At 71.6% G+C, this 115,343-nt stretch carries 66 protein-coding genes, 1 tRNA gene and 5 pseudogenes (2 of these 72 only partly in view); 36 read left to right on the top strand and 36 right to left on the bottom strand.

Features of this window, described 5'->3' with window-relative positions; translation table 11 throughout:
* Positions 1–265, bottom strand: partial view of a Fur family transcriptional regulator gene (locus ACU6P3_RS18320; protein WP_447193251.1) — the start only. The gene continues 284 nt to the left of window position 1, outside the view; 265 of the gene's 549 nt are visible here — the first part of the coding sequence; it begins with the start codon at positions 263–265; the stop codon falls past the left edge of the window.
* A 148-nt stretch (positions 266–413) separates the two neighbouring features.
* On the bottom strand, positions 414–986 hold the full coding sequence (locus ACU6P3_RS18325) for a heme-binding beta-barrel domain-containing protein (RefSeq protein ID WP_447193252.1): 573 nt from the start codon (positions 984–986) through the stop codon (positions 414–416).
* A gap of 532 nt (positions 987–1,518) precedes the next feature.
* Here ACU6P3_RS18325 and ACU6P3_RS18330 point away from each other — a divergent pair.
* Positions 1,519–1,890, top strand: coding sequence for a DsrE family protein (locus ACU6P3_RS18330; RefSeq protein ID WP_030756382.1), 372 nt, complete (start codon positions 1,519–1,521; stop codon positions 1,888–1,890).
* A gap of 202 nt (positions 1,891–2,092) precedes the next feature.
* Here ACU6P3_RS18330 and ACU6P3_RS18335 read toward each other — a convergent pair whose 3' ends face one another.
* The 8 genes from ACU6P3_RS18335 to ACU6P3_RS18370 form a co-directional block, all read right to left on the bottom strand.
* Positions 2,093–2,356 carry a DUF3099 domain-containing protein gene (locus ACU6P3_RS18335; protein WP_030756384.1) on the bottom strand — a complete coding sequence of 88 codons (264 nt, stop codon included), beginning with the start codon at positions 2,354–2,356 and terminating at the stop codon, positions 2,093–2,095.
* Positions 2,357–2,518: 162 nt separating this feature from the next.
* A complete protein-coding gene (locus ACU6P3_RS18340; protein WP_030756387.1) occupies positions 2,519–2,806 on the bottom strand; it encodes a DUF1416 domain-containing protein in 288 nt (95 codons plus the stop codon).
* Positions 2,807–2,853: 47 nt separating this feature from the next.
* Positions 2,854–3,693 (bottom strand): sulfurtransferase, encoded by an 840-nt coding sequence (locus ACU6P3_RS18345; protein ID WP_344271695.1) that lies wholly within the window; start codon positions 3,691–3,693, stop codon positions 2,854–2,856.
* A 229-nt stretch (positions 3,694–3,922) separates the two neighbouring features.
* Positions 3,923–4,030 carry a putative leader peptide gene (locus ACU6P3_RS18350; RefSeq protein ID WP_324604758.1) on the bottom strand — a complete coding sequence of 36 codons (108 nt, stop codon included), beginning with the start codon at positions 4,028–4,030 and terminating at the stop codon, positions 3,923–3,925.
* Between the two features lie 339 nt (positions 4,031–4,369).
* Positions 4,370–5,119, bottom strand: coding sequence for an LmeA family phospholipid-binding protein (locus ACU6P3_RS18355; protein ID WP_447193253.1), 750 nt, complete (start codon positions 5,117–5,119; stop codon positions 4,370–4,372).
* A gap of 223 nt (positions 5,120–5,342) precedes the next feature.
* Positions 5,343–6,692, bottom strand: a complete 1,350-nt coding sequence (locus ACU6P3_RS18360) for a hypothetical protein (RefSeq protein ID WP_447193254.1) — start codon at positions 6,690–6,692, stop codon at positions 5,343–5,345.
* Between the two features lie 10 nt (positions 6,693–6,702).
* Complete coding sequence (locus ACU6P3_RS18365; protein ID WP_030755431.1) at positions 6,703–6,957, bottom strand: MoaD/ThiS family protein; 255 nt, start codon at positions 6,955–6,957, stop codon at positions 6,703–6,705.
* 184 nt (positions 6,958–7,141) lie between these two features.
* The gene (locus ACU6P3_RS18370) at positions 7,142–8,200 is read right to left on the bottom strand and encodes an alpha/beta hydrolase family protein (RefSeq protein WP_447193255.1); all 1,059 of its coding nucleotides are present in this window, start codon (positions 8,198–8,200) and stop codon (positions 7,142–7,144) included.
* Between the two features lie 215 nt (positions 8,201–8,415).
* Between ACU6P3_RS18370 and ACU6P3_RS18375 the strand changes: the two genes are divergently transcribed.
* The 6 genes from ACU6P3_RS18375 to ACU6P3_RS18400 all read left to right on the top strand — a co-directional run bounded on the left by ACU6P3_RS18375 (position 8,416) and on the right by ACU6P3_RS18400 (position 14,275).
* Positions 8,416–9,243, top strand: a complete 828-nt coding sequence (locus ACU6P3_RS18375; RefSeq protein ID WP_447193256.1) for a response regulator transcription factor — start codon at positions 8,416–8,418, stop codon at positions 9,241–9,243.
* Between the two features lie 236 nt (positions 9,244–9,479).
* Positions 9,480–10,502, top strand: a complete 1,023-nt coding sequence (locus tag ACU6P3_RS18380) for a LacI family DNA-binding transcriptional regulator (protein WP_344271682.1) — start codon at positions 9,480–9,482, stop codon at positions 10,500–10,502.
* A gap of 120 nt (positions 10,503–10,622) precedes the next feature.
* Entirely contained in the window at positions 10,623–11,756 is a 1,134-nt protein-coding gene (locus ACU6P3_RS18385; protein WP_447193257.1) for a S1C family serine protease, read from the top strand.
* 70 nt (positions 11,757–11,826) lie between these two features.
* Positions 11,827–11,988 carry a hypothetical protein gene (locus ACU6P3_RS18390; protein ID WP_447193258.1) on the top strand — a complete coding sequence of 54 codons (162 nt, stop codon included), beginning with the start codon at positions 11,827–11,829 and terminating at the stop codon, positions 11,986–11,988.
* A gap of 95 nt (positions 11,989–12,083) precedes the next feature.
* Positions 12,084–12,863, top strand: coding sequence for a response regulator transcription factor (locus tag ACU6P3_RS18395; RefSeq protein ID WP_447193259.1), 780 nt, complete (start codon positions 12,084–12,086; stop codon positions 12,861–12,863).
* On the top strand, positions 12,860–14,275 hold the full coding sequence (locus ACU6P3_RS18400; protein WP_447193260.1) for a sensor histidine kinase: 1,416 nt from the start codon (positions 12,860–12,862) through the stop codon (positions 14,273–14,275). Before ACU6P3_RS18395 ends, ACU6P3_RS18400 begins: the two co-directional genes overlap by 4 nt.
* A gap of 16 nt (positions 14,276–14,291) precedes the next feature.
* Here the strand turns inward: ACU6P3_RS18400 and ACU6P3_RS18405 are convergent, their stop codons facing one another.
* From ACU6P3_RS18405 to ACU6P3_RS18415, 3 genes and pseudogenes are all read right to left on the bottom strand, one after another.
* Positions 14,292–15,590: an LmeA family phospholipid-binding protein gene (locus ACU6P3_RS18405; protein ID WP_447193261.1), complete on the bottom strand. Its 1,299-nt coding sequence runs from the start codon at positions 15,588–15,590 to the stop codon at positions 14,292–14,294.
* Between the two features lie 176 nt (positions 15,591–15,766).
* Positions 15,767–16,675, bottom strand: a complete 909-nt coding sequence (locus ACU6P3_RS18410) for a phosphatidylinositol-specific phospholipase C (protein ID WP_447193262.1) — start codon at positions 16,673–16,675, stop codon at positions 15,767–15,769.
* A 125-nt stretch (positions 16,676–16,800) separates the two neighbouring features.
* Positions 16,801–17,145: pseudogene (locus tag ACU6P3_RS18415) on the bottom strand (response regulator transcription factor); the annotation flags it as partial.
* 298 nt (positions 17,146–17,443) lie between these two features.
* Here ACU6P3_RS18415 and ACU6P3_RS18420 point away from each other — a divergent pair.
* Entirely contained in the window at positions 17,444–18,967 is a 1,524-nt protein-coding gene (locus ACU6P3_RS18420) for a N,N-dimethylformamidase beta subunit family domain-containing protein (protein WP_447197948.1), read from the top strand.
* 134 nt (positions 18,968–19,101) lie between these two features.
* Here the strand turns inward: ACU6P3_RS18420 and ACU6P3_RS18425 are convergent, their stop codons facing one another.
* Positions 19,102–20,484 (bottom strand): MDR family MFS transporter, encoded by a 1,383-nt coding sequence (locus ACU6P3_RS18425; RefSeq protein WP_447193263.1) that lies wholly within the window; start codon positions 20,482–20,484, stop codon positions 19,102–19,104.
* 215 nt (positions 20,485–20,699) lie between these two features.
* On the opposite strand from ACU6P3_RS18425, the gene ACU6P3_RS18430 reads away from it, so the two are divergent.
* Positions 20,700–21,461 (top strand): phosphoglyceromutase, encoded by a 762-nt coding sequence (locus tag ACU6P3_RS18430; RefSeq protein WP_447193264.1) that lies wholly within the window; start codon positions 20,700–20,702, stop codon positions 21,459–21,461.
* A gap of 106 nt (positions 21,462–21,567) precedes the next feature.
* On the opposite strand, the gene relB is transcribed toward ACU6P3_RS18430, so the two are convergent.
* The 3 genes and pseudogenes from relB to ACU6P3_RS18445 form a co-directional block, all read right to left on the bottom strand.
* Positions 21,568–21,906, bottom strand: a complete 339-nt coding sequence (relB, locus tag ACU6P3_RS18435; RefSeq protein WP_447193265.1) for a type II toxin-antitoxin system RelB family anti-toxin — start codon at positions 21,904–21,906, stop codon at positions 21,568–21,570.
* Positions 21,903–22,067 (bottom strand): annotated as a pseudogene (locus tag ACU6P3_RS18440) (type II toxin-antitoxin system RelE/ParE family toxin); the annotation flags it as partial. The pseudogene ACU6P3_RS18440 and the gene relB, both read right to left, overlap by 4 nt.
* A 28-nt stretch (positions 22,068–22,095) precedes the next feature.
* Positions 22,096–22,749, bottom strand: coding sequence for a DNA-binding response regulator (locus ACU6P3_RS18445; protein WP_447193266.1), 654 nt, complete (start codon positions 22,747–22,749; stop codon positions 22,096–22,098).
* 74 nt (positions 22,750–22,823) lie between these two features.
* Between ACU6P3_RS18445 and ACU6P3_RS18450 the strand changes: the two genes are divergently transcribed.
* On the top strand, positions 22,824–23,690 hold the full coding sequence (locus ACU6P3_RS18450) for an oxidoreductase (RefSeq protein WP_447193267.1): 867 nt from the start codon (positions 22,824–22,826) through the stop codon (positions 23,688–23,690).
* Between the two features lie 105 nt (positions 23,691–23,795).
* Here ACU6P3_RS18450 and ACU6P3_RS18455 read toward each other — a convergent pair whose 3' ends face one another.
* The 3 genes from ACU6P3_RS18455 to phoU all read right to left on the bottom strand — a co-directional run bounded on the left by ACU6P3_RS18455 (position 23,796) and on the right by phoU (position 25,778).
* Positions 23,796–23,945, bottom strand: coding sequence for a hypothetical protein (locus ACU6P3_RS18455; protein ID WP_199814120.1), 150 nt, complete (start codon positions 23,943–23,945; stop codon positions 23,796–23,798).
* 227 nt (positions 23,946–24,172) lie between these two features.
* The gene (locus tag ACU6P3_RS18460) at positions 24,173–24,856 is read right to left on the bottom strand and encodes a DUF4232 domain-containing protein (RefSeq protein ID WP_447193268.1); all 684 of its coding nucleotides are present in this window, start codon (positions 24,854–24,856) and stop codon (positions 24,173–24,175) included.
* A gap of 241 nt (positions 24,857–25,097) precedes the next feature.
* Positions 25,098–25,778: a phosphate signaling complex protein PhoU gene (gene phoU, locus ACU6P3_RS18465; protein ID WP_030755367.1), complete on the bottom strand. Its 681-nt coding sequence runs from the start codon at positions 25,776–25,778 to the stop codon at positions 25,098–25,100.
* 315 nt (positions 25,779–26,093) lie between these two features.
* Between phoU and phoR the strand changes: the two genes are divergently transcribed.
* Together phoR and phoP are read left to right on the top strand one after the other, a co-directional pair.
* A complete protein-coding gene (gene phoR / locus ACU6P3_RS18470; protein ID WP_447193269.1) occupies positions 26,094–27,431 on the top strand; it encodes a two-component system sensor histidine kinase PhoR in 1,338 nt (445 codons plus the stop codon).
* A gap of 5 nt (positions 27,432–27,436) precedes the next feature.
* Positions 27,437–28,108, top strand: coding sequence for a two-component system response regulator PhoP (gene phoP, locus ACU6P3_RS18475; protein WP_467577674.1), 672 nt, complete (start codon positions 27,437–27,439; stop codon positions 28,106–28,108).
* Positions 28,109–28,351: 243 nt separating this feature from the next.
* Here the strand turns inward: phoP and ACU6P3_RS18480 are convergent, their stop codons facing one another.
* Positions 28,352–29,047, bottom strand: a complete 696-nt coding sequence (locus ACU6P3_RS18480; protein ID WP_447193270.1) for a copper chaperone PCu(A)C domain-containing protein — start codon at positions 29,045–29,047, stop codon at positions 28,352–28,354.
* A gap of 911 nt (positions 29,048–29,958) precedes the next feature.
* Between ACU6P3_RS18480 and ACU6P3_RS18485 the strand changes: the two genes are divergently transcribed.
* The 8 genes and pseudogenes from ACU6P3_RS18485 (at position 29,959) to ACU6P3_RS18520 (ending at position 38,533) form a co-directional block, all read left to right on the top strand.
* The gene (locus tag ACU6P3_RS18485) at positions 29,959–30,441 is read left to right on the top strand and encodes a CarD family transcriptional regulator (protein ID WP_003953493.1); all 483 of its coding nucleotides are present in this window, start codon (positions 29,959–29,961) and stop codon (positions 30,439–30,441) included.
* A 698-nt stretch (positions 30,442–31,139) separates the two neighbouring features.
* Positions 31,140–31,938: pseudogene (gene ispD, locus ACU6P3_RS18490) on the top strand (2-C-methyl-D-erythritol 4-phosphate cytidylyltransferase).
* Positions 31,928–32,548: a 2-C-methyl-D-erythritol 2,4-cyclodiphosphate synthase gene (gene ispF / locus ACU6P3_RS18495; protein ID WP_447193271.1), complete on the top strand. Its 621-nt coding sequence runs from the start codon at positions 31,928–31,930 to the stop codon at positions 32,546–32,548. Before ispD ends, ispF begins: the two are co-directional and overlap by 11 nt.
* 280 nt (positions 32,549–32,828) lie before the next feature.
* Positions 32,829–32,993 (top strand): annotated as a pseudogene (locus ACU6P3_RS18500) (transposase); the annotation flags it as partial.
* Between the two features lie 205 nt (positions 32,994–33,198).
* Positions 33,199–33,603 (top strand): PPOX class F420-dependent oxidoreductase, encoded by a 405-nt coding sequence (locus tag ACU6P3_RS18505; RefSeq protein WP_030755349.1) that lies wholly within the window; start codon positions 33,199–33,201, stop codon positions 33,601–33,603.
* Positions 33,604–33,859: 256 nt separating this feature from the next.
* Complete coding sequence (cysS, locus tag ACU6P3_RS18510; protein ID WP_447193272.1) at positions 33,860–35,260, top strand: cysteine--tRNA ligase; 1,401 nt, start codon at positions 33,860–33,862, stop codon at positions 35,258–35,260.
* A 297-nt stretch (positions 35,261–35,557) separates the two neighbouring features.
* On the top strand, positions 35,558–36,508 hold the full coding sequence (rlmB, locus tag ACU6P3_RS18515; RefSeq protein ID WP_447193273.1) for a 23S rRNA (guanosine(2251)-2'-O)-methyltransferase RlmB: 951 nt from the start codon (positions 35,558–35,560) through the stop codon (positions 36,506–36,508).
* Between the two features lie 174 nt (positions 36,509–36,682).
* Complete coding sequence (locus ACU6P3_RS18520) at positions 36,683–38,533, top strand: DoxX family protein (RefSeq protein WP_447193274.1); 1,851 nt, start codon at positions 36,683–36,685, stop codon at positions 38,531–38,533.
* Positions 38,534–38,718: 185 nt separating this feature from the next.
* Here ACU6P3_RS18520 and ACU6P3_RS18525 read toward each other — a convergent pair whose 3' ends face one another.
* From ACU6P3_RS18525 to ACU6P3_RS18535, 3 genes are all read right to left on the bottom strand, one after another.
* Positions 38,719–39,435 carry a nucleotidyltransferase family protein gene (locus ACU6P3_RS18525; RefSeq protein WP_352088551.1) on the bottom strand — a complete coding sequence of 239 codons (717 nt, stop codon included), beginning with the start codon at positions 39,433–39,435 and terminating at the stop codon, positions 38,719–38,721.
* 121 nt (positions 39,436–39,556) lie between these two features.
* Positions 39,557–39,985: a hypothetical protein gene (locus ACU6P3_RS18530; RefSeq protein WP_030755335.1), complete on the bottom strand. Its 429-nt coding sequence runs from the start codon at positions 39,983–39,985 to the stop codon at positions 39,557–39,559.
* A gap of 184 nt (positions 39,986–40,169) precedes the next feature.
* On the bottom strand, positions 40,170–41,294 hold the full coding sequence (locus ACU6P3_RS18535; RefSeq protein WP_030755332.1) for an ABC transporter ATP-binding protein: 1,125 nt from the start codon (positions 41,292–41,294) through the stop codon (positions 40,170–40,172).
* 204 nt (positions 41,295–41,498) lie between these two features.
* Between ACU6P3_RS18535 and ACU6P3_RS18540 the strand changes: the two genes are divergently transcribed.
* Both ACU6P3_RS18540 and ACU6P3_RS18545 read left to right on the top strand, forming a co-directional pair.
* Positions 41,499–41,575, top strand: a tRNA-Thr gene (locus ACU6P3_RS18540).
* A 646-nt stretch (positions 41,576–42,221) separates the two neighbouring features.
* Positions 42,222–43,262, top strand: a complete 1,041-nt coding sequence (locus tag ACU6P3_RS18545; protein WP_447193275.1) for a C40 family peptidase — start codon at positions 42,222–42,224, stop codon at positions 43,260–43,262.
* A 54-nt stretch (positions 43,263–43,316) separates the two neighbouring features.
* Here the strand turns inward: ACU6P3_RS18545 and ACU6P3_RS18550 are convergent, their stop codons facing one another.
* The 8 genes and pseudogenes from ACU6P3_RS18550 to ACU6P3_RS18585 all read right to left on the bottom strand — a co-directional run bounded on the left by ACU6P3_RS18550 (position 43,317) and on the right by ACU6P3_RS18585 (position 51,080).
* Complete coding sequence (locus ACU6P3_RS18550; RefSeq protein WP_447193276.1) at positions 43,317–44,228, bottom strand: M56 family metallopeptidase; 912 nt, start codon at positions 44,226–44,228, stop codon at positions 43,317–43,319.
* 101 nt (positions 44,229–44,329) lie between these two features.
* A pseudogene (locus ACU6P3_RS18555) lies at positions 44,330–44,650 on the bottom strand (BlaI/MecI/CopY family transcriptional regulator); the annotation flags it as partial.
* Positions 44,557–46,023: an MFS transporter gene (locus ACU6P3_RS18560; protein ID WP_447193277.1), complete on the bottom strand. Its 1,467-nt coding sequence runs from the start codon at positions 46,021–46,023 to the stop codon at positions 44,557–44,559. The pseudogene ACU6P3_RS18555 and the gene ACU6P3_RS18560, both read right to left, overlap by 94 nt.
* The gene (locus tag ACU6P3_RS18565; RefSeq protein WP_447193278.1) at positions 46,020–47,330 is read right to left on the bottom strand and encodes an ATP-grasp domain-containing protein; all 1,311 of its coding nucleotides are present in this window, start codon (positions 47,328–47,330) and stop codon (positions 46,020–46,022) included. Before ACU6P3_RS18565 ends, ACU6P3_RS18560 begins: the two co-directional genes overlap by 4 nt.
* The gene (locus ACU6P3_RS18570; RefSeq protein WP_447197949.1) at positions 47,327–48,361 is read right to left on the bottom strand and encodes a pyridoxal-phosphate dependent enzyme; all 1,035 of its coding nucleotides are present in this window, start codon (positions 48,359–48,361) and stop codon (positions 47,327–47,329) included. Before ACU6P3_RS18570 ends, ACU6P3_RS18565 begins: the two co-directional genes overlap by 4 nt.
* 107 nt (positions 48,362–48,468) lie before the next feature.
* Positions 48,469–49,308: a class I SAM-dependent methyltransferase gene (locus ACU6P3_RS18575; protein WP_447193279.1), complete on the bottom strand. Its 840-nt coding sequence runs from the start codon at positions 49,306–49,308 to the stop codon at positions 48,469–48,471.
* A 101-nt stretch (positions 49,309–49,409) separates the two neighbouring features.
* Positions 49,410–50,102 carry a sigma-70 family RNA polymerase sigma factor gene (locus ACU6P3_RS18580; RefSeq protein WP_447193280.1) on the bottom strand — a complete coding sequence of 231 codons (693 nt, stop codon included), beginning with the start codon at positions 50,100–50,102 and terminating at the stop codon, positions 49,410–49,412.
* 294 nt (positions 50,103–50,396) lie between these two features.
* Positions 50,397–51,080 (bottom strand): hypothetical protein, encoded by a 684-nt coding sequence (locus ACU6P3_RS18585; RefSeq protein ID WP_447193281.1) that lies wholly within the window; start codon positions 51,078–51,080, stop codon positions 50,397–50,399.
* Between the two features lie 344 nt (positions 51,081–51,424).
* Here ACU6P3_RS18585 and ACU6P3_RS18590 point away from each other — a divergent pair, with 344 nt between their 5' ends.
* Complete coding sequence (locus ACU6P3_RS18590; RefSeq protein ID WP_447193282.1) at positions 51,425–52,474, top strand: ferric reductase-like transmembrane domain-containing protein; 1,050 nt, start codon at positions 51,425–51,427, stop codon at positions 52,472–52,474.
* 57 nt (positions 52,475–52,531) lie between these two features.
* On the opposite strand, the gene ACU6P3_RS18595 is transcribed toward ACU6P3_RS18590, so the two are convergent.
* On the bottom strand, positions 52,532–55,840 hold the full coding sequence (locus ACU6P3_RS18595) for a right-handed parallel beta-helix repeat-containing protein (RefSeq protein WP_447193283.1): 3,309 nt from the start codon (positions 55,838–55,840) through the stop codon (positions 52,532–52,534).
* 412 nt (positions 55,841–56,252) lie between these two features.
* Here ACU6P3_RS18595 and ACU6P3_RS18600 point away from each other — a divergent pair, with 412 nt between their 5' ends.
* Positions 56,253–57,461: a S8 family serine peptidase gene (locus ACU6P3_RS18600; RefSeq protein ID WP_447193284.1), complete on the top strand. Its 1,209-nt coding sequence runs from the start codon at positions 56,253–56,255 to the stop codon at positions 57,459–57,461.
* Between the two features lie 267 nt (positions 57,462–57,728).
* Here ACU6P3_RS18600 and ACU6P3_RS18605 read toward each other — a convergent pair whose 3' ends face one another.
* Both ACU6P3_RS18605 and ACU6P3_RS18610 read right to left on the bottom strand, forming a co-directional pair.
* Positions 57,729–58,838 carry a methyltransferase domain-containing protein gene (locus ACU6P3_RS18605; RefSeq protein ID WP_447193285.1) on the bottom strand — a complete coding sequence of 370 codons (1,110 nt, stop codon included), beginning with the start codon at positions 58,836–58,838 and terminating at the stop codon, positions 57,729–57,731.
* Positions 58,839–59,154: 316 nt separating this feature from the next.
* Positions 59,155–60,186 carry a helix-turn-helix transcriptional regulator gene (locus tag ACU6P3_RS18610; RefSeq protein ID WP_447193286.1) on the bottom strand — a complete coding sequence of 344 codons (1,032 nt, stop codon included), beginning with the start codon at positions 60,184–60,186 and terminating at the stop codon, positions 59,155–59,157.
* Between the two features lie 101 nt (positions 60,187–60,287).
* Between ACU6P3_RS18610 and ACU6P3_RS18615 the strand changes: the two genes are divergently transcribed.
* The 3 genes from ACU6P3_RS18615 (at position 60,288) to ACU6P3_RS18625 (ending at position 62,261) form a co-directional block, all read left to right on the top strand.
* Positions 60,288–60,866 (top strand): DinB family protein, encoded by a 579-nt coding sequence (locus ACU6P3_RS18615; RefSeq protein WP_447193287.1) that lies wholly within the window; start codon positions 60,288–60,290, stop codon positions 60,864–60,866.
* A 118-nt stretch (positions 60,867–60,984) separates the two neighbouring features.
* A complete protein-coding gene (locus ACU6P3_RS18620) occupies positions 60,985–61,128 on the top strand; it encodes a hypothetical protein (RefSeq protein WP_447193288.1) in 144 nt (47 codons plus the stop codon).
* A complete protein-coding gene (locus ACU6P3_RS18625; protein ID WP_447193289.1) occupies positions 61,125–62,261 on the top strand; it encodes a winged helix DNA-binding domain-containing protein in 1,137 nt (378 codons plus the stop codon). Before ACU6P3_RS18620 ends, ACU6P3_RS18625 begins: the two co-directional genes overlap by 4 nt.
* A gap of 62 nt (positions 62,262–62,323) precedes the next feature.
* On the opposite strand, the gene eccCa is transcribed toward ACU6P3_RS18625, so the two are convergent.
* Positions 62,324–66,298 (bottom strand): type VII secretion protein EccCa, encoded by a 3,975-nt coding sequence (eccCa, locus tag ACU6P3_RS18630; RefSeq protein ID WP_447197950.1) that lies wholly within the window; start codon positions 66,296–66,298, stop codon positions 62,324–62,326.
* Between the two features lie 602 nt (positions 66,299–66,900).
* Between eccCa and eccD the strand changes: the two genes are divergently transcribed.
* The 9 genes from eccD to ACU6P3_RS18675 all read left to right on the top strand — a co-directional run.
* Complete coding sequence (gene eccD / locus ACU6P3_RS18635) at positions 66,901–68,301, top strand: type VII secretion integral membrane protein EccD (RefSeq protein ID WP_447193290.1); 1,401 nt, start codon at positions 66,901–66,903, stop codon at positions 68,299–68,301.
* Between the two features lie 21 nt (positions 68,302–68,322).
* Complete coding sequence (gene eccB, locus ACU6P3_RS18640) at positions 68,323–69,879, top strand: type VII secretion protein EccB (RefSeq protein WP_447193291.1); 1,557 nt, start codon at positions 68,323–68,325, stop codon at positions 69,877–69,879.
* Between the two features lie 338 nt (positions 69,880–70,217).
* Entirely contained in the window at positions 70,218–70,577 is a 360-nt protein-coding gene (locus tag ACU6P3_RS18645; protein WP_030999098.1) for a WXG100 family type VII secretion target, read from the top strand.
* Positions 70,578–70,667: 90 nt separating this feature from the next.
* The gene (locus tag ACU6P3_RS18650; protein WP_447193292.1) at positions 70,668–70,997 is read left to right on the top strand and encodes a WXG100 family type VII secretion target; all 330 of its coding nucleotides are present in this window, start codon (positions 70,668–70,670) and stop codon (positions 70,995–70,997) included.
* Positions 70,998–71,180: 183 nt separating this feature from the next.
* Positions 71,181–71,678, top strand: coding sequence for a type VII secretion system-associated protein (locus ACU6P3_RS18655; protein ID WP_447193293.1), 498 nt, complete (start codon positions 71,181–71,183; stop codon positions 71,676–71,678).
* Positions 71,679–71,798: 120 nt separating this feature from the next.
* A complete protein-coding gene (locus ACU6P3_RS18660; RefSeq protein WP_447193294.1) occupies positions 71,799–75,533 on the top strand; it encodes an AAWKG family protein in 3,735 nt (1,244 codons plus the stop codon).
* 123 nt (positions 75,534–75,656) lie between these two features.
* Positions 75,657–76,079 carry a YbaB/EbfC family nucleoid-associated protein gene (locus ACU6P3_RS18665; protein ID WP_425573960.1) on the top strand — a complete coding sequence of 141 codons (423 nt, stop codon included), beginning with the start codon at positions 75,657–75,659 and terminating at the stop codon, positions 76,077–76,079.
* 62 nt (positions 76,080–76,141) lie between these two features.
* Complete coding sequence (locus tag ACU6P3_RS18670) at positions 76,142–76,504, top strand: hypothetical protein (RefSeq protein ID WP_344271526.1); 363 nt, start codon at positions 76,142–76,144, stop codon at positions 76,502–76,504.
* Positions 76,505–115,343: the 5' portion of a lonely Cys domain-containing protein gene (locus ACU6P3_RS18675; RefSeq protein WP_447193295.1), read on the top strand. 22,598 nt of this gene lie beyond the right edge of the window; the window shows 38,839 of its 61,437 coding nt (coding positions 1–38,839); the start codon lies at positions 76,505–76,507; its stop codon lies beyond the right edge, outside the window.

Consider the following 115,343-nt stretch of genomic DNA (forward strand, 5'->3'; position numbering starts at 1 on the left):
GGTGGTGGTGGCGGTCGGCCAGGTGGTACGTGGGCGCGCCGTGCCCCAGGTGGGCGTGCGAGACGAGGCCCAGTTCCTCCAGGAGCTCCAGCGTCCGGTAGACGGTGGAGATGTTCACCCCGGAGGCCGTTCTGCGCACCTCGCCGAGGATGTCGTCGGGTGTCGCGTGCTCCAGCGTGTCGACGGCTTCGAGGACAAGCTGGCGCTGGGGTGTCAGCCGGTAACCGCGTTGCCGCAGATCGCTCTTCCAGTCGGTGCTCACCACGCCCCCAGTGTAGGCAGGCGCGGCCGGGACGACGGACCGTGTCGGCCGCCTCACTCCCGAGGCTCGCGGCTGTCACCCGCCCCGGCCGTCATTCGACGGAGAGGGCCGTCACCGGACGGACGGGTTCGTCACCGGACGGCCCGGACCGTCACTTGAAGAACGCGATGCCGTCGTCCGGGAGGTCACCGAGGTCCTTGGCCCAGGCCGCGACCTCGTCCGGGGTGACGACCTTCTTCAGGTGCGCCGACATGTACGGGCGCAGCTCGACCTCCGGGGTGGCCTTCTCGCCCACCCACATCAGGTCGCCCTTGACGTACCCGTAGAGCCGCTTGCCACCGCTGTACGGCCCCGAGGCGGCCGTGCGGGCCACGGCGTCCGTCGCCAGGTCGATCTGCGGCTTCTGGTCGGCCAGCTCGCCGTACCAGACCTCCACGACGCCCTGGTCGCGCACCATGACGACCTCGACCTTGCGGTCCTTGTCGATCCGCCAGTAGCCCGCCTCGGACTCGATCGGCCTGACCTTCTTGCCCTCCGCGTCGAGCGCCCAGGTGTGCGAGACGTATTCGACGAAGTCCCGGCCGTCATGGCTGAAGGTGACTTCCTGGCCGAAATTGGCCTTCTCCTCACCGGGGAAGTCGAAGACGCCGACGCCTTCCCAGTTGCCGAGGAGGAAGGCGAGGGGGACGAGGTCCGGGTGCAGGTCGGACGGAATCTCGATCATGAGCAGCTCAAGCGATCTGTCTGTAGGCGTGCGGCGAGTGGTGAGTGGTGGGGGAGCCCGGCGCTAGGGCGTGTTTCGAAAGTCCCGCCTGGCTCGCGACGCCTGGCACGCACGCTCGCTGCGTTGTCGGAGTCGTCCAAGTACGTCCGGTCCATCGACGACGCCGATCCTCCGCCTTGCGATCGCACGCACCAGACGCCGCGAGCCCCGCCCTACGGGCGGACGGCGCTACTTTCGAAACACGCCCTAGCGCTGGCCCTGGTACAGCTTCTTCACGGTCAGGCCGGCGAAGGCGAGCACGCCGACGCAGACGAGGACCAGCAGGGCGGAGAAGAAAGCCTCAAGCACGGGGTGCTCCTCGGTTGAGCGGGTCGATCGGTACGGGCCGGGTACGGCAGGGCCGGCCTCCAGCCTAATGGGTGGTGTTCGGGCGCCCGTCGCGAGCCCTGACGAGGTGCGGTGGCACACGGCCGGTACCGGGCCGGGGACGGGCGTGGACCGCTGCGGACCGGCGCGGATTAGAGTTCGGCGTATGGACTCCTCCGCGAAGAAACTCGTGATCAAGGTGACCGCCGGGGCCGACGCCCCGGAACGCTGCTCCCAGGCGTTCACGGTCGCGGCGGTCGCCGCCGCCAGCGGGGTGGAGGTCTCGCTGTGGCTGACGGGCGAGTCCGCGTGGTTCGCGCTGCCGGGCCGGGCCGCGGAGTTCGAGCTGCCGCACGCGGCGCCGCTGCCGGACCTGATCGAGTCGATCCGGGCGACCGGCCGTATCACGCTGTGCACCCAGTGCGCGGCCAGGCGGGACATCGCGGAAGCGGACGTCCTGGAAGGGGTACGGATCGCCGGGGCGCAGGTGTTCGTGAGCGAGGTCATGGCGGACGGCGTCCAAGCCCTCGTCTACTGACGCGGGCCCGCCGCCCCGCCTGAGCCGGTCTCCGCGTCCGCCGACGTGTTCCCGGTCTCCGGACCACGGCACGCCGCAGTTGACGACGGCCCGCCGGCACTGGCACAGCCCCTCCCGCGACGGCACCCGCGTCTTCACGCTCCGTGCCCGTCCTCGTCGGCCTCGGCCCGGCCGACGGCTCGCGCCCGCCGGCGGACAGGGCCTAACGCCGGTTCTTGTCCTTGCCGTCCAGCTCGTCCCACCACTCGTCGGACTGCGGGTCCCCCGACGGGTCGTCCCACCAGCGGTCGTCCTTGTCGCGCGTGTTGCCGACCATGGCCGCGATCGGCGGGATCACCATGGCGACGACACAGAGGACGACGGCTGCTGGTACCGACCACATCCGTACGAAGGTCCATGCGGAGATGAAGAGGACCAGACATCCGCTCATCAGCAGGAAGTACCGGCGACGGCGTCGCGCGTACATGCTTCCAGCGTAGTACCGCCGGGCCGCGCGGGCGGGAGCGTGAACGGGCGTCGACGGGCGCGGACGGAAGGCACGCGCGAAAGGGCCGCACCCCGATCCCAGTGGCGTCCAACCCGGGGGCGCGGCCCTCTCGTACTGCCTGCGCGGCGTGCGCGGCGTGGCTCAGACCGCGATCGCGACCTCCGAGAGCCCGCCGGTCCGCGCGACGACGGTACGGTCCGCCGTGCCGCCGGGCACGAGAGCGCGCACCGTCCACGTGCCCTCGGCCGCGTAGAAGCGGAACTGTCCGGTCGCCGAGGTCGGGACCTCCGCCGTGAACTCGCCGGTCGAGTCCAGCAGGCGCACGTAGCCGGTGACGGGCTGTCCGTCACGGGTCACGGAACCCTGGATGGTGGTCTCACCGGGCTTGATCGTCGAAGCGTCGGGGCCGCCGGCCTGTGCTCCACACATACTCTTCAGTCCTTCAGGTCGGTCGGGGCTTGCTTATTCGGTGGCGCTTACTTGTTGGCGCCGAGCTCGATCGGCACGCCGACGAGCGAGCCGTACTCGGTCCACGAACCGTCGTAGTTCTTGACGTTCTCGATGCCGAGCAGCTCGTGCAGGACGAACCAGGTCAGCGCCGAGCGCTCACCGATCCGGCAGTAGGCGACGGTGTCCTTGGCCAGGTCGATCCGCTCGGCCTCGTACAGGGCCTTGAGCTCGTCGTCCGACTTGAACGTGCCGTCGTCGTTGGCGTTCTTGGACCACGGGATGTTGCGGGCGGTGGGGATGTGGCCCGGACGCTGCGACTGCTCCTGCGGCAGGTGCGCGGGAGCGAGCAGCTTGCCGCTGAACTCGTCGGGGGACCGCACGTCGACCAGGTTCTTCGTGCCGATCGCGGCGACGGCGTCGTCGCGGAAGGCGCGGATCGAGGTGTCCTGCGGCTTGGCCTTGTACGCGGTGGCGGGGCGCTCCGGGACGGCCTCGACCAGGTCGCGGGAGTCCAGCTCCCACTTCTTGCGGCCGCCGTCGAGGAGCTTGACCGACTCGTGGCCGTACAGCTTGAAGTACCAGTAGGCGTAGGACGCGAACCAGTTGTTGTTGCCGCCGTAGAGGACGACCGTGTCGTCGTTGGCGATGCCCTTGGCCGACAGGAGCTTCTCGAAGCCCTCCTGGTCGACGAAGTCACGCCGGACGGGGTCCTGGAGGTCCTGCTTCCAGTCGATCTTCACGGCGTTCTTGATGTGGTTCTTGTCGTACGCGGAGGTGTCCTCGTCGACCTCGACGACGACCACCTTGGGGTCGTCGATGTGGGCCTCGACCCAGTCGGCGTCTACCAGGACGTCGCTGCGGCTCATGCTGTTCTCCTCCGGGGCAGTGTGCGGCGGGATGCTGCGGGCGGGTGGGGGCGGGCGGTGGCCTCCGGGCACGGGGTGTGGCCCTGTGCGCGGCCCCGCGTACGGGGCGGACGCGGCCCGCCGTGCGGCCCCGAGCCGTGCGGCGTGTGCCGTGGTACGTGCTCGAATTCGAAGGGCCGCGGAATCGGAATGAGGGCCGACGGGGAACGCGGGACGCGTACGGTCCCGCTCAGACGGTGCGACAGAGCATGGCGGCCACGCGGCACAGGTCTACTGCCCGCCGCTTGGTGAGGTCCGCCTGTCCCCGCTGCCGGAGACCGCTGATGAAGCACTGCATGGGTCCGATCGTAGGGACGTCCTGGTCGCCGTGTCACCGGTGCCTCGCATGATGAGACGCCATCGTCCGTTATGCGAGACATGGTCGTCGCCGTACGGGCGGGGCGGGGCGGCGCGCGCCCGGGCGGGCCCGCGTCGGCCGCTGCGCATCTACGGAGCGGACACCGGCGTCTCACGATCCGGCTGCCCGCCGCCGGGGACGCCCCGAACCGCGCCGCGTCCGGGCGGGGGCGGTACGTGCGGCCGGGGACGGTGCGGCCGTGGGCGGTGCGGCCGGGCGGTTCGTCCGCGTCGGCCACCGGGTCCCCGTCGGCGTACGGTTCGTCCGAACCGGGGGCGGTCAGCCCGCCAGGGAGACGTCCGTTCCCGCGCCCGAGAAGCGCAGGCCGTCCTCCGTCGCCGTGACCTGGTCCAGCTTGATGGTGGACGGCAGACCGTCGATCTTGAGGTCGTAGTCGACGGCGTCGCGGATCTGGTCCTCCAGGCCGGGGATCGGCACCGTGGGGAGGTCGGCGGAGCGCAGCCGGACGGTGTCGCCGTTCACCAGCGACACCGTGCTGTACGCGCTCGCCGTTTTGTCTCCGAGCAGCGCCTTGACGGCGTCCGGGACCGAGACGCCCGCGCCTTCCAGGACGTCGGTCAGTCGGCCGGTCAGCTTGACCTGGCCCTTGGCGGCCCGTTCGGCGCCCGCGTAGCCGATGGTGGAGCCCTTCGGCGCGGACTTCGCGAGGTCCGCGTAGGAGATGTGGGCGGAGCCGGTGGCCCGCGCGGCCGTCGCGGCGGAGAAGCTGCTGTTGAACTTGACGTCCTTGAGTTCGGCCTTGACCTCCGTCACCTGGACCGCGTGGCCGTCCGCCGACGCGCTGACGCCGTCGAGGCTGATGTCCACCTCGTCCAGCGAGGTCGCCAGTACCTGGGTGAGGAACGGGAAGCCCTTGATGGAGACCTCGGGGGTCGAGCTCAGGCCCTGACTCGACTTGACGCGGTCGGCGATCTCGCCCTCGACGAAGTTCACCGCCGCGCGGTCGGCGGCGGTGAACAGGCCGCCCAGGATCACGACGAGTATCAGCAGTATTCGCAGTGCGCGCATGGACCGGTGTCTCCCGTGGTGGTTCCTGGTCTTGGGCCGTCGGGCCGTCGGGCTGTTGGGCCGTTTCGTTCCTGGCTGTTCGTTTTCCGCGGATGTCCGAAGTGGATCGACCGTGAGCGTACGCCGACTGGAACCGCTTGTACCGGAAAGACCGACGTTCGCCGGGGACGTACGGTTCCCGGCGAACGTGTGGGCGTCCGCCGGGCTCGTCGGACCGGGCCCGTCAGATCAGCGCCCGCCCCAGCAGGTAGACGGCGGGCGCGGCGGCCGTGAGCGGCAGGGCGACCCCGGCGGTCATGTGGACGAAGCGGGACGGGTAGTCGTAACTCGCCGCCCGCAGCCCGGTCAGCGCACACACCCCGGCGCCGAGCCCGAGCAGCGCGCCCCCGGCGCCCAGGGCGGTCTGTCCGCCGACCGCGATCCCCGCCCCGGCCGCGGCCAGCAGCGCGGCCACGAGGGAGACGACGCCCGGCAGCGGCAGCGCACGGGCCACCGTCGCGGCGGTGACGGCGATCGCGCCGACGCCCACCGCCGCCGGCGAGGCGGCGAGGTGGCCCGCCGCGAGGATCGTGAGCGCGGCCGACGAGACGGTGGCCATCAGGCCCTCCATCCGCTCGTCGGCGCCCGCGCGGCTGCGCAGCTGCAGGACGACGGTGAGCAGCACCCAGACACCGAGCGTGCCGGTGAGCGCGGCGACCGCGTTGCCCTCGCCCGCCGCCAGCAGGGCGACATCGGCGGTGATCCCGCCGAGGAAGGCGAGCGCGATGCCCTGCCGGGCCGGCCACATGCCGTTCAGCCGGAACCAGCCGGCCGCCGTGACCGCCTGGAGCAGGACGACCGGGACGAGCAGCGCGTACTGACCGAGGGCCGCGCCGCCGGCCATCAGCAGGCCGAGCACGGCGGTCAGCCCGGCCGGCTGGATGCCCGGCGGGATGATCGGGGAACGGCCCTCGGCCCGGGCGCGCTGGGCGTCGGTGAGACGGGGGCTGCCCAGGGTGGTGGGGGTCCCGTAACCGGAGGTGCCGAGGGGCGCGCCGGGCTCCGGAGCGGAGGCGCCGGCGGCCCCGGTGGTACGGGCGGGCCCGGCAGGGGCGGCGCCCGGTGTCTCCGGCGGCAGTGGGCGGGCGTACGGGTTCTGCGTCGGCAGGTACGCGGTGTCCGCGGCGGCGGACGCGGAGACGGGCGCCGAGGCGGAAGACGCGTAAGACGCCGAAGCGCTGGAGGCGGACGGGGCGGCCTGCTGTGGGTGCGCGGGTGCCTGGTGCGGGTACGCGGGCGCCTGCGGCTGCGACTGGAGTTGCTGTTGCTGTTGCTGGGCGGGCGCGTTCGCCTGCCATCCCACGTGCGGCTGGTACCGCGTGTCCCAGGTCTGGCCTTCCCAGGTCTGCGCGGAGCCCTGGTCCTGACCGCCGGCCGCCTGCCCCGGCTCGGCCCAGCCCTGGGGAGCACCGAACTGCCCCTGCGGCTGCCCCTGTCCCTGGCCCTGCCGGCCCTGGCCCTGCGCGTCGTGCCGCTGCCCGTACGGATCGGGGTCGCCGTACCGGTCGTACGGGTACTGCTGGTCGTCGCTCATGTCTGTGGGGTCACCCTCCTGCGAACGGCGGGAGCACCTCGACCGTGCCGCCCTCGGCAAGCCGTACGGTCTCATGCCCGCGGGTCCCCACGGGGTCACCGTCGACGAGAAAGGAACATCTCAGCAGTACGCGGACCAGCTCGCCCGGGTGCCTGCGCCGCGCGTCGGCGAGAGCGTCGGCCAGGGTCTCCGCCGCGTACGGCTCCTCCGCCACACCCGCGGCGGCCTTGGCCGCGGCCCAGTAGCGGATCGTGCCCGCCGCCATGGCGCAACTCCTTTCGTCGGCCTCCATCATGGCCGACGCCCGCGGCGGCACGGCGCCGGGCCCGTGGCCGACGGCCCCCGGGGCTCCTGCCCGGAGCGCCCCGGCCAGGAGGTTCGGCGGCCGTCCGGGCCAGGAGACCTCGGCGTCTCATTCGCCCCGGGCCCCGGCCCCCGGGGCCCACCGGTCAGCGCCACGGCGGTCCCGCCGGGCCGGGCGCGGGCGGCGCCACCAGCCAGGCCGCCAGCCGCGTGAGCAGGTCCTCGTCCGCCGCGTTCTCCGCGTGGCCCATCCCGCGCTCCAGCCACAGCTCCGCCGGCGGGCCGCTCCCGCCGTTCCGCGCCGCCGCCGCTGCCGCCGCGAGCATGCGCGGATGGTCCAGCGGGAAGTACGGGTCCCGGTCGCCGTGCACGATCAGCAGGGGCGTCGGGGCGATCAGCGGTACCGACTCGACGGGGGAGAGCGGCACCGGGTCCCAGTCCCGGTGGTGGATGCGCGTGCGCAGCCCGTACCGGCCGACCAGCCGTCCCACGGGCCGGGTCGCCACCCAGTGCAGGCGCCGCATCGGAGCCGTACCCCGGTAGTACCAACGGGCCGGGGCGCTGACGGCGGCCACCGCGTCGGTACGTGCGTCGCGGGCGTCGCCCGCATCGCGGGCATCGGTACTGGCATCGGCACGACCGGGGGGCCGCGCGTCGGTCCGGGCCGCGGGCCGTGCATCGGTGCGCCCCCCGTGCACCGCCGCGTGCCGCAGGACCACCGAGCCGCCCATCGAGAAGCCGACGGTCACCACGCGCGCGTGCCCGAGTGCGCGGGCCCATTCGACGGCGGACGCCAGATCGAGCACCTCGCGGTCACCGAGTGTGGAGCGGCCACCCGAACGGCCGTGTCCGCGGAACGAGAAGGTGATCACCGCCGCGTGCCGCCGGAAAACACCGGCCGCACGCCGTACGGCCGGCTTGTCGGCCGAACCGGTGAAACCGTGGGCGAGCACGATCGCGGTCCCGCCGGCCCGCTCGTCGGGCACCGGTGCGGCGGCCGGTGCGGCGGCCGGTGCGGAGACCTGTACGACGGCCGGTCCGGCAGCCGGGAAGTCCCGCCGGAAACCCGCCGTACACGGCTCGTACACCGCCTCGATGCCCACACCGTCGGCCGTTCTGAGCCATGCGCGCCGGGCGACCGACGGCCCGCGCGGGCCCGGCGGGAGCGATCGTTCGCGGGATCGACCCTCTGTCTCGGCGCACATCTGGGTTATTCTGCTGTGAAGAGGATCCGGGCGACGCAGCCACCGGGTCCTTTTGTGTTTCCGGTCTGTTGTTACAGACAGATGACGTGACACAGAAAGCAGTGCCGCATACGTCCTCGCAGGGACCGAGGAGGAACCGACGTAATGGGCAAGCGAACCGTGTACGACCACATCAGCAACATCTCCGCCACGGCGATCGAGGCAGGTGGGCGGCGATGAGTTCTCTGCTGCTCCTGACGAACGCCCTCCAGCCCTCGACGGAGGTGCTGCCGGCCCTCGGGCTGCTGCTCCACAATGTCCGGGTGGCTCCGGCCGAAGGGCCCGCTCTCGTCGACACCCCCGGTGCCGATGTCATCCTGATCGACGGCCGGCGTGACCTGCCCCAGGTGCGGTCGCTGTGCCAGCTGCTGCGCTCCACCGGCCCCGGCTGTCCGCTGGTCCTCGTCGTGACGGAGGGCGGCCTCGCCGCCGTCACCGCCGACTGGGGCATCGACGACGTGCTGCTCGACACGGCCGGTCCGGCCGAGGTCGAGGCGCGGCTGCGGCTGGCGATGGGCCGCCAGCAGATCTCGACCGACGACTCCCCGATGGAGATCCGCAACGGTGACCTGTCGGTGGACGAGGCGACGTACAGCGCGAAGCTGAAGGGGCGGGTCCTGGACCTGACCTTCAAGGAGTTCGAGCTGCTCAAATACCTCGCCCAGCACCCGGGCCGGGTCTTCACCCGCGCCCAGCTCCTCCAGGAGGTCTGGGGGTACGACTACTTCGGCGGTACGCGGACGGTGGACGTCCACGTACGGCGGCTGCGCGCCAAGCTGGGCCCCGAGCACGAGTCGCTGATCGGGACCGTACGGAACGTGGGATACCGCTTCGTCGCCCCGGAGAAGGTCGAGCGCGAGGCGAGCGAGGTGAAGGCGCAGGCCGCCGCGGCCGGAAAGGCCGGAACGGCGGGCACGGCCGGTACGGCGCCGGGGGCCACGGGCGGGGCGACGAACGCTCCGCACCTGGCCGAGACGGGACCGGGTGGACCGAAGAGCAGGTGACGGCGTGACGGCGGCGGGCGCGGCGGGCTGACCGAAAGGCCCCTGAAACCCCCTATGAGGTGCGTGGACCGGCTTTCCCCGGGGTTGCCCCGGGGCGTCCGGTGGCGTCTTGTGGCGTCCGGGGGGGCTCCCCGGGCCCGCGGGGCCGGTCCCGGCCGCGCCGCCGGTCCCGCCGCGCACGAGAACCTTCGGAACGGCCTGCCGGGACGCAGGTCACCCCGCGTAGACTGCCGCGCGTGGCCAAGGTGACGCGGGACGATGTGGCACGACTGGCGGGTACGTCGACCGCGGTCGTCAGCTATGTCATCAACAACGGACCCAGGCCGGTCGCCCCGGCCACGCGCGAGCGGGTGGTCGCCGCGATCAAGGAACTGGGCTACCGGCCCGACCGGGTCGCCCAGGCGATGGCCTCACGGCGGACCGACCTCATAGGGATGGTCGTGCCGGACGCCCGGCAGCCGTTCTTCGCGGAGATGGCCCACGCGGTCGAACAGGCCGCGGCCGAGCGCGGCAAGATGGTCCTCGTCGGCAACTCCGACTACCGGGACGAGCGCGAGGTCCACTACCTGAGGGCGTTCCTCGGGATGCGGGTCTCCGGACTGATCCTGGTCAGCCAGGGACCGAGCGAGCGCGCGGCGGCCGAGATCGAGGCGTGGGACGCCCGGGTGGTGCTGCTGCACGAGCGGCCCGAGGCGATCGACGACGTGGCGGTGGTCACGGACGACATCGGCGGTGCCCAGCTCGCCACCCGCCATCTGCTGGAGCACGGCCATCCGTACGTGGCCTGCCTCGGCGGCGTCGAGTCCACCCCGTCCGTGGGCGACCCGGTGACCGACCACGTCGAGGGCTGGCGGCGGGCGATGCTGGAGTCCGGGCGCTCGGTGGAGGGGCGGCTGTTCCAGGCCCCGTACAACCGCTACGACGCCTACCGGGTCGCGCTGGACCTGCTGGCGGGCCCCGACCGGCCCCCGGCGATCTTCTGCTCCACGGACGACCAGGCGATCGGGGTGCTGCGGGCGGCCCGCGAGCTGCGGCTGGACGTCCCCGGCGAACTGGCGGTGGCGGGCTTCGACGACGTCAAGGAGGCGGGCCTCACCGATCCGACGCTGACGACGGTCTCCTCCGACCGGCCGGCGATGGCGCGGGCGGCGGTGGACCTGGTGCTGGACGAGGGGCTCCGGGTGGCGGGATCGCGGCGGGAACGGGTGAAGCAGTTCCCGTCGGCGCTGATCGTGCGGCGTTCGTGCGGGTGCGAGTAGCCCGGCGGGCCACGTCCTCGTCCCGTCGCGCCACGTCTTTATATCGGGCATACGAGCTTCTGTCGGGCTTCTCAGGACCTCCTCAGCCTGTTCTCATCTACGGCGCCGACAGTCATACACATGACCGACCACGACCGCCGCCACGGCGCTGAAGGCAGCGATGAGCAGCACCCCGGCCAGGGGTTCCGGAGTCAGGGCCCGGCGTACCCGCCGCCGCCCCCGTACGGTCCGTCCTTCCACCAGGACCAGACACAGGGGGAGCCGTGGGGCCCGGCTCACGACCAGGCCCACGACCAGTTCCACGACCAGTTCCACGGGCAGGCATACGCTCGGGCCGCGGCGCAGGCGCAGGCACCGGCGCCCGCGCCCCGGGCCAAGCGGCCCGTCGCACTGCTCGCGGCCGTGGCGATAGTCGCAGCGATGATCGGTGGCGGCACGGCGGCGTTCGTCGGCCGGTACACGGACGGCGGCGCGAGCGGCGGCACCGCGACGGTCAGCGGGACGACCGTCGCGCAGAGCAGCAAGGGCACCGTCGCCGGGGTCGCCCAGGCGGTCTCCCCGGCCATCGTCGAGATCGGCGCGACGTCCGACAGCGGTCAGGCCACCGGTTCCGGCGTGATCATCACCTCGGACGGTGAGATCGTCACCAACAACCACGTCGTCGCGGGCGCCTCCGCCGTCAAGGTCCGGCTGAGCGACGGCAGGACGTACACCGCGCGGACCGTCGGCACGGACCCCGACAAGGACCTCGCGCTCATCAGGCTCGACGGGGCGAGCGGTCTCAAGGCGGCCTCGCTCGGCGACTCCGACCAGGTCAAGGTCGGTGACGAGGTGGTGGCGATCGGTTCGCCCGAGGGCCTGACCGGCACGGTCACCAGCGGCATCATCTCCGCGCTCGACCGCGACGTCACCGTGGCCAAGGACCAGGGCCAGGGGCAGCAGCGACAGCAGCAGGGCGGGGGCGGCTGGCCGTTCGAGTTCGGCGGGCAGGAGTTCAACGGCGACACCGGCTCCTCGAAGACCACGTACAAGGCGCTGCAGACCGACGCCTCGCTCAACCCGGGCAACTCCGGGGGTGCCCTGATCAATATGAGCGGCCAGATCATCGGCATCAACTCCGCGATGTACGCGCCCAGTTCCTCGGCCGCGGGCGGCGAATCCGGCGCGGGCAGCGTCGGTCTGGGCTTCGCGATCCCGGTCAACACCGTCAAGGCGGACCTCGACAACCTGCGCGGCGGCGGCAGCGGCGGCTGACGGGCACGTACGGGAGGCAGGCGCGGAAGGCACGAACGGGGGGCACGTACGGAAAGCAGGAGCGAACACCATGACCGGTACCGAGAACAGCGGCGGCACCCACCCCGTGGGCCCCGCCGACCTGGCGCTGCCGCTCGCCCTCGTCCATGATCTCGTCCAGGCCGCCGCACACGGGCCGGGCGCGGCCGGGAGGCGCGGCGGACGCCGTCGCTCCCGGCGCGTGCGACGCTGAGAGCAACCGCGCGTTCCTCGGCCCCGACCGACGAGAACCCGAGAGCCGACGAGAACCGACGAGAACCGACGAGAACGGACGAGGTGGACAGCGAGATGAGTCCCGCCGAAGGCGATCCCCAGCGGATTCTGATCGTCGACGACGAGCCCGCCGTGCGCGAGGCCCTGCGGCGGAGCCTCGCCTTCGACGGGTACGGGACCGCCGTCGCCGTCGACGGGATCGACGCGCTCACCAAGGCCGAGACCTACGCCCCGGACCTGATCGTCCTGGACATCCAGATGCCGAGGATGGACGGGCTGACCGCCGCCCGCCGGCTGCGGGCCTCCGGGTCCAAGGTGCCCATCCTGATGCTGACCGCCCGCGACACCGTCGGCGACCGGGTCACGGGCCTGGACGCGGGCGCGGACGACTACCTGGTCAAACCCTTCGAGCTGGACGAACTGTTCGCGCGGATCCGCGCGCTGCTGCGGCGCAGTTCGTACGCCTCGCCCGTCGCGGGCGACGGGCAGGCGGACGACGTGCTCGCCTTCGCCGACCTGCGGATGGACCTCACGACGCGCGAGGTCATGCGCGGCAACCGGCGGGTGGAGCTGACCCGTACGGAGTTCACGCTGCTGGAGATGTTCCTCGCGCATCCGCGTCAGGTGCTGACCAGGGAGCAGATCCTGAAAGCCGTCTGGGGTTTCGACTTCGAACCGAGCTCCAACTCCCTCGACGTGTACGTGATGTACCTGCGCCGGAAGACCGAGAGCGGCGGGGAGCCGCGACTCGTCCACACGGTCCGGGGTGTGGGCTACGCCCTGCGCGCGGACGGTACGGCGGGCACGGCGGGCACGGCGGGTCCGGCGGGCGCGGGCACGGGCGGTCCGGCGTGACCGGTCCCGTCAACCGGTTCCGGGCCCTGCCCCTGCGCTCCCGGCTCGCGCTGCTGGTCGCCGCCGCGGTGGCGATCGCGGTCGCGACGGCGGCCGTCGCCTGCTGGCTGCTGACCCGTACCCAGCTGGAGAGCGAGCTGGACAACTCCCTCCAGAACACGAGCGCGCCCCAGGGCACCGTGGAGCAGGCGATCGACAACTGCCGGCGGGGCGTGAACCCCGCCGATTCCGCCGTGCCCGGCTTCGCCTACATCCAGGTGGTGGACGCGACCGGCAGCCGCTGCGTGGCGACGAGTTCGGAGCCGGTGAAGGTCCAGCCGCAGGACGTCGCGGTCGCTCGGGGCTCCGCGCACGAGAGCCTGCACGACAGCGTGACGGACAACGGCGCCAAGGTCCGGGTGCACACCGAGCCCGTGCCCCTCCAGCCGGGGCTCGCCGTCTCCGTGGCCCGCCCGCTCGGCGAGATCGACACCTCGCTGAACCGGCTCGCCCTGCTGCTCGCCGCCGTCGCCGGCCTCGGGGTCATCGGGGCGGGCGCGGCGGGGCTGTGGATCGCGCGGGCCGGGCTGCGGCCGGTGGACGGCCTGACCCGGGCGGTCGAGCACGTCGCCCAGACCGAGGACCTCACCGTCCGCATCCCCGTGGAGGGCGAGGACGAGATCGCCCGGCTGTCCCGTTCCTTCAACTCGATGACCGCCGCGCTCGCGTCCTCCCGGGACCGGCAGGCCCAGCTGATCGCGGACGCGGGGCACGAGCTGCGGACGCCGCTGACCTCGCTCCGCACGAACATAGAGCTGCTGGCCCGCAGCGAGGAGACCGGCCGGGCGATCCCGGCCGACGACCGCAAGGCGCTCATGGCGTCCGTCACGGCGCAGATGACCGAGCTGGCGGCCCTGATCGGGGACCTCCAGGAGCTGTCCCGCCCGGACGCGGCGGGCCCGGGACCGCTCCAGGTCGTCGCGCTGCACGACATCGTGGGCACCGCGCTGGACCGCGCGCGGCTGCGCGGCCCGGACCTGACGTTCGGTGCCGAGCTGAGCCCCTGGTACGTACGGGCCGAGCCGGCGGCCCTGGAGCGGGCGCTGGTCAACGTCCTCGACAACGCGGTGAAGTTCAGCCCGTCCGGGGGCACCGTCGAGGTGCGCCTGAGCCCGTACGGCGAGCTGACCGTACGCGATCACGGCCCGGGTATCCCGCCCGACGAACTGCCGCACGTCTTCGAACGCTTCTGGCGCTCCCCGACGGCGCGTGCGCTGCCCGGCTCGGGGCTCGGCCTGTCGATCGTGGCGCGTACGGTCCAGTGGTCCGGCGGCGAGATCGCCCTGCGCCCGGCGGAGGGCGGCGGCACGGTCGCGGTGATCCGCATCCCGGGCGCGCCGACACCGCCACCGGGGACGCCGGAGGCGCCGTAGCCGTAACGGCCGGGGCTCAGCCGTTCCCGACGTTCTCGCCGTTCCCGCCGTTCCCGCCGATCTCCAGGGCGGAGCCCACCAGCTCCGCCCTGATGCCCTGCCGCTCCACCCGGATGTCGCGCAGCCGCACGTCGCCCGGGGTCTTCGGCAACTCGAAGGAGAGCGACAGCCGGTCGGACAGCTCCGGGGGCCGGAGGTTCAGCACCGCGTCGACCAGGGCGGGATCGACCCCCGCCTTCTTCATGAGCTGCGGGTTGGCCGCGACCACGTCCACCAGGTTGACGTTCATCAACTGCCGGACGAACCCGGGCCTCCCGGTGAACCGGGCCAGTTCGTCCTCGCTGCGCAGGGCCCGTCGCACCTGTTCCTCCGGCACGCCGAGTGCCCTCACCACGGAGGGCACCTGGAGCATCGCCCGCGCCTGGTCCTTCGACCTCGCGATCGCCGAGGCCGTCTCGGGGGCGAGCCGCAGTCCCGAGTGGGCGCGGTCCTTCCCCGGGCGGTACGTGGCCACGCCGGGGATGTCGAGCCGCATGCCGTCCACGGTGGTGGCCACCGACCGGCCGCCCTCGTTCGCGATGTGCGCCCGCGCGCGCAGGCGAAGGTCGTGGCCCGCGACGGGCAGCGAGCCCGTGATGTGCACGGTGTCCGGACCGGCGTCGGTGAACTTCACCTGGGAGGCGCCGAGTTCGCGGCCCAGGTCGTCGAACGAGAGCAGCACGTCCCCGTCCAGCCGGCCGACGACGGCGCCCTGGAGGGAGTCGGGCAGACTGCCCTCGACGCGGATGTCACGGGCGGTGGCGCGCACCTCGTCCAGCGAGACGCGGCCGGCGGGGACGTCGGGGACGGTGACGTCGACCCGGTCCAGCCGCTTGGCGGCGACCTGGGTGAGGAAGGGGAACCCCTGGATGTCCACGTCCGGCCGGGTGGCGAGGCCGAGCGACTGCTGGAGCTTGTCGGCGGCCTTCCGCTGCGCGTACATCTCGGCGGCCCGGTCGGCGAGCAGCAGGAACGCGGCGCCGACGACGAGCGTCAGCGTCAGCTTCACCGCCAGGGACAGCGAGCCGAAGCGGCTGCGGCCCCGGTGGTCGGGCGGTGACCAGGCGTCCGCCGGGTCGTCGTCGTCCCGGTCGGACGCGATGCCCGGGCCGGTCCCGGCGGGGTCGTGCGCGCGGGCGGGCGTGGCGGCGGGGTCCAGCGGGTCGCGGTCCCGGGAGGCTTCCGCGACGTCGTGGTCGTACTCGGGTGGGGCGAGTCGGGCGAGTTCGTCATAGGGGTTCGGTGCTTGCCGGGGTATGCGTGTGGGGGGTCGCATCAGTTCATCCCACCACGCGTGCCCGGTGCGCACGCAAGCTTCACCGGCGGGATAACAGTGGTTTTGTGTGAATTCGCGCACTGTTCAGGTGTGGTTTCCCACTCCGGGGGCGGCGGAAGGCGCGGCGCGGGGGGCCACCGCCGCCCCGGAGCGGGCGAGTGTCAGCCGTTGTGCTGTCAGCCGTTGTGCCGGATCAGCGACTCGACCAGCCCGGCCCGGGTGGCGGGGAAGTCCAGCGGTACGATCCCCAGCCCGCGCCAGCCGCTCGCCTCGGAGCTGTCGAGCAGGCCGTGCACCTGGGGGTTGAGCCGGTCGGAGTTCCAGCGGGGCGGCAGCAGCGCGGCCGTGCTCACGTAGTTCACGTACAGCTTGCCCGGCTCCCGCACCGCCTTGCGGAACTGGGCCTGGATCTTGGGCCACTTGGCGCCGGGCTCGGCCTGGTAGTCGTCCTGGATGTCGAACAGTCCGGCGTCCCCGTACCGTACGCCGGGCAGTCCGCCGTTGTCGGCGAGCAGGACGACCCGCCCGCGCGCCTGGCCGAGGGTGGGCAGGCCCCCGTCCAGCCGGAAGAGCGAGCGCCAGCCCTTGCCGTCGAGGTAGGTGTCGAAGATCGCCCGGAAGTCGGCGTCACTGACCTCCGAGTACTCCTGCTTGACCCGCATCAGCACGGTCTCGGAGGGGTGGGCCTGGAGGAACGACCGGCAGGCGCCGAGGACGTCGTCGAAGTTCAGGTGCTGGTAGAAGGCGGCGTGGTGGATGGTGAACGCGCCCTCGAACGCCCGGCAGCGTATGTCGAGGAACCGGATGCCGCTGTTCAGCTGGTCGGCTATCCGGGTGTTCTGGCAGGCGACCCAGAGCCCGCCTTCCTGGGCGCCGGAGTTGTGGGTGCCGGGGATGGTCAGCGTCCGCAGGGCGGTGGAGTCGGCGAAGGCGCCCATCCAGTCCTGCGTGCCCAGCGCGCGGGCGGGCGAGGCGACGGCCGGTGCGGCACCGCCGGCGAGGGCGGCGGTGGCGGAGACGGCGAGGGCGCCGGTGAGGAACGCGCGGCGGGAGGGGCGCGTGCGCGGCGGGCGAGGGGGTGTCATATGAGGTGCCTCCGTGGGCTGGTGGGGACAGCGGCCTTGGGAGTATGACCTGAACACGTCACGGAGGGAATGGTCTGTACCGCCGACCCCGCTGACTCCGCTGCGGCGTCGGCTCAGGCGTCGGCTCAGGCGCGGAGGTAGGCCAGCACGGCGAGCACGCGGCGGTGTCCGTGGCCGTCGATGTGGAGTTCCAGCTTCTGGAGGATGCTGCTGACGTGCTTGTTGACCGCCGCCTCGGTGACGAACAGCTCGCGCGCGATGGCCGCGTTGGCCCTGCCCTCGGCCATCAGGGCGAGCACCTCGCGCTCGCGCGGCGTGAGCCGCCGGAGAGGGTCGCGACGGCGGTTGAGGAGCTGCCGGACCACCTCCGGGTCCACGACCGTCGCGCCCGCCGCGACCCGGGCGACCGCGTCGGCGAACTCGCCGACGGCGCTGACGCGGTCCTTGAGCAGATAGCCGACCCCGGTGTCGCGCGCGTTCGGCCGATCATCGGTCGCCCGGACCCGGACGGCGCACCACGATCGTAGCGACGGCACATGGCGGTGAGGTCGCGCGCCGCCGGCACGGACAACGGGCGGGCGCACACGGGACGGACGGGCGGATCCGGTGGACGAGCACATCAAGGGCGCGGCGGGCGCCGCGGGCACGGCGGGCCCCGGGGCACCGGGCGAAGGCAGTGGGCCCGGCGACGGTCCGCCCGGCCCGGACCGCCGGCACTTCCTCGGCTCGGCCATCGGCATCGGCGTGGGAGCCGCCGTCGGAACCGCCATGGGAGCCGCCGTGGCCGGCTGTTCCGCCGAACGGCGCTCCCCCGGCGCGGCATCCCGTACCGCGGACGCCGATCCCACGGCCACCGACCCCACCGCCGCCGACGCCGAGCGCGACCGGTCCGGCAGCCCCGACTGGCGTATCCGCTCGGTGGGCCCGCAGGAGGCGGTGCAGGGCTTCACGGACAAGGTGAGCGTGCTGCCGGGGGAGGAGTTCGGGCTGTACGTCTCGACCACCGCGCCCGGCTTCCGCGTCAGCGCGTACCGGATCGGCTGGTACGACGGGCACCGGGCCCGGCTGGTCTGGCGCTCGGAGCGCGTGCGCGGCCGGGTCCAGCGCGGCCCGCGCATGGTCGTCGCCACCCGCACGGCGCGGGCCGACTGGGACCGCACGCTCGGCGTCCGTACCGACGGCTGGCCCGAAGGCGCCTATCTGCTCCGGCTGGACGCCGAGAACGGGCATCAGCGCTACATCCCCCTGATCGTCCGTTCCGCGAGCGCCAAGGGCCGGACGCTGCTCGTCCACGCGCCCGCGACCTGGCAGGCGTACAACAAGTGGGGCGGCTACAGCCTCTACGAGGACGAGAACGGCGGCTACGGCTACCGCTCCCTGGCGGTGACCTTCGACCGGCCCTACGACGGCAACGGGGCCGAGAAGTTCCTGGTCTACGAACGCGCCCTGGTGGTCCTCGCCGAACGGCTGGGCATCCCGCTCGCGTACACCACGGGCATGGACGTCCACCGTGCCCCCGCCGTGCTGCGCGGCGCGGTGACGGCGGTCTCGCTGGGCCACGACGAGTACTGGACGCCGGAGCAGCGCCGCCACTTCACCGAGGCCCGGGACGCGGGCACCAACCTGGCCTTCCTCGGGGCGAACACCTGCTTCCGCCGGATCAGGCTGGAGGACGGCGGGCGCTCCCGCACGTCCGCCGCGCCGCGCACGGTGGTCTGCTACAAGACCTCCTACCGGGACGACCCGTACCTGAAGGCCCACCCCGAGATGGCCACCACCGACTTCCGCCAGGGCCCGGGCGCGGACCCCGAGTCCGCCCTGACCGGCGTGCTGTACGAGGGGTACCCGACGGACGCGCCCTATGTCGTCCACGCCGCCGGCCACTGGCTGTTCGAGGGGACGCGGGTGAAGCGGGGCGACGCCTTCGACCACCTGGTCGGGGTGGAGTACGACCGGGTCACGCCGGGGACGTCCGCGCCCGAGCCGATCGAGATCGTCGCCCACTCGCCGCTGGTCTGCGACGGGCGGCGCAGTCACGCCGACTCCGCGTACTACACCGTGCCCGGCGGGGCGGGCGTGTTCGCCTCCGGCACGATGCGCTGGGTGGAGGGCCTGATGGCGGGGACCCGGGAGAACGGCCGCAACCACGGCCTGGACGCCCGGACCGGCGCCTTCGTCACCCGTACGACGGAGAACCTGCTCCGCGCCTTCGCCGCCGGTCCGGCGGCGCGGACGAGGCCGGCGCCGAGGGACAACGTGCGGGAGGTGTACGGAAAGGCCAGGCCGGCCTGACCGTTGCGCACCCCGCGGGCGGGGCACTCTGTGGGCCGGGGGCGCGGAACGGTCGGGTCGGCGGGGCCGACAGTGGTCCGACAGAAGGTCGGCAGGGCAGCCGGCAGGGCGGTCAGCACGCGGTCACCGGGTGCTCAGCAGGCGGGCGGCACCGTTTCGGCGCGGGCCGCGCCGGTCGCACGGGTCGCACCGGTCGCGGCGGTCGCGGCTTCCCCGGGCAGGGCGCGCTCCCCGCCCCGCGCACCGTCCGGCGCGGCCCCCCGCGCGGCCTTCCGCTCGTCGGGCAGGCCGCGCATCAGCAGCCAGTAGCCGAAGCCCGCCGCCGTGCCCAGGACCGCGCAGGCCGCCCACAGCCACGCGGCGCCGAACCGGTCGATGACGAAGCCCGACATCAGCGGCGCCACCAGGCTCGCGACCGCCCAGGAAGTGGTGTACACGCCCTGGTAGCGGCCCCGGCCCTGGGCGGGGGAGAGGCGTACGACCAGACTCGTCTGCGTCGGCGCGTTGACGATCTCCGCCAGGGTCCAGACGACGATCGTCAGCGCGTACACGGCGAGCGACCCGGCGAACGCGGTCAGCCCGAAGCCGTACCCCGCCAGCACCGAAGAGACGATCAGCAGCCGGCGCGGGTCGCGGTGCTGGATGAAGCGGGTGACCGGGATCTGCATGACCACGATCAGGAGTCCGTTGACGGCGATGGCGGCGCCGAACTCCGCGCTGGTGAACCCGTCCGCGCCCATCGCCACCGGCAGGCCGACGTACGCCTGCTGGAAGATCAGCGCGACGACGAAGGACAGGCCGACGACACCCATGAAGCGGCCGTCGCGCAGGACGGTCCCGAGTCCGGCCTCGGGGCCGGCACCCTTCCCGGTCCCCGTTCCGCCGGGGACCTCGCCGGCGGTCTCGCGCTCCGGCCGCGACTCCGGCAGCTTCAGGTAGACCAGCACCGCGCACGCCAGCGTGAGCGCCGCCTCGCCGAGGAAGCCCGCCAGATAGCTGTACTGCGCGATGAACCCCGCGCCGGCCGACGAGATCGCGAAGCCGAGGTTGATCGCCCAGTAGTTGATCGAGAACGCCCGCACCCGGTCCTCGGGCCTGACGATGTCGGCCATCATCGCCTGCACGGCGGGGCGGGACGCGCTCGAGGCCATCCCCACCAGGAACGCCACCCCCGCGATCGCCAGCGGATCCCGCATGAAGCCGAGCAGCGCCACCGAGGCGGCCGTGGCCGACTGCGCGATCAGCAGCGTGGGCCGGCGGCCCAGCCGGTCGGTCATCACGCCGGCCCCGAGCGAGGAGATGACCCCGCCCAGCCCGTGCAGCGAGGCCACCAGACCCGCGTACGCGGCGGAGTAGCCCCGGTCGAGGGTGAGGTAGAGGGCCATGAACGTGGCGACGAAGGCGCCCAGCCGGTTGACCAGGGTGCTGGTCCACAGCCACCAGAACGCCCGGGGCAGCCCCGAGACGCTCTCCCGCACCGCCCGTCCCATTGCGCCCGCTGACACGCTGATGGACATAGGAATCCCCCCGGGACGGCTGTGAGCTGCGGTGACGGCCGACCGGACGGCGTTCCGGAGCAGCCACCGGAAACGTACGTACGGCCGGTTTCGCGGCGCCACCGAATTGACGGCGATCGTCAAACGTCGGCGGCCGACGCCCTCCCGAACCCACCGGAACGGCCACCGCACCCGGCCAGGACCGGGCCAGGTGCGGGTCGATTAGGCTCGGGCCCATGGCCGACGCACCGTACAAGCTGATCCTCCTCCGCCACGGCGAGAGCGAGTGGAACGCGAAGAACCTGTTCACCGGCTGGGTGGACGTGAACCTCACGGACAAGGGCGAGAAGGAGGCGATCCGCGGCGGTGAGCTGCTCAAGGACGCCGGCCTGCTGCCCGACGTGCTGCACACCTCCGTACAGAAGCGCGCGATCCGCACCGCGCAGCTCGCCCTGGAGTCCGCCGACCGCCACTGGATCCCGGTCCACCGCTCCTGGCGCCTGAACGAGCGCCACTACGGCGCCCTCCAGGGCAAGGACAAGGCCCAGACGCTCGCCGAGTTCGGCGAGGAGCAGTTCATGCTGTGGCGCCGCTCGTACGACACCCCGCCGCCCGAGCTGGCCGACGGCACGGAGTTCTCGCAGAGCGACGACCCGCGCTACGCCACGATCCCGAGCGAGCTGCGCCCGCGCACCGAGTGCCTCAAGGACGTCGTAGAGCGGATGCTCCCGTACTGGTACGACGCCGTCGTACCGGACCTGCTCACCGGCCGCACGGTCCTGATCGCCGCCCACGGCAACAGCCTGCGCGCCCTGGTCAAGCACCTCGACGGCATTTCCGACGCCGACATCGCGGGCCTGAACATCCCCACCGGCATCCCGCTCCTGTACGAACTGGACGCGGACTTCCGCCCCGCCAACCCGGGCGGCACCTACCTCGACCCGGACGCGGCGGCAGCCGCGATCGAGGCGGTCAAGAACCAGGGCAAGAAGAAGTAAGCCCGCACGAATAGGCCCCCTACCTGCGGTTTCTCCGCGAGTAGGGGGCTTGTCGTTGCCCCTGGGCCGTCAGGTGCGACGACGCAGGGGGACTGAGGGGCTCGTCTCAGGCAATGGTGTATTCCGCGTCCCCGAAATCGGCGACCACACGCAGCCGCCCGCAGAGCGCTTCCACGTAAGCCCGGAGCGTCGCGACCTCCGCACGGTCCAGTGCACCGTGCTCGATCGTGGAGACACGAGGCGCTGAGACTCCCATCGACGCAGCCACCTGGCGCTGGGGCAGCGCCTGCTCGCGCCGGACCTCTGCGAGCTTGTGTGCGCGCACCTCCGCGGTCAGCCTGTCCATGGCTGCTCGCTTCTCCTCCGCCGATCGCACCGGCAGGCCGGCGGCCGCACGACGCTCACGAGCCTTACGCCTGGTCTCCTCCCAGCTGACCGTGCTCATTCGTACTCCCTGGTTTCAAGGTCGGACAGGTGCGCTTGACAGCGCTCCTCGGCGATCGGGATGTTCACGTCGTACCACTGCCGCCCGTTGCCTGCCTTGTCGCCGGCCACCAGCAAGACCGCCCGGCGCACCGGATCGAGAGCGAAGAGGATCCGGATCTCGCCGCCCCCGGACGATCCTGGTCCGGCCTCAGCTGTGCAGGCCCAGCTCGCCCGCGCGTACGCCGGCCTGGAACCGGGAGTCCGCGCCGAGCGTGTGGAGCAGTTCCGCCACCCGGCGACGGTAGGTCCGCAGGGACATGCCGAGTTCCCGGGCGGCCGTCTCATCGGTGGCACCGGATCCCAGCGCGCGCAGCACCGTCCGGCTCTCGGCGTCGAGCAGGGGTGGCTCGTCACTCAGGAAGACGCCGAGGTCGGTGGCGTGCTCCCAGACGGCTTCGAACAGCGCGTAGACCCCGCCCACCACGGCGGGTGCCGTGGTCACGGTGTACTCGCGTCCGCCGGGAGCGTCCACGCCGGCGAGGATCGCGAACCTGCGGTCGATGACGATCGTCTCGTGCGGGAGAGCGGTGGCGGCGATCCGTACCCGTGCGCCCCTGCCGACGAGCTCGTACATGTGCTCGCGGGTGCGCTCGTCGGCCGGCGCGGCCGGACCGTACAGCTTGCGGACCCGCCGGGCGCCGCTGTTCCGCATCCGGGCCTGGGCGGCGTGCCGGGCGCCGAGGTGGTCCCAGGTGTGGAGATCGCGGGCGGCACAGACGAACTCCTCGCGGACCGAGGAGAAGAGATGCTCGGTACGGGCGACGAGTTCCAGGTCGCCGCGGATGGTCACGCTCTCTGTCATACGTCCATTGTGTCCACTGGCAGCAAGCTGCCACGGGCTCGCGGCCGGACGGCCCGCCGCCGAAGCTCAAGTCCATGAGCGATGACTTCCGCGACTTCCCCCTCGGCGGCGACCTCCCGATCAACCGCGTCGGCTTCGGGGCCATGCGTCTGCCCACCCGCGAATTCCATGGCGCGGCCCGCGATCCGGAGACCGGTCGTGCCGTCCTGCGCCGCGCCGTCGAACTCGGCGTCGACCACATCGACACCGCCGCCTTCTACACCAGCGGCGACGGAACCGTCCGGGCCAACGCCCTGATCCGCGAGGCCCTCCACCCCTACCCGGCCGATCTGGTCATCGCCACCAAGGTCGGCCCGGCCCGCACCCCTGACGGCGGTCTGGCGGCGACCACCGACCCGGCGGACCTGCGGCCCATGGTCGAGGAGAACCTCGAAACCCTCGGCGTGGACCGCCTCGATCTCGTCTACCTGCGCATCGGTGGCGCGGGGGAACCGCCGCGCGGCGAGTCCGTCGCCGCCCGCTTCGAGGTGCTTGCCGCACTCCGGGAGGAGGGCCTGATCCGTCATCTGGGACTGAGCAACGTCGACGCCGACCACCTCGCCGAGGCCCGTAGCATCGCGCCCGTCGTGGCCGTCCAGAACCACTTCCACGCAGCCAAGCGCGACGACGCCCGGCTTCTGGCCGTCTGCGTGGAGGCAGGCATTGCCTACGTGCCGTTCTTCCCTCTGGGCGGCGGATTGAGCGACCTCACCGGTGAGCGCATGGCCGAGGTCGCGAACCGGCACGGAGCCACGGTCCCGCAGATCGCCCTGGCCTGGCTGCTCGCCTCATCCCCCAACATCCTGGCCATCCCCGGCACCGGTTCCCTCGCCCACTTGGAGGAGAACATCGCCGCCGGGTCGATCGCCCTGACGTCCGAGGATCTGTCCGTACTCGCCTGATGGGAGCTACGAAGTCCCGAACCCGGCGTGCCCCGCACAGGACGAGGACGTCCTGGGCGGGGCACGGTGGGTGACGGCGCGGCGCGCGGCACCGGTACGAGCGGGTCAGCCGCAGCTGCCGCCGCACTGGCAGGAGCCGCCGGACTGGCAGCCGCAGCCGCAGCCCGAGCCGCAGCCGCAGGCGGCGAGGACGGTCTGGTGAGGTACGCCGGCGGGCGCTTGCCGGACCGGGGCGGTCAGGGGGGAATCGGCCATGGGATCCTCCTCGAAGGCGGGCATCTGTGTCGCCTCGGCCCATTGCATGCCTCAAGGGGCGGTTCCGGCAACGGCGCATCCGCGGCGCAAGCGCGCAAGCCGCGCCGTACGCCCGCGTACGCCCTGCCTTTCGGCTTTCCCCGCTCGCCGCAGTGCCCCGGAGGGCAGTGCCCCCGGGGTGCAGTGCCCCCGGAGTGCCGAACGCGGCCTGCGCGCCGCGGGTCGGTTCAGTTGGAGGGAACGGCGTCCGCCGGGGCGGTGTGCCAGTTGGTGACGATCGGCTTGTCGACGGTGATGGTGCCGACCGGCAGGGAAACCGGGTCGGGGTCATCGTTGCCGACGGCGACGATGATGCTGTCCAGCTCCTTGCCACCGTCTTCGCTGGTGGTCTTCGGGTTCACCCCCGCGTAGGCGGTGGTGCTCCCGCTCAGCTTGACCTGCTCGCCGACGGACTGCTCCGCGGGGCCCGCCTCGGTGCCGTCGGATCCGAACGCGACGGTCGGAAGCTCGGCGGGCAGGTAACAGGTGATCCCCGACTTCGCCTTCGCCATGATCAGGATGTATCCGCCGGCCTGGGACTCTGACCTGGTGCTCCAGGAGATGTCGTTGGCGCCGCAGATCTGCTCCACCTGCTCCCGCTTGCCGTCGCCGGTGTCGACGCCGGAGCCGGCCCCGGCATCGGCCTCGGTGCCCTTGCCCGTCGCGTCGGTGCCCTTGTCCGTGCCCTGACCGCTGTCCGAGGCCGACGAGCCGGACGAGGCGGCGGCACCGCCGGCCTGCGCGGCGGACGGAGAACTCTGCGAGGCGCCGGTGTCCGTGGCCGCGTCCGAGTCCTGGCACGCCGTCATCAGCATGGCGCCACCCACGAGGGCTGCGGAGACGAGGAAGGCCTTGCGACGGTTGCCGGACATTGAGATCCCCTTGATGATCAGTGGTTGAGGCCGAAACGGTTCGGCTTCTCGGTGCTCGCTTGACAACTATGGGGCCGGTGTGGCCCCTGGGGGTCCGGAGTCTTCGTTCCAGGACAGCGCTGTCGCAGACCGGTGACATGATCACGAAAGCCCGAGGCATGCCGCCGACGACAGCGGTCAGCGGCAGGCCTCGGGCTTGTCCGGTCCGACGCCGCCTCGTCCGGCCGTCCCGGCCGGTTGGTCAGGCGCCCTCGACCGGGGTCTCCGCCGGCTGGATCTCGTCCGCGTGCTCGCCCGTCACCAGGTACACGACCCGCTTGGCCACCGACACCGCGTGGTCCGCGAAGCGCTCGTAGTAGCGGCCCAGCAGCGTCACGTCCACCGCTGTCTCGATGCCGTGCTTCCAGCGGTCGTCCATCAGGTGCTGGAACAGCGTGCGGTGCAGCAGGTCCATCTCGTCGTCGTCCTGCTCCAGCTGGAGCGCCAGCTCGACGTCCTTGGTGATGATCACCTCGGCGGACTTCGCCATCAGGCGCTGCGCGAGCTGCCCCATCTCCAGCAGTGTCGCGTGCAGGTCGTGCGGTACGGGCGACTCCGGGAAGCGCAGCCGGGCCAGCTTGGCGACGTGCTGCGCCAGGTCGCCGGAACGTTCCAGGTCCGCGCTCATCCGCAGCGAGGTGACCACGATCCGCAGGTCCGTCGCGACCGGCTGCTGCCGGGCCAGCAGGGCGATGGCCCTGGCCTCCAGGTCGTGCTGGAGGTCGTCGACCTTCTGGTCGCCGGCGATCACGCTCTCGGCCAGGTTCAGGTCGGCGTCGAGCATGGCGGTGGTCGCCCGCCCGATGGCGGAACCGACCAGCCGGGCCATCTCGACCAGGTCCTCGCCTATCGAGTCCAGTTCCTCGTGGTACGCGTCCCGCATGGGGTGTCCCTCTCTTGTACGTCAAGTACGTCATGTACGTCGTGCTGCCTGCTGCTCGGTACCGTCCCGCTCGTGACCGGCGGGGCGGCCCGTCCGGTCCGTCCGGTCCGCGCGGGCCGTCCGTCCGCGCGGGCCGTGGCCGCCCGGGATCCGGCCCCTACGCTGCCATGTTCGCCACGTTCGGGCGGCTACGAGTCCGTCTCCTCCCTCCCAAGTGAACCGTCACTTTCCCCTCGGTGAACTCTGGGCGACGAGTGTCGGAGGAGACACCCGAGCGTCTGGGAGAGTGTCGGTGGGCGCGCATAACCTGGCTGTATGGACGTGAACGCGGCTGTCGCCGCATTGGCAGCGATCGCCGGGGTGTGTACCGGCGTGATCGCCATGCTGGCGTTCCGCTGGAGCGAGCGCGACCAGGCGAGACCGACCCGTACGTCCCTGCACACGGATGCCGTACTGCCCCCGGGTGTCGACACCGTCCTCTCCGTGCTGCGCTCCTCCGCGGTCGTGCTCGACGAGAGCGACTCCGTGGTCAAGGCCAGCTCGGCGGCGTACGCGCTCGGGCTGGTCAGGGGCGGCAAGCTCGCCGTCGAGCCGATGCTGCTCATGGCCCGCGACACCCGGCGGGACGGGGAGATACGGCAGGTGGAGCTGGACCTCCCCCGGCGGGGCACGGGCCGGGGCGAGGCCCTCGCGGTCTCCGCGCGGGTCGCTCCCCTCGGCTCCCGGCTGGTCCTGCTGCTGGTCGAGGACCTCACCGAGGCCCGGCGGATCGAAGCGGTACGGCGCGACTTCGTGGCGAACGTCAGCCATGAGCTCAAGACCCCCACCGGTGCGCTCTCCCTGCTCTCCGAGGCCGTCATGGACGCCTCCGACGACCCCGAGGCGGTCACCCGCTTCGCGGGCCGGATGCAGGTCGAGGCGACCCGGCTGACCAATCTGGTCCAGGAGCTGATCGACCTCTCCCGGGTGCAGAACGACGACCCGCTGGAGGACGCCGAGCCGGTGCGGGTGGACGAGCTGGTCGACGAGGCCATCGACCGGTCCCGGCACGCCGCGTCCACGAAACAGATCACCATGGCCGCGGGCGGCACCGTCGACCTGCGCGTCTGGGGCAACCGCGGCCAGCTGGCCGCCGCCCTCGGCAATCTCGTGGAGAACGCCGTCAACTACTCCCCGGCCCGTACGCGCGTCGGGATCGCCGCGCGGCGCGTCCCCGCCACCGGCGGGGACCTGATCGAGATAGCCGTCACCGACCAGGGCATCGGCATCTCGGAGAAGGACCGGGAGCGGATCTTCGAGCGGTTCTACCGCGTCGACCCGGCCCGCTCCAGGGCCACCGGCGGTACGGGGCTCGGCCTCGCCATCGTCAAACACGTGGCCGCCTCGCACGGCGGGGAAGTCACGGTATGGAGCTCCGAGGGCCAGGGCTCCACCTTCACGCTGCGGCTGCCCGAGGCGGCTGCCGAGCGGAACCGCGGCCGTGCGGCTACGGCCACGGCTACGGCCACCACCGCGGCAGCCGCGGCAGCCACCGTCACAGACACCCCCGGCCCGGACGACGACGACCGGCCGTCCTACCCCGACACCGACACCCAGACCAGCGATGAGCTGGATCCCCCGACCGTGCTTCCAGCCCCGGAGGTCCTTCCGTGACCCGAGTGCTCGTCGTCGAGGATGAGGAATCCTTCAGCGACGTCCTGTCCTACATGCTCCGCAAGGAGGGCTTCGAGGTCGCGATCGCGACCACCGGGCCCGAGGGGCTCGACGAGTTCGAACGCAACGGCGCCGACCTCGTCCTGCTCGACCTGATGCTGCCCGGCCTGCCGGGCACCGAGGTCTGCCGCCAGCTGCGCGGCAGGTCCAATGTCCCGGTGATCATGGTCACCGCCAAGGACAGTGAGATCGACAAGGTCGTCGGCCTGGAAATAGGAGCCGACGACTACGTGACCAAGCCGTTCTCCTCGCGGGAGCTGGTCGCCCGGATCCGCGCCGTCCTGCGCCGCCGCGGTGAGCCGGAGGAGGTCACCCCGGCTGCCCTGGAGGCCGGCCCGGTCCGGATGGACGTGGACCGCCATGTCGTCACGGTCTCCGGCGGCAAGGTCGACCTGCCGCTCAAGGAGTTCGACCTGCTGGAGATGTTGCTGCGCAACGCGGGCCGGGTGCTGACCCGGATGCAGCTGATCGACCGGGTCTGGGGCGCGGACTACGTGGGCGACACGAAGACCCTCGACGTCCACGTCAAGCGGTTGCGGGCCAAGATCGAACCGGATCCGGGGGCGCCGCGCTACCTGGTGACGGTGCGGGGCCTGGGCTACAAGTTCGAGCCGTAGGCCGACCGCGGCCGGAACCAAGGCCGCGACCAAGGCCAGGACCGGGACCGGGCGGGGACACGGGATCTCCCGGGCCGCCTGCCGGAGGCCGTTCCGCCTCGCCCGCGCCGTACGCATCGCCCGCGTACCGACGCGGACACGTATCCGTACATCTCCCATACGCATAGCGCAGCCGTAGAGACCGCTGTGGCGCCTCACCCTGCCCGGGCGCGGCGCCACAGCGGTCTACGCGTGTTACGGGGCTCAGTGGCCTTCGCCGCCCGCGCCCTGCGCGCCGCCGCCCGCGGCGTTGTCCTGCGGGGTCGGGTCCGCGTCCGGGGACGAGCCCGCGCCCGGCGTGTCCCCGTTACCGGCCTGCTCCTCGTTGCCCGCGCCGGTCCGGCCGGGCGCCGGCGAGCCGGCGGGGGAGTTGGACGGGGTCGGCAGCGAGCTCGGGCCGACCCCCTTGAAGTAGCTCGTCGCGGGGATGACGAAGGCCCGCAGGTCGATGTCGCCGGTCTCGCTGAACGTGAACACGACCTTCTGCGCGTCCCCGTCCCTCGCGGCCTCGCGGCCCTTCTCGACCACGGCGGAGGCGTTCCCCTCGCCGCCGAGCTGGACCGAGCCGCCGGCCGGCACGGTGATCGGGCCGGAGCCCTTGGCGGGGCTGAGCTTCACCGTGGCGCCGGTGCCCGGCAGCGAGATGGAGTCCAGCGTCTGGGCCTTGCGGCCGCTGTTGAAGAACGTGCCGGTGACGACCGCCGGGCCCGCCGCGCTCGGCTCGGGCTGGGTGACCACCGTCGCGTTCTGGATGCTGATGTCCCCGACGGACGTGGCGGCGTGGTCCGGCTTGACGCCGAGCGTCTGCGCGTTGTTGCCGGCGCCGCACGCGGTGAGCGAGGCGAGTGAGAACACGAGGGCAGGGGCGGCGAGGGCGCCGCGTCGAAGGCTGCGGCTCACGGCGGCGGCAACTCCTAGGACGTACGGACGTTCGGGCGTTTGCGGCGCAACCGTTCAGAACGGGCCCGGCCAGGTCCTGTCCGGGCCGAGGTCGCGCCGACAGCTGACGGTGGAACAAAAAGCGCTATCAGCGGGCATCAGGTTACCGAGCCGCCTCGGACGCCTCGCACCCGACCCGCCTCGATACGCGGCACCCTCGCTCCGGGCCCCGGACTCACCTCGGTCCAGGACGTGCCGGGCCCTCGCTCCGGGCCCCGGCCGGGCCGCCGTTCCCGCAGCCCGCGCGGCACCCGCACGGGCCCCGAACGGCACCCGCACGGGCCTCGCGCGGGATCGAGCGGGCGCCCCGCCGGGACCCGCGCCCACGAGGCCGCCCGGACCGGCACCCCGCTCGCCGGTGCCCCCGCTCCCGGCCCGCTCGGTACTCTCGCCGCCACCCCGCTCGCATGGCCGCCGGTATCGCGTCGCGTGGACGTTTCGCGGTCCGTTCACATAAACCACGTGATCAATTCCGCCGCCGACAAACTTTCCTTCCGAATACCGTGCCGCCTCCCGCGGTGATCAAATTCGGAATCCCGCACGACTTCCGCCGCACTTCCGTCCCGCATCCGTCTCACTTCCGTCCGTATGCGTGATCGACATGCGAACGGAGTAGAGGGAGTGCGGCGCACCGAATCGGGCAAATCGGGACGTTCACCCTTTCTGGGGGGTCTCGCGCGGCGGGTGACGGGCGCGTTTCGGGGCGCCCGCGCAGCGGCTCCGACCTGCGAATACCCCCCTCCGGAAGCCGTCCGCAGCACGTTCCAGTCGCTGTTGTCAAGCCCTGAGATGCGGCCTGACCTGCGAAAACGCCATTCAGAAGTGCCCATTCTCGTGTTACCCTGGATAGCCACGGAAGGGGTACCTGTCACATGACGTTCAAGGTTGGCGACACCGTGGTCTATCCCCATCACGGGGCCGCGCTGATCGAGGCCATCGAAACTCGCCAGATCAAAGGCGTGGACAAGACCTACTTGGTGCTCAAGGTCGCCCAGGGCGACTTGACGGTGCGTGTACCGGCGGACAATGCGGAGTTCGTCGGCGTGCGCGATGTGGTCGGTCAGGACGGGCTGGACCGGGTCTTCGAGGTGCTGCGAGCGCCGTACGCCGAGGAGCCGACGAACTGGTCCCGTCGCTACAAGGCAAATCTGGAGAAGCTCGCCTCGGGCGATGTCATCAAGGTCGCCGAAGTGGTACGTGACCTGTGGCGTCGTGAGCGCGAGCGCGGACTCTCCGCCGGTGAGAAGCGCATGCTCGCCAAAGCGCGGCAGATTCTCGTCAGCGAGCTCGCCCTCGCGGAGAACACGAACGAAGACAAGGCCGAGGCTCTGCTCGACGAGGTCCTCGCGTCCTGACGTGTACGCGTACGCGGTGCCGTCCTGCGGTCCGTCCTGCTCCTGAAGCGTGGAAGACCTGAAGCGTGGAAACGACGCAGCACGAACGAGGCGGAACAACAGCGCAGCAGCCGTGACGCGGAACACGGAACACCCGAACCCTTCGTCGCCGAAAACGGCCCGACGAAACACGAAACAGTCGGGACGGCCCGACCGGTCACCCGGTCGGAGCGCGGACCGGACCAGTAACCGGACAACGCAGCACATGCCGTGGTGCCCGCTGACCAGCTCCCGCCCTCGCGCCACCGTCGGCTCCCAGCTCAGGCTTCGAGTTCAGGCGCCCGGCGGCCATCCGAGGGAAAGGCTGAGTCGCCGGGCGCTGCGGCATGCCCGGAAGGAGCCTGCCCGCGCCTGGGTGCGGCCGCGTCCCGGCCACACCCGCCCGACGTCTTGTTCGTCGACTTCGTCGGCACCGAAAACCGAGGCGAGGTCGAGGCCGAAGCGGTCGAACGGCCGCGTACACCTTCGCGTACCCCGCCCAGTCCCGTCCCAGTCCCCGTGTCGCCATGCGTACGTGCCGTTTCGGCCATGCGTGTCGTGCTACATGACAGCCGCATATACCTTCGTCCCCGGCACCAGCTGTGCTGGACCGGGGAGCCGGGGCGGCCCGTCTCGACCGTGTCACGGAAGGGTCCGGTCAAGGCGTCACGCCCGGCACGCTGTGGCCATACCCATGTCGGCCGAGGAAACAAACCTGCCGGAGAACAACCGATGACAGACCCAGCCAGCCATCGTCGCACCGCCGCGGTGATCCCCGCGGCGGGCCGGGGGGTACGGCTCGGCCCGGGCGCCCCCAAGGCGCTCCGCGCGCTGGGCGGCACGCCGATGCTGATCCACGCCGTACGGGCGATGGCCGCCTCCCGCGCCGTCTCGCTCGTCGTCGTGGTCGCACCGCCCGACGGAGCACCCCAGGTCAAGATCCTCCTGGACGAGCACGCGCTGCCCGAGCGCACCGACTACCTCGTCGTACCCGGTGGTGAGACCCGCCAGGAGTCCGTACGGCTCGGTGTCGACGCGCTGCCCGAGGACATCACCGACGTGCTCGTCCATGACGCGGCCCGCCCTCTGGTGCCGGTGGAGACGGTGGACGCGGTGATCGAGGCCGTACGGGACGGAGCACCGGCCGTGGTGCCCGCGCTGCCGGTCGCGGACACCGTCAAGCAGGTGGAACCGCGCGGGAAGGGCGAACCCGAGCCGGTCGTCGCGACCCCGGAGCGGGCCCTGCTGCGCGCCGTCCAGACCCCGCAGGGCTTCGACCGGGAGACGCTCGAACGCGCGCACCGGACCGTGACGGCCGTCGGCGAGGGCGCCACGGACTGCGCGGGCATGGTCGAGCGCCTCGGCGCGCCCGTCGTGGTGGTGCCCGGCCACGAGGAGGCGTTCAAGGTGACCCGGCCGCTGGATCTGGTGCTGGCGGAGGCGGTTCTCGCGCGGAGGAGGGCCAACGATGGCTTCTGACACGTCCACGTCCACCGGGCCGGGGTCCACCGGCCCCGGGTCCGGGCCGACCGGGTCGGGCGGCGTACCCGCCGGGTCCGGGAGCGCGTCCCGGCAGACCTCATCGCCCCCGCCGCCCCTGCTGCCGCAGGTCGGGATCGGCACCGACATCCACGCCTTCGAGGAGGGCCGCGAGCTGTGGTGCGCCGGCCTGCTCTGGGAGGGCGAGGGGCCCGGCCTGGCCGGGCACTCCGACGCGGACGTCGTCGCCCACGCGGCCTGCAACGCGCTGTTCTCCGCCGCCGGGCTCGGTGACCTCGGCGCACACTTCGGCACCGGACGCCCCGAGTGGTCCGGCGCCTCGGGGACCACCCTCCTCACGGAGGCGGCCCGGATCGTGCGCGACGCGGGCTTCACCATCGGCAACGTGGCCGTCCAGGTCGTCGGCAAGCGGCCGAAGATCGGCAAGCGCCGGGACGAGGCGCAGAGGGTCCTGAGCGGTGCCGTGGGCGCCCCGGTCTCGGTCTCGGCGGCCACCTCCGACGGGCTCGGTTTCACCGGGCGCGGCGACGGGCTCGCGGCGATCGCGACGGCGCTGGTGGTCCGTACGGACAGTGCGGCGTCAACTTGACCCGGCGCTGAAGGGCCGGGCTTGGAGGTAGTGCCCAGCTGGCTGCTGGGGTGGACTCCTCCGTCCAGACACCCCGTTATGGGGTGGCAGGGACGCGTGACTCACGCCCCGCGTTCCACACGCTCTCGCCACGGGTGGCGATGTTGTGGGAAGCGTTCCGGTCGGCGTGGGCAACGCCCCCGCACCCCCGGCAGATGAAAAGAGAGCGCGTCGGCGGAGCAGACGAACGGCACGCCCCTGACCCGGCCGTCCACGCTCCAGATGGACACGGTCCGCTGGTCGTAGTGTCTCCGCCCGGGGCCTGCGGCAGGAGTTCCCCGACCACATCCGCACGTACCTGTGGGGTGAGCACTTCTGGTCGCCGTCCTACCTCGCCGCCTCGTGCGAGGGTGCCCCGCTCGCCGTCATCAAGGAATACATCGAGAACCAGAAACGCCCCGACTGAGGCCAACAGCGCAGGTCCGTGCGCCAGCGCGGGTCAGCGCAGCACCAAGAAGCGCTTCCTCCCGGGCGTGAGCCCCCCGGGTTCCGCGCCAGATCGCGCTGAAAACGCCGGGTGCCGGGCATGCGTTGGGGGAACGCTGAGAGATCATCGACCGTGCCACTCGAGACAGTCCCAGGAAGTTTTCAACAGAAAGGCACAGGCACCCATGACCGCCGCACTCTCCGACCAGCTCAAGGAAGTCCTCGACGGGCCCGTCTTCGTCGACATCGCCACCATCCAGCCCGACGGCAGCCCCCAGGTGTCGCCGGTGTGGGTCAAGCGGGACGGTGACGACCTGCTGATCTCGACCACCGTGGGCCGGCGCAAGGAGCAGAACCTGCGCCGGGACCCGAGGGTGTCGGTGGTCGTCCAGCCGGCCGACTCGCCGTACACGTACGCCGAGATCCGCGGCTCCGCGACCCTCACCACCGACGGCGGCCAGGAGCTGATCGACGAACTGTCCCTGAAGTACACGGGCAAGCCGTACGCCGAGTTCAACCCGGCCTCGGGCGAGGACGCGGCGCGCGTGGTCGTACGGATCACCCCGCGCAAGGTCGTCGGCCGGATCTGAGCCGGCCGGCCCCGTCCGGGCCGGCCCGCAGGCCGAGCCGACCGGTCCGAGTTCCGGGCCGTACCGATTCGGACCCGGCCGTTCCGAGCCGGGCCGGGCCGCCGTCGTGCGCCGGTCCGCCGGAATCCCGTCGTCCCCTGGCCAGGCGGGGCGCATATGCCGGGTGAATGGACCAAGTCGGCGCAAACGGCACACTCCCGTGCCCCGTGCCCCCAAGGGGCACGGGGCACGGCCCGAAGCGCACTACCCTTGTGGCGTGACTATTCGGCTGTACGACACCGGCGCCCGGCAGATCCGTGACTTCACCCCGCTCACGCCGGGCTGTGTCTCGATCTACCTGTGTGGCGCCACCGTGCAGGCCGCCCCGCACATCGGACACATCCGGTCGGGACTCAACTTCGACATCATGCGCCGCTGGTTCGAGTACCGCGGCTACGACGTGACGTTCGTACGCAACGTCACGGACATCGACGACAAGATCATCAGCAAGTCCGCCGACCAGGGGCGCCCCTGGTGGGCCATCGGGTACGAGAACGAGCGCGCGTTCAACGCCGGTTACGACGTCCTCGGCTGCCTGCCGCCCACGTACGAACCGCGTGCCACCGGCCACATCACCGAGATGATCGAGATGATGCGCGGCCTGATCGAGCGGGGACACGCGTACGAGGCCGACGGCAACGTCTACTTCGACGTCCGCTCCTTCCCCGGCTACCTGGAGCTGTCCAACCAGGACCTGGACGAGATGCGCCAGCCGTCGGGGGAGGGCGAGACCGGCAAGCGTGACCCGCGGGACTTCGCGATGTGGAAGGCCGCCAAGCCGGGCGAGCCGTCCTGGGAGACCCCGTGGGGTCGCGGCCGGCCCGGCTGGCACCTGGAGTGCTCGGCCATGGCGCACAAGTACCTGGGCCCGGCCTTCGACATCCACGGCGGCGGCCTGGACCTGATCTTCCCGCACCACGAGAACGAGATCGCGCAGGCCAGGGGGTTCGGGGACGAGTTCGCCCGGTACTGGGTGCACAACGCCTGGGTCACCATGAGCGGCGAGAAGATGTCCAAGTCGCTCGGCAACTCGGTGCTCGTGAGCGAGATGGTCAAGCACTGGCGGCCCATCGTGCTCCGCTACTACCTGGGCACACCGCACTACCGTTCGATGATCGAGTACAGCGAGGAGGCCCTGCGGGAGGCCGAGTCCGCGTTCGCCCGGATCGAGGGCTTCGTGCAGCGCGTCACGGAGAAGGCGGGGGAGGCCGTCGCGCCCGCCGACGAGGTGCCGCCCGCCTTCGCCGAGGCCATGGACGACGACCTGGGCGTGCCGCAGGCCCTCGCGGTCGTCCACACCACGGTCCGGCAGGGAAACTCGGCGCTGGCGGCGGACGACAAGGAAGCGGCCGTGGCCCGGCTCGCGGAGGTACGGGCCATGCTCGGCGTCCTCGGCCTGGACCCGCTCGACGAGCACTGGGCGGGCGAGGCCGACCGGGGCGACGACCTGCACGGTGTGGTGGACACGCTCGTACGGCTGGTGCTCGACCAGCGCGAGGCCGCCCGGGCCCGCAGGGACTGGGGCACGGCGGACGCCATCCGGGACCAGCTCCAGCAGTCGGGACTGGTCATCGAGGACAGCCCGGCGGGGCCGCGCTGGACGCTCGGCCCGCGCTGACGCGGTGAGCCGGCTCCGGCGCGGCTGACGCGGTGCCCCGGCGCGGGTGCGTCGCCCGCCGGGACCCCGCCGTCGGCGCCACCCGCGCGGGGACCGTTCCGTACGCTGTAGGGGGCGCGTACGGCGTACGGGGCCCGTACGGCGGGCACACGGGCCGTACGGCCCGCACGGATTTCCGGAGCGCCCCGCACGAGCAACGCCGGACGAGAACCGTCGGACCGAGCAACGCGGCACGAGCAACCCGTCAGCAGCGACGCATCAGAAGCAGCGCATCAGAAGCAACGAAACAGGTAGGTCATGGCCGGGAACAGCCAGCGCAACAACCGCAGCGTGTCCAAAAAGAAGGGCCCGCAGATCGGTAGCGGTGGCAAGCGGCGCCGCGGACTGGAGGGCAAGGGCCCCACGCCGCCCGCGTCCGCCCGCAAGGGCCACATCAAGAACCGCATCGCCAACGCCAAGGCCAAGCAGGCCCAGCGGCGTCCGGTCGCCCGGCGGGGCGGCAAGGGCAGCAGCGAGATGGTCGTGGGCCGCAACCCGGTCTTCGAGGCGCTGCGTGACGGCGTACCGGCGACGACCCTGTACGTCCAGCAGTTCATCGACAACGACGAGCGCGTCCGCGAGGCGCTCCAGCTCGCGGCCGAGCGCGGCGGCATCCACCTGATGGAGGCGCCCAGGCCCGAGCTGGACCGGATGACGGGCGGCCTGAACCACCAGGGGCTCGTCCTCCAGGTCCCGCCGTACGAGTACGCGCACCCGGACGACCTGGTGACGGCCGCGCTCGACGACGGGGAGGACCCGCTGATCGTGGCGCTGGACGGGGTCACCGACCCGCGCAACCTCGGTGCCGTCGTCCGCTCCGTCGCCGCCTTCGGCGGCCACGGCGTCGTCGTACCGGAGCGGCGCGCCGCCGGGATGACGGCCGGCGCCTGGAAGACGTCGGCGGGTACGGCGGCCCGTACGCCGGTCGCGCGGGCCACCAACCTGACCCGCGCCCTGGAGGCGTACCAGAAGGCCGGGCTCACGGTCGTCGGCCTGGCGGCGGACGGCGAGGCCGAGGTCGGTGACCTGGCGGCGCTCGAGGGGCCCGTCGTGATCGTGGTCGGCAGCGAGGGCCGGGGGCTGTCGCGGCTGGTGGGCGAGACGTGCGACATCCGGGTGCGCATCCCGATGCCGGGCGGCGCGGAGTCGCTGAACGCCGGGGTGGCGGCCGGCGTCGTGCTGTACGAGGCGGCGCGCCTGCGGCGCTGACGTGGCGGGGCCGTCCGGTACAGGGGCGGTGGCGGAAGCGACGGCCGGGGCAGGCGGCGACGACAGCCGGGGCGGGCGGGGCGGCGGCTGTTCCGGCGCCTCAAACGATCTTGACGGGTCTCGGACAGATCCCGGCCGTCAAGGCAGTGTCCTAAACACAAGTCACTCGGTTAGATGAGTGTGGACACCAGAACGCCCCGGCCCGGGTTCGACGATCAGCCCCCGCTGAGCATGCTCAAAGTGGACTGCGACCCCGCGCAGGTCATCGTGAACCACGCCAGCTTCCGGGTGAAGCTCGCATCGCCCCAGCGCCCCGGCCCCGCTCGCCCCGCCCGTGGCGCGCGCGGGGCGGACACGGCGCGCGTCCCCGCCCTGCGCGGCACCGGGGGTGGTGCCAGGCGCCGCGCCCCGGTCGTCTGGAGCGGGAAGTCCGAGCCGGGCGACCCCGCTGCGTCCGGGCTGCTCCAGGCCGTACGGAACTCCTCGGCGGGCTCCCGGGCCGGTTCGCAGCCGCAGGCCGCGGGCGCTCCGCCCCGTGGCGGGTCCGGCGCCGCCCTGACGCACGAGGCCGGCGCGACGCAGGTCATCCCCCGGATCGGCTTCGACGACGCCGAGAGCACGGTCCCCACCCCCATCGTCGGCAGCCCGCGCTCCGGCGGCTCCGTCCCGCCCCCCGCCCGTCCCGCCGTGCCGGGCGCGCGGACCGCCCCGCTGCTGCCGCCGATGCGGCAGGCCGTCGGCGCGTACGACACGACGTACACGCAGGGCACCGAGGTGGCGGGGCGCCCGCCGTACGGCCACGGGGCCGGCGGCACCGGCGCCGGGGACGACGCGTACCCCGACCGCGACTTCGACCGCGACGACGAGTTCGACCGCGACGCGGACCGGTACCCGGAGACCGACGGCGACGCCGAGGGCGACGACCGGCCCCGCACGCAGCGGCACGGCGCGGACTCCGTCCGGCACGCGTACTACCCCGGCCGTCGCATGAACCTCGGCGTGGTGCTGCTCCCGCTCCGCGTCTTCCTCGGCTTCATCTCCGTCTACGCGGGCATGGGCAAGCTCTGCGACCCCGTCTACTTCGACGGCGGCGAGCGCGGCTCCATGGTCAAGTGGCTCCAGTCGCTGCACCCGTGGGCACTGGCGGAGCCGCTGCGGGACTTCGCGCTCTCGCACCCCGTCGGCGCGGGCCTGAGCGTCGCGTTCCTCCAGATCGTGGCCGGTGTGCTGACCATCCTCGGGCTCTGGCAGCGGGTCGCCGCCGCGTTCGGCGCGCTGCTGTCGGCGGCGCTGCTCCTCACCGTCAGCTGGCGGACCGTACCGGCGTACGACGCGCCCGACATCATCTACCTCGCCGCCTGGTCCCCGCTGGTCATCGCGGGCGCGCCGGTGTACTCGGTGGACGGCCGCCTCGCCGGTGAGGCGTGGCGCACGCTCGGACCGCGCTCCGAGATCTGGGAGCTGCGCCGGCGCGTCCTGCGGCGCGGTTCGATCGTCGCGACGGTGGTGATCGGCCTGACGCTGCTGGTCGGCTCGGTGCTGGGCGGCGCCGTACGGTCCTCGGACCTGGTGACGGTGCCGGGCCCGGACGGGAACCCGGTCAACCAGCTGCCCGGCATGCCGCTGCCCAAGAAGCCGGGGCGCGGCGGCGGCAGCGCCTCCGGGTCCCCGGACAGCACCCGTGGCGCGGACGCCGAACGGTCGGAGCCGTCGGCGACCCGGTCGGGGAGCCCCACGGCCCCGCAGTCGACGCCCGGCGGCTCGGCGGTCCCGGAGACGGGCGGCGCGGCCAGTACGGGGCAGACGCAGCAGCAGCGGCAGCCGAGCCAGACCCAGGGCACGGTCCAGCAGCCCCCGCAGACGGCCGAGCAGGCCCCGCCGGAGCCCAGTGGCCAGGGGCCGTCCTCGACGGGCGGCTCGGGCGACGGGGGCCTCGGGGGCGGCGACGGCGACAGCGGTACGGGCTCGTCCTCGGGCGGTGGCGGCGGCGAGGCCAGGAACCCGATCGGGGGCCTGCTGGGCTGACGGCCGAGCGGAGTACGCGGGGCGGGTCCCCGGCCGGTTCGCGGCCGGGGACCCGCTTCTCCGCGTGCGCGGGGCTCCGGCTCCCCGCGTACGGCAATGGCTCCTCCGCGTGCGCGAGGGCCTCTCGGGGGCGGGTCGGGTGCCGACTGGGTCAGGTGCGCTGGCCGGGTCGGGTGCCGGCTGGGTCAGGTGCTGGTCGAGGCCAGTTCCTTGGCGGCTTCGGTGAGGTCCTTGGCGGTGTCGATGGCACGCCAGTAGGCGCCGTGCGGCAACGGGAAACCGGCGAGGCGGCGTTCGCGCGCCAGCCGCGGGAAGGTGGTCCGCTCGTGGTCGCCCCGGTCCGGGAGCAGCGAGACGAAGGCGGAGGAGAAGACGTACACGCCGGCATTGATCAGATAGGGCGAGGGAGGCGACTCGATGAAGTCGAGAACGTGCCCGAACTCGTCCGTCTCCACCGCTCCCCAGGGGATCCGTGGCCGGGCGAGGGCGAGCGTGGCGGTCGCGTCGCGCTCATGGTGGAACGCGGCCATCTCCCGCAGCGAGAACCGTGTCCAGATGTCGCCATTGGTGGCGTACCAGGGGCGCTCGGGCTCGGGCAGTCGGGCGGCGGCGTACTTGAGACCACCGCCGCGCCCCAGTGGTTCGGGCTCCACGACGGTGGTGACGCGCAGGGGGAGGTCGGCCGAGTCCAGCCAGTCCTGCAGGACTTCGGCGAGGTGGCCGCACGAGACGACGGCGTCGGTCACGCCCTCGGCGGCGAGCCAGGCGAGCTGGTGACCGATGATCGGGGTCCCCGTGCCGGGGATCTCGACCATCGGCTTGGGGCGGTCGTCGGTGTACGGGCGCAGCCGCGACCCCTGGCCGCCCGCCAGGACCACGGCCTGCGTCGGATACGAGTGCATGCGGTGAACGATAGGCGGGGCGGGTGGCCAGCGGCGCGGCCAGGTTCGTGACGGCTGCGGGGTGACGGCTGCGGGGTGCCGGCTGCGGGGTGCCGGGTGCGGGGTGCCGGGTGCCCGCGGCTCAGCTGCCCGCGGCCTGCTGGGAGACGCCGTACGCGAACGCGGTGTCGCACACGGGCCGGGAGAACGACTGCGCCCGGGTGGGCCCGTACGCGGTCACGGCGGCACGGCCCAGGGCGCGGGCGATCGCGACGCAGTGCTGGGCGAGCGACGGGCGTTCCTCGACCTCGCGTTGGAGGTGGGTCAGCGCGATCCCCGGGTCCTTCCGCTGCAGTTCCACGAGGAGCTGGTCGCGCAGGACGTCCTGGGGCGCGCGGGCCTTGGACTTGGCCCTGACCGAGGCGGTGTCCGACGAGGCGGTCAGGATCTGCGACTCGGCATTGCTGGTCGCCCACGGGACGCGGGCGACCGCGAGGGTCCCGGAGAGCACCAGGACGACGGGCAGGACGGCAGCGAGAGTTCGGCCGATACGGCGGGCTGAGTGGGTCACGCAGGCGAGCGTAGCGCTCGGTGATGATATGGCGACATTTTGTCACCGGAATGAGCGATGGTTCGAGAGGTTTTTTCGAATTGGGTGTTGACGCGCCGGGGTTGAACGGCCGGCAACGGGCACGGCCCCGCGCTTGCGGCGTGCAGCGCGGGGCCGTGTCACGGGCGGTCGGGGCGGGCGCGGGTCAGTCGGTCAGCCGCTCGCCGGTGGAGGTGGAGAAGACGTGCGTCTCGCCGGCGCGCGGGACGACGTGCAGCTTGGCGCCCTTCTCGGGTACGGAGCGGCCGTTGACGCGGACGACCAGGTCCTTCGTCTCGCTGCCGACCTCGGCGGTGCCGTAGACGTAACCGTCGGCACCCAGTTCCTCGACGACGTTGACGGTCACGGCCAGGCCGGCCGGGGCGTCCTTGGAGAGTGCGCCGTTCGTCCCGCCCTCCTCGACGATGTCGAAGTGCTCGGGGCGGACGCCGACCGTGACGGTCTTGTCGCCCTTCCCGGAGGCGGCGCTCAGCGCCTCGCGCGAGACGGGCACGACGCTGTTGCCGAACTTCACGCCGCCGTCGGTGATCGGGACCTCGACCAGGTTCATGGCGGGAGAGCCGATGAAGCCGGCGACGAAGAGGTTGGCCGGCCGGTCGTACATGTTGCGCGGCGAGTCGACCTGCTGGAGCAGCCCGTCCTTGAGGACGGCCACCCGGTCGCCCATGGTCATGGCCTCGACCTGGTCGTGGGTCACGTACACCGTGGTGATGCCGAGCCGGCGCTGGAGGGAGGCGATCTGCGTACGGGTGGAGACGCGGAGCTTGGCGTCGAGGTTCGACAGCGGCTCGTCCATGAGGAAGACCTGCGGCTCACGCACGATGGCCCGCCCCATCGCCACCCGCTGCCGCTGACCACCGGAGAGCGCCTTCGGCTTGCGGTCCAGGTACTCGGTGAGGTCGAGGATCTTCGCGGCCTCCTCGACCTTCTTGCGGATGTCCGCCTTGTTGACCCCGGCGATCTTGAGCGCGAAGCCCATGTTGTCGGCCACGGTCATGTGCGGGTACAGCGCGTAGTTCTGGAACACCATGGCGATGTCCCGGTCCTTGGGCGGCAGGTGCGTGACGTCGCGGTCGCCGATGCGGATGGCGCCGCCGTTGACGTCCTCCAGGCCGGCGAGCATGCGCAGGGACGTCGACTTGCCGCAGCCGGAAGGACCGACGAGGACGAGGAACTCGCCGTCCGCGATCTCGATGTCGAGCTGGTCCACGGCGGGCTTGTCACCGCCGGGATAGACGCGGGTGGCCTTGTCGAACGAAACGGTAGCCATGGTGATATGTCCCCTCACCGGCAGGAACGTGCCGGACGATCCGAGTAAAGGAAGGATCCGCCACGGGAGCGCGGCGGACGGGTCTAGTCCACCTGGGTGAACTTGAGGTGACCCTAGCTGTCCGGATGTGATCTGTCAGTACTCGTGCACGGAAGAAATCCCGGGCCGTCCGGTGATCGGGGCCGGTTACACTGCTGGGGGTACGCCTCCTTAGCTCAGCCGGCCAGAGCAACGCACTTGTAATGCGTAGGTCGTCGGTTCGAATCCGACAGGGGGCTCCACTCCCTGAACAGGGAAAACAGTTCGAACAGAGGGCCCCCGTGAAGATCACGGGGGCCCTCTGCGTGAGCGCATGGGAACGCTCTGGGAACGTGGCGTCAGGCGGCGTCCTGGTCGGGAGCGTCCGGGGCGCCGTCATACATCGCTGCCCGAACCGCACGCCCGGCGTCGAGTTCTCCGAGTGACTCGGACGGCAACTGAAGGCAGAGCGGTCCGTCGCCCGGCTCTTCGGCTACCGCCCACTCGCGGTCCGGTGCGAACGCGAGTCCAGGCGGCCGCCGATCAACGTGCCGACAGCTTCTACAGGTCAACGCGCAGTTCGCTGAGGCTGCGGCTCCGAGGGAGGCGACCCACCGCACATCGTCGGGTTGACCGACCGGCGGCAATTCGGGGAATCGACGTGTCAGGGAGGGCGGGGCGATGCTGTGGAGGGGCCGGGCGGGGGGCGGCTGCCGGGCCGCCTGGTGGCCCGCGGTCAACGTCGGCGGTCCCGAGGAACTAAACAACTAAGCTGTGTAGTATAAATGTTCGCACCTCCGTGCGGTCGTTCACCTTTCCAGCGTGACGCCGGAGGCGCCGTTGTCGGAGGTGCCGTCGCCGCGCCGAGCGGGCGGGGCCGGGCGGCCGAGGAAGAAGGAGACCGCCTCAGTGGCGTCCCACCGTCGTCCCAAGCAGGCCGGCCAGGCGTACGCGTCCGTGCTCACCGCCACCGCGGCGGCGGCCGTCGCCCTCTCGACGCAGTCGGCCTCGGCCGATCCGCTGCCGGACCCCGACAAGAAGGGCGTCCAGGCGCAGGTCGACCGCCTCTACGAGGAGGCCACGCAGGCCACCGAGAAGTACAACGGGGCGAAGGAGAAGGCCGGGCAGCTCCAGGAGCAGGTGGACGCCCTCCAGGACAGCGCCGCCCGCAAGCAGGGCGGGCTCAACGAACTGCGGAACCGGCTCGGCTCCATAGCCGCCGCGCAGTACCGGACCGGCGGCCTCGACCCCTCGCTGCAGCTGCTGCTCACATCCGATCCGGACAGCTACCTCGAACGCGCCTCGGCCCTTGACCAGTTGAGTGCCCGCCAGGTCGCCTCGCTCGAAGAGTACCGGTCGCAGCAGCGCGACCTGGAGCAGCGGCGGAGCCAGGCCGCGGACAAACTCAAGGATCTCAAGGAGACCCGCGAGGAACTCGCCGACCGGAAGACGGAGATCCAGGGCAAGCTCGCCGAGGCCCAGCGGCTCCTCAACACCATGACCGCGAAGGAACGGGCGGAACGGGCCGCGGAGGAGGAGCGCGCCAACCGGTCCAGCGAGCGGGTCGAGCTGGGCAACCAGGCGAGTGCCTCGCAGCGGGCCGCCCAGGCTTTCGAGGCGGCCAAGAGTCGGGTCGGTATGCCGTACGTGTGGGGGGCGACGGGCCCGAACTCCTTCGACTGCAGCGGACTCACCTCCTGGGCGTTCAACCAGGCCGGGGTGTCCATCCCCCGTACGTCGCAGGCCCAGGCCGAGGTCGGCACCCGGATCAACTCCCTGGGCGAGATGAGGCCCGGGGACCTCATCATCATGCGTACCGACCTCAGTCACGTCGGCTTCTACGCCGGGAACGGGCAGATCCTCCACGCGCCGAAGCCCGGCGCGCAGGTGCGGTACGAGTCGATCGCGCGGAGCGGCATGCCGTTCATGTGGGGCGTACGGATCGGCTGAACGCCGCACGGTGGCGCGGTGGCGTGGGGACGCGGGTGGCGCGGCGCGGAACCGTCAGCCGAGGCCCGGTGCGCAGGCGACCAGCAGCGGCAGCAGCGGAACCGCCGCGGACCCGACGGCGACCGATCCCCACAGCGCGGGGTGCGCGGCCTCGCGCGGACCCAGTACGCGCCGCAGGCGGATCAGGACCGTGTGGCCGCCCGCCGCGAACGCGCCCTTCGGGGTGCGGGCCGCGGCCATCTCGTACATCGCGGTGGCCAGCGCCTCGTGGGAGTGGCCGCGCAGTACGCGGTCGTCCGCGACCATCTCCAGCAGGAGCGCCGTCTGCTCCCGGGTGTGCCGGGCCAGCGGAAGCCGCCGGAACACCGAGTGGAACGCCTCCGCGGCGGCCAGCGGCAGGTGGTGACGGCCCGCGATGTGCGCCTGCTCGTGCGCCAGTACGGCGGCGAGCTGCGCGGGCGTCAGCCGGCGTACCGCCGCGTCGCTGACCACGATCCGGGGCCGGCGGCCGGGCAGGCAGTACGCGGCGGGCGTGCCGTACGGCAGGACGGTGGCGCGGAGCACGTCCGAGTGGCGGCCCACGAGGTCCACGGCCTCCCGGTGCCTCGTCCGGGTCCGCCGGGCCAGCAGGAGATGGCGGGCGAAACCGGCGGCCAGCGCGACGACCAAGGCGGTCGGCAGCGCGACGGCGAGTTGGTGTGCCGTGTCGGGATCGGCCCGCACCGCGCCCACGTTCAGCCCGCAGGAGTGCAGCAGCCCCACCAGGCTCGCGTGCATGTGCTCGGTCGGCGCGGCGAGGCAGTACGCGAGGAGGGCGACCCCGGTCGAGAACGAGAGCGCCAGGATGTGCCACACCGCCGCCGCCAGGGCGGGAGCCCGGTGCGGCCACCGGCTGCGCAGCAACACGTAGGGCGCGGCGAGGCCCACCGCCGCCAGGTACCCGAGGAGAGCGAGAGCCGCGGTCATGTCCCGGTCTCCCGGTTCTCGGTCTGCCGGTCCGGTGCCTGACGGCCCTCGGCCGGGCGGCCTTCGGCTTTCCGGCGCCCGTCGTCGCGGTCCACGCTCTTCCGGTCCACGCTCCGCAGGGCCTCCCGCAGGGCCGTGACCTCGTCGTCGGTCATGTTCTCGACGAAGTGGACCAGCGCCGCGGGGCGGTCCTTGCTGGCGCCCAGGCCGTCCTCCATGAGCGCGGCGGCGTACGCCTCGCGGCTGCGCACCGGCGTGTACAGCCAGGCGCGGCCCTGCTTGGCGCGCAGCAGCCAGCCCTTGGTGTGCAGGATGTTGGTGACGGTCATCACCGTGGTGTACGCCACCGGCCGTACCGTGTTGATGTCGTCGACGACCTCCCGCACCGTCGCAGGGCGGCCCCAGGTCCACAGGCGTTCCATGATCTCCGCCTCGAGATCGCCCAGCCGCCGCATGGCCCTGTCTCCCCTTCGCCGTCCGGTCGCGCAGGGCCATGGTAGAGGCGGCGTCCGACGCGGAGCACCCTCGGCAGCACGGACAGGACCACGACGCACTGCGCTGCCACCCCGAGCCAGAAGAGGCCGGGACGGCCGGTGCGCTCGGCCAGTTGGTAGCCCTCGCCCCCGACGACGCCGCTGGTGAAGGCGCCGAGGCCGGCCGCGAGGCGCTGGCGGCCGAAGACCACGGCGGGGGCGCGCGGGGAGCGGGCGAGGGCTTCGAGGTCGTTCTTGAGGAAGAGGACGATCTCGCCGCAGCAGACGAGCAGGGCGCCGGCCAGGACCGCCGCGTGGTGGCCGACGGCGATCGTGGCCAGGCCGACGGCCATCGCGGCGAAGCCGATCCGCAGGGCGCGGGGGTAGCCCAGGCGGGCGATCCGGTCCGACAGGAGGGGCTGGGCCACCACGAGGAGGAGGGCGTAGAGGGCGAGGACGAGACCGTAGTACGTCGTCGAGGTCCTGGGCACGGCGTAGAGGGCGAGGTAGTGCTGGAAGAACATGAACAGGTAGACGCTCAGCACGGTCATGACGAACGGCGTCGCGGCCGGGCCGGTGAGTGCCGTCCTCCACCGCCGGGCGGGGGGTGTTGTGATGTTTCCGCCCTCTGTGGTGTTCTCGTGCTCCGATGTGGTGTTCTCGTGTTCCGGCCGGTCGGCCGGGTGCGTCGCACGGCGCTCCGCCGGCAGCAGGGCATGTCCCGCGGTGACGGCCGCGAACAGGGCGGCGACCGTGGCGAGGAGACCGGCCGAAGCGCTCAGGACGAAGGGCGCCGCGGCGAGGGGGCCGAGCGCGATGCCGGCGTTGAGCGCGGAGCCGCTCGCAGACAGCAGCAGCGGGCGCCGCGCCTCGGGGGCCCCGTGCACCAAGTACGCCTTGTTCGCCGGGAGATAGAGCGCCGCACCGCAGGACACGAGGAAGAGCGCGGCGACGGCGGCGTACGCGTTCCGGAGCCCGGGCAGGAACGCCGCGAAACCCGCCGTGCGGATCACCAGGGCCAGCAGCATGGTGCGCCGCAGCCCGATGCGCTCGGCGAGGGCACCTCCCACCGTCCCGCCGGAGAACTGCACCAGGGAGGCGACGGCGAGCACCACGCCGACGGTGCCGAGCCGCATGCCCAGCCGCTCGTGGAGCAGCACCGACATGAAGGGCAGTACGGCGAAGCTCCCCAGGGTGATGAGGAACGAGCCGGCCAGCAGGAAGCGCTGCGGTCCGGTGAACCGGTCGCGGGCACGCCAACGGTCACGCCAAGGGCCGCGGGCACGCCGACGGTCGCGGGTGGACCGGGCGGGCGCGGTCATTCCCCGCCGTCGGCGGCGACGAGTGGTCGTACGCTTCCCGCCGCGCTCAGGGCGCGGTGCAGCGCCAGCTCCGCCGTCTCCGCCCCGGCCAGCACGATCCCGGTGCAGCCGCGCTGGTCCGTCAGGTGCTCCACGCGGTCCCCGGGAGCGGCGGTGGGGTACCACTCGGGCGCGCCGGGGAAGGCCGCGAGCGTGTCGAGGCCGGTCCAGCCGGTGAGGGTGCCGGGCCGGTCGGGGTAGATCAGCACGAAACCGGTGGCGGGACCCGTGGGACGGGCGGGATCCGCGAAGCCTGCGGGAGCCGCGGGCTCTTCGGGACCTGCGGGGTCGGTGCGGCCCGGGGCCGGACCGGCGGGGTCCGGGGCGTCGAGCAGGGCGGGGCGCCGGCCGAGCGCGGTGTCGACCATGGCGTCGTACACGTTGGTGCCCAGCGCGCGGCACAGCGCCTCGCCGACGAGCGCCCCGCCGATGCGTCGGTTGATCTCCACCAGCTCCGGGCCCTCGGCGGTCAGGATGAATTCCACGTGCGCGAATCCGCTGTCGTGTCCCGCCGTTTTGAGGACCCGTCCCACCCAGTCCCGGAGGAGGGCGGTGTCCGGGGCGGGGAACGCGACCGGGAAGGCCGCGGCCTCCTCACGGACCCGGGGCTCGGGCGACAGCTGCCGGCTGAGGACGCCCAGGAGTCGGGTGCTCCCCTCCCAGCTGAGCGTTTCCGCGCTGTACACGGGCCCGGCGAGGAACGGTTCCGCGAACAGCCGTCCCTTGAGGGGCTGTCGGGCGGCCTCGGCGAGCGCGTCGTGGAGCTGGTGTTCGTCCCGTACGAGCCAGACGTTACGGGAGGAGGTGCCCGCCGTGTCCTTGAGCACGGCGGGCAGCCCCGTCTCCCGCAGGACGGCGGACGCGGCGCCGGGATCCGCCGTGAGCGCGACGGCCCGGCCGCGGCTGAGTCCGTGCTCGTGGAGGAGGTTGCGTACGCGGTACTTGTCGCGCAGCAGGCGTACGGCCGCCGGATCGGGACCCGGCAGACCCAGCCCCGCCGCGAGGTCGGCGCCCGGGACGCTCCAGGTGTCCGTCGAGTTGATCAGCCCGCGCAGGCCGGGCAGCGCCGACAGGGCGGCGGCGCACGCGGCCGGGTCGTCGGTGTCGACGTCGACGATGTCGACGGCGTCGGCCGGGAGCCCGGCCAGTTCGTGCCGGTAGACGGCGCGGTCCCGGGTGAGCAGGCACAGCCGGTGCCCGGCGTTCCGGGCCGCCTCCGCCAGCCTTCCCAGTCCGAAGGTGAGTGCTTCCAGGGCGGCGATGGTCACGGGGTTCGGTCCTCCTCGGTCGGCGTGTGATCGGTCGGCGGATGATCGGCCGGCGGGCGCACGTCGTGGCCCCGTCTCCTCCAGTCCATGACGGACCACGGCATGGCGAGGTCGGCGAGCCCGGTGATCCGCAGGGGTTCCAGCGCGCGGGCGTCGAGTGCCTCGCGGTGGCGGGCGAAGACCCGTTCGGTGTAGCGGTGCCCGGTGTCCGCGCCGATGACCAGGTGGGTTCGTTCCGGGTGGTGCCGGGCCTCCCAGGCCGCGGTGAGGAACGCGGCGCCGGTCGACAGCCCGGCGAACACCGCGTGCTCGCGCAACAGGGCGACGGCTCCCGCCATGGCGTGCCGGAAGTCGACCCAGTGCAGGGTGTCGTACAGGCGGTGGCGGACGTTGTCGAACGGGATCGAGCTGCCGATCCCCGCGATGATCGCCTCCGGGTCGTCGAACCCCTCGCTGCCGAACGTGACGCTGCCGAAGGGCTGCACCCCGGTCAGGGCGACGGGCCTGCCCCGGCCGCGCAGGGGCTGGACCAGGCCGCCGGTGGACGCCCCGGTGCCCACGGCGCCGACCACGGTCAGCGGCACGCCGGGCAGCGCGGCGTCGACCAGGTCGGCGAACTCCCGGTACCCGGCGTAGTGGACGGCGTCGTGGTACTGCCGCATCCAGTGCGTGCCGGGCCGTTCCGCGATCAGCCGGCGTACCCGGCGCACCCGCCGCTCCTGGTCGAGCCGCAGGTTCCGCGACGGTGGCATCTGGTCCACGGTGGCGCCCAGTATTTCCAGCTGGGCGCGCATCGTGGCGTCCACGGTGGTGGAGGCGACGATGTGGCAGCGCAGGCCGTAGCGGTGGCACGCCATCGCCAGGGCGAGGGCGTAGATGCCACTGGAACTGTCCACGAGCGTCTGGCCGGGGCTGACGGTCCCGCGCGCGAGCAGCGTACGGACCGCGCCGAGCGCGGCGTACACCTTCATCGTCTCGAACCGGGCGAGCACGATGTTGTCGGTCAGCCGCAGCAGGTCGGGGGCCTTCATGGCGTCGGTGACGTGCTCGTGGACGAGGGCGGTGGCGGGGGAGCCGGTGTCGGGGGCGGTCCCGGTGCCGGGGGTGGTCCCGGTGCGTACGGGCGTGGCCGGAGGTCTCACCGCTCCTCCTCGCCGGGAGCGACGGTTGCGGCGGTCGTGGCGGTCGTGGCGGTTGCGCCGGTCGCGCCGGTTGCGGTGGTTCCTGCCGTTGTGGCGGATTCGCGGACACCGGACACGATGAGGCGCCGTGCGCGCTGGTCGTACGGGGAGCCGTCGAAGTCGCCGTAGCACTCCACCTTCGTGAAGCCCACCTCCTCGAACAGCGAGCGCAGCTCCGCGCCGCTGTAGAGGAACGAGGTGATCGACGCCTCGCGCGCCGTCCCGCCGCGGACCAGCGTCCAGTCCGTACGCAACCGGGACCAGTCGTCCAGGACGGTGTCGCGCTGCACGACGTAGCCGCCGTCGTCCAGTTCGACCAGCTGGGGGCGGCCGATCCAGCCCGCCAGCACCTCCTTGCCCATCACATCGATCACCAGCCGCCCGCCCGGCACCAGCGAGTCGTGTGCGTTGCGCAGCACCTGGAGGTTGTCGCCCGGGTCGTCGAAGTAGCCGAACGAGGTGAAGACGTTCAGCACCACGTCGTACGACTCCGGCTCGACGTGCGTCAGCATGTCGGCCCGTACGAGGCGGACCTCGACGCCCGCGTCCGCGCACGCGGCCCCGGCCCGTTCCAGCATGACCTCGCTGAGGTCGACCCCGGTCACGGCGTAGCCGCGCCGCGCGAGCGGCACCAGATACACACCGGGCCCGCAGCACAGGTCCAGCACCCGGGAGCCGGGGGCGAAGTCCAGCAGGGGCGACCGGGCGACGAGCGCGGCCGTCTCCGCGCGCCTGCGCCCGGAGAACATCGTCTCGGAGAAGTCCGACCAGAATCCGTCGTCCTCGTACCAGTGCATACCGCCACAGCCTCGATTCGCGTAGGTGAAAGCGTTTCCGGTGCAGGTCTTGTCCGGCCGGTCGTCGGCGGGTCCGCCGCGGGCGGGTCCGTCGCCTTTCACTACGGGGCGGGGCCGGCGTCCGCCCGCCATATCCCCGTCAGGTCGCGTCGCGCGCGGGCGACCCGGGAGCGGACCGTACCGACGGGGCAGCCGACGGCGTGGGCGGCCTCCGCGTAGGTGAGACCCAGCAGTTGGGTCAGGACGAAGGCCTGTCGCCGTGGCGGGTCCAGCGTGTCCAGTGCGTCGAGGACCGCGATGCCCTCCTCGAAGCCCGGCAGGTGGCGGGCCTGGGACCGTTCGGCCGCCGCCTGCCAGTCGGTGGCGTCGGCGAGCCTGGGGCGGGCGGCGGCGCCGCGGTGACGGTCGACGACGACGCGCCGCGCGATCGACAGCAGCCAGGTGCGGGCACAGGACCGGCCCGCGAACCCCGCCAGGCCGGGCAGGGCCCGCAGATAGGTCTCCTGGGCCAGGTCGTCGGCCGCCGGGGCGTCGACGCTCGGGCGGCCCGGAGCGCTCAGCGAGCTCAGGTAGGTGACGAACCGCTTCACGTCGCCGTAAGTGGCCCGTACGAAACGTTCGGCGGCCTCGCGGTCGCCGCCCCCCGCCGCCAGCGCCCACGCGGTGACCTGGGCGTCGTGCCGGTCGCCGCGGGACCCGCGCGGGTCCCGCGCCGGGGCGGGGGGCCTCGGTCTCGGGGGGTACGGAGGGTGACGCCTCGCGGCGGCGGGAGAAGGCACGGGGGCAGGGCACATCGAACAAGGTCCTTCGCGTCCTCGCGGAGCCGCGCCGGACGTGCCGCGGTCGCCACGCCAGGGCGTGGCGGGCCGCGGTGCTGTCCGTAGGGCTCCGGCGGGTGTGTGGGCAGGCACCGGCAGGCAGGCGTGCGTCATGAGGTGCCCGGCGGGCGGCCTGACGTGGTGCCCGACGGGCACCTGGGCGGCCGATGAGGGGCTGCGCGGCCAGGTGGGCGGGGTCGCGCGGCCGGGTTCACGGCCGTCCGGCGGAGTTCATGGGTGGACGGCCACGAGGGCGCCGCCGAACGGTGTTTACGCGGAGGGGAGGAGAGGCGGGCCCCGGCGGGCGGCGGCGCACAGCACCACGAGGTGGCGCGGGCGGCGGGACGGGCGGCGCGGTGCGCGAACGCGCGGCCTCGGCGGGACGGTCCGGGCGAGGGACAGCGGGCGCCAGGCGAGCAGGAGCGGCGCCGCGACGAACACGGCCAGGCACCGGCCGAGTTGGTGGACGGCGGCTTCGCCGCGCCACAGCCACCAGCCGCACAGCGCGCCGGCGACCATGTGGGCCGCCGCCATACCGGGGGGCAGCGCGTGGCCGTCGAAGGCCGAGGCGAAGGCCGTGACGAGGGCCATGAGATCGACGGGACCGTCACCCGTTCCCGCCTGGGCGTGCGCCATCGTCATCGGGGCGTGGGACCCTCCGGAGGCGCCGCCCATGGCCTGTTGGGCGTCGGCCGACGGGAACGCGTGGGCCCAGGTGAAGAGGGCGTGCAGCAGGATCTGCCCGGCCGCGCAGACGCCGGCGACGGCCCGTGCCCCGCGGTCCCGCCCGGTCAGCCACCAGCCGGCCCAGCCCGCCGCCAGCGAGGCGAGCGCCAGGACGGACGGGGACAGCGGCGCCGGGGACCGGAGCGCGTGGCCGAGACCGGACAGGGAGACGCACACGACCGCGAAGACCGCGGTGCGTGTGAGGCGGAGTGCGGTTCCGGCTCCCATGGGGGTCAGCGTGCCAGTCCGGACAGGGCTTCGGAAAAGGGTTCGCAGTCCGGATACGTCAGGTCTTCGGCGCGTATAGAGCGACACTCGGAGGCGTGTGATTCATGTCACAGCCGGGCCGGGGGAACTTTCCGCGCGCTGGATCCGACTGCTGGGTGACGTCCCTACCCGTACTCCCGTACTCCCGCACACGCGTAGCCGCGTACACCCGTACCTCGCGACACCCGTACCTCGCGTACATCCGCACCCGCGTACATCCGCACCCGCGTACATCCGCACCCGCGTACATCCGCACCCGCGTACATCCACACCCGCCGACCGGCGCCATCGAGAAGGCCGCTCCCATGAAACCGCCCCCAGCGTCCGCCGCATCCGAGCCCGGCGACATCCCGGTGTCCAGCGAGTCCTCCGTTGAACCCCCGGTGCCCGGCGGGGCTCCCGAAGCGGTCGGCGCGACCGCCACCGGCACGGAACGCCGCCCCGCGCGGACCACGCTCAGGTCGGACCTGAAGGCGTCGTTACCGGACGGGCTGGTCGCGCTGGTGGTCACAGCGGCCGTGTTCGCGCTCCTCCTGGCCCGCATTCGGGCGAAGACGTCGTCGACCGTGTCCGTCATGCCGTTCATGGCCGACGTCGAGGGCTTCTGGATGTACTTCCTCAGCCAGGCGTTCGGCTGGGCGGCCCTGCTGTGGGCCTGGGTGACGGTCGTTCTCGGCCTCCTGCTCTCCGGGCCCCGGCCGGGCCGGCTGCCCCTGTCGGGGCCGCGCCTGGAACGGCTCCACCGCACCACCAGCCTCAACACGATCGCCCTCATCGCCGCCCACGCCCTGCTGTTCGCCGCGGAACTCGTCCGCCACGACACCGCGCGCTGGCACGCGCGGCTGTACACCGCCTTCGTCGAGGCGTTCGTACCCGGCGGCTACGACTCGGGCACCGGCCAGATCGCGATCCCGGTCGGCCAGGCGGCCCTCTACCTGGCCGTTCCGCTCGGCCTGCTCTTCTACGTCAGGCACCGCATCGGGCCGAAGACGTGGCGGGTGCTGCACCGCTTCGTCATCGTCGTCTACGTCCTGAGCGTGTGGCACACCCTGCTGTACGGAACGAACGTCTGGTACGACGGCTGGTTCCGCACCACGATCTGGCTGCTGCAACTCCCCATCGCCGCACTGCTGCTGGCCCGGCTGCTGCGCCCCGCGCGCCGCTCCGAGCGGCTGTCCCGGCCGACGCCCGCGACCCCGGGCGGCAGGGGGTGGCCGACCTGGAGCCTGCGCCTGGCGGGACGCCTGGCCGTGGCGGCCATCGCCGTCGCGATCCTCGCCGTCGTCCTCACGGGCCGGGACGGCGGCCGCTCGATCCCGCCGGCCGACACGTCGTCCACCCACAACCACGACTGACGGAGCGCGGGGGCCGCCCCGTACCGGCCGGCCCCCGCACCACCGCGCGCCCGCTCGTCAGTGGCGCAGGGCCGCGGCCTCCGGGGGCAGGTCCTCCGGGAGCAGCAGGCGCAGGTCGTCCAGGCCCGGCGCGGACATCGCGCCGATCCGGCCCGCCTGGCGGGTCATCATGCCCTCCAGGATCTGGCGGGCCGTGCGCGCGTTGCCGAAGGCGTGGTCGCGCGGCAGGGCGTCCAGGTAGCCGCGCAGCGCGGTCATCGCCTCCGGGGAGCAGTCGTAGCCGTAGCCGGTGGCCTGCTTGGACAGGATCTCCAGCAGGTCGTCCGTGGAGTAGTTCTCGAACTCCACCGTCCGCGAGAACCGCGAGGCCAGACCCGGGTTGGAGTCGAGGAAGCGGCGCATCTCGTGCGTGTAGCCGGCGGCGATGACGACGACCTCGTCGCGGTGGTCCTCCATCAGCTTCAGCAGCGTGTCGACGGCCTCCCGGCCGAAGTCCGAGGTCGCGCCCTCCGGGGTGAGCGTGTACGCCTCGTCGACGAACAGCACACCGCCCATGGCGCGCTCGAACGCCTCCTTGGTGAGCTGCGCCGTGTGACCCACGTAGCGGCCCACCAGATCGGCGCGGGCGACCTCGACCAGCTGGCCCTTGGGCAGGACGCCGAGGGAGCGCAGCAGGTCCGCGTAGAGGCGCGCGATCGTGGTCTTACCCGTACCGGGCGGCCCGGAGAAGATGAGGTGGTTGCTGATCCTCGGGGTGGGCAGCCCGGCGGCCTTGCGCTGTTTGGCCGCGGTGAGCAGGTTGACCAGGGCGGTCACCTCGTTCTTGACCGCGGTGAGGCCGATCATGGAGTGCAGCTCGGCCAGCAGTTCCTCGGAGCCGGGGCCGTCGTCCGCGGGCGTGCCCGCGTCCGCCCCCACGTCCTCGGGCAGCAGGAGGGTGAGATCGCTCTCCGCCGGGTTCGTCATGGAGGCGAGCCGGGACGCCTGCCGGTCCACCATCTCCTCGAACACCCGGCGTGCCGCACGGCCGTTGCCGAACGTGGCGTCGCGCGGCATGCGCTCGTAGTGCCGGGCGAGGGCGTCCAGCGTCCGCGGGTCGAGCTCGTAGCGGTGCCCCGCGCACATGTTCTCGGTGATCGTCACCAGCTCGTCGACCGAGTAGTTGGCGAACTCGATGGTGCGGGTGAAGCGGGAGGCCAGGCCCGGGTTGGAGGAGAGGAAGGTGTCCATCTCGCCGGTGTAGCCGGCGGCGATGACGGCCACGTCGTCGCGGTGGTCCTCCATCAGCTTCAGCAGCGTGTCGACGGCCTCCCGGCCGAAGTCGGCGCCGGAGCCCTTGCTGTCCGAGAGCAGCGTGTACGCCTCGTCGATGAACAGCACGCCGCCGAGCGCCTCGTTGAACGCCTCGGTCGTCTTGATGGCCGTACCACCGATGACCTGCGCGACCAGGTCGGCCCGGGAGACCTCCACCAGGTGCCCGGAGCGCAGGACGCCCAGATTGGCCAGGATGCCTCCGTACAGCCGGGCCACCGTGGTCTTACCGGTGCCGGGCGGGCCGGAGAAGACCAGGTGGCGGCTCATCTGGGGGACGGGCATGCCCAGTTGGGCGCGGCGCTGGTTGAGCTGGTTGAGGTTGACGAGGGTCCGCACCTGGCTCTTGACCTCGGCGAGGCCGACCAGCGCCTCCAGCTCCTCCAGCGGGCCCTCGGGTTGCTTGGACGAGTCACCGGCCTTGCCGTTCGCGGCGTCCAGCGGCAGGGTGTCGCCCCACGCGTCCTCGGCCACGTTGCCGGCGCTGTTCAGGTCCTCCACCGTGAGCCGTTCGTTCACCCTCGTCTGCTTGAGGCCCGCGCCGCGGTTGTCGCGGACGGTGCAGCCGGTGACGGTGACGGGCTCGGCGCTGTCGATCCGGATGCCGTCGCCGACGCTGCCGATGACCTGGGAGGAGGTGAGAGTGGCGCGGGAGCCGTTGGCGAGCAGGATCCCGTGGGCGCCGCAGTCGGTGATGTGGGCGCGCAGGACGGAGAGTTCGCCGCCGTTGTCCACCGTGATGCCGCCGGCCGTGGCGGACTCGATCCGGCAGTCCCGCAGGGTGCCGCGTCCCTCCGAGCCGACGGAGACGGTGGCGTCGGTCGCCGCCCGCATGACCGTGTCGCGGATGTCGGGGTTGCCGCCCGAGGCGATCCGTACCGCGGCGCCGCCCGCCCGGTCGATCTCGCAGTGCTCCAGCCGGCCGCGCCCGTCCTCGATCACCTCGACGCCGTGGCCGCCCGGCGAGGTGATCCGGGCGCGGCGCAGCAGCGGGTTGGCGCCGGTGCGTATCCGGATGCCGGTGCCGGCCGCGTCCGTGACCAGCAGGTCGTCGAACTCCGCGGACGACTCCTCCTCCAGCAGCACGGCGCCGTTCGCGTCCGCGCAGTCGCGCACCGCGCAGCCGGTCAGGGTGGGCGCGCTGGAGTTGATCACCCGGATCGCGGGCGCGGCGGCGGTGTCGAACTCGCAGTCCTGGAAGGTGCCCCGGGAGCGTTCGGTGACGGCGAGGCCGCTGCCCTTGGTGCGTGAGGTACGGCAGTTCAGGAACTCGGGGTCGGCGCTCGCGGCCAGCATGATGCCGGGGCCCGAGGTGTCGGTGACGGTGACGTGTTCCAGGACCGGGCGCGCGGTGCTGGTGATGTAGACACCGACGGAGGTGTCGTGCACCGAGGTGCGCACGACCCGGGTGCCGCTGGTTCCCTCCAGGGCGATGGACGGCTTGTCCGTACCGGAGATGTCGCAGTCCTCCACCAGGCCCTGCGCCTCGTCGGAGGTCAGCACGCCGTTGGCGCGGGCGTCGCGGATCCGGCAGTCCTTCACGGTCGAGCGGGCCTCCGCGCCGATGACGACGCCGGAGGTGCCGAGGTTCTCGATGAGGCAGCCGGCGATGACGCTGCCCGTGGGCGCGGAGTCCACGACGCCGGCGCCCTTCGGGTTGCTGACCCGGCAGTCGCGCATGGCCACCGAGCCCGACTCGCGGGCCAGGACGGCCGTCCAGCCGGAGCCGATGACCGTACAGCCGTCCATCGCGACCTGGCCGCGCGGCGCGTCGACCACCGGCAGGTCCTCGCTCCCGCCGCGCAGGGTCAGGTCGGTGAGCATGACGGCGTCGGCGACGAGGACGACGGCGGTGCCCCGCCGCGGGCAGATCTCGACGCTGCCCGGCTCGCCGTCGGCGACGATGGTGACCCGGGTCCTGACCGTGAGGTTCTCCGGGTAGCGGCCGGGGTGTACCCGGATCACCGCACCCGTGCGTGCCTTGTCCAGGGCATCACCGATCGTCCGGAAGCTGTCCGGTTGTTCCGACCCGACCCTGAGCAACTGCCGTGACACGCTCGATCCTCCTCGTTGTGGTGCCGCCGCCGCGTGCCTCTCCCACCCAGGGGGCCGGCAGGGGACTGGTTCGCGTCCGGGTACGTACGGCTGTGCGCACGCGGTGAAGGCTACGGGACCGGTGCGGCGATGTTCCAGGAGGGACGGACGAGTTCGGACGAGTTCGGATGAGATCTGACGAGATCGGACGTGTGCGGATCACTGCACGACGAGTCCACGACGAGTCCACGACGAGTCGGCAGGGGCCGACGGGCGGCGGGCCGCCGGGGCGGTGCGCCCGGACGGTGCGCCCGGACGGTGTGCCGTACGCCACCGTACGCCAGGCCGGTGGTCGCCCGCGCGCCTCTCGTAGGTCGCGTTCGTCGGCCGCGGTCACGTCCCGCTCGACGTGCCGTCAGGCGCGGCGCCTATCATGCGCGCCATGCCCCGTGCCCGAGTTCGCTCCCGCCGCCGCCCCTGGGCCTCGGCTGTGGCCGCCACCCTGCTGATGACCGTGATCCCCACCGCGCTGGGCGCCGTCGGGGCCCTGCCCGTCGCGCCCGCCGCGGCCGACTCCGTGGGGCTGCCCGTCGTGACCTCCGTCCTGGCGGAGGACGACAACTGCGTCTCGGTCTCCAGCGAGAAGGCCAAGGCCGAGCCCTGGACGCTGAGGGCCCTGGGCGCGACCCGCTCCCGGCCGCTCTCCCAGGGCGCCGGGACCACGGTCGCCGTCGTGGACACGGGCGTGGCCACGGAGGCGCCCGCGCTGTCGGGGCGGGTGACCGCGCTCGGGGCGGCCGGCGAGGACTGCGTCGGGCACGGCACCTTCGCGGCCGGCCTGATCGCGGCGAGGCCCGGCGACGACGGGGGCCCGGCGGGACTGGCGCCGCAGGCCCGGATCCTGGCCGTACGGGGCACGGACGAGCGGGGCGGGACCACGGCCGGCCAGGTCGCCGACGCGATACGCCAGGCGGCGGACGAGGGCGTCTCCGTCATCTACGTCGCCGTCGCCCTGGACAGCGGCAAGTCGCAGCTGACGGACGCGGTCGAGTACGCGAGCGACAAGGACGCGCTGGTGGTGGCCCCCGTGGCGCCGGACGCGCTGCCGAGGAACACGGAGCCGGCGCCCTGGTACTGGCCGGCGGCGGCGCCGGGCGTGCTGGCGGTGATGGACTACGGCCCGGACGGCGGGCGGCCGACCAACGCGCCGCTGGTGAGCGGCGCGGACCTGGCGGCGCCCGGTGACGCGGTGGTGAGCATCGGTCCCAAGGGCTCGGGCCACTTCATCGGCTCGGGCTCCTCGTTCGCCGCCGCGCACGTCGCGGGGGCGGCGGCGCAGGTACGGGCCCGCTACCCGGAGTTGAAGGCCGCCGAGGTCTCGCGCCGGCTGACGGAGGCGGCGTACCCGGCGTCGCCGCCCCGGCTCGACCCGTACGCCGCGCTGACGGCCGTACTGACCGACGCCAAGGGCGCGACACCCCAGCCGGAGAGGGCGGTGGTCCCGCCCCCGCCCGCGACGGAGCCGCGCACGCGCGCTCTCGTGGTGGCGGCCGTGGGCGGCGGGCTGGTGCTGCTGGTGGCCGCGGGCGCGGTGGTGATCCCGCGCGGCCGGGCCAGGAACTGGCGCCCGGCGGGCAGCTGACGGGTCCTGGCCGGGGGCGGCGGCTTTGTCGGGGTGGCGAGCCCCGGAGCCGGGCCCTCGGGGCGGTTCCCGGGCCGGGGCGGGGGGCCCTGCGGCTCCGGGCGCGTCCGGTGTGGACATGTGCTCTCAACGCAACACCGGACGCAAGAGAACCGAGCCGCAGCGCCCGCCGTCGCGGGGCGGCTTCGTGCCAGCGTGTACCGGGCGGCGACGGCGGACGGCGCGTTCGCCGGGATCGGCCCGCGCGAAGCGGGGCACCACGTCCTGCTACTGGGTGACGGCGTGCGCGGGATCGTCCAGCCAGACCCGCTGCCCCCGCCGCGTGACCGTGAGCCCGAACCGGCCGGGGCCCGGCCGGTCCTCCTTCACCCACCAGCGGTACGCCTCCTCCGCCTCGTCCCACAGCCGGCGCGGGCCGGACTGGTACACCGCGCTCTCCGGCGAGCCGTCGCGGAAGACCACCACGGCCCACGACGCGTCGGACAGACCGTAGAACCACACCGGCCGCACACCGTCGCGCTTCTCCGCGACGCTGTGCCGGCAGTCACGCACCCGTAGCCCCATGGCGAACGTCACGGCCTCGAACGAGGCTTGGGGGAAAGCCGTCTCCGGCAGTGTGGTGGACGACCTGTCGCCACTGCCCGTCACGTCCTCGGGGACCTGTGCGGCGTGTCCCCGCCACGCCAGTCGTTGCGTACGCACCTTCATGAACTCCACGAGCCGCGTGAACCGGCCGGACGCCTCCGTCCCGTCCTCCGAGACCGTCAGCCGCGCCACCGCGTCGCCGTGGCCGTAGTGCGTGCCCCAGGGGGCGACGATCACGCCGCCGGGGCGGGTCTGCTCCACCCAGGCGTACGGGATGGCGCGCAGGCCCGCCGTGGCCATGATCCGGTCGTACGGGGCGCCTGCCGGGTGTCCGAGCAGTCCGTCCCCCGTGACGACCTCGACCGCCGCGCCGAAAGCACGCAGGCGGTCGCGTGCCGCCGTGGCCACGGCGGGGTCGACCTCCACGGTGGTGACGGCCGGGGCGCCGAGCCGGTGGGCCAGGAGCGCGGCGTTCCAGCCGGTCCCCGTGCCGATCTCCAGCACCGTGTGACCGGGCCGGGGACCGAGGTCGCGCAGCATGGAGAAGACGATGCCCGGCATGCTCGCGGAACTGGTGGGCACCCTGCCGGGCGCCGTGCCGGTGTGCCGTCCGTCGTCCCATTGGGTGGTGACGGGAACGTTCGCGACCGCGCTCTCCTCCCAGGCCGCCGGGTCGGTGGCCCGGCTGACGGCCGCGCTGCGTCCCGTGCGCATGTCGTACGGCCAGATCACGTCGGGCAGGAACGCGGAGCGGGGCACGGCGTCGAACGCGTCCGACCACTCCGGGGCCATGGCGCCGGAGTGGAGGAGGAAGTGGCGTGACTCGGCGTGGGAGGGCGGGTGCCGAGGCGCCGGTGAGGGGCGGCCTGTCACTGTTCCTTCCTGTGCGCACCGTCGCCGGGCGGGGGTCCGCTGTCGGGTTTGGGTTCTTCCGGCGGTCCCGGCCACGGTTGGCCGGGCAGCATGTCGTCCCTCTCGGCTTCGCCGCCGGTGGAGTTCGCGTGTGAGCTCACGGTGAACGTCTCCTCTCGGACCGTAGTCGATTGTCCCCGCGCACCCGCTGTGACGGGAAGGCTGCGCATGGTGATCGCGGGGTGGTGCGGGAGCGTTACGGGAGCGGGCCGGGGCGTGCGGCCGCGGCGGCGGCGTAGCGGCGGGCCAGGTGGGCGAAGGCGTCCCTGAGTTCGGGCGGGCCGACGACCTCGATGCCGGCGTCGAACCTGCCGACGGCGGCGGCCAGGCCGGTCCATGACCAGGAGCCCAGCACGAGCCGGCAGCGGTCCGGGCCGAGTTCCTCGACGACTCCGTCGTGGACGTGGCGGGAGACGGCGGCGGCGGGCAGGTCGAGGATCACCTCGCCGCGGCACGGCCAGCCGCCGGAGCCGGAGCCGTCGGAGCCCCGGAACCGGCCGGCCACGAAAGCGGCCACGTCCCCTCCCGGCACCTCGCGCGGGGTGAAGCGGGGCCCGGTGGGGGTGCGAGGAGTGATCCGGTCGGCGCGGAAGATGCGCCAGTCGTCGCGGTCGAGGTCCCAGGCGACCAGGTACCAGCGCCCGCCCCAGGTGACGAGGTGGTGCGGCTGCGCCCGGCGCGGTGGAGCCAGGGCGGGGTCGTCGCTGGCCGTCGTGGGGGAGTCCGCCGTCGGCGGGGACACGGGTACGTAGTCGAAGCGCAGCACCTCGCGCGCGTGGACGGCGGCGCTGAGCGCCATGAGCACGGCGCTGTCGACCTGGGGGTCCGGCCGGGCCGTGGGCCGCTCGACGGCGGTGAACCGGAGGGTCTCGATCCGGCGGCGCAGCCGGGCGGGCATCACCTGCCGGACGGTGGTCAGCGCGCGCGCCGCGGCCTCCTCGATGCCCACACCGGTGGTGGTGGCGATCTGGAGCGCGATGGCCAGCGCGACGGCCTGCTCGTCGTCGAACAGCAGCGGCGGCAGTTCGCTGCCCGCGTCGAGCCGGTACCCGCCGTCGGGCCCCTTGAAGGCCACGATGGGGTAGCCCAGCTCGCGCAGGCGGTCGACATCACGGCGCACGGTGCGCGGGCTGATGCCCAGCCGCTCGGCCAGGAGCGTCCCCGGCCAGTCCCGGCGCGCCTGGAGCAGGGAGAGCAGTGACAGGAGTCGTGCTGATGTCTTCGGCATGCCGTCCATCGTGCCTCCGGGTAGAGGTCACATCCTGACCTCTTCTGCTGCGACGGTGTTCCCGTGGCAACCGACACGAACGACCAGAAGGGCCGATCACTGTGACCGCTACGACCTCACCCCGCCCCGCCCTCGACGCCGAGCGCACCGACCTGATCGCCGCGCTCGCGACCGCGCGCTCCGCCCTGACCAACAGCGTCCGCGGGCTCACCGACGAGCAGCTCGGCGAGCGTCCGACGGTCAGCGCGCTGTGCCTGGGCGGGCTGGTCAAGCACGTCGCGTCCGTCGAGGAAGGGTGGCTGCGCGTCGCCGTCGAGGGCCCCTCGGCGCTGAACTTCGACCTGCCCGAGGGCGTCACCTGGGCCGACATCCAGGCCGGCACCGCACGCGAGATCCCGCGGTGGATGATCGACCACCAGAAGGACTTCCAGATGCTGCCCGGCGACACCCTGGCCGGGATTCTCGAGCGGTACGAGGAGGTCGCCGCCCGGACCGAGGAGGTCATCGCCTCCCTCCCCGACCTGTCGGTGACGCACGCGCTGCCGGAGGCGCCCTGGCAGGAGGCGGGGGAGGTATGGAGCGTGCGCCGGGTGCTGCTGCACGTCATCGCCGAGACCACCCAGCACGCGGGGCACGCTGACATCCTGCGCGAGACGCTCGACGGGCAGACGTCGACCTGACCCGGACCGGCCGGGGACGGGCCACCGTTCGGCCCGGGTCACCGTTCGGCCCGGGCCACCGTCCGGGCCGGCCCCGGCCCCGTACGTACTCGTATGCCAACGAAGGGAACGCGCCACCGTGAACATGCCCAATCCGGGATGGTTCGGCATCGGCATCCGGGTCGGCCCCCGCCGCCGGCGCGTCATGGTGCCCGGCCGGGTCGGCGGCGCCGGCCGGGACGGCCGCCTCCGCACCGTCCACCGGGGACAGGACGCGGCATGACCCGGACGACCGTTCTCTCCACCCGGGCGCTCGGCCGCGCCGCGCTCGCCCGCCAGTCGCTGCTGGACCGCTCCGACGTCCCCGTCCTCGACGCCGTCGCCCACCTCGGCGGTCTCCAGGCGCAGGAGCCGCAGGAACCGTTCGTCGGGCTCTGGTCGCGGCTGCGCGCGTTCGACCCGGCGGCGCTCTCGGACCTGCTGACCGGGCGGCACGTCGTACGGACCCACCTCATGCGCCGTACGGTCCACCTGGTCACCGCCGACGACGCCCTGGCCTGGCGGGCCCGCCACAACGCGATGCTGCGCCAGCGCGTACTCGGCACCTACCGCCGCGAACTCGACGGGGTGGACCTGGACGAACTCGCGGCGGCGGGCCGGGCGGTCATGGCCGACGGCGAGCCGCGCTCGATGGGCGAGCTGGCGCGGGCGGTCGCCGGGCGCTGGCCGGAGCCGGGGCCGCGGGCGCTGGGGGAGATGCTGATCGCGGCCCTCCTGCCGACGGCGCAGATGCCGCCGCGCGGGCTGTGGCGCACCCGGGCGGGAGTGCGCAACGTCCTGCTGTCGTCCTGGCTGGGCCGCGAGATCGACCCGCTGCCCCCGGACGGTTCCGGTCCGGACGGTTCCGGTCCGGCGGGTTCCGATCCGGTGGGGCAGGCGCTGGTACGGCGCTACCTGGCCGCGTTCGGCCCCGCCGCGTCGGCCGACCTGCGCGCCTGGTGCGGCCTCGCCGGGCTGCCGGCCGCGGTCGCCGCGATGCGCGAGGAGCTGGTGACCTTCCGGGACGAGCGGGGCCGGGAGCTGCTGGACCTCCCGGGCGCGCCGCGCCCGGACCCGGACACGCCCGCCCCGGTGCGGTTCCTGCCGGCGTTCGACAACGCGGTCCTCGGCTACCACGACCGCGGCCGGATCATCGACGACACCCACCGCGGGCTGTCGGTCACCGGCGCCCGCCTGGTCCTGGTCGACGGCCGGACCGCCGCGACCTGGACCGTCGAGGACGGCACCGTGAGGGTCGCCCCGCTGCGCGGCTTCTCCCGGTCCGAGCGCGCCGCCGTCGCGGAGGAGGGGCGGGCGCTGGCGTCGTTCCTGTCCGAGGACGACAGCGACCGCGTCGAGGTCGACGCGGCGTCCTGACGCGTGTGTCCCCTGTCGCGGTACGCGACAGGGGACACACGAGAGGGGGGAGCCGGCGACCTCTAAGACTCCTCGACCTCCTCCAGCATCGCCGTCTGCATCTGGATCTGCTTGCGGCGCGTCACCCGCGTACCCCGGCCCGGCGGCAGGTTGCGGCCCTTGATGCTGCCCATGATGAAGCCCTCCGACGGCGGGCACGACAGCAGCAGCGTCGGCGTGTTGACCTCCTGCATACGCCGCAGCATCGGCTCGCCCAGGCCCCGGCCCGCGCCGGCGGCGGAGCGGGAGACGATCATGTGCAGGCCGACCTCGTAACCGAGGGCGAGGTGGTTCAGCAGCGGGTCGAAGGGGGCGTTCATCGCGCTGGTGCCCAGCATGTCGTAGTCGTCCACGAGGATGAACAGCCGCGGGCCGTCCCACCAGTCGCACGTGCGCATCCGGGCCGGTGTGATCTCCGGGCCCGGTACGCGGGCCGCGACCGCCCGGGCGGCGCCCGCGATCAGGTCCTTGAGCGCGTCCATCGACACCGCGTGACCGAGGCGGTACTCGTCCGGGATCGCCTCCACCAGCGTACGGCGGTAGTCCACGACCATGATCCGCGCCTCGGCCGGGGAGTAGCGGTCCATGATGGCCTTGGCCGCCAGCCGCAGCATGTTGGTCTTGCCGCTCTCCGTGTCGCCGACCACGATCATGTGCGGGGTCTCGGAGAAGTCGTGCCACACCGTGGAGAGACGCTCCTCCTCCAGGCCGATGGGCATCTTGAAATCGCCCTTGGGGGCCGGGAGGTCGGACGCCTTGAGCTTGGTGGGCAGCATCCGGACCGGCGGGGCCGGCGGGCCCTGCCAGCTCTCCCGGACCGCCGCCACCAGACCCGCCACGCCCTCGGACAGGTCGTCCGCCGACTCCACCCCGTCGATCCGCGGGAGCGCGGTGAGGTAGTGCAGCTTGGCCTCGCGCGTCAGGCCGCGGCCCGGCAGCCGGGGCACGGTCGCGGCGCGCCGCATGTCGATCTCGGAGTCCATGGGGTCACCCATCCGCAGTTCCAGGTGGGTCGCGGCCTGGTCCCGGATGGACGAGGTCAGCTCCACCCAGCGGGCGGTGGTGACGATCAGGTGGATGCCGTAGTTGAGGCCGCGGGCGGCGATCGAGCCGAAGGTCTGGATGTACCGGTCGAAGTCCTGGCGCACCGTCGACCAGCCGTCGATCACCAGGAACACGTCCCCGTGCCGGTGCTCGGGGAACTCCCCGGCGGCCAGGCGGCGGCGGAAGCTCGCCATGGAGTCGATGCCGTTGTCCAGGAAGAACCGCTCGCGCTGCGCCAGCAGCGTGGTGACCTCGGAGATCGTACGGCCGACCCGCTCGGTGTCCAGGCGCGCCGCGACCCCGCTGACGTGCGGCAGGTCGGCCAGCCCGGCGAGCGTGCCACCGCCGAAGTCGAGGCAGTAGAACTGCACCTCGCGGGGCGTGTGCGTGAGCGCCAGCGCGGTCATGATCGTGCGCACCATCGTGCTCTTGCCGCTCTGCGGACCGCCCGCGATGGCGACGTGCCCGCCCGCGCCGGAGAGGTCGAGGGTCAGCAGGTCACGGAGCTGGTCGAAGGGGCGGTCGATGATGCCGATGGGGATGGTGAGCCGGCCCCGGTTCGACGAGCCGACGCTCGTCAGCCCGAGTTCGGGGTCGGGGGTGAGCGGCGGCAGCACCTGGTCGAGGGTGGCGGGGAGGTCCAGCGGCGGCAGCCACACCTGGTGGGCCGGCGGCCCGGCGGTCAGCAGCCGCTCCACGGCCACGGACAGCAGGGTGTCGCCGGTCTCCTCCTGCTCGGCGGTGGGCTCGGGCTCCGGGGTGTCCGGCAGCTGGCGCGGCACGACGTAACTGTTGGTCCACGGGACGGTCTGGCTGGCCACCCGCGCCTGGTTGGCGCTGCCCCGGCGCTGCTGGTACGGGCCGGAGACGTACGCGGCGCGGAAGCGGGTCAGCGCCTCCACACCCGACTTCAGGAAGCCGCTGCCGGGCTGTGGCGGCAGCTGGTACGCGTCCGGCACGCCGAGCACGCCGCGGCTCTCCATCGCGGAGAACGTGCGCAGACCGATCCGGTACGACAGGTGGCTCTCCAGCTGGTGCATCCGGCCTTCGTCCAGGCGCTGCGAGGCGAGCAGCAGATGCACTCCGAGGGACCGGCCGAGACGGCCGATCATCACGAACAGCTCCATGAACTCCCGGTGCGCGGCGAGGAGTTCGCTGAACTCGTCGACGACGACGAAGAGGCTGGGCAGCGGTTCCAGCGGTACGCCGGAGGCGCGGGCCTTCTCGTAGTCCAGCGCCGAGGTGTAGTTGCCCGCCGACCGCAGCAACTCCTGACGGCGCATCATCTCACCGTGCAGGGCGTCCTGCATACGGGAGACGAGCGCGGCCTCACCGGCCAGGTTGGTGATGACGGCGGAGGTGTGCGGGAGTTCGTCCAGACCCAGGAAGGTGGCACCACCCTTGAAGTCCACGAGGACGAAGTTGAGCGTCTCCGAGGAGTTCGTCAGGGCGAGCGCGAGGACGAGGGTGCGCAGCAGCTCGCTCTTGCCGGAGCCGGTGGCGCCGATCAGCATGCCGTGCGGTCCGGTACCGCCCTGGGCGGACTCCTTGATGTCCAGCTCGACCGGCTCGCCGTCCGCGCCGACCGCGATCGGCACCTTCAGCCGGGAGGAGCCGGTGTGCTGCTGCCACAGCGTCTCCGGGTCGTGGCGGTACAGGTCGGGAATGCCCAGCAGCGCGGTCAGTTCCATGTTCGCGGAGAGCGGTTCGGACGAGTCCGACGCCGTGCCCAGGCCCATGCGGTACGGGGCGAGCCGCCGCGCGAGCGACACGGCGCCCGTCGGCCCGAAGCTGTCGGGCCTGCCGAGCCGGGTGGTCCGCTCCTTGCGCTCGCGGTCGGTGCGCACCAGCCCGAGGTCCTCCTCGGAGACCTCGAAGCGCAGCGTGATCCGGCCGGGCCGCCAGGAGAGCGCGCCGCTCAGGTCCAGTACGACGGTGTTGCGGAAGCCGGGACCGTCCAGGCGGTGGCCGGCCGGGACGGTGCCCCCGTCCACCACGATCACGGTGAACGGCTCCTCGCGCCCGGGCAGGGCGTCCGGGTCGAACTGCGGCCGCTCCATGAACTCGGCGCCGAGCAGGTCCTCCAGCTCGCCCAGCGCGGAGACGGTCATGCGGGTCGGGCCCGCACCGTCCGTGTCGTGCGGGTGGAGGCTGTGCGGGAGCCACTTGGCCCACTCCCAGTCCGCGCGCCGCTCGTCGGAGACGCAGAACACGATCCACACGTCGTCCGGCGAGTGGAAGGTGGCCAGCTGGGCGATCAGGGCCCGGGCCACGGACCGTATCCGCTCCTCGTCGCCCCGGAACAGCACCCGGGCCCAGGCCCGCAGGTAGATCGCGATGGGCTGGTCCGGCACCGTCGAGTAGGCGCGGATGAAGCTGCGCAGGGCGTGCGCGCTGAGCGGCTCCAGGTCCTCGACGGGGTTGGTGGAGTTCGGGGTGAGCTTCAGACCGAGCTTCTGCTCGCCGACCGCGATCCGGACCTCGCCGAAGTCCTCGTCCTTCGGCCGGCGTTCCCACAGCCGGGTGGTGCCTGCCATCGACCACAGGGCGGTGGGCTCGGGGTGACGCCAGGCCAGGGCCAGCTGCTGGTCCACGACGGCGCCGCGCACCTTGCGCCGGATCTGGGTGAGGTAGCGCAGGTAGTCCCGCCGCTCGCCCTTCAGCTTCTGCTTGCGCTCGGCGGCCTTGCGCATGAACTGGCCGACGAACATGGCGGCGGCGCCGAGCACCATCAGGCCCAGGGCGAGGTAGATGAACCCGCCGGTGCCCCGGGTCATACCCGGCCGCATGAACATGAACATCATGGAGACCGACATCAGCGCCATGGGAAGGTACGTCCACACGGCGGAGGTGTCGGGCACCGTCTCGGGGAGGATCGGCGGTTCCTGGAGATTCAGCTCCCCGTCGGGCATCTCCGGGCCCCGGCGTCGGGCCGGGCGGCGGAACAGGACCACACTCAAGGAACCGTCTCCTTACGGGGCAAGGGGGAGAGCGGGCGGAACGACGTCGACGTCGTCGCCGGGGCGCCGCGCGTCGTCGTCGGTGCCGGGTCAGGACACCGGACAAAACCTCGCTGTCGCACGCACCATACGCCGCGCGTCGGTCCACGACGACCGCCCGCCCGGGAACCGACGGGGCGCGACCGTTCCCGCCGTGTCGCCCTGTCACAGTCCTGCAACAGCACGGCACCGCCTTGTCACGGTCCCGCTACGTCACCACGCCACCACGTTCACACGTCCGCCAGGTGGCGGGGTCGCCGGCGCGCCACGGTGCGCGCCACGTCATCATCCGTACCACGGCGACTTCTCTGCCACGACGCCGAGTCGGCTTCCGCGCCGCCCCACCCCGTGCGCCGACGGTCACATCACATTCTGTGCCACGGGCCACATCGTCCGCAGTAGGTTGCTGATACTACGATCGTCGCGCCGACCGCCAACGACCGGCCCTGTCCCGAGGCTTAGGAACGCGAACAGCGAGATGTGATGTTCGGCGGTGCGTCAGCCCGCGTTCCCCTGCCCGTTCTCAGCAGTAACCCGGAGAAGCGTGAGCCATCCCGATGACTGACACTCAGGTGGCCGAGCTGTGCCGTCTGACGGTACGAGCCCCTGCCAAGAGCATCGATCTCGCCGTCCCCGCCGACGTCCCCGTGGCGGACCTGCTGCCGGCGGTGCTCGGCTACGCCGGCGACAACCTCGAAGAAGCCGGTATCGACCACGGCGGCTGGGTGCTCCAGCGGCTCGGCGGCGAACCGCTGGACGAGGAACGCACCCTCGACTCGTACGGCCTGCGCGACGGCGACACCCTCTACCTCAGACCGCGCGCCGAAGCCCTGCCCGAGGTGCACCTCGACGACCTCGTCGACGGCATCTCCACCACGATGCGGGACCACCCCTACGGCTGGACCCCGAAGGTCAGCCGGTGGGTGCTGCTCGGCGTCGCGGTCGCGGTCCTCGTCGGCGGCATGGTGGTGATCGCGTGGCCCGGCGGCTCCGCGCTGCCCCGGGCCGTGTTCGCCACCGCGACCGGCCTGCTGCTGCTCGCGGGCGCGGGCGCGGCGAGCCGGGCGGTCGGGGACGCCGGCGCCGGCGCCGCGCTGGGCTTCATGGTGGGGCCGTACCTGGCGCTCGCCGGCTGGCTGCTGCCGGGCGGCGAGCTCAGCGGGCCGCACGCGTACGAGACCCTGGGCGCGCGGTTGCTGGCCGCCAGCGCCGCGGCGGCGGGCGGTGCGGTGCTCGCGCTCGCCATCGTGGCCGCGTTCGCCGCGCTCTTCCTGGGCGTCGCCGTCATCTCGGTGTTCGGTGCGCTCGCCGCCGTCCTGCTCATCACGACGGACCTGGCGCCCGTGCACGCAGCCGGGATCATCGCCGTCCTGGCGGTGGTCCTGGGCGCCTTCGTCCCCTCGCTGGCGTTCCGGATGTCCGGGATGCGGATGCCGCCCCTGCCGACCAACGCCCAGCAGTTGCAGGAGGGCATCGAGCCGCACGCCACCTCCGTGGTCTCGGCCCGCGCCATCCTCGCCGACGGCTGGATGACCTCGCTGTACGGGGCGGTGGGCGTCGTCGCCGCCGGGTGCATCGTGGCACTGGGCCGGGAACGCGAACTCGCCGAGATCATCACGACCGTGGCGCTGTCCCTGCTGCTCATCCTGCACGCGCGGGGACTGGGCAACATCTGGCAGCGCATGTCGCTGGTCGTCCCGGGCGTGGCGGGGCTGCTCCTGCTGGTGCTGGTAGCCGCCCCGGCCGCCTCGCCGGGCTACCGGCTGGTGACGGCCGCGGGCCTGCTCGCGGCCACGGCGGCGGTCGCGATCGCCGCCTGGACCGTCCCCGGGCGCCGGCTCGTGCCGTACTGGGGCCGCGCCGGGGAGCTGCTGCACTCGGCACTGGCGATCAGCATGCTGCCGCTCGCGCTCTGGGTGCTCGGCGTGTACAGCGCCCTGCGGTCCATCAACGGCTGACCGGAAGGGAGACACGCTGCCATGCAGTCCAAACGCGATCAGGTCCAGGCGCACATGTTCGTCATGGGCCGGCTGACCTCGGGCATGCTGCGCGCGGACCCGGACGCCCCGGAGAGCCCCCAGGGCCGGACCAACCGGGGCGTGGTGATCGGCATCGTGATCGCCGTCCTGCTGTCGGCCGGTTCCTTCGTCCTCGGTCTGCTCAAGCCCGGCACCAAGGACTCCTGGCGGACGGCCGGGACCCTCGTCGTGAACAAGGACACCGGATCCCGCTACCTCTACCTGGACGGGCGGCTGCGTCCGGTGCGCAACTACGCCTCGGCGCGGCTGCTCGCGGGCGCCGACATGAAGGCGACGTCGGTCGGCTCCGGCTCCCTGAGCGGTACGCCGCACGGGGCGCCCATCGGCATCAGCGGCGCGCCGGACGCGCTGCCCGGGAGCGGGGACCTGGACACCGGTCCCTGGCAGGTCTGTTCGGGCAGCGGGACGGGCTCGACCGGCACCATCGTCGCGGTGGGCGCGCCGGCCGACGCCTCCGGGCTGCCCACCGACCAGGGGATGCTGGTGACGGGCCCGGACAAGGCCGGATACCTGGTGTGGCGGGGCAGCAAGCTCCGGCTCGACAAGGACAGCCGCGCCCGCGAGGCCCTCGGCTACGGCTCCACCCCGCTCCTCCCCGTCTCGGCGCCCTTCCTGAACGCCCTGCCGTCGGGGCCCGACCTGCGCTCGCCCGACGTGCCGGGCAAGGGGCAGGACGGGCCGTCGTTGGGCGGCCGGGCGTCCCGGATCGGCGAGGTGTTCCGGGTCACCGTGCCGGGCTCCGCCGAGCGCTACTACCTGCTGCGCAAGGAGGGCCTGGCCCCGCTGACGGCGACCGGTGCCGCGCTGGTGCTCGGCGACCCGGAGACCCGCGAGAAGGTGTACGAGGGCGGCGCGGCGAAGGTGACCGCCCTGGGCGCGGACGTGCTGAGCAGCCACCTGGCCCCGGGCGCGGGCGAGACGGCCGAGGACCCGGACCTGCCCTCGGCGCCGCCGGAGGCGGTGGCCCTCGGCGAGGACCACACCGTCTGCGTACGGGTCGAGGCGGGCGAGCGCGGCCCGCGGATCAGCGTGGCCCAGACCGGGCTGGGCTCCTTGGGCCCGGCCGCCCAGGCGCCGCCCGAGGGGCTCACCCCGGCCTGTATGCCGGTCGGCACGATCGCCGTACGGCCGGGCGGCGGGTCCCTGGTGCGCGCGCTCGGGGCGAGCGGGAGCAAGGTCGGCACCACCGTCTACCTGGTGACGGACACCGGGATGAAGTACCGGGTGGGGACGGCCGAGGCGCTCGCGGCGCTCGGCTACTCGGAGGGCCAGGCGCGCGGACTGCCGGCACCGCTGCTGGCGATGCTGCCGACGGGCCCGGACCTGACGAAGGAGGCCGCCGCCCTGGGCCGGAACTCGAACACGACCCCGCGCTGTGGCGGACGTGACGAGGACTCGGCGCCGCGATCGGAAAAGAAGACGGAAGAGAAGACGTCGCAGGGTGACGGCGAGGGAACGCAGAGCGTTGTGGCGGGGGGCGATCAATCCGCACGGTGACGCCGGAAGAACACATCGTGGCGGGAGGCGACGTGAACAACGCGTGACACCAAGAAAGGTGACCGTGTCATCGCAACGGGACGTGACGACCGAGCGTCCTAGAGTGCGGAAAGTACAAGGGTGTGGCTGACGGTCAGGTTAAATCTCCGCCACGAAACGCCTGAAACACGGGGTCGGAGCCGAAAAGGTGACTCAGGCCATTGAATCGTCAACTCCCCTTTATCTAGGCTCCGTTTGTCCATACCATCCGGGCGTCGGCCCTACGGCCGCGTCCGGCAACGCACCGCGCCGCCCGGACCCGAGGGCCGGCGGCGCGACACACCAGGAGGCACAGGCATATGGCAGGTGCAGGCGCAAGGCAGCAGTCACTGGCATCGGCGACACAGAACGGTGTCACAGCTCTGGACTCGGCCTTCAACGGCGTCCAGAACTGCCGTCAGGACGTGGAGAACATGAAGCACAACCTGTCCTCCGGGTACGCGGGTAGCGACGGTGGCGCGTTCCAGAACCTGCTCGACCGGTGGGACCAGCAGGCGGAGATCATCTCCAAGAACCTCCGCGACATGATCACGACGCTGGAGGAGACCATGCGCGCCCAGGGCATCCAGCAGGCCCAGTCGAACGAGGCCATCCAGCAGCAGTCCAACCGCGCCGACGAGATCTTCAACTCGCTGGCGGGCTCCACCGCCGGTCGCTGACGACCGGCCCGGGCCCGGGAGCCCTGATCGGCATCCGGGTGCGGAACGAACGAACCTTTTCCCCGAACCCGCCGCGAGACGAGGACGACCATGACCCCCCCTCTGGACTTCACCGACGGTCAGATCTACGTCGACTACTCCCACATGCAGAACGCCGCCGACGACATGGTCCAGCAGACCAAGGCGATCGACAGCATCCTCACCAACCTGGAAGCGGAGCTCCAGGAGCTCCAGAAGTCCTGGGAAGGTGAGGACAAGGAGGTGTACGCCGAGAAGCAGGCGGCCTGGAACAACGCCGTCGAGGAGATGAAGCGGATCCTCGCCCAGAACTCGGCCCTGCTGACCGATGTCTCCGACAGCTACCAGTACAGCGAGAAGTCGCTGACGTCGCTGTGGCAGACCGTGCGCGTCGGTAGCTGACCGCGCGGGCGACACACCCGTTGTTTTCCCCGGGCGGCCGTCCGCGTGTGCCTCACGCGTACGGCCGCCCGCTGTCGTGAGGGCGGCGCGTCGCCGCCCGTGTTCCGTCCCGCGTTCCGCGCCGTGCGGTCGGCGGGCCGCCCCGAAGCCGGCGGAAACCCATGGAAGCAGGAGAAGTAGGCAATGGCTGAAAACGGCCCCACGCTCAATCTCAACAAGGCCTGGCTGCAGGACTTTCTCACCAACGACGTCGGCGAGTTCCTCACCAAGGTCAAGAAGATGAGGGAGGACGATGGGGAGATACCGGCGATCCCCAATCTTCAGGGCGGGGAGGACGGGGCGAACAAGGCAATAGGCTTCAGGGACGGGCAGAAGACGCCGCTCGCGATCGGGACGATGGCGCTCGACAAGGAGGGCCGGACCAACGGCGGTTACCTGATCAAGTCACTGAACGCGCTGGTGGACCAGGTCGACGAGATCCTCAAGCTCCAGGTCGAGCTCTTCGAGGAGATCGAGGACAACCTCGAGGACACCATCGAGGAGATCTTCACGACTCAGGAGGACAACCTGGGGAAGATCGACGGGAAGAAGATAGTCAACTTCTTCGAGGGCGTGGACGACGTGCTCTCCGAGAGTGGCGGCGGCTCGAACAACAAGGATGAAGACGAGGACGAGGACTGAGTAGGTGCGGCCGTCGGCCCACCCGCGCGGCCGCTGTTCCTTCGCGGCCGCGTAACGCCGTACCGCCTGGCCCCGCCCGTTCTCCCCCCCCATCCGCCCTGACCGAAAAGGCATCCTGGCATGGCGCTCGACGATACCAAGATCACCGACAAACTCACCAGCAACGACAAGTGGGCCGAGGCGGTCGGCTTCTTCACGGGGTACAAGGCGCCGCCCAGGGCCGAAATCTTCGACACGCTGGTCGGTAACGAGGGTATTCCGCTGATGAAGGTGGAGATCTCCGATATGGGCTATGTCGACTATGTCGACACCGAGGACCTGAACTGGCTGTACGAGAACGCCGGTTCCGAGATCAACAACACCGACTTCGTCATCCCCTTCTACTACTCGAAGAGCGGTGCCGAGGGCTCCGATGTGACGATGCACAAGGCGCGCATCACGCTGCTCGGCAACAAGGGTGACGGCAGGCTCCCGACCCAGGGGTACTTCGAGGGCGGAAAGTTCTCCAGCAGCATCGACAATCACCTGGGGATGGACGGCAAGCCCACCTGGGACACCGCGCCGCTCACCCAGTACGCCTTCGGTACCGGGCTGGCCCTGGAGAAGCTGCGCAACGACGAGGCGCTGGGGACCTACGGCTTCAGCTGGAGCGGCAAGGACGTGGCGGACGCCGATTCCGTCACCCTCGCCAACTTCGACACGGTGGCCGGCGCCTTCGACCGGGTCGCCAAGTTCTTCGCCACTCAGCAGGGGGTGGTGGAGGAGTGGCAGAGCAGGCTGGGCAAGGAGAAGGACAAGGCGTGGCGGGGCACGGCGGCGGGCGTTTTCTGGGATCTCATCAACAAGATCAACAAGCAGTACACGGACTATGCGGAGGACATGAGTTCGGGTAGGTCCGGCTATTCGAAGCAGGGGGAAGAGATACGGGAGGCGAAAAAGGCCTTCAGGGAGGCGGTGATCGATCTCCACCAAGTGTGGATGAAGTGGGAGTGGGAGTACGGAAACCCGCTGATTGTGCTGCACAAGCTGCTGTCGGCGGTGATGAAGTATGTGTGGGACAACAATCTTACGAAGATCACCTATGAGATCGAGGCCGTTGGGGAGTCCTTCTACACGAACTACATCGCGGAGGATCATTTCAAAAACCAGGCCGCCATCGATGCGATTTCGGGCGACGGCAAGAAGGACCTGCACGCCGACGCCCAGGAGTTCGGCGACCTGAAGGATCTGGGTACCTGGCTGAACATCGGCAACAAGGCCGTCGAGATGTGGCGGCAGACCGTCGTCGACAATCTCGACGCGGCCGCGATCACGGCCATGGAAAAGGTGAAGAACAGCTGGAGCAACAGCAACTTCGACCTGGGATCCGTGAAATCCCGGGGCACCAGCGGCACCCTCGCGTCGGATTACAAGGAGGACAAGTCCGAAGTCGCGGAGGAGGAGGCGAAGAAGAAGGAGGACGACGCCAAGAAGGCCGCCGAGGAGGCCGCGAAGAAGCAGGAGGAGTTCATCCAGTGGCAGAAGGACCAGGCCGCCAAGGCGGAGGCCGAGCGGCAGAAGGAGAAGGAGGAGCAGGAGCGTAAGGAGAAGGAGGCCAAGGCCGAGCAGGAACGGAAGGAGAAGGAGGCCGAGGCCAAGCAGGCGGAGAAGGAGAAGGAGGCCGAGGCCAAGGAGGCGGCGGCCAAGGCCGAGGCGGAGCAGAAGGAGAAGGAGGCCGAGGCCAAGCAGGCGGAGAAGGAGAAGGAGGCCGAGGCCAAGCAGGCCGAACAGGAGGCCAAGCAGGAGGCCAAGGAGGCCGAGGCCAAGAAGGAGCAGGAGGCCAAGGAGGCGGAGGCCAAGGCCGAGCAGGAGGCCAAGGAGAAGGAGGCGGAGGCCAAGCAGGCCGAGCAGGAGGCCAAGCAGGAGCAGAAGCAGGCCGAGCAGGAGCAGAAGCAGGAGGAGATCCGCAAGGAGCAGGAGGCCAAGCAGGCCGAGCAGGAGAAGAAGCAGGCCGAGGCCCAGGCCCGTGCCGAGAACATGCAGATTACGCAGATGAACCAGGCCAAGGCCCAGCAGGACCAGGCCAAGAAGGAACAGGAGGCCAAGGAGGCCGAGGCCAAGGCCGAGCAGGAGGCCAAGGAGAAGGAGGCCGAGGCCAAGCAGGCTGAACAGGAGGCCAAGCAGGAACAGAAGCAGGCCGAGCAGGAGGCCAAGCAGGAGCAGAAGGAGGCGGAGGCCAAGGCCGAGCAGGAGGCCAAGGAGAAGGAGGCCGAGGCCAAGCAGGCCGAGCAGGAGGCCAAGCAGGACCGCATCCGTACCGAGTCGGAAGACCGCCAGGAGCAGCTGCAGGCCGAGCAGGAGAAGAAGCAGGCGGAGCAGGAGGCGAAGGCCGAGCAGAAGCAGGCGGAGCAGGAGGCCAAGCAGGCGGAGAAGGAGAAGGAGGCCGAGGCCAAGCAGGCCGAGCAGGAGGCGAAGGCCGAGCAGAAGCAGGCGGAGCAGGAGGCCAAGCAGGCGGAGAAGGAGAAGGAGGCCGAGGCCAAGCAGGCCGAGCAGGAGGCGAAGGCCGAACAGCAGCGGGCGGAGCAGGAGCAGAAGCAGGAGGAGATCCGCAAGGAGCAGGAGGCCAAGGAGGCGCAGTACCGGTCGGAGCAGGAGCAGCGGCAGAACGAGGCCGAGGCCAAGCAGGAGGAACTCCGGCAGGAGCAGGAGAAGAAGCAGGCCGAGGCGGAGGCCAAGTTCGACAGCACCCGTCGCGACCTCTTCGGCAACGGCAACGGCGACCTGCCCGACCTGCCCGATCTGCAGTCCAACCGCATCTCCGGGCCCGTCAACGACAGCATCCTGGACGTTCCCGGCGGCGGCGAGTCGCGCATCGACTCCAACGGCCGGGTGATCACCGACCTGCCCGACGGCTCCACCATCACGATCGACCCGGAGACCCACTCCTCGACCCTGACCCGCCCCGACGGCTCGACCATCTCCGGCCCGCTCAACACCGGTGACCTGCTGTCCAACCCCGATGGCAGCACCACGCACCTGGACGACGGCGGAAATGTCGTCATGGAGTACCCGGACGGCACCACCCAGAAGATCAACCCGGACACCGGCACCACCACGATCACGCGACCGGACGGCTCGTCCGTCTCCGGCTACCTCGACGACAACAACCCGTCCTCCTTCGGCTCCGGCCACCTCAACAACGGCTCGCTCCCCACGCCTCCGTCGTACGACTTCCCCTCCTACGACTTCCCCTCCTACGAGGAGGAGCTGTTCGACGAGAACCCCTACGAGTCGCCCCTGGCCGGCAGCGGGACGTCCGCCGAGTCGAACACCCCGAGTCACAACCGTCCGTTCCTGAACAGCGGACCGTTCCCGGGTCTCCCCGGCGAGGGGGGCGCCGGTATGGGCGGCGCGGGCGCGGGCATGGCCGGCGCGGGCGCCGGCATGGGCGGTCCGGGTGCCGGAATGGGCGGCCCGGGCGCACCCATGGGCGGCATGGGCGGCGGTATGGGCGGTGGCATGGGTGGCGGCATGGGCGGTATGGGTGGCGCGGGCGGAGGCCAGTCGGACTCCGGCGAGCGCGTCCGTAACGTCATCGACGGCAACGTGGTCAACAACCGCCGCCCGCGGCCCGGCGCCGGCGCTCCCGCCAGGAACGGCCGGTACGCGGAGGACGAGGTGCGCGTGGCGGCCGGCGGTCCCACCGCGGGCGGTACGCCGTTCCTCCCGCCGATGGCCGGTGGCGGCGGTGGCGGCGCGCCCGGCCAGCAGACCCAGACGCAGAGTGGCGACCGCGCCCGCGAATCGTGGGTGCCGGAGGACGACGACGTATGGGGTACGGACGAGGGCGGCGCGCCCGCGGTGATCGGACGATGACCGGCACGGCGGCGGCCGACGGGCCGCCGCAACTGCCGGTACACATGGAAAAGTTCGCATGACGCACGCGTGTACGGCAGAATCCCGTACGAGCAGGTGGAGAGGTGACCGTTGAGCGAGTCGATGGAGAAGAAGCTGTCCCAGGCCATGGCCGAGCTGGAGGCCGTGCAGGAGGCCGTGGCGCGCGCCGAGGACGAACTCAGCCAGGCATCGGCCACGATCCGCTCACGGGACCGCGCGGTGGAGGTCACCGTGGGCGCGCAGGGCGAGCTGACGGGGCTGAAGTTCCCGGACAACAAGTACCGGAACATGACGGGTCCTCAACTCGCGGCGTCCGTCATGGAGGCCGTGCAGGTGGGGCGCGAGCAGATGGCCCGTAGAGTGATGGACGTCTTCGCGCCGTTGACGCAGGCGAGCGGCGGCCCGACGGGCATCCGAGGCGTGGACATCGACTGGGACCGGGCCTTCGGCTCGGCACTCGACGGCCCGGACGGCGGGGGCAGGCGCTCGAGGTCCCGTCTGCACGACGAGATCCACGAGGACTGACGTTTTCGAAGACCGGCGTTTCGAGGACTGACGTTTCACAGAGGAATCAAGGGAGGTAATTCATGGGCAAGTTCATCGCGGATCCCGGCCGTGTGCGGCGGGGTGGTGAGATGATGGCGGATCTGCCCGACAGGGTGAACAAGATCCGTGACAACTTCGTCTCCGACAGTCAGACCTACCGGCCCTGGGCGGGGTTCAACGACGACTTCGCCGTCGAGGTCCGGCCGAAGTACGACGAGAACAACAACGCGTGCATCGAATTTCTCGACTCGGCGGGTCTCGTGTTCTCGTCGCTCCGGCATGCGGTCTTGAGCAACGCGCGGGAGATCGAGGGCGTGCAGTCCTACGCCAATGAGGAGATCGCGAAGCAGCAGTCGCGCCTCGAGGGACCGGGCGGGGATTCCACCGGGGGCGGTAGGCACTAAGTGGAGGAGATCGACTTTCCGCCGGACGTCCGGACGATGCTCTGGATCCTGCTGGGCGAAATGCCTTTGCAGGCCAGGGAGAATCTGGCGTGGGAAAGTCGTAATCTCTACCTTGCCCTTCAGAGGGGTCTGATCGACCTGCGCTCTGCCGCGCGGGAGACGATTCAGATGGTGGAGGAGGCGTTGCCGCCGGAGGTGGCGCAGCCGTACATCGAGAGTGTGCGGATGCTCACCGATATGCCCAACGGCGGCGACCCCGTTCAGCAGTTGTTGCTCAAGCTGGACGAAATGGCCAATGGTCAGGTCGAGTACTCCCAGAATATCCAGGGGTCGAAGTGGGAGATCATCTCCGAGATCATCTTGCTGATCGCCGAGCTGGCCATTCTCGCGGCGCTGATGGCGTTCACCGGTGGTGCGTCGGTGTCGCAGATGTTCCTGGCGAGGGCCCGGAGCAAGCTGGCGATCCTGATGATCGTCGACCGGCTGGTGCGGATGTCGCACATCGCGCCGACCCTCGGGGAGGCGATCCAGGAGGCCATGCAGACGCTGGCGGTCCGGCTGGCGCAGATGGGTCTGAACACCGGTGGCCGCAGGCCCGGCGGGGTGGACTGGTTCGACGTCGGGGTCGCGGCGGCGTTCGGTGCGCTCACCGCCGGCTTCATGGAGTTCCTCGAGAAGATCCTGAAGCCGATCAAGAACTTCTTCAAGGACATCCTCGGGGATGTGTTCGACAAGTTCAAGATCAACCGGGACAGTCTGCTGTTCAAGGGGCTGGTGAACGGTCCGCCGGTGGTCGTCACGGCCTTCGTGGTCGGGGGTACCGCGGAGAGCGCGGCCGAGGTCATCATCAACGGGGCCTTCTACGACAAGTGGGAGTTCAAGTGGGAGACCTTCGTCGGGTCCGGTACCAGCACCGTGTTCGACCTGGGTGCGGGGCTGGCCATCGGCGCCGGGGCCATCCAGATCTACAACAACTACTTCAACGACAAGAACAAGTTCACCGACTACAACAAGCTTCCCGGTCCCAACGACCCGCTGGGCACCGGGGACTCGAAGCCGCCGGTGTCCGAGAAGCCGTACGTGAGCCCGGGCGGTGCGGACGCCAAGGGCACGACGGTGAAGAGCGACCTGTTCACGCCCGGTCCGGCCCCCCTTCCGAACACGACCGTCTCGTCCGATCTCCCGGACGGGATCGGCAGCGGCCTCAACACGCCCCCGCCGCCCCCGTACTCGCCTCCGCCGCCGCCGTACTCGTCCCCGGACACACTGAACCCGGACACACTGAACACACTGCCCACCGGGGGCTCCGACCCGCTGTCCGGGCCCACCGACTTCAGCCCGCGGACGCCGGGCGGCACGAACAACCTCAACAGCACGAATAACCTCAACAGCACGAACGACTTCAACAGCACGAACAACCTCAACAGCACGAGTGGGTCGCAGGTCCCGTATCTGCCGCCGCCCACGTCGTCGCCGAACTCGCCGTCGCTCTCGCCCTCCAACTCCCCGGCCTCGTCCCTTCCGGACACCAACCCGCTGACGTCCGGACCGACGTCCGCGCGCAACGCCGGGCCCTCGTCCAGTTCGAACGCCGACTTCACCCCCGACTTCACACCGGACCTCACACCGGACCTCACACCGGACCTCACACCGGACCTCACGCCGGATGAGTCGCCGGACCTCACGCCGGATCCGACACGTGGTGTGACCTCGGACCCGTTGAGGTCGCCGAGCGACCTCCCGCAAGGGATCCAGGCGCCGAAGAGTTCCACCACCCCGGACCTGAGCAGCACGAACGGGCTCAGCGACATGGGCCTGGAGACCGACCTCGACGACGACGCGTCGATCGGTCAGGACGGGACACGCGAGGTCCGGAACGATTCCACCGATCAGGAGGACCTGCCAGGGCGCGGCACGTCCGGCCGGAACGCGAACGCACAGCCCGGCCTGGAGGACAACCCGCACCAGCAGGTGCAGGGCGCCCCGCCGGTGTCCGAGGCCGAATCCGGCTCCGTCGCGCCGCCGGCACCCATCAGCACCTCGACCGGCCCGAACGCCGCGGCGCCCGCACCCGGGACACAGGGCACACAGCCCGGTGCGCCGCAGGGGACGTCCGGTACGGGGAACCAGTCGCAGCAGTCCTCGCGGACCGACCTGAACGACCCGGGCGACCTGATCGACCTGACCGATCCGACCGACCTGCCGGACCAGCGGACGGACCAGGACGAGGACAGTCAGCAAGAGCTGACCGACGGTACGGAGCGGTCGCTCACCCCGCCGCCCCCGGGCGTCACGGACGACACCGTCACGGACCTCGGGACGAACACGAACACGGACACGACCGGGCCCGACGGCGCCCCGGCCCCGCCGCCGGGACTGCGCACGTCCTCCGACGCCCCGCGACTGGACGAGTCCGCCGCGCCGCCCGCGCCACCGCAGCCGGCCGGCACGGACCTGGCCGGTGGACCGCGCACGGGCACCGTCGGCGGCGACGCACCGACCGGTGACGCCACGACCGGTGACGCCACGTCCGACAGCACCAGCACCGATACCAACACAGACACGGACACCGACAGCGACAGCGAAACCGTCGCGGACGCGTCCACAGCGCGGACGCCGGAACTCGCCGCGCCGGTCGCCGATCCGGTCCGGCCCGAGCAGTGGCGGGCCGGGCGCCACGACGCGCCCGCCGTCCCGGTGCGGACCGAACGGATCGACCCGGCCCCGGACCTCGCCCCGGGCCGGAACTCCGACCAGAACCCCGGTCCCGGACCGCTCGACAGCCGGGAGACCCTCGTACGGATGTGGGTCCAGCGGATCCAGGCCGACGACGGCCGCTGGATGAGCAACGTGTCCCTCCACCTCCCGGTTCGCGCCGGGGAAGGCTTCGCCCAGGACGAACTCGCCGGGCTCCAGAACCGGATGCAAACGCTCCTGAACTCTCGCCTGAACAACGGTCTGCTGCTGCCGAGATCGGGTGACCAGCTTCATATCGACCTCACGCTCACGTCGGCACCCGGTCACTCCGAGGCCATCGAGCTGAGCCGGACACCCCGGCCGGACGACTCCGACCAGCTGAACTGGCGACTCCACACCGTCGACCCCGCCGCCTCCCCGGACGAAACGGCGGAGCGGCAGGCGCGGGACGACGCGGCCGTGCTCCACAAACTGCTGAACTACGCGGGCGTGCCGGACCGGGGCCGGGCGGCCGAGGCGGTGTTCCGCCGGCTGGTGCGACAGAGCGACAGCCAAGACCTCATGGCCGACCCCGGCCGGCAGCCCGATCCGGCGCCCGCCGTGCCGCTGAGCTATCTGGGGACCATCGAGGACGTCATCCAGAGCGTCACCGGTACCGGTGCGTCCGTCATCGACCACCCGCTCTCCGCGCGCGGCACCCGGCCCCTCAGCGGCATGGACGACCCCGCCGGCGCACCGCGGATGCCGGCACCCGAGCAGTCGGACCCCGCCGGCCCGATCCCGCCTCCCGCCCCTGTCCGGACCACCTCGGCCATGGGCACCGCCGCCGTGACGGGCACGGACCAGGAGCAGTCGGACACCGACCCGCCGCCGGCTCTCGACGAGACCCCGCCGCCTCCCGCCAACGCACTCGAACCCGGCATGGGCCAGGGCACGGGCCAGGGACCGGGCGCGTCCTCGGGCGCGGGCAAGGGCAAGGGCAGGAGCACGGATTTCGGCCCGGACTCCATCGGCGATGCGATCCCGGCCGACATCACCGACGTCACCGACACCTTCGCGGTCGACCTCGCCATCGACGAAGCACGCCAGGAGCACGACAACGCCCTCACCGCCTTCAACCAGGCCGTCAGGACCGCGGGCGTCCTCAACCAGCGCGTGGAGAGCGGCCGGGGAGGCACCGACGACGCGGCCAGACTGTACGACGCGTGGCAGGACGTCGAACACGCCCAGCGGCGGTTCGACGCCGCCGTGGACAGGCTGCGTGACCTCGGCGCGGACACCGCCGTCGACGCCGCGGTGGCGGCGATCGTTCCGCGTGTCAGCCGTACGGACGCCGAACGGCAGCTCACCGCCGCCCTGGTCACCGCGGACGACCTGCCCGACGACCCGCCGCGACTGGCACTCGACGAAACCGTCACCAAGGACCAACTGACCGCCGCCGGCGTCACACTGAACGACGGCCCCGCCGGGCTCCAGGTCGCCCTCAACGGATTCGTTTCCGTCCGGGACAGCGGGCTCGACGCCGTCAGCCACGTCCGGCTGCTGATGAACCGGCCCGGGCCCTGGACCGACACGCTCGACGGCATCGCGGCACGCGCCGCCCGCCGTACCTGGCGGGACGCCTACGGAGACTTCGCGCTCGCGACGTTCCAGGCGTCCGGGGTCCCGGCCGGCACGGACCCGGCCGAAGCCTGGCGGCGGGCGACGTCGCTGGTGCTGCCGCTGGAGCTGCACCCCGTGCTCGCCGACTCACGCCATGCGCGCGGCGACTTCCGCGACGCCGTGCGACAGGTGGCCGAACACCTCGCCGTACATGGCGCGGAGGCCGTTTCGGGTGTGGAACTGGCGGGTCGGGTACGGCGTGAGCTGGGCCTGCCCCCGCGTCTGCTCGGTGGCGCGCCCGGGTCTTCCCCGGTGGTGGTGGGGTTTGATGCGGGTTCGTCTTCGGTGGGCCGGGACGAGCGTCGTGAGTTGAAGGCGTTGGCGAGTGAGGTCGCGTCGGCGGGGCTGCTGAATCTGCGGGCGGGGTTGTCGGCGCCTGAGGTGGTGTTGACGGGGTTCGGCCGGGGTGGGCGTTCGGCTCGGGATCGTGTGGACGCGGTTTCGGGGTTGTTCTCGGATTATCTGACGCGGGCGTTGGAGGATCTGGGCGCGGGTGATTTCGCGGATTCCTTCGGGATCACTGTGCGGGTGGGGAGTGGTGGTTCGGGCCGGGTGACGGCCGAGGTGGTGTCGCCGCAGTATTCGGGTGCCGTGGCCGAGTTGGAGCGGTTGCGGCTGCTGGAGAATCCCGGTGGTGTTTTCGACGTCGACGGGCTGGCGCGGCGGATTCTGCACCTGGGTGACGGTGCGGTGGTGGACGCGAATTCACGTACCGCGTTGTTCGCGTTGGTGGAGAACGCCATGGTCGCCGGCTGGTCGTCGAGTGTCATGTCACTCGGTTCGTATCATGTGGCGGCCAATGGCGCGTTGAACCATGAGCGTCATATTGTGTTGGGAGATGGTTCGTACCAGGGGTTGAATCTCACTGGGCAGCCGGTGGGTGTGGTGGATACGTCGCAGGTGTGGCAGCGACGTAATGGCCAGTTCCAGGGTCCGCTCGAGCCGATGTGGGACAACAGCCGTGGTGCGTATGTGGTGGTGGCCAATGGTGGCCACGATCACGTTCTGATTCCTTGGGGTCAGGGCGAGTTGCGGGTTCCGTGGCAGGAATTCGTGGAGTTGGTGGCGCGTGACCCCGGAGTGACGGGGCTCCCGGCCGGGACGCCGGTCGTGCTCGTGCTGAACCACGGTGGTGACCAGGGCCTGGCCATGCCTCGGACGCTGGCGTTCCGGGCAGGGCGGGACGGGATCTGGGCGCACAGCGGTCTGGTGAGCCTGGTCCATGACGCGGCGTCCGGGTTGAGCAGGATCGTCATTGAGAATCAGCGGGCGCAGGGGATTCCTCTGGGCGGTTGGTTCGGCAGCGACGCGAATGACCTCGGCCCGAGTGGGGTTCCGGACGAGGGCTTTGTGACCGCTCTGGACGGGACCGTGCTCCCGGACAGTTCGATCAAAACGCGGACCATTGCCGAGGACGGCCGGTCGTTCGGTCGTGTGACCATGTCCGACCCTGACCTTGTTCTGAATGAGCCGATGCTTGAGGCTCTGAGCGAGATCTCCGAGTTCTCGCAGTTCGACCCGGTGACGGAGCGGGCGCTTGGCGAGGCGGAGCCGCTTCTCGAGGCGGGGCGGCCGGTTTATCACTTCTCGCAGCACGGAATGCCGATGCGCGGGGTGATGGAGGTGACGGATGGCCGTCCGCCGGTTCAGGTGGGCGGTGTCGAGACGGGTCGGTTCATCACCCGCCGGCCGAGTATGAAGAAGCTCGGTCCCAAGGCTGTTATTGATCTGGGGTCGTGCTGGGCCGACGCGCTCGCGGAGGATCTGCCGTATCTGACGGACGCGGGAACGCCGCCGTACGTGTTCGATGTTCTGGGCACGACCTCTTACGCACAGGGTGTGGCGAACGGCAGTGATGCCGATGTGCTCGCGGTGGACCGCGTCCATGTGCTGGTGCGTAGTGCGAATCCGAAGACGGGTGTGCTGACCGGGCCCTCGGGCGAGCGGGGTGTCCGGCGTCTGCTGCCCCCGGATCCGGCTGTGGCCGAGCTGACCCGCATGGCGCGGTGGGCGGGGCTGCATTCCGACTCGGGCCCGGCCTCCGAGCAGGTTCTGGATACGGCGTTGCGGTTGGTGCGGGCCCTGCGTCGGTCGTTCGGTGCGGAGGTCGAGGCCGACAAGGCGAATCCGCAGGGCGAGTATCGGGCGTTGCTGCGGGGTATTGGCGCGCTGGAGAACATGCGGCGGGCGGATCGGCACCTGCGGGTGGCGGGCCCGTTCACCCTGCACCACCTTCACCTGGCCGTGCATGCGCGTCATCAGCGGACCAGTAATGACGCGCCGCCCCCGGACGATATCCGCCGGGTGCTGTTCGATGCGGCGCGGAAGGCGGATGAGGCCCAGGGCGGCCAGTTGACGCTGCACGCGTATACGCAGCTGCCGTCGTTCGACTGGGCGCTCAAGCGGCTGGCCGGGCAGGACCTTTCCGCGCTGGCCGCCGACGTGCTGCGGCTGCCGGCCGGGCAGGCGGTGACGCAGGCGGATGTGAGCCGGCTGGTGTGGGGCACGGTCAAGGGCGCGGAAGCGCTGCGGGCCGTGTCGGACCCGGTGGCGCTGGCGAAGAAGGTCCTGCACCTGCCCGCCTCGGTGGACCTGTCGGCGGACCAGGCCGGTGAGCGGCTGCTGTGGCTGATGGCCGGTGCCGCGGTGTCCGGGTTCGACCCGTCGGACCCGGCGGACCTCGCCGCGTGGGACCTGGTGCGTCATGGCTTCCTGGACGACAGCACGCGTCTCACGACCCGTGGCGTGCCGATGGGCCGCAACTGGACCGGCCGGCAGGTCATGGGCGACATCGCCACCCAGGGCTATGTCGTCTCGCCGGACGGGTCGGTGGAGAACGGGACGCAGTACGCCCCCGGTTGGCCGGCGGCTCCGTCCAGTTCGGCGGCCAACGCGTACGTGGTCTACGCGGACAGCACGAACGGTCATCTGTCGATGCCGTGGCCGGACGGTTCCAGCCGGTGGGTGCCGGGCAGCGAGATCGCCGCGCTGCTGCGTCACGACCGCGTCAACCAGCAGATCGCCCTGGCCGCGCCGCTCCTCATGGTCGGCACCCACAACAACCCCGGCGGCCTCGCCCAGCATGTCGCGGGCCGTTCGGGCACGGCGCGCACGACCGTGCTGTCCGAGCTTCCGAGCGCCCCGGTCTTCGACCCGTCGCGCAACGGGAGCGTGATCGTGCTGGCGGGGGATCCGGCACGGCAGGACGTCGCCCACTGGCAGAGCCGGCAGCCGGCCCTCCTGCCCGGCACCTCCGGCGAGCAGGGCACCCTCCACACCTTCCCCGGCCAGGCACCTACCACCACGCCCACCACCACCCCGCCTTCCACTCAGCCGACGGTCGGCGATTCCGCCGACGGGTCGCGCGCCACCGACACGGTCCAGTCCGCGCAGATGGTCCAGTCCGAGCCGACGGTGGTTCCGCCCCAGGGGTCCACGCCCGGCGAACTGTCGGAGTATGCGCGTACCCACGGCAGCCAGTACGACGGGCATGTCGGACTCGTCATCCACGAGCCGACCCCGGACTCCGTCCTGGAGGGCCTGTACGCGCAGGTCATCGGCGCTCTCGGGGCCGACCCGGACACCTCGGAGGGCCGGGAGCTGCGGACTCAGCTCAGCGATGTGCTGAGCGCCGAGGAAGTCGAGCTGAACCGGCCGTACCTGCGCAGTGAGCAGGGCCACCGGATCACCGTCCGGCACGGTGGCCGCGACCGGTCGGTGGACGTACGGCTCGCCTACGCCGGTGTCGGGCCGTCCGCGAAGTACGGCCGGAACGGCGATCAGCGCCCCCCGACGCTGCCCGACATGCAGGTGGAGCTCCGGGCCGCGGGCGGACCGACGTCCCTGAGCGGGGAGAGCTCGGGGACCGTCCGCACCGGATCGGTGCCCTGGAGCGCGATCTTCCCGCACCTCGCGCCCGGAGCGCTGCGCTGGGGGGACAGCACGGTCAACCTGTCCGCGACGCACAACCAGCTCGCCCAGTCCATCACCGTCGCCGAGACCTTCCTGGTCACGAGCAAGCAGCAGGCCGAGGAACCCGCCCATCCCCTGGATGTCGACGGGCGCTGGCAGGTCCGGGTGGACACCCCCCGCGAGGATCCGGTCGGCAACTGGCAGCCGGAGCAGTCGCATGGCGCGCTCACGATCTGGTTCCACGAGCACCTCGCCTTCGACGGCGCCGACTCCGCCGACCTGCCGGAGCACGGAGGCGTGGACGACCTGCCGCTGTGGGGTGGCGACAGCGTCGGCGAACCGCGACGGCTGCTGACCGAACTCCTCCGGGACGACAACTTCGTCTCTCTGAAACACCTCAACGAGGACTCGGCGAGCGCGCTGGAGAACTACCTGTCCCAGCGGATGCTGCAGGGCACTCCGCACCTCCAGCGGGACGGCGGGGTGTTCTCGCCGACGCTGCTGGACGAGGACGGCAACGCGGTCGGCATGCTCGAACTCACCGCGGTGATCGAACCGGGCCGGCCGATGCGGAAGAGCGCCGACGGCAAGTCCACGCTGGAGACATGGTTCGCGCACTCCTCCAGCGTGGACCGGTCGGCGAAGCTGACCAGCGGCCTGGGGGTCGAGGGCTCGGGCGGGCCGTCGTTCACCACCGACCACGCCGAGGGACACCCGGCTGCCGGGTCGTCGTTCGGCGGCAACATCATGGGCAAGGCCGGCGTCAACTGGCAGGTCAACGAGGGGCTGAGCAGCGTCAGCAGCGCCACGCTGATGCACGGCGTGCGTACCAAGACCAGTCATCTGCTCACCCCCGCCCGGGTCACCTACACCGTGACGCTGCACCGGGCCGGCGGCGGTCAGGTCAGCCGGGAGTTCGGGCCGTGGGATGACGCGCTGCGACTGCGGATCGCCCAGCGGTCGACGATGCGGGGACACCGGCCCACCCCGGAAGAGGTGAGGGAGCTTCCCGAGCACCTGGAGAACCTGGAGAGCATCGGATACACCGAGACGCCCCTCAAGATCGAGGGAGCGGACGCCATGTTCGACCGCGCGGAGGCATGGCTGCGGAAGGAAGGGTTCCTGCCGCCGCTCGCGCCCCGGCGGCGGTCGTTGCCGTTCCGGCTGGACGAGCCGCTGGTCCTGGCCCAGCTCGAGAACCTGCGGCTGCTGCGGCAGATGCGTTCGACGTTCGGCCAGGCGACGTCGTCGCCGGACGGGGTGGACGGCGGCCAGCCGGAGTGGTTCAAGCGGCCGAACGCCGTCTCGGGGACCCGCCGGGTGCAGTTGCGGTTCTCCGTCACGCGGGACACCGGGCGGCCCTCGGTCCACGCGCGCAGGCTGCCCGACGTCCTCCAGATCGGCTCCAGCTCGTACGAGTCCAGTGGCGGGCGGCAGCGGGGCACGGCGCTGAGCGGTGCCGCGGGCGGTGGCGGCGGCTTCAACATCCCCCTCGCGGACGGTTCCTGGGGACTGAACGCGGCCCCGGACTACCTGGGCACCGGGCAGCTCACGGACACCGGGAACACCGGTGACTCGGTCGGCTTCGACCAGCTCGTCGTGACGACCCAGAACGGCAGCGAGCTGTTCGAGGTGCCCGCCAGGCTCGCCCTGGACCTGTACGAGGGCCCCGGCGACGAGCCGCACGTCCGTTTCGCCGACGGTGTGGAAACGGACGGCGACGACGGCACGGACACGGCGGGTGCCACGGACGGGACGCAGCTGGTGGCCCCGGGCGCCACACCGCACACCGTGCCGGGCAACGTCACGCTGCTGGTGCCGCACTACCGGACCCACCGGCCCGTCAGGAGCCTCGTACCCGCCGAGCCCCGGCCGGGACACGTGATCCGGGAACCGGTCACCGACGGCGGGCCGGCGGACGACCGGCGGCGCCTGAACATGGTCGACGACCAGGGCCGCCCGCTGCCGGGTCTGACCCGGCTGCCGGTGGGCGCGACCGTGGACACCGTCCGCGCCACCGCCGCGCTGATGGAGGCCCTGCGGCAGATCGTCGCGGGCACCTACCCGGGACACCCGGGGCAGGGGCCGGTGGGCCGGGCGGTGCGGCGTGCCTCCGTGACGCTGACCGATCTGGCCACGGAGGCCTCCAAGCGGGGATCCGCCGTGAAGGAGTCGCTGCCGGACGGCCTGACCGGTGCGGTCAACCGGGTCGGATCGGCGGTCAACTGGGCCGCGACGCCCGTGACCTGGGCGGCCAGGACCTCCGCGGACGGAGTGGTGGCGACCTACAAGTGGACGTCGGTCGCCGTGGCGGGCGCGTCGCTGAACGACCAGGGCACTGTCGCGTCCGAGGCCCGGCACGACGCGATCCGTCCGGCCCAGCTCGTCTCCCGGGCACCGCAGATCCTGGGCGGCGTGTACGTGGTGGAGGGCCTGACGCTGCCCGGTATGGCGGCGGACCAGGTCATGAAGCTGAAGATCAGCGGCTACCTGACCAACCCTCGCAATCTGGGCTCCGAGTCGCTCTACTCCGAGCAGAGCGTCACCGCCGGCGACACCGCGGGCCGCCAGCGCGGTGTCGGGGTCACCCATCAGGGCAACTTCCAGCTCACGGCGTTGCAGTCGGCCCCGACGCCGCCCGACCTCCTGGTCCACCAGGCCAACCCGGGCGGCCGGTACTCCCAGTCCCGCCGCACCGACGAGATCAGCACCGTGAACTCCGGTACGAAGGTCGCGCGTACTTCGGAGGAGATGGGCGACAAGCGGTGGATCGGCAACGATCTGACGCTGCTGATGACCGTCGAGTGGGGTGTGCGCAACGTGGCCGGGAACACCGTCGGCCTCGGCAGCTTCGCACCGGTGACGGTCGCGATCGACCTGCCCCGCGGGTTGACGTACGTGGCTCCCGCTCAGGCCATGGCCAGCCTGGCGGCCTGGTACCAGGGACTGTCCGGAATCCCGAGCCTGACGCAGCATCAGCTCACTGTTCCGCTTCCCGGCCAGTTCGTCCGGAGCCGCCAGCTCGGCAAGGCGAGCGTGCTGTCGGTCACCCAGCTCGACGACACGACGCACCGCAGGGAGCGCCGGGACCGGATGGGCCGGGAGCTGACCACGCTGGTGGAGAACGAGGCGCCGGGCGTCATGCAGCCCGGACACGCCTCCCACCTGCCCGGTGTGGACGCCGAGATCGCCCGCGTCACCGAGCCCGCGGCGCTGCGCGCCCTGCCCGGCCGCGGTCCCGGCGGCCAGGTGCGCTTCTACTTCCTCCACGTCGCGTACGGCGGGGCGCGACTGGTCGAGGTGAGTCTGAACGCCGAGCCGATGATGCAGACGCCCGCCCTGCGCGGCGTACGCGGCCGCCCGGCCGACGAGGGCGGCTCCCTGGAACAGATGGACACGCACATCCCCCAGGGGAAGGCGACATCCTCCGGCGTCACCACGACCCGTCAGGGGACGGTCAACCTCGTCTCCCGCTATCCGCGCCCCGGTGACGCCGGCCGTACGGACCGCGAGGGGCCGTCCATCACGGTGGCCAGTACCCGCGCCCGCACCGCCCGGTCCGACCGGACGGACGAGGACCGCTTCTGGATGCGTGCGGGGAGTGCCGCCGACTTCGAACTCGACTACCGCTTCACCGGGACGGTCCGCTCCCAGCTCGTCTGGGAGTGGCCGGCCAACATCCCCGGCGGGATCTTCCAGGGCGGGCTGCTGAACCTGTCCGGCCTCGAAGGGGACGTCGCGCAGCGGGTGCGCACCTGGATCGGGCGCCTGCTGCGGGGCCGGCCGGTCAGCCGGGTCTCCGTCCCGGCCGCGACGGCACTGCGGTTCATCGGCTCCGAGGCCGTCGAGCCGCGGCAGCACGTAGGGCCCCGGCCCCCCGCCCTGCTCACGCGTGACCCGCTGCTGCTGTCACCGCGCGAGGCCCAGGCCGAGGGCGCACTGCCGTTCCCGGGCGGCGCGCGTCTGGCGCCGACCGGGGCGACGACGGTGTACGACTACAACGCCGCCCCGCAGCTCATGCAGGCGCTGGAGGCCGTCGATCCGCGCATGGCCGCGTCCTGGGGACTGCCCGCGAACGCCTCGCCGGAAGCCATGGCCGTCCGGCTCGGCGAGCTGATCCAGGCCGGGGAGATCAGCCTCGACCCGTCCCGTGCGGCGGCGGGCCTGACCTCCAGGATGCCCGGAAGCTGGCCGCTCCAGGCTCCCGACACCGCGCCGACCCTGGAGATCTCGCTGCACAACCCGCGGCCGGTCACGGTCGCGGACCCGGGCGGCGTCGCCGTGGACCGGGTCCGCAGGCAGGTCCGCACCTCCACGACGACATCGTCGGCCGCGAGCTCCTTCGCCCTGAACCAGCAGGGCACCTACAGCCTGACGGACGGCAACTTCCAGGTGCTGGGCGTCACCTTCCCCCTGGCGGCGCAGCAGCCCCACGCCCTCTCCACCGGCGGCAACGTGTCCGCCTCCACGTTCACCCACCTGCGGATCGGCAGCGCCGCCGATCCCGCGGAACGGCGCGGCACGCGCAGCTACGAGACCCTCGTCGACACCGTCATCACGGTGAACGGCCCCGAGGGCACCCGGTACGTCACCGGCAGTTCCACCACCCGGCTGTGGGAACGCGACGTGCTCGGCTTCGGTGTCACCCCGCCGCGCCCGGGCCCCCGTATCTACGACCTGCCCGCGATGCTCGCCGACCAGGACGCGGACGACCTGCGGGACTGGGCGCGGCATCCGGTCACCGACCTGCCGGGGGTGCTGGCGGACGGCATCGACCAGCAGGACGCGTCGGCGGAACTGTGGCTCGCGCTCGGACCCGACCCGGACGGCACCCGCCTGGCCCGTGCCCTGTTCGTCGCCTCCCGGACGGCCGCGCTGGCCGGGAAGCCGGTCGAGCTGGTCGTACGCACCGACCACGGCCTGCGCAACTGGCCGTTCGACGCCGACGGCTCCCTCGCCGACACGACCGAGGCCACCCACGATGCCTGGGCGGACATACGGAACGCCGTCGGCACCTACGTCCAGGCGGTGGGGGACGAGGCGGCGGCACGTCACCGGGAAGAGGTGCTGGTACGGCGGCAGGCCGGTGCGCGGCAGGCCCTGGAGTCCGCGGACAGTGCCGTGGAGACCGCCACCACCGCGCATGACGAGGCCGACCGGGCCCACACCGTCGCCGTCCGGACCGCCGGGACCGTCCTGACGGAGCTCGCCGGGGTACGGGGCGGGATCGCCGAGGCGGAGGCGGAGATCGCGCGGCTGGAGGGGGCCGCCCGTGACGCGCGCGTACAGCACGACGCCGCTTCGGAGGAGGAGCGGCGGCTGCGGGAGCAGTGGCAGCGGGCGCTGGCCGAGGTGGAACGTCTCGAGCAGCTCGTCGGCGCCTCCCCGGAGACCGACCCGGCCGCCGCCGAACGGCGGAGCGCCCTGGACGCGGCCGAGGAACGTGCCGACGCCATCCGGGACGAGGGATTGGTCGCGACCCGGCACCGTCAGCGGTACCACGAGGCGATGACCACCGCCCGCGAGAGCGCCGACGAACTCCGGACCGGCCTCGTGGCGACCCGCGAGCGGGAGAACACCCTTGACCGTGAGCTGACACGCGCCGAGGAGGCCGTGGCCCGGGCGGAGCGCACGGTGCGGCAGGCGGACGATGACCTGCGGCGCGAGACCAGGGTCCACGACACGATCCAGGCCGAGGTCCGCGGGATCGAGCGGGACCTGACCGTGGTCCGGCAGGAACTGGGCGAGCAGGCGCGTCGGCACAGCCAGGCGTGGGCAGGACTGCCGGGCCTCGCGAGGGCGCTGGAGACCGGCCGCCGTATGGAGGGCATCGGTGAGGGGCCGTCCCTGCGCGGCTCCATGTCCTCGGCACCCGCCCGTCCGACCCGTTCCGGCCGGTTCGGCGGACAGCCCTTGTCGGAGCCGGCGCAGGCGGAGCGGTCGACGGCGTCCGGCCGGGACGACAGGGACGTGGCTCTCCGGCTCTCGCCGCCCGACGGCACGCCCGATTCCCCTTCCACTGCGACGACCTCCGGGGTGTTCGCCGGTGCGTCGGATCCGATGTTGTCGCCGCGGACTGTGATCGCGGGTCCGTCGGGGGGTGCGCAGGGGCGGAACTGGACGCGTGAGCCGGTGAAGCGGGTGTTGCCGGATCGGGTGCGTGTGACGGCGACGCGGCCGAACACTCCGGCGAAGACGGTGTCGGAGGAGGACGCGTCGTGGCCGGATGAGACGTATGTCGTCACGGCGGAGGGTGATCCCGGCGGGTTGCGGCTTCCGGATGACCGGGTGCTGGACACGGAGACGCTGGCCGAGGTGCTGGCGGCCGATCCGGAGTTGGCGAAGTTGCCGAAGCGTGTGCCGGTGCTGCTGGCCGTTCCGTTCGCGCAGCGGACGCTGGATCTGCAGACGTTGGCGAATCTGTTGGGCCGGCCGGTGGTGGGTCCCAGTGGTGAGGGTCGTCTGGTCGGTGACGGGTCGGGGAACGCGTATGTTCCGGCGCTGTTCGACCGTGCGGCGGACAAGGCGGTCGGTCTCTGGGTGCCGTATGAGCCTCTGGGCACGACGCTGCCGTTCGTGGACCGGGAGTGGACGTCGCTGGACGGGGTCGTGTTCCGGGACAGTGACGTGGATCTGCGGCCTCTGGTCTCCGAGGACCACGAGCGGTTCGGCCAGATCACCGGGCGGGACGGTGAGAGTCTGCGGAGGTCGGAGCAGCAGTTCAAGTCGTATCTCGACATGCGGCGGATCCTGCACACGGTTCCGACGGGTACCGGCGACCAGGACGCCGAGTTCGAGCGGATCACCCCTGAGCCGGCGATCTACATTTTTGCCGCGCATGCGCAGCCGGGGTGGATCTCGTTCGCTCTCCGCGACGGCCGGAAGGTGCGGTTGGGTAAGCAGGACGCGGCTCGTTTCATCGCGGGGCTGCGTGAGGTGCGGCAGTTGCCTCCGGGGCACCGGCTGGGCTTGGAGGTCTGCTTCAGCGCGTCGGACGGGAGTCCGCGTCGGAACCATCCTTCGACTGCGCCGCCGCCTCATATCGACGACCCGTGGGGCGATGTTCCGTTTGGTCAGTACACCGCGAACGAGAGCAGGCGGGACACTGACGCGGCCACGGGGCGGACGGGTCTGACGAACAGCAGCCGGGTGCTGTATGCCTCGGCGAGCGGGGTGCGGGGGCGTGTTGTCAGGTTCCGGCCTGAGCCGCTCGATCATGAGCTGGACCAGCTGGCGCGTGACGCGGGTCTGCATGAGGAGCAGGGTCCGGCGTCGGCGGAGACGCGGGCGACGATGCTGCGTCTGGTGCGCGGTTTGCGGGATCTCTTCGGTAATGATGTCGAGCGGGACCGGGGTGTGCCGGGGGGCCGGTATGAGCGGTTGGTCCAGGGCATCGGCGCGCTGGAGATGTTGCGTGACAACGATTCGGCGCTGAGCGGTGTCACGCCGCTGCGGCGGGACATGGTGGCCTTCTACGCGCAGCAGCACAGTGGGAGGACCCCGGACACGGCCGCGTACGAGTCGCTTCTCGACTTCGCCCGGGAGCGCCTGGCCGCGGATCCCGACGCGGAGCTCAGCACGGAGCTGCCGTCCCCGGCTCTGACCACGTCTCTCGCCGAACTCACCAAGTACGGCGAGGCCGCACTGCGTTCCGTGCAGGGGCTGGCCCCCGGGGTGACGCCGAGCCCGCAGCAGGTGGCGTCCACCACCTGGGCGATGGTGCGGTCCGCGCAGATGCTGTTCCACGAGATACCGCCGGCGCAGCGGGAAGCACACGGCCGCCGTGTGCTGCACCTGGACGACGCGGCCCCGTGGGACGTGGCGAAGCAGAAGAGGATCTGGGGCCTGGCCGCCAAGGCGATCGCGGAGGGTCTGGACGTCACCAACCGCGACCTGCTGGCCGCCTACCACCTGAAGGGATTCGCGTTCGTCAAGGACAAACTGCTGATGCAGGGGCAGGTGGCACAGGGCGCCAACTGGAGCGACACGCCCGCGCCCGAAGGCGTCAACTGGCGCAGCGTCGAGCAGAAGGTCAACGAGCCGGACGGGACCACCACCACTCAGCAGGTCGTGCCGGAATGGGCGAAACCAGGGCAGCCCGACCCCATCCTGAAACTGATCCATGTGGACCAGGACGGGACCATCGCGCTGCACCTGCCCGGCGGGCCGCCGATCGAAGTGTCGGAGGACGAGTTCCTGGAACTGCTGAGTCTGGACCCGCCGCTGCGCACAAGGCCCCTGGACACTCCCGTCGTGTTCCTGACCTCCGGACCCGGGGTCCTGAGCCCGGAGCTGGTGCAGCGGTTCTCCCAGGGCACCGGCCGTCCCGCCTACGGCTACAGCGGGCCGCTCGAACTGACCGCCGCCGATCCGTCGGACCCGCTCACCATCGTGGCCCTTCCGGACCCGGTCACCCAGGCCCCGGGCCGCTGGACCAAGGCCACCCGGATACCACCGAACACGACCGCCCCCGGCTCTTCTTCGACGGCGCCCGCCGGCCCGCCCGCGCCTGCTCCGGCACCCGCGCCTGCTCCGGCACCCGCGCCCGCGCCTGCTCCCGTACCCCCAACCCCCTCCGCGACGTTCGCCGGTGCGTCCGATCCGGTGCTGTCGGCGCGGACTCTGATCGCGGGTCCGTCGGGGCCTGCGCAGGGGCGGAACTGGACGGGTAAGCCGGTGAAGCGGGTGGTGCCGGGTCGGGTGCGTGTGATCGAGACGCGACCCAACACGCTGGCGAAGATCGCGTCGGAGGAGGACGCGTCGTGGCCGGAGGAGACGTATGTCGTCACGGCGGACGGTGACCCCGGCGGGTTGCGCCTGCCCGACGACCGGGTGCTGGACACGGAGACGCTGGCCAAGGTGCTGGCCGCCGATCCGGAGCTGGCGAAGTTGCCGAAGAACGTGCCGGTGCTGCTGGCCGTTCCGTTCGCGCAGCGGACCCTGGCTCTGCAGCTGCTGTCGAACCTGCTGGGCCGGCCGGTGGTGGGCCCCAGCGGTGAGGGGCGTCTGGTCGGTGACGGGTCGGGGAACGCGCATGTCCCGGTGCTGGTCGACCGTGACGCGAAGAAGGCGTTCGGTTTCTGGGTGCCTTACGAGCCTCAGGCCACGACGCTGCCGTCCGAGGACCGGGAGTGGACGTCGATCGACGGGACCAAGTTCCGGGACAGCGACGTGGACATGCGGCCCCTGGTCTCCGAGGACCACGGGCGGTTCGGCCAGATCTCGGTGGAGGACGACGGGGAACGGCGAGGCTTCGAGGGGCGTTTCTCGCGGTACTTCAGCATGCGGCGGCTGCTGCACATGGTTCCGTCGGGATCCGGCGACCAGCAGGACGGCAGCGAGGAGATCACCCCGGATCCGGCGGTCTACGTCTTCGCCGCACACGGGAAGCCGGGCCGGCTGACGCTCACCCTCCGCGACGGCCGGAAGGTATGGCTGAGCAAGCAGGACGCCGCGCGCTACATCGCCGGGCTGCCCGAGGTGCGGCAGCTGCCCCCGGGGCACCGGCTCGGTCTGGAGGTCTGCTTCGGCGCGTCGGACGGCGACCCGCGGAAGGACCATCCCGCGGCCATGCCGCCACCCCACATCGACGACCCGTGGGGCGACGTTCCGCTCGGTCAGTACACCGCCAACGAGAGCAGGCGGGACCTTGACGCGGCCACCACCCAGACCGGCCTGTCGTACGTCAATCGTGTGCTGTTCGCCTCGGGCGACGGGAAGAGGGGACGTATTGTCAGGTTCCGTCCCGAGCCGCTCGCGCATGAGCTGGACGGGCTGGCGCGTGACGCGGGTCTGCACACGGGGTCGGGTGCGGTGTCGGCGGAGACGCGGGCGACCATGCTGCGTCTGGTGCGGGGGTTGCGGGACCTCTTCGGTAATGAGGTCGAGAGTGACCGGGGTGTGCCGGGGGGCCGGTACGAGCGGTTGGTCCAGGGCATCGGCGCGTTGGAGACGTTGCGTGCGAACGATTCGGCGCTGAGCGGGCTCACTCCGCTGCGGCGGGACATGGTGGCCTTCTACGCGCAGCAGCACAGTGGGAGGCCGGCGGACACGGCCGCGTACGAGTCGCTCCTCGACTTCGCCCGGGAGCGCCTGGCCGCGGATCCCGACGCGGAGCTGACGGAGGCGGTGGCGGCGCCTGCTGTGAAGGTGGCTCTCAATGAGCTCGGCGCGTCGGGCGAGGCCGTATTGCGTACGGTGCAGGGGCTGGCCCCCGGGGAGACGCCGAGCCCGCGGCAGGTGGCGTCCACCCTCTGGGCGGTGGTCCGGTCCGCGAAGATGCTGTTCAACGAGCTGCCGCTGGCGGAGCGGGAAGCGCACGGCCGTGGTGTGCTGCACCTGGACGACACGGATCCGTGGGACCTGTCGAAGCAGAAGACCCTCTGGGCCCTGACCGCCAAGGCCCTCGCCGAGGGTCTGGACATCACCGACCGCAATCTGCTGGCTGCCTACCACCTGAAGGTGACCGGCGCGTTCGACCCGGCCGCTCTGCTGTGGCAGGGACAGAACGTCCAGGGTGTCTACTGGAGCGACACGCCCGCGCCCGAGGGCATCAACTGGCGCAGCGTGAACCAGGTGACGCGGGCGCCGGACGGAACCACCACCACCCGGCGGATCGTGCCGGAATGGGTGGGACCGGAGCTGCCCGAGCCCCTCCTGAACCTGGTCGAGGTGGACGAGGACGGCGATATCGTCCTGCACCTGCCCGGCCGTGACCCTCTTCCGGTGTCGGAGGACGAGTTCCTGGCGCTGCTGGACCTGGACCCGGCGCTGCGCACCACGCCCCTGGGCACTCCCGTCCTGTTCCTGACCTCCGGTCCCGGTGTCCTGAGTCCGGAGCTGGTGGAGCGGTTCTCCCAGCGCACCGGCCGCCCTGCCTTCAGCTACAGCGGGCCCCTCGACCTGACCGCCGCCGATCCGTCGGCCCCGCTCACCATCGTCGCCCTCCCGGAGCCGGACACCAACGCCCCCGGCAACTGGACCAAGGCCACCCGGCAGAGCACCTCCGGCACCTCCGCCATCGAGACAGGAATGGACGAGCTGGCCATTCTCGGCTCGACCGAGTCCGTGTCCTCGGGACCCGCCCGCCGGGCCGACAGGGACGAGCCGCTCACGTTCGCGCCGCCCGCCGACCCGTCTGATTCCTCCGCCACGGCCCCCGTTCCCCCTGCCTCCGGGGTGTTCGCCGGTGCGTCGGATCCGATGTTGTCGCCGCGGACTGTGATCGCGGGTCCGTCGGGGGGTGCGCAGGGGCGGAACTGGACGCGTGAGCCGGTGAAGCGGGTGTTGCCGGATCGGGTGCGTGTGACGGCGACGCGGCCGAACACTCCGGCGAAGACGGTGTCGGAGGAGGACGCGTCGTGGCCGGATGAGACGTATGTCGTCACGGCGGAGGGTGATCCCGGCGGGTTGCGGCTTCCCGACGATCGGGTGCTGGACACGGAGACGCTGGCCGAGGTGCTGGCGGCCGATCCGGAGCTGGCGAAGTTGCCGAAGCGTGTGCCGGTGTTGCTGGCTGTGCCGTTCGCGCAGCGGACGTTGGATCTGCAGACGTTGGCGAATCTGTTGGGCCGGCCGGTGGTGGGTCCCAGTGGTGAGGGTCGTCTGGTCGGTGACGGGTCGGGGAGCGCGTATGTTCCGGCGCTGTTCGACCGTGCGGCGGACAAGGCGGTCGGTCTCTGGGTGCCGTATGAGCCTCTGGGCACGACGCTGCCGTTCGTGGACCGGGAGTGGACGTCGCTGGACGGGGTCGTGTTCCGGGACAGTGATGTGGATCTGCGGCCTCTGGTCTCCGAGGACCACGAGCGGTTCGGCCAGATCACCGGGCGGGACGGTGAGAGTCTGCGGAGGTCGGAGCAGCAGTTCAAGTCGTATCTCGACATGCGGCGGATCCTGCACACGGTTCCGACGGGTACCGGCGACCAGGACGCCGAGTTCGAGCGGATCACCCCTGAGCCGGCGATCTACATTTTTGCCGCGCATGCGCAGCCGGGGTGGATCTCGTTCGCTCTCCGCGACGGCCGGAAGGTGCGGTTGGGTAAGCAGGACGCGGCTCGTTTCATCGCGGGGCTGCGTGAGGTGCGGCAGTTGCCTCCGGGGCACCGGCTGGGCTTGGAGGTCTGCTTCAGCGCGTCGGACGGGAGTCCGCGTCGGAACCATCCTTCGACTGCGCCGCCGCCTCATATCGACGACCCGTGGGGCGATGTTCCGTTTGGTCAGTACACCGCGAACGAGAGCAGGCGGGACACTGACGCGGCCACGGGGCGGACGGGTCTGACGAACAGCAGCCGGGTGCTGTATGCCTCGGCGAGCGGGGTGCGGGGGCGTGTTGTCAGGTTCCGGCCTGAGCCGCTCGATCATGAGCTGGACCAGCTGGCGCGTGACGCGGGTCTGCATGAGGAGCAGGGTCCGGCGTCGGCGGAGACGCGGGCGACGATGCTGCGTCTGGTGCGCGGTTTGCGGGATCTCTTCGGTAATGATGTCGAGCGGGACCGGGGTGTGCCGGGGGGCCGGTATGAGCGGTTGGTCCAGGGCATCGGCGCGCTGGAGATGTTGCGTGACAACGATTCGGCGCTGAGCGGTGTCACGCCGCTGCGGCGGGACATGGTGGCCTTCTACGCGCAGCAGCACAGTGGGAGGACCCCGGACACGGCCGCGTACGAGTCGCTTCTCGACTTCGCCCGGGAGCGCCTGGCCGCGGATCCCGACGCGGAGCTCAGCACGGAGCTGCCGTCCCCGGCTCTGACCACGTCTCTCGCCGAACTCACCAAGTACGGCGAGGCCGCACTGCGTTCCGTGCAGGGGCTGGCCCCCGGGGTGACGCCGAGCCCGCAGCAGGTGGCGTCCACCACCTGGGCGATGGTGCGGTCCGCGCAGATGCTGTTCCACGAGATACCGCCGGCGCAGCGGGAAGCACACGGCCGCCGTGTGCTGCACCTGGACGACGCGGCCCCGTGGGACGTGGCGAAGCAGAAGAGGATCTGGGGCCTGGCCGCCAAGGCGATCGCGGAGGGTCTGGACGTCACCAACCGCGACCTGCTGGCCGCCTACCACCTGAAGGGATTCGCGTTCGTCAAGGACAAACTGCTGATGCAGGGGCAGGTGGCACAGGGCGCCAACTGGAGCGACACGCCCGCGCCCGAAGGCGTCAACTGGCGCAGCGTCGAGCAGAAGGTCAACGAGCCGGACGGGACCACCACTACCCGGCAGGTCGTGCCGGAGTGGGCGAAACCGGGGCAGCCCGACCCCATCCTGAAGGTGGTCCACGTGGACGAGGACGGGGATGTGGTCCTGCATCTGCCCGGCGGGCCGCCGATCGATGTGTCCGACAACGAGTTCCTGGAACTGCTGAGCCTGGACCCGCCGCTGCGCACAAGGCCCCTGGATACTCCTGTCCTGTTCCTGACCACCGGTCCCGGTGTTCTGAGGCCGGAGCTGGTGCAGCGGTTCTCCCAGGGCACCGGCCGTCCCGCCTACGGCTACAGCGGGCCCCTCGAACTGACCGCCGCCGATCCGTCGGACCCGCTCACCATCGTCGCTCTTCCGGACCCGGTCACCCAGGCCCCCGGCCGCTGGACCAAGGCCACCCGGATACCGCCGAACACGACCGCCCCCGGCCCCTCGTCCACGGCGCCCGCGCCGACACCCGCTCCCGCGCCTGCTCCCGCGCCTGCTCCCGCGCCTGCTCCCGTACCCCCAACCCCCTCCGCGACGTTCGCCGGTGCGTCCGATCCGGTGCTGTCGCCGCAGACTGTGATCGCGGGTCCGTCGGGTGCGCGGCAGGGGCGGAACTGGACGGGTAGGCCGGTGAAGCAGGTGCTGCCGGGTCGGGTGCGTGTGATCGAGACGCGACCCAACACGCTGGCGAAGATCGCGTCGGAGGAGGACGCGTCGTGGCCGGAGGAGACGTATGTCGTCGCGGCGGACGGCGATCCCGGCGGGTTGCGCCTGCCCGACGACCGGGTGCTGGACACGGAGACGCTGGCCAAGGTGCTGCTCGCCGACCCCGAGTTGGCGAAGCTGCCGAAGCATGTGCCGGTGCTGCTGGCCGTTCCGTTCGCGCAGCGGACGCTGGATCTGCAGTTGCTGTCGAACCTGCTGGGCCGGCCGGTGGTGGGTCCCAGTGGTGAGGGTCGTCTGGTCGGTGACGGGTCGGGGAACGCGCATCTTCCGGTGCTGGTCGACCGTGACGAGAAGAAGGCGATCGGCCTCTGGGTACCGTACGAGCCGCTGGCCACGACGCTGCCGTACGTGGACCGGGAGTGGACGTCGCTGGACGGGACCACGTTCCGGGACAGCGACGTGGACCTGCGGCCCCTGGTCTCCGAGGACCACGAGCGGTTCGGCCAGATCTCGATCGAGGACGGCGCAGGCGATCACCTGCGGGAGTTCGAGCAGCGGTTCAGGAAGTTCCGCAACATGCTGCGACTCGTGCACAAGGTTCCGGCTGGTTCCGGCCTTCAGGACGGTGAGATCGAGAAGCTGACCGCTGATCCGGCGGTCTACAGCTTCGCCGCCCACGGGAAGCCGGGCCGGATGACGCTCGCCCTCCGCGACGGCCGGAAGGTGTGGCTGAGCAAGCAGGACGCCGCGCGTTTCATCGCCGGGCTGCGCGAGGTGCGGCAGTTGCCTCCGGGGCACAAGCTGGGCCTGGAGATCTGCTACAGCGCGTCGGACGGCGACCCGCTTCAGGACCAGCCCCAGGCCGCGCCGCCACCCCACATCGACGACCCGTGGGGCGATGTCTCGTTCGGTCAGTACGCCGCCAACGAGAGCAGGCTGGAGACCACTTCGGCCACCGTCCAGACCGGCATGACGCCCAAGGACCGTGTGCTGTTCGACCCGGCCACCGGGGAGAGCGGGCGTCGAGTCACGCACCTGCCCGAGCCGCTCGCGCATGAGCTGGACGGGCTGGCGCGTGACGCGGGTCTGCACACGGGGTCGGGTGCGGTGTCGGCGGAGACGCGGGCGACGATGCTGCGATTGGTGCGGGGGTTGCGGGACCTCTTCGGTAATGAGGTCGAGAGTGACCGGGGTGTGCCGGGGGGCCGGTACGAGCGGTTGGTCCAGGGCATCGGCGCGTTGGAGACGTTGCGTGCGAACGATTCGGCGCTGAGCGGTGTCACGCCGCTGCGGCGGGACATGGTGGCCTTCTACGCGCAGCAGCACAGTGGGAGGCCGGCGGACACGGCCGCGTACGAGTCGCTCCTCGACTTCGCCCGGGAGCGCCTGGCCGCGGATCCCGACGCGGAGCTGACGGAGGCGGTGGCGGCGCCTGCTGTGAAGGTGGCTCTCAATGAGCTCGGCGCGTCGGGCGAGGCCGTATTGCGTACGGTGCAGGGGCTGGCCCCCGGGGAGACGCCGAGCCCGCGGCAGGTGGCGTCCACCCTCTGGGCGGTGGTCCGGTCCGCGAAGATGCTGTTCAACGAGCTGCCGCTGGCGGAGCGGGAAGCGCACGGCCGTGGTGTGCTGCACCTGGACGACACGGATCCGTGGGACCTGTCGAAGCAGAAGACCCTCTGGGCCCTGACCGCCAAGGCCCTCGCCGAGGGTCTGGACATCACCGACCGCAATCTGCTGGCTGCCTACCACCTGAAGGTGACCGGCGCGTTCGACCCGGCCGCTCTGCTGTGGCAGGGACAGAACGTCCAGGGTGTCTACTGGAGCGACACGCCCGCGCCCGAGGGCATCAACTGGCGCAGCGTGAACCAGGTGACGCGGGCGCCGGACGGAACCACCACCACCCGGCAGATCGTGCCGGAATGGGTGGGACCGGAGCTGCCCGAGCCCCTCCTGAACCTGGTCGAGGTGGACGAGGACGGCGACATCGTCCTGCACCTGCCCGGCCGTAACCCTCTTCCGGTGTCGGAGGACGAGTTCCTGGCGCTGCTGGACCTGGACCCGGCGCTGCGCACCACGCCCCTGGGCACTCCCGTCCTGTTCCTGACCTCCGGTCCCGGTGTCCTGAGTCCGGAGCTGGTGGAGCGGTTCTCCCAGCGCACCGGCCGCCCCGCCTACAGCTACAGCGGGCCCCTCGACCTGACCGCCGCCGATCCGTCGGCCCCGCTCACCATCGTCGCTCTCCCGGAGCCGGACACCAACGCCCCCGGCAACTGGACCAAGGCCACCCGGCAGAGCACCTCCGGCACCTCCGCCATCGAGACAGGAATGGACGAGCTGGTCCTCGCAGACTCGGCTGGTCCCGCTTCGTCGGTGCAGTTGCCGGATGTCGGGGCGTTGCACATCGGTGAGGTGGGCGGGACTTCGTCGGGTTCTTCGTGGTCGGCGGAGACGGTGATGACGAATCCGTCGGGTGCGCCGCGTGGGCGGAATCTGACGGGTGAGAAGGTGCGTCACCTGCGGCTGGGGCGGGTGCGTGTTTTCGAGGAGCTGTCGGGATCTCCGTTGAGGGAGGTGTCGGGGGCGGACGCGGATGCGCCGTGGGGTGATGCGGCGTATGCGGTGTGGGGTGAGAACCATCCGGGTGGTGTGCGTTTCCCGGATGGGCGGGTGCTGAACGCCGAGGAGTTCGCGGCGGAGCTGGCGGGCGATCCTGAGTTGGCGAAGCTGCCGAAGGATATGCCGGTTGTGCTGGTGGTGCCGTATCTGGCGAACGAGCGGAATCTGGAGTTCTTGCGGGCGGTTGCCAACCTGCTGGACCGGCCGGTGTGGGCGGCCAGTGGTGACGGGCGTCTGGTGCGCAACAAGAAGCGCGAGCATGTTCCGGCGCTGATCGATCACGGTCCCGATCACCCGCTGGGTGCGTGGGTGCCGTTCCACCCGACGAAGCTGTCCGCGCCGCGTCGGGACCGTGAGTGGACGGCGTTGGACGGGACGACGTTCCGGGACAGTGATGTGGCGTCCCGGCCGTTGGTTTCGGACCGTCATGAGCGGTTCGGGCAGATGTCGCATGCGGATGGTGTGCGGGACCGTGAGCAGAAGATGCGGTCGTATCTGCATGCGAAGAAGCTGGTGCATCTGATGCCGTCGGGTGGCCGGACGGCGCTGGTCAGTGAGGAGGTGAGGACTCCGGATCCGGCGGTGTACACGTATGTCGCTCATGGTCTGCCGGGTGGTCTGCAGCTGGCGCTGAAGGATGGCCGGACGGTGTGGCTGGGTGCGGCGGACGGTGGGCGGTATATCGGCGGGTTGCCGGAGGTTGCGGAGCTGCCGGAGGGTTACCGGCTGGGGCTGGAGGTGTGCTTCAGTGATGCGGCGGGGAATCCGTTGGTGCCGCAGTTGGACAACCGTCCGGCGCCGGCGGTGCATGACCCGTTGGATGAGGTGTCGCTGACTCAGCATGCGGCGAACGAGAGCCGTCTGGAGACCGACGGGTCGTTGATGAGCAGTGGCTTCGACGTCGACACCCGGATCCTGATCGATACGCCGGGTGGTGTGGCGGGGCGTCGTAGGCGGGCGGTTCCGGAGCCTTTGCCGTATGAGCTGGACGGGCTGGCCCGGGAGGCGGGTCTGCACCGTGATCCGGGTGTGGTGTCGCCGGAGACGCGGGCGACGATGCTGCGGTTGGTGCGGGCGTTGCGGATCGTGTTCGGTCCGGAGGTTGAGAAGGATCGTGGCCTGTATGGGCAGTTGCTCAGGGGCATTGGCGCGATGGAGACGATGCGTGCCAATGATCTGGCGTTGGGCCGGTTCACACCGTTCCGGATGGAGCTGTGGACCTTCATGGCGCAGAGTGTGGGCGGCAGGAAGGTCCCGACTCGGGAGGATTACCGGCAGGTTCTGGACATCTCCGCTCAGGTGTTGGCGCTGAAGCCGGGGGCCCGGCTGGGTGAGGACATGCCGGTGCTGTTCATTCAGCATGCGTTGAAGCAGGTGACGCAGATGGGTGCGGGCCTGGTGCGGAGTGTGCTGAGGCAGCCGGGTGCGGATTCGCCGGTGACCAAGAAGGCGGTGACGTGGGCGTTCTGGGCGGTGGCCGGTGCGGCACGGCAGATGGGCGGCATGGATGCCGTGTTCACGGAGAAGCTGGGGCGTCGGGTGCTCCATATGTTCCCGGACGAGCAGTGGACGCCGGCGAGGAAGCAGGAGCTGTGGATTCTGACGGCCCAGGCGATCGCGGCCGGGCTGGACCCGGCGGACTACTTCACCCTGTCCGCATTCCACCTCGCGTCCAAGGGCGCGTTCGGCCCGGCGCACCTTCTGCAGGAGGCGGGGAACGCCCGGGGTTACAACTGGAGCGGTACGCCGGCTCCGGAGGGTGTGGACCTGCGGGCAGTGGGCACGCAGGACCAGGCGGGCGACGGAGCGTCCCGTAAGCACTTCAGTGCGCCGTGGGCGGCCGAGGGGGAGCCCGGTGAGGCGATGGTGGTGTGGACGGACACCGACGCCGATGGTTTCCCGGTCCTGCACCTGCCGGGGATGCGGCCGTTCCGGGTGGCGGACAAGGAGTTGCTGGCGCTGCTGGATCTGGCGCCGTTGCTGCGTGTGATGCCGCTGGGTGTTCCGCTGGTGTTCGTGCAGTCCGGTCCGGGTGGCGACAAGGGCCGTTCGATGGTGTTGTCGGAGGCGTTCTCCAATCGGACGGCCCGTAACGGCTGGGCCTACACAGGGCCGCTGACGATGGCCCCCGCCACGTCGGGCGCTACATCGGCGCCATTGCGTCTGATCGGCCTGCCCGAGGCGGGCACCGGGCAGCCGGGCGCGTGGCGTAAGGCGTGGTTGCAGGGCCTGAACTCCAGCGTCCTGTTCACGGCCCCCTACGGCGACGCGGTCTTCTCCTCGCCCACCCCCGTAATACCGCGAAGCTTGGCCGCGCCGGAGGATTCCGGGTCGTTGGTGCTGAGCCGGGATGAGCTGACGCGTCGGGTGCACCGGGTGGCGGGCCGGGGGCCGGCGCGGGGGATGTCGGTCGAGCGGTGCCTGGTGCTGCTGCGGGGCTTGCGGGACGAGCTGTACCCGAATGGCGTGCGCCCGTCTGCCACGGTGGACGATTCGGTGATCGACCAGCGGTCTGCCGCGTCATCGCTGGTGATGGGGCCGGGCTGGCGTGGGGTGCGGTCGTGGGGCGCGGTGTCGGACGCGGTCGCGGCGGCGGGTCCTGGCGCGTCCGCGTTGGTTCTGGCGCGGCGTCAGGGTGAGTTGACGGGTCACGCCTGGGCCGCGTACAACCTGGGCGGGACCGACGGTGTGGTGTGGGTCGATGTCTCGGCCGGTGCCGAAGGCCGGGTGTCCGAGGTCCCGCCGGAGGTGGCGGCGTCCGACGCACAGGCCGTGGTGATCGACCCCGCCGGGCAGGCGATCGACCCCGACCGACCGGACGACGCGGACGGCGCATTGCCCGCGTTCGCGCAGTCCTCCTCCACGACACACGCGGTACTCGACGCGCCGATGCGGAGTCCGTACGGTGCCCTCGGCCTGGAGGTCGAGAAGCGCCAGAAGTTCGTCATCACCGGGATGAGCGATCTTCCCGCGAAGCAGGTGCTGGCCAAGGCCCCCGGGTTCGAGATCGTCACCGACCACACGGGTTTCTGGCGGACAGCCGACGGCCGACTGCACGAGACCTATCCCAAGCCGGCGAAGGGAGAGCCGGAGCCCGTCCAGCAGTCGTATCTCATCGGTGAGATCGTCGTCGGGCCGATGGCGGTGCTTCCGGGAGAGCGGAGGCAGTCCCAGGAGGAGACGCTGGCGCGGCTGGAGAGGGTGTCGCGGGCGCTGGACGCCAGGGACGAGCCCGACGCCGCGCCGGAGATCGCACTCGCCGCTCTTCTCCCCGCCGGTGACGGCTGGAAGACCACCGACCTGGGTGACAAGATCAAGGTCGGTCGGACTCCCATCAGAACGAACCGCGCCTATGTGCAGCCCACCCCCGGGATGGCCGCCCTCGGCCTGAGCGCGCTCATGGACATGGCGGCGGACCGGCTGCCGGAGGGCCCCTTCGGAGTAATGGACTCGTCGGGCCGGGAATTCGGGATGAAGACCGTCGCGGAGTTCGTGCGCGGCTTCACGGGCCGGGGCGACGTGCCCGACATGGTCGTTCCTTTCCTCTCCGCCGTCCCGGACATCGACGACATGTATGGCTACCTGCGGTTCGGTTACGCCCATACCGTCGCCAGGCCCACGGGCACCATCCTCAACCAGGCCCCGGTCCCGTTCATGGCCAAGAACGCCCTGGCGGTGGCGTCCCGGCCCGCGCTGGACCGTGTCCTGCGGGCTCTGCGGCCCCGCACCCGGGACTTCCTCAACACGCACCACGACGGCATCAGCGGAAACCTCGCCGGCGTGCTCGCGAGGCTGCTGGAGAAGTACCGGCAGGCCATTACTCCGGACAAGCCGTTCTTCCCGGGGTTCTTCGACGCGACCATCGGTGATGTGCCTTCTCCTCGTGAGCACCTGACCTCCGTGCTGACGGGGCGGACGTCCGAGGGCAAGGCCGTCACGCAGAAGCAGATGGTCGACATGGACGACGACCGGTTCCCGGCCCTGGACACCGATGACGGCCGGCTGGAGATTCCGCTGGTCCTCGCGGAACTGCGGCACTTCGCCTACGACAGTTTGTTGTTGACGCCCGAGGAGATCCGGCGGGCCGTGGCCGAGCTGTCGCGGCTCAGCCGGGAGGCGTACCAGCGTGCGCTGGCGCATCGGGCCCCGCTGCCCGAGGACGTCCTTCGCGAATCCCTCGCGCGGATCCTGGACAACCCCGTCGTCCAGGGCCTTGAGCCCTTCGTCTCAATGGCTTTGATGCAGGGTCTGCCGAAGGCCGGCGGCGGGGTACGGCGGCTGATGTCCATGGGCGACAGCCAGAGGGTTGCCCATGCGCTGGGTGCCTATGCCCTGGGAACCCCGCTGCCCGACTCCGCGCGCCAGGCGCTTCGGGCGGCTGTCGAGGAGGCGGCCGGTCTTCACGACACCGTTCCCCCGACGCACCAGCCGCGGCTACGGGCCATGGTCGAGGCGGCCCGGGGTGCCCTCGAGGTGCTGGCCGATCCCGAGCGGACGCCGCCGGTGATGCCGATGGTGTCGGAGCTGGTGGCGGTGGACGGGTCCCGGGTTCTGCTGGACCGGGTGCTGACGGTCGGGCATCGGGGCGCGGACGGGAAGCCGGTGGGTGTGTCGTCGCGTCCCGCGGAGGATTGGCAGGACGCGCGGCGGCATGCCTACGGATTGTTGCCGGATGTGGCCGGGTTCACGCATGTGCGGCGGGGGCCGGTGCCGTTGGAGAGTCCGGTGCAGTCGTTGCCGTTCGGCAAGGCGCATCTGGTCGGTCTTCGTGGTGATGCGAGTGCCGCCGCGCTGGCTCTGTCGGACGGCACTGATGCGGTGTTCGACTACGCCCGGATCGTGGATTTCCTGTTCGCGGTGGACGGTCATCTGACGGCGGCGTCTCCGGAGACGGCCGCGGTGGTGACGGGTGCTGATCTGGCGGGTCCGCCGATCGGTGATCCGTTGGAGAATCCGTTGGCGGGGGAGGTGCTGGCTGACGGTCTGGACCGGTGGGTGTGGACGACGGGCAGTGGGCTGGAGCCGGTGCTGGTTCCTGGTGACGGTGATGTGCCGGCGCGGTGGCAGTTGGCGGAGGGGGACTGGTGGGCCGGTTTCCGTCCCAAGCCGTCGACCGCCGAGTTGGGCCGGCTGGCCGAGCGGGTGACGGGTGACCGGGGCCGTGGTCCGGATGTGCTGCGGTGGGTGCGGGCGGTCCGGCTGGTCTACGGTCCGATGCTGGAGAACGACACGGCGGCGTTCGAGGCGTTGTTGCAGGGTTTCTGGGCGTTGGAGCAGACCCGGATGGCCAACGGCATCCAGTCCCCGCTGACCTGGAGCGACCTGCGGTTCGCGATCGGTTCGTACTTCGCCGCCAACGGCCAGCCGGAGCCTCCCCTGCCGGTGGCCCTGCAGTTCCTGCTGGTTTCCGCGGCGGGCTCGGTGGGCGTGGACCTGGAACTGTCCCGGTTCTCGCTCCTCCCGAGCCATCAGAGCGTGCGGGCCTGGGACGGGCCTGCCACCGGGGATGCGTTCGGCAGCGGGACGGCGCGGGACGCGGAGATGTCCCTGTTCGCGCCGCCGGGGACGGCCGCGCCCGCGCCGGCGCCTGTGGTGAACCTGCCCGAGCCTCCGGCGGTGTCGGGGAGTTTCACGGGCCCGAACGATCCGATGTTGTCGTCGCGGACGGTGATGGTGGGTCCGTCGGGGCGTGCGCAGGGGCGTAACTGGACGGGCAAGCCGGTGGATCGGGTGTTGCCGGGCAAGGTACGGGTGATTGAGACCCGGCCCGGTAGGACGCCGTTGATTGTGTCGGAGGTGGATGCGCCGTGGCCGGATGGCGCGTATGTCGTCTGGGCCGAGGGTGAGAACGGGCGGGTGCGTCTGCCGGACGGCCGGGTGCTGGGCGCGGAGGGGATCGCCGACGCGTTGGCGGCCGACTTCGAGTTGGCGAAGCTGCCGAGGGACGTGCCGGTGGTGCTGGTGCTGTCGGACGCGGGGGACCAGCAGCAGGCCATCTTGCGGGCGGTGGAGGAGCGGACGGGCCGGAAGGCGTGGGGTCCCAGTGGCCGGGCCCGTCTGGTGGCCGACTCGGACGCGGGCGGGCACCGTCCCGTGATCGTCGACCCTGATGCGAATCTGCCGTTCGGTGGCTGGGTGCCGTTCGAGACGCCGGCGAGGAGGGTGGCGTTCGAGGACCGTGTGTGGACGGCGCTGGACGGGACGACGTTCCGTGACAGTGACGTGTACAGCCGGCCGCTGGTGGATGAGGGCCATGAGCGGTTCGGCCGGATATCTGTGCAGGCCCGGGACAATCTGCGGGGGCGTGAGCGTCAGTTGAAGGCGTTCCGCACGATGCGGCGCCTTGTGCACAAGATCGCGGCCGGCAGTGGTCACCAGGCGGTGGGTTCCGAGGAGGTCACTCCGGATCCGGCGGTCTATGTTTTCGCGGCTCATGGGAAGCCGGGGCGGCTGCAGCTCGCGCTGCGTGACGGCCGGACGGTGTGGCTGGGCAAGCGGGATGCCGCGCGGTACATCGCGGGGCTGCCCGAGGTGCGTGAGCTGCCGCCGGGACACCGGCGCCATCTGGAGGTGTGCTGGGGTGCGTCGGACGGTGACCCGTATCAGCAGCATGCTTCGCACAACCCGTCGCCGCATGTCGATGATCCGCTGGACGATGTTCCGCTCGGTCAGTACTTCTCCAACGAGAGCCGGGAGGAGACGTCGTCGGTCACCAGGCCGACGGGTGTGGACAATCACGGCCGTGTGGTGATCGACGCGCCGGGTGAGGCGGGGCGTGTGGTCAACCACCGTCCTGAGCCGCTGGACCATGAGCTGGACCAGTTGGCGCGGGATGCGGGGCTGCATCAGGGCCCGGGTGCGGTGTCGGCGGAGACGCGGAAGACGATGCTGCGGCTGGTGCGGGCGCTGCGGTCGGTGTTCGGCAACGAGATCGAGGATCACCGTGGGCCGGGTGGCCGGTATGAGCGGGTGTTCAACGGCATCGTGGCGCTGGAGCGGATGCGGGCGAACGACACGTCGATCAGCGGGTTCACACCGCTCCGGCTGGACATGCTGGCGTTCTTCGTCCAGGAACACACGGGTCGGGCCCCCGACCTGGCCGGGTATGTGGCGCTGCTCGACTTCGCGGCGGCCCGGATCACGGCCGATCCGAATGCGAAGCTGACGGAAGCGGTGCCGGCACCGGCTGTCCAGATCACCCTCAACCAGCTTGCGGACAACGGTGAGCGGATAACGCGTTACGTGCAGTCGCTGTCTGCCACGGCGGCGTTCACCCCCCGGCACATGGCGTCCACGCTCTGGGCCATGACCCGTACCGCCCAGACCTTCCGGTCGATGACGCCCGCGGAGCGGGAGGCGATGGGCCGCCAGGTGCTGCACCTTGGCGCGGCTGCCGCGTGGGACCGGTCGCAGCAGGAAGCCTTGTGGGTGCTGATGGCCAAGGCGACCGCGGAGGGCATGGATGCCTCCGACCGTGATCTGCTGGCGGCATATCACCTGAAGGAGAGCGGCGCTTTCGGTCCGGCGGCCCTCCTGCGGCACGGGCCGAACGTCCAGGGCGTGAACTGGTCCGGCATCGCCGCGCCCGCCGGGATCAACTGGACCCAGGTGATGAACGGGTCCGACGGGACTCCGGCGCAGCCGGACTGGGTCGGGCCGCGCAAGGCGATGCCGCTGCTGAACGTGGTCCATGTGGACCGGGCCGGGAACATCGTGCTGCACCTGCCCGGCCGCGCCCCGCTCCCCGTCTCCGAGAACGAGTTCCTGGCCCTGCTCACACTGGATCCCGCGTACCGCGCGACGCCCATCGGTAATCCGGTGCTGTTCCTGACCACCGGCGACGGGGCACTGAGCCCGGAGCTGGTGCAGCGGTTCTCCCAGAACACCGGCCGGCCGGCCTTCGCCTACAGCGCCCCGATGACGCTGACCAGCGCCGCCCCCTCCGTCTCCCTCGGTATCGTCGCTCTCCCGGACCCGGACACCAACGCCCCGGGCCGGTGGACCGCCGCCACCCGGCAGTCCACCGTCCCCGGAGCCTCCGACACCGACGACGGCCTGATCGTCTTCGCCCCCACACCCGCCTCGTCGGCGCAGTTGCCGGATGTCGGGGGGTTGCGGATCGGTGAGGCGGTGGGGTCTTCGACCGGCTCTTCGTCGGGTTCTTCGTGGTCGGCGGAGACGTTGATGACGAATCCGTCGGGTGCGCCGCGTGGGCGGAATCTGACGGGTGAGAAGGTGCGTCATCTGCGGTTGGGGCGGGTGCGTGTTTTCGAGGAGCTGTCGGGATCTCCGTTGAGGGAGGTGTCGGGGGCGGACGCGGATGCGCCGTGGGGTGATGCGGCGTATGCGGTGTGGGGTGAGAACCATCCGGGTGGTGTGCGTTTCCCGGATGGGCGGGTGCTGAACGCCGGGCAGTTGGCGGCGGAGCTGGCGGGCGATCCTGAGTTGGCGAAGCTGCCGAAGGGCATGCCGGTTGTGCTGGTGGTGCCGTATCTGGCGAACGAGCGGAATCTGGAGTTCTTGCGGGCGGTTGCCAACCTGCTGGACCGGCCGGTGTGGGCGGCCAGTGGTGACGGGCGTCTGGTGCGCAACAAGAAGCGCGAGCATGTTCCGGCGCTGATCGATCACGGTCCCGATCACCCGCTGGGTGCGTGGGTGCCGTTCCACCCGACGAAGCTGTCCGCGCCGCGTCGGGACCGTGAGTGGACGGCGTTGGACGGGACGACGTTCCGGGACAGTGATGTGGCGTCCCGGCCGTTGGTTTCGGACCGTCATGAGCGGTTCGGGCAGATGTCGCATGTGGATGGTGTGCGGGACCGTGAGCAGAAGATGCGGTCGTATCTGCATGCGAAGAAGCTGGTGCATCTGATGCCGTCGGGTGGCCGGACGGCGCTGGTGAGTGAGGAGGTGAGGGCTCCGGATCCGGCGGTGTACACGTATGTCGCTCATGGTCTGCCGGGTGGTCTGCAGCTGGCTTTGAGGGATGGCCGGACGGTGTGGCTGTCCGCGGCGGACGGTGGTCGGTATATCGGTGGGTTGCCGGAGGTGGCGGAGCTGCCGGAGGGGTATCGGCTGGGGCTGGAGGTGTGCTTCAGTGATGCGGCGGGGAATCCGTTGGTGCCGCAGTTGGACAACCGTCCGGCGCCGGCGGTGCATGATCCGTTGGATGAGGTGTCGCTGGCTCAGCATGCGGCGAACGAGAGCCGTCTGGAGACCGACGGGTCGTTGATGAGCAGTGGCTTCGATGTCGACACGCACATTCTGATCGACACACCGGGGGGTGTGGCGGGGCGGCGTAGGCGGGCGGTTCCGGAGCCGTTGCCGCATGAGCTGGATGCGATGGCGCGGACGGCGGGGCTGCACACGAGTGAGAGTGCGGTGTCGCCGGAGACGCGGGCGACCATGCTGCGGCTGGTGCGGGCGTTGCGGATCGTGTTCGGTCCGGAGGCCGAGAAGGAGCCAGGCCTGTATGAGCAGTTGCTCAAGGGCATTGGTGCCATGGAGACGATGCGTGCCAATGATCCGGCGCTGGGCCGGTTCACACCGTTCCGGATGGAGCTGTGGACCTTCATGGCGCAGCGTGTGGGCGGCAGGAAGATCCCGAGTCCGGAGGATTACCGGCAGGTTCTGGACATCTCCGCTCAGGTGTTGGCGCTGAAGCCGGGGGCCCGGCTGGGTGAGGACATGCCGGATCTGTTCATCCAGCATGCGTTGAAGCAGGTGACGCAGATGGGTGCGGGCCTGGTGCGCAGTGTGCTGAGGCAGCCGGGTGCGGACACGCCGGTGACCAAGAAGGCGGTGACGTGGGCGTTCTGGGCGGTGGCCGGTGCCGCACGGCAGATGGGCGGCATGGATGCGGCGTTCACGGAGAAGCTGGGGCGCCGGGTGCTCCATATGTTCCCGGACGAGCAGTGGACGCCGGCGAGGAAGCAGGAGCTGTGGGTCCTGACGGCTCAGGCGATCGCGGCCGGTCTGGACCCGTCGGACTACTTCACGCTGGCCGCTTTCCACCTCGCGTCCAAGGGCGCGTTCGGCCCGGCGCACCTTCTGCAGGAGGCGGGGAACGCCCGGGGCTACAACTGGAGTGGCACACCGGCTCCGGATGGTGTGGACCTGCGGGCGGTGGGCACGCAGGACCAGGCGGGCGATACGGCGTCGCGTAAGCACTTCAGTGCGCCGTGGGCGGCCGAGGGTGAGCCCGGTGAGGCGATGGTGGTGTGGACGGACACCGACGCGGATGGTTTCCCGGTCCTGCACCTGCCGGGGATGCGGCCGTTCCGGGTGGCGGACCGGGAGTTGCTGGCGCTGCTGGATCTGGCGCCGTTGCTGCGGGTGATGCCGTTGGGTGTTCCGCTGGTGTTCGTGGCGTCCGGTCCGGGCGGCGACAAGGGCCGTTCGATGGTGTTGTCGGAGGCGTTCTCCAATCGGACGGCCCGTAATGGCTGGGCCTACAGCGGACCGCTGACGATGGCCCCCGCCACCACGCCTTCGCCGGGGGCTTCGTCCGGGCCGTTGCGTCTGGTCGGCCTGCCCGAGGCGGGCACCGGGCAGCCGGGCGCGTGGCGCAAGGCGTGGCTGCAGGGCCTGAACTCCAGCGTCCTGTTCACGGCCCCCTACGGCGACGCGGTCTTCTCCTCGCCCACCCCCGTAATACCGCGAACCCTCACCGCGCCGGAGGATTCCGGGCCGTTGGTGCTGAGCCGGGATGAGCTGACGCGTCGGGTGCACCTGGTGGCGGGCCGGGGGCCGGTGCGGGGGTTGTCGGTCGAGCGGTGTCTGGTGCTGCTGCGGGGGCTGCGGGACGAGCTGTACCCGAATGGCGTGCGCCCGTCTGCCACGGTGGACGATTCGGTGATCGACCAGAGCTCTGCCGCCTCGTCGCTGGTGATGGGGCCGGGCTGGCGTGGGGTGCGGTCGTGGGGCGCGGTGGCGGGCGCGGTCGCGGCGGCGGGTCCGGGCGCGGCGGCGCTCATCCTGGCCCAGCGGCAGGGCGAGACGCCCGGTCACGCCTGGGCGGCGTACAACCTCGGCGGGACCGACGGTGTGGTGTGGGTCGACGTCTCAGCCGGTGCCGAAGGCCGGGTATCCGAGGTCCCGCCGGAGGTGGCGGCGTCCGACGCACAGGCCGTGGTGATCGACCCCGCCGGGCAGGCGATCGACCCCGCCGGACCGGACGACGCGCGCGGCGCATTGCCCGCGTTCGCGCAGTCCACCTCCACCACGCACGCGGTGCTCGACGCGCCGATGCGGAGTCCGTACGGTGCCCTCGGCCTGGAGGTCGAGAAGCGCCAGATGTTCGTCATCGAGGGGATGCAACGCGTTCCCTCGAAGCAGGTGCTGGCCAAGGCTCCCGGTTTCAAGATCGTGACTGATCACGCCGGACTCTGGCGGACCGCCGACGGACGGCTGCACCAGACGTACCCCAAGCCGAAAGAGGGAGAGCCGAAGCCGGTCCACACCTCGTATCTCATCGGTGAGATCGTCGTCGAGCCGATGACGGTGCTCCCGGGTGAACGGAGGCAGGACCCGGAGCAGACGCTGGCGCGGCTGGAGAGGGTGACGCGGGCGCTGGACACCAGGAACCAGCCAGGTGCCGCGCCGGAGATCGCACTCGCCGCTCTTCTCCCCGCCGGTGACGGCTGGAAGACCACCGACCTGGGTGACAAGGTCAAGGTCGGCCCGACTCCCATCAGAACGAACCGTGCCTATGTGCAGCCCACTCCTGGGCTCCCCGCCCTCGGTCTGAGCGCGCTCATGGACGTGGCGGCGGACCGGCTGCCGGAAAGCCCCCTCGGGGCATTGGACTTGTCGGGCCGGGAATTCGGGATGAAGATCGTCGCGGAGTTCGTGCGTGGCTTCATCCGCCGGGCCGACGTGCCCGAGGTGGCCGTTCCTTTCCTCTCGGCCATCCCGGACATCGACGACATGTGGGGCTACCTGCGGTACAGCTACGCCCACACGGTGGCCAGGCCGGCCGGCACGATCCTCAACCAGGCCCCGTCTCCGTTCATGGCCAAGAACGCCCTGGCGGTGGCGTCCCGGCCCGCGCTGGACCGTGTCCTGCGGGCTCTGCGGCCCCGCACCCGGGACTTTTTCAACGAGCATCACGACGGCATCAGCGGAAACCTCGCCACCGTGCTCGGGAAACTGCTGGAGCTGTACCGGAAGGGCATCACGCCGGACAAGCCGTTCTTCCCGGGCTTCTTCGACGCGACCATCGGCGATGTGCCCTCTCCCCGTGAGCATGTGACCTCCGTGCTGACGGGGCGGACGTCCGAGGGCAAGGTCGTCACGCAGAAGCAGATGGTCGACATGGACGACGACCGGTTCCCGGCCCTGGACACCGATGACGGCCGGCTGGAGATTCCGCTGGTCCTCGCGGAGCTGCGGCACTTCGCATACGACGATGTGTTGTTGACGCCCGAGGAGATCCGGCGGGCCGTGGCCGAACTGTCGCGGCTGAGCCGGGAGGCGTACCAGCGGGCGCAGAGGTTCCCGGCTCCGCTGCCCGAGGACGTCCTCCGTGAATCCATCGCGCGGATCCTGGACAACAAGGTGGTCCACGGCTTCGCGGCCTTTGTGCAAATGGCCCTGCTGGCGGGTCTGCCGCAGGCCGCCGGCGGCGTGCCCCGGCGGCTGATGTCCGTGGGCGAAAGCCAGCGGGTCGCCGGTGCGCTGGGCGCCTATGCTCTGGGAACCCCGCTGCCCGACTCCGTGCACCAGGCGCTTCGGACGGCCGTCGAGGAGGCGGCCGGCCTTCTCGGCACCGTTCCTCCGACGCACCAGCCGCTGCTCCGGGCCATGGTCGGGGCGGCGCGGGGGGCCCTCGGCATCCTGGCCGATCCCGCGCAGACGCCGCCGATGGTGAAGTGGGACGCGGAGCTTGTCGCGGTGGACGGGTCGCGGGTTCTGCTGGACCGGGTGCTGACGGTCGGGCACCGGGGCGCGGACGGGAAGCCTGTGGGCGTGTCGTCGCGTCCGGTTCAGGACTGGCAGGACGCGTGGCGGCATGCGTATGGCTTGTTGCCGGAGGCGCGGGAGTTCACCTATGTGCGGCGGGGGCCGGTGCCGTTGGAGAGCCCGGTGCAGCCGTTGCCGTTCGACAAGGCGCATCTGGTCGGGCTGCGTGGTGACGCGAATGCCGCCGCGTTGGCGTTGTCGGACGGTACGGACGCGGTGTTCGACTATGCGCGGGTCGTGGACTTCTTGTTCGCGGTGGACGGTCATCTGACGGCGGCGTCTCCGGAGACGGCGGCGGTGGTTGCCGGTGCTGATCTGGCGGGTCCGCCGGCGGCTGATCCGTTGGAGACGCCGTTGGCGGGTCAGACGTTGTCGAACGGTCTGGACCGGTGGGTGTGGGGGACCGGTAGCGGTATCGAGCCGGTGCTGGTTCCTGGTGACGGGGAGGTGGGGCCGCGGTGGCAGTTGGCGGAGGGTGACTGGTGGGTCGGTTTCCGTCCTGAGCCGTCGACCGCGATGCTGGGCCGGCTGGCGGAGCGGGTGACGGGTGACCGGGGCCGTGGTCCGGATGTGCTGCGGTGGGTGCGGGCGATCCGGCTGGTCTACGGTCCCATGCTGGAGAACGACACGGCGGCGTTCGAGGCGCTGCTGCAAGGTTTCTGGGCGCTGGAGCAGACCCGGATGGCCAATGGTGTCCGGTCGCCTTTGACTTGGAGCGACCTGCGGTTCGCGATGGGCTCGTACTTCGCCGCCAACGGCCAGCCGGAGCCTCCGCTGCCGGTGGCTCTTCAGTTCCTGCTGGTCTCGGCGGCGGGTTCGGTGGGTGTGGACCTGGAGCTGTCCCGGTTCTCGATCGTCCCGAGCCATCACAGTGAGCGTGCCTGGAACAGCGCTGCCGCCGGGGATGCGTTCGGTGGCGGGATGGCGCGGGACGCGGAGATGTCCCTGTTCGCGCCGCCGGGGACGGCCGCGCCCGCGCCGGCGCCTGTGGTGAACCTGCCCGAGCCTCCGGCGGTGTCGGGGAGGTTCATGGGTGCGAATGATCCGTTGTTGTCGTCGCGGACGGTGATGGTGGGTCCGTCGGGGCGTGTGCAGGGTCGTAACTGGACGGGTAAGTCCGTGAGTCGGGTGTTGCCGGGCAAGGTACGGG

The sequence above is a fragment of the Streptomyces hebeiensis genome, assembly GCF_052983195.1.

What these genes read in the sequence shown, in the direction of transcription:
- ACU6P3_RS18325 (WP_447193252.1), bottom strand. Translation starts at nt 986, where the DNA reads ATGATCGAGATTCCGTCCGACCTGCACCCGGACCTCGTCCCCCTCGCC.
- ACU6P3_RS18330 (WP_030756382.1), top strand. Translation starts at nt 1,519, where the DNA reads ATGGACTCCTCCGCGAAGAAACTCGTGATCAAGGTGACCGCCGGGGCC.
- ACU6P3_RS18335 (WP_030756384.1), bottom strand. Translation starts at nt 2,356, where the DNA reads ATGTACGCGCGACGCCGTCGCCGGTACTTCCTGCTGATGAGCGGATGT.
- ACU6P3_RS18340 (WP_030756387.1), bottom strand. Translation starts at nt 2,806, where the DNA reads ATGTGTGGAGCACAGGCCGGCGGCCCCGACGCTTCGACGATCAAGCCC.
- ACU6P3_RS18345 (WP_344271695.1), bottom strand. Translation starts at nt 3,693, where the DNA reads ATGAGCCGCAGCGACGTCCTGGTAGACGCCGACTGGGTCGAGGCCCAC.
- ACU6P3_RS18350 (WP_324604758.1), bottom strand. Translation starts at nt 4,030, where the DNA reads ATGCAGTGCTTCATCAGCGGTCTCCGGCAGCGGGGACAGGCGGACCTC.
- ACU6P3_RS18355 (WP_447193253.1), bottom strand. Translation starts at nt 5,119, where the DNA reads ATGCGCGCACTGCGAATACTGCTGATACTCGTCGTGATCCTGGGCGGC.
- ACU6P3_RS18360 (WP_447193254.1), bottom strand. Translation starts at nt 6,692, where the DNA reads ATGAGCGACGACCAGCAGTACCCGTACGACCGGTACGGCGACCCCGAT.
- ACU6P3_RS18365 (WP_030755431.1), bottom strand. Translation starts at nt 6,957, where the DNA reads ATGGCGGCGGGCACGATCCGCTACTGGGCCGCGGCCAAGGCCGCCGCG.
- ACU6P3_RS18370 (WP_447193255.1), bottom strand. Translation starts at nt 8,200, where the DNA reads ATGTGCGCCGAGACAGAGGGTCGATCCCGCGAACGATCGCTCCCGCCG.
- ACU6P3_RS18375 (WP_447193256.1), top strand. Translation starts at nt 8,416, where the DNA reads ATGAGTTCTCTGCTGCTCCTGACGAACGCCCTCCAGCCCTCGACGGAG.
- ACU6P3_RS18385 (WP_447193257.1), top strand. Translation starts at nt 10,623, where the DNA reads ATGACCGACCACGACCGCCGCCACGGCGCTGAAGGCAGCGATGAGCAG.
- ACU6P3_RS18390 (WP_447193258.1), top strand. Translation starts at nt 11,827, where the DNA reads ATGACCGGTACCGAGAACAGCGGCGGCACCCACCCCGTGGGCCCCGCC.
- ACU6P3_RS18395 (WP_447193259.1), top strand. Translation starts at nt 12,084, where the DNA reads ATGAGTCCCGCCGAAGGCGATCCCCAGCGGATTCTGATCGTCGACGAC.
- ACU6P3_RS18405 (WP_447193261.1), bottom strand. Translation starts at nt 15,590, where the DNA reads ATGCGACCCCCCACACGCATACCCCGGCAAGCACCGAACCCCTATGAC.
- ACU6P3_RS18410 (WP_447193262.1), bottom strand. Translation starts at nt 16,675, where the DNA reads ATGACACCCCCTCGCCCGCCGCGCACGCGCCCCTCCCGCCGCGCGTTC.
- ACU6P3_RS18420 (WP_447197948.1), top strand. Translation starts at nt 17,444, where the DNA reads ATGGGAGCCGCCGTGGCCGGCTGTTCCGCCGAACGGCGCTCCCCCGGC.
- ACU6P3_RS18425 (WP_447193263.1), bottom strand. Translation starts at nt 20,484, where the DNA reads ATGTCCATCAGCGTGTCAGCGGGCGCAATGGGACGGGCGGTGCGGGAG.
- ACU6P3_RS18430 (WP_447193264.1), top strand. Translation starts at nt 20,700, where the DNA reads ATGGCCGACGCACCGTACAAGCTGATCCTCCTCCGCCACGGCGAGAGC.
- relB (WP_447193265.1), bottom strand. Translation starts at nt 21,906, where the DNA reads ATGAGCACGGTCAGCTGGGAGGAGACCAGGCGTAAGGCTCGTGAGCGT.
- ACU6P3_RS18445 (WP_447193266.1), bottom strand. Translation starts at nt 22,749, where the DNA reads ATGACAGAGAGCGTGACCATCCGCGGCGACCTGGAACTCGTCGCCCGT.
- ACU6P3_RS18450 (WP_447193267.1), top strand. Translation starts at nt 22,824, where the DNA reads ATGAGCGATGACTTCCGCGACTTCCCCCTCGGCGGCGACCTCCCGATC.
- ACU6P3_RS18455 (WP_199814120.1), bottom strand. Translation starts at nt 23,945, where the DNA reads ATGGCCGATTCCCCCCTGACCGCCCCGGTCCGGCAAGCGCCCGCCGGC.
- ACU6P3_RS18460 (WP_447193268.1), bottom strand. Translation starts at nt 24,856, where the DNA reads ATGTCCGGCAACCGTCGCAAGGCCTTCCTCGTCTCCGCAGCCCTCGTG.
- phoU (WP_030755367.1), bottom strand. Translation starts at nt 25,778, where the DNA reads ATGCGGGACGCGTACCACGAGGAACTGGACTCGATAGGCGAGGACCTG.
- phoR (WP_447193269.1), top strand. Translation starts at nt 26,094, where the DNA reads ATGGACGTGAACGCGGCTGTCGCCGCATTGGCAGCGATCGCCGGGGTG.
- ACU6P3_RS18485 (WP_003953493.1), top strand. Translation starts at nt 29,959, where the DNA reads ATGACGTTCAAGGTTGGCGACACCGTGGTCTATCCCCATCACGGGGCC.
- ispF (WP_447193271.1), top strand. Translation starts at nt 31,928, where the DNA reads ATGGCTTCTGACACGTCCACGTCCACCGGGCCGGGGTCCACCGGCCCC.
- ACU6P3_RS18505 (WP_030755349.1), top strand. Translation starts at nt 33,199, where the DNA reads ATGACCGCCGCACTCTCCGACCAGCTCAAGGAAGTCCTCGACGGGCCC.
- rlmB (WP_447193273.1), top strand. Translation starts at nt 35,558, where the DNA reads ATGGCCGGGAACAGCCAGCGCAACAACCGCAGCGTGTCCAAAAAGAAG.
- ACU6P3_RS18520 (WP_447193274.1), top strand. Translation starts at nt 36,683, where the DNA reads ATGAGTGTGGACACCAGAACGCCCCGGCCCGGGTTCGACGATCAGCCC.
- ACU6P3_RS18525 (WP_352088551.1), bottom strand. Translation starts at nt 39,435, where the DNA reads ATGCACTCGTATCCGACGCAGGCCGTGGTCCTGGCGGGCGGCCAGGGG.
- ACU6P3_RS18535 (WP_030755332.1), bottom strand. Translation starts at nt 41,294, where the DNA reads ATGGCTACCGTTTCGTTCGACAAGGCCACCCGCGTCTATCCCGGCGGT.
- ACU6P3_RS18550 (WP_447193276.1), bottom strand. Translation starts at nt 44,228, where the DNA reads ATGACCGCGGCTCTCGCTCTCCTCGGGTACCTGGCGGCGGTGGGCCTC.
- ACU6P3_RS18560 (WP_447193277.1), bottom strand. Translation starts at nt 46,023, where the DNA reads ATGACCGCGCCCGCCCGGTCCACCCGCGACCGTCGGCGTGCCCGCGGC.
- ACU6P3_RS18570 (WP_447197949.1), bottom strand. Translation starts at nt 48,361, where the DNA reads ATGAAGGCCCCCGACCTGCTGCGGCTGACCGACAACATCGTGCTCGCC.
- ACU6P3_RS18575 (WP_447193279.1), bottom strand. Translation starts at nt 49,308, where the DNA reads ATGCACTGGTACGAGGACGACGGATTCTGGTCGGACTTCTCCGAGACG.
- ACU6P3_RS18580 (WP_447193280.1), bottom strand. Translation starts at nt 50,102, where the DNA reads ATGTGCCCTGCCCCCGTGCCTTCTCCCGCCGCCGCGAGGCGTCACCCT.
- ACU6P3_RS18585 (WP_447193281.1), bottom strand. Translation starts at nt 51,080, where the DNA reads ATGGGAGCCGGAACCGCACTCCGCCTCACACGCACCGCGGTCTTCGCG.
- ACU6P3_RS18590 (WP_447193282.1), top strand. Translation starts at nt 51,425, where the DNA reads ATGAAACCGCCCCCAGCGTCCGCCGCATCCGAGCCCGGCGACATCCCG.
- ACU6P3_RS18600 (WP_447193284.1), top strand. Translation starts at nt 56,253, where the DNA reads ATGCGCGCCATGCCCCGTGCCCGAGTTCGCTCCCGCCGCCGCCCCTGG.
- ACU6P3_RS18605 (WP_447193285.1), bottom strand. Translation starts at nt 58,838, where the DNA reads ATGGCCCCGGAGTGGTCGGACGCGTTCGACGCCGTGCCCCGCTCCGCG.
- ACU6P3_RS18610 (WP_447193286.1), bottom strand. Translation starts at nt 60,186, where the DNA reads ATGCCGAAGACATCAGCACGACTCCTGTCACTGCTCTCCCTGCTCCAG.
- ACU6P3_RS18625 (WP_447193289.1), top strand. Translation starts at nt 61,125, where the DNA reads ATGACCCGGACGACCGTTCTCTCCACCCGGGCGCTCGGCCGCGCCGCG.
- eccD (WP_447193290.1), top strand. Translation starts at nt 66,901, where the DNA reads ATGACTGACACTCAGGTGGCCGAGCTGTGCCGTCTGACGGTACGAGCC.
- eccB (WP_447193291.1), top strand. Translation starts at nt 68,323, where the DNA reads ATGCAGTCCAAACGCGATCAGGTCCAGGCGCACATGTTCGTCATGGGC.
- ACU6P3_RS18645 (WP_030999098.1), top strand. Translation starts at nt 70,218, where the DNA reads ATGGCAGGTGCAGGCGCAAGGCAGCAGTCACTGGCATCGGCGACACAG.
- ACU6P3_RS18650 (WP_447193292.1), top strand. Translation starts at nt 70,668, where the DNA reads ATGACCCCCCCTCTGGACTTCACCGACGGTCAGATCTACGTCGACTAC.
- ACU6P3_RS18655 (WP_447193293.1), top strand. Translation starts at nt 71,181, where the DNA reads ATGGCTGAAAACGGCCCCACGCTCAATCTCAACAAGGCCTGGCTGCAG.
- ACU6P3_RS18660 (WP_447193294.1), top strand. Translation starts at nt 71,799, where the DNA reads ATGGCGCTCGACGATACCAAGATCACCGACAAACTCACCAGCAACGAC.
- ACU6P3_RS18665 (WP_425573960.1), top strand. Translation starts at nt 75,657, where the DNA reads ATGGAGAAGAAGCTGTCCCAGGCCATGGCCGAGCTGGAGGCCGTGCAG.
- ACU6P3_RS18670 (WP_344271526.1), top strand. Translation starts at nt 76,142, where the DNA reads ATGGGCAAGTTCATCGCGGATCCCGGCCGTGTGCGGCGGGGTGGTGAG.